We start from the raw sequence: 115,343 nt of genomic DNA on the forward strand, positions 1-115,343 counted from the left end.
GGACTAGCGGGACAGGTGAGATCCACCGGCGCTGGCGCCGGTAAGGCTCACCGCCCGCCCCGCGGAAAGCGAGCATCCTGAAACGGAAATCAACCACTCTCAAAAGCAACAAAGGTTACGAAAACAGCTTTCCTAAAGAACTTTCTGTCAAAAGAAGGATTTACATGTAAATTTATGGAATAAATTGTAGTAATGAGGTACCAGATGTGCCTCCTTATTTATTCTTCTTTTGATCGGAGGCCATTGAAAACGGATGAAACGTATTTTCATAACTTTATTCACATCCCTTCTCGGCATTTTGCTGATGGGCGCCATCCCGTTTGCTTTTAACGGGACATCGTTTAAGATCTCGTCATACAGCGAGGGGTTGAAGATGCTGCTCAGCAGCCTGACCCATCCCTTTAATATCATGTATCCAGCCGAAGCCACATCACGAACCCTCTTCCCAGATATTTTAGAACCCTACATTTACTCGATGATTGTCCTTTTTTCAGCGCTTTTTCTCGCCATTATTGTGGCGCTCGCCCTCAGCATCCTGATCTCACTGCTTCCAAAGCCACTGTATAAAGCGTCTAAAGCTGTTTTGTTTGTCTTTGAATCTTTGCCCGATGTTCTGATCGCAGTTCTTGTACAGTTCTTGATTATCTGGTTTTATAAAAAAACGAATATCTTGCTGTTTAATATTGCTTCCTTGGGCAATGAACAGCCTTATGCCCTGCCCATTCTCTGTCTGAGCGTATTGCCGATCATCCTCTCTTTGCGGATCCTGCTGTTTCATATGGAGGAGGAATGGGAGGAGCCTTATATTGAAAACGCAAGGTCAAAAGGTCTGACAAGGCTATACATACTGCTGCATCATGTCCTTCCCAACACATTGGTTCACTTTTTTCATCAGTCCAGGATGATTCTTTGGTTCATGCTCTCCAACCTGCTCGTGATTGAGATTTTATTTAACATTTACGGCATCACAAACTTTGTCTATCGTCATGGAGATCCTCCGGTGTTTACGGTTGCTGCCATGCTGGTATTCATCCCGATGTATGCCTTTTTTGTCCTTGGCTCCATGTGGACGAATAAATGGGCCGTTCAAAACGAAATGGCCGCCACCGCCGCAGCACAATCTTCTTTTAGCTTCCAGCCCTACTGGCTGATCATCAAGCGCTTTTTGCTGCGAATAGTGAGCCCGCTTCGGTATGTGGGTGCCCAGCCCTTGTTTGTTGCCGGTTTTTGCATCATTGGGTGCTTGCTCGCCCTGAGTCTGATCCACAATTATGCGTTTGACAATGAGATTCCAAAAACACCGATACTGTATGCGAAGGACGGATTTACGGCTCTTGGAAGATCACCGTTTGAGCCTTCTTCGCGGTTTTGGTTCGGTACCGATCAATTCGGCAGCGACCTTCTGTATAAAATCGTGTCAGGCGCGAAGTACACGCTCGGGCTCGCCTTTTTCATCAGTCTGACCCGGCTCTTGTTCTCGTTTGCGGGCGGCTATCTGTTTTATGCGATGAATCCCAGGTTTAAAGAGTGGCTGAAAGGTATAGTCGATTCCACCCACTATGTACCTGTTGCCCTGCTCTGCTACTTCATTTTGTTTCCGGTCGTACTTTCTGAAGGACTGACATTTTGGCAAAAAGGCATGTTCCATATCATGATTCTTACTCTGGTGGCAGTGCCTGCTATTTCAGTCATGATCGGCGCTGAGATGGAGCTGATCTCCAATAAAGAATTTGTTTCAAGTGCGCGTGTTTTGGGCGGTGGCCGTTTTCATGTTTTTTACAAGCATCTCCTCCCGCATATGCTGCCAAAGCTCTCTTTCATCTACATCCAGCAGATCATGTACGTCTTGATCTTGTTCGCACATCTTGGGCTTCTGCAAATGTTCTTCGGGGGAACGGTTCTGGAAGAATATACGATGCAGGGCGGCGACTATATCCCGATTTCCATGTCCAACGAATGGTCGGGACTGATCGGCTCCTATTACCGACAGATGCTGCTGCGTCCGTATCTTATCATCATCCCTGTCGTGTTTTTTGCCGTTGCCATTATTGGGGTCAACCTCATGCTGGAAGGGCTGAAAAAGGCAATCGAAGATCTTCAGTGGGGACGAAAGAAATTTTTCCATCCCGCTTCTATCGTGATTGCAGCTGTTGCTGTCGTCTTTTGTTACTTTGCCGTCCACAAGTTTTCTGATGATTTTACGAAAAAAAAAGCAATCGCTGCCGCACAGAAAAAGCCGGTCGTGAAGATTCCAATTGTGGAATTGGACAAAGAAACTCTGGACAGGTTTGAAGACGGGGAAATGAATGGTGTAAAGGATTTATATTATGTTGGTTCATTTTTGGATCGCGACACGCTAAAGTGGGGATATGGCAAACCTATAAAAACAAAAGAATATGAGAAGCGAACAGACTACTATTATAAAGAAGACGGTTACCAGATTATCCTTTCTTCCGGCTTCAATCGCCGGGTTTCAAGGATTCAGGTCCAGTACGACAGCACGCGTGAGGATATTCTAAAGGCTATGAAAAAAAAGCCCGATAAGGAAACAAAAAAAACACTGGATTATCTTAGAGGGGACTACCTCGCACGTTTTACCGAGTCCTCCCCCGATCACTGGTGGATCAGCATCCAGGATCAGTACTATTTTAGATAATGACGAAAGCCGCTCCGGAAAGATCTCCGTGGCGGCTTTTTTCAGTTAAACCGTTGCTTTTCGAAGGAGTAAATAGGACAGGACTGTCAGACTGGAGAGCTTTACTGGCTCCACAGTTCTTTTGAATTAAATGGGGCGAAGACTTCGCATGTAAAAAGAGCCGATTCAGTGCTCGCTTTCGCTGCAAGAGTGACCACTGCGGTAAAATTTACTCAAAATCATTCAAAAAAGACCCTATTGCTTCCCGGTTGCGTTGATTTCCACAAAAAACTTAGGCAGAATGCTCTGCCAGATCTTTTTATTATCGAAAACAGGAATTTATTATTGAAATTCTGATTTCATTATTGAAAACGCCGATATATTATCGAAAAGTCCACTTTTATTATCGAACGGTATATACACGGCACCCCCATCCTCATCCATCACACATAAAAAAAGCCTGCAGCCCTTTTGATTCGGGACTGCAAGCTTCATTTATTCAGGAAACTCACTTTTCTTTTCCGCCAGCTTTCTATGCAGCTCGTCCTCTTCCTCTGAAACATAGCCTTTATGAAGGAGGGAGTTGATTTTATGGTGCTGAAAATAGATGGTGTTGTTGCCGTCGATATGTCCGCCAGGGTAAAAACAACCGATGTAATCAAAAAGCACTTCACCTTCTCCGGCGGATTGAAGCCTTCCGTAGATCATCACCGGCCGGTCGGTGTTTTCCAGGGTGATCACTGATCCGATGGGCAATGGGAAATTCTCTGTCATGGGTCGGCCTCCTTCTTTATGGGCTACTTTCCTCTTCTATCCTTTGTTTAATCCTAAAAACGAAAATGTTTACGATTTTTACAAAGTCGCTGTGAAAAAGGGTGAAAGGAAACGGAATAAGATAAAAGAAACCATACAACGCTGGGTTGTACGGAATCAGCCATTAAATCTTCCCATCATAATGGTGTTATAGTATTTACCATCAGAAAGGATCTTGTCATTTTTTAATACTCCTTCTATTTCAAAGCCAAGTTTTTCATAAAGATGAACGGCGTTCTCATTTGTTTCTAATACATTCAATGTGATTTTTTTAATTTCATTGGAGTCCGCCCAGGCTATCGATTCTTTTAAAAGATTTTTTCCAATACCATATCCCCAAAATTCTTTTAAAATGCATATTCCAAATTCGACTTTATGGGAGAAACGAGTTAACGGATTTCCCTCGCACCTTGAAAACCCGACGATTCGATCATCAACTGCCGCAACTAAAAATAAGCTCGTTTTATTTTCATGATCTGTTTGAATGATTTGTCTAAAACCTGAGGCATCGATGAACGCCTCTCCTTTTTCTCTGTCTAAATTTTCGGTCTCTCCATCAATCTGCACTCTTAAATCAGAGAGTTCTTTTGCATCCTTATCCATTGCAGACCTGATCGTGTAATCTAACCCCTTAACATGAAATTCTTTTTTGCTAACGATCATGATACGTATTACCCCCCTGTACTTAATTAACTTGTTTACCAATTAATTACACTCCAACAAGAATAACTAATAATGAAAAAAGCCGCAAGCACTGATGCTCGCGGTTTCTTTTACCACTTATAATTGTAAATTTTCCAAGCGGCTTTGGAACTGGATTTTGAGAGATAGAGAGTTTGGTGGTAAGTGTACATATCATCTTTGTGATATTGATAGACTTTCAAATACCACTTGCCGTTCTTCGAATAATACGTAACGGAAGGCTTTTTAGGCGCCTCTTTCCCGCTCCAGTCAAATCCCCAGATTCTGTACGCTGGAAAGTCTGTCGCGAGCCACTCATAGAGTTTGTTGCCTTTTTTATCTTTTTTGTAGGACGCCATGTCATATTTTATGAGTTTGTCGATGTAGGCTGACGTGTGGGTGGGTGACAGTATCTGATGAATCTGCTTTTTCGTATACGCTTTGTTGCTTGCTATCTTGTTCTGCAGGCTGATGGCTTTGTCTGTGATGTTTTTTGCTTCTGTACGGGACATCGTGTGGTAGAACCTCAAGTATTTTGTGGCAACATAGCCGTTTTTCTTGTTGTATTTGATCTTGGACCATCCGCTTTTCGTTTGGGAATAGATGGTCAGCCTGGTGTTGTCTTTATGGGACCCGATCACTTTATACTGTGTTCCTGGTCCGCTTCTGACGTTTAGCTTGCCTGATGTAACATCCACATAGGCGATTTTTGCAGGTGAGGCTTGAGCAATTTGGGACGGAAAAAGAGAAGTGACGAGCCCAATGGCCAGCAATAGAATCACTACGATTTTTAGAAAGCCCTTTTTCATGCCGGATTTTTCCTCCCTTAAGGTTTGGTATGGACATGCCTTATCGTTCCAGCGTATGCTGGATGACCTTTTATTATGTAAAAATATAGAAACAATAACTAGCTTTCTCATTCCCTATTTTTTGATATTGTAGTCCACAAAAAAAAACGACGAAATTTAATCAATTCGCCGCTCTACTTGTTTAGGATTTGGCTGACTCTGTTTTGCATGGATGCGATGACCGTTTTTTTGTATCGGACCGCGAGCAGCAGGACTTTGATCTGCTGGGGCCGTGACAGCTTTTTAAAGCGAGGTTCCTTCGTTAAAAATGAACGGACGATGGACCAGCTTTTCGGATGCATTGGAAAATCATCGATCGGCTGCCGGCCGCTGAGACGTGTGAGCCACGTTTTGAGGCTGGATGGTTCATCGACAATGCACGGAGCGTATTTGTTTTTCGTGTGTTTTTTCAGATAATCTAGCCGGTCCTGTCCACTAACCACTACATAATGGCCATCTTTTTTACTCTTTTGGACCACGAGCACATGCATGCAGTCCCACATGATCGTACGGAGCTTCTTTAAATGCTCCGTTATTTTTATGGAGATGCCGGGTTTGATGCTGCTCAGAGGGATGTATTGCACGGTAAACTTCATGTTCTGCCTCCTCCAATGGATGAGTGAGCGTAATGTTTCTTAGGCAGTATATGAAAAGACTGGGCGGATGGTACTTTGACTTTGGATGACAGAATCGAATGGTTCGCCGCCCTTTTTTTTGGCCATAATGGTAAGGATTCTGGAGATGGGGTGAGGTTGTGAGGCGAAAAACAATCTGGGTGTTAAGCATACTCTTTATGATCTTCATGCTTGTCCTGTTTATTATGTACCTTATCAAGGGGGATTCGTCCCGCTGGCAGGTCGCTCTGGGTGGTGTTGCGGTCAGTGCCCTGCCGCTCCTGCTGTTGCGGTTAAAAACGGTTCCTTTTAATACCGCCCTTATTATTGGCTATTATGTGTTTCTTTTTTGTACTACGTATTTGGGCTCTATTGCGAGTTTTTATCTACACTTTAAATGGTGGGATTCGACGCTTCACCTTTATAAAGGAGTTTATGTCGGTTTCGCCGCCATAACGTTATATCACGTTTTATTGCCGGGACGGGTACGGCAGGAAGCCTCTCCTTGGCTGCTTTTTCTCTTCGTCTTTTCCCTTCCCGTGATTGCGACCGTGTTTTGGGAGACCTATGAGTTCGTGGGCGATCAGTTCTTCACCCACACGATGCAGATGGGCGGAAACAAAGACACGATGCTCGATATCATCTTCGGCATGGCGGGCGGTCTGGTCGTGGCGGTTTATGCAAGGGTGCGGCGGGGAAGAGTTTCATAGCCGGTGCCACATAGTCGGTGCCAGGCACCGGCGTTACATACTTGTGTAATTGCGGTGTCAGGCACCGTTTAAGGCACCGTTTAAGGGAGGTTGTTGTATGTGGAGTGCAGCCATGTGGGGAGGCATTTCCGGCTCTGCTGTTTTACTGGGTGCTATAGCAGCTATGGCATTCCCCATCAAAAAGAAAATCATCGGCTTCATCATGGCGTTTGGGACGGGTGTGTTGATCGGCGCAGCCACATATGAACTGCTGGGAGAATCCGTTCATTCTGGAGGTTTGTTTCCAACATCGATGGGATTTGTAACCGGTGCGGTTGTGTTTACGGTGCTGGATCTCATTGTTTCCCGGAAAGGGGCACACAAAAGGAAACGGTCTGCCGGCCAGGATGGAGCACCCAGCGGCTCCGGCCTTGCGATCTTTATCGGAACCGTGATGGACGCCATACCCGAATCCATTATTATCGGGGCCAGTCTCATTGAAAATAACAGTGTCAGCTGGCTGCTCGTCATCGCTATCTTTATCAGTAATATACCTGAGGGGCTGTCGAGTACGTCCGGGATGCTGAATAGCAATGTGAGCAAACAGAAGATCCTCGTCCTCTGGATTACGGTGCTGGTGATCTCAGCCTTCTGTTCATGGGCGGGATATCTATTTCTGGAAGGTGCTTCTGAAGAACTCATGGCTATCATCGCTTCCTTTGCAGCAGGCGGCATCATCACCATGGTCGGCTCGACAATGCTGCCTGAAGCTTTTGAAGAAGGAGGCTCACTCGTTGGCCTGCTCGCCTCCATCGGTTTGCTCGCTTCTCTCATTTTGACAAAAATTTAATCACGTCATGTGGTGTAAGTCCTTGGTAGTATGGCAGTGCCAGGCACCGCTCTTTGATATAGTTCAAAAGCGGAAGCCAATATAAAATAAAGGGCCCTTTCTCAATGAGAAAGAGCCCTTTATTTTACTCGGCACTATTTGTGTTATTTTTAGCTATTCGCGCGCCTGCCACTGAACTTGCCAACCGCTACAACAAGAATAGCGAGTGCAATCGGCAAGACGAGATGAAGGTTAAAATGAACTCCCTCTAAGTAATGACCGACAGCCTTGTCCTTTAACATCATTTCGCCAGCTGTGTAGCCTAAAAGTGCAGCACCAATGATGATGATGATTGGGAATTTCGCCATGATCTTCATAAGCAGCTGGCTTCCCCAAATGATTAACGGAATACTGATGATCAAACCAAGAATGATGAGTACAATGTTTCCGTTCGCTGCTCCCGCCACGGCTACAATGTTATCCAGACTCATGACCAAGTCAGCGATAATAATCGTTTTGATGGCCCCGGACAAGCTGGAATTTGCCTCAATGTCTTCATCTTCTTCTCCCTTTAAAAGACTGATGGCGATCCATAAAAGCAGCAGTCCGCCAGCAAAGTTCAAGAAAGGGATCTTCAGTAAGTATACTGCAACAAATGTTAAAACGACCCTTAGAAATACCGCCCCAAACGTACCAAAGAAAATCGCCTTGTTTCTGTGCCGCTCCTCCAGGTTACGGCAGGCGAGTGCGATAACAACCGCGTTATCTCCGCTCAACACAATATTTATAAGGAGGATTTCCAAGAGATTTACCAATAAATTATCCATGAAACCACCTTATCTATAACAATTAATTTTTCTATTACCACATTATAATAGTTTACCATTTTTTATTCTATATCATAACTGTTTTGTTCATAAAAACTATTTTTGAGGATTTGGACTGCGGTGCCTGGCACCGCACAGATGAAATTTCATCATACCTCAACATTATTAAACACCACTTAATAACATCTTGTAATACTAATGGCTAATTGATTTAACTAGTTCACCCTTCCCCTTTACACTTTGTTTATTAAAATAGCTCTACGAACTAGAGTTAAAAATGAACACACTGCAAGGCTGCAGCAAAAACGGCGGTTTATGGAGTTGCAATCTCTTCATAGGTTTTTCATTAGACTTTTCAAACCCTGCACGCTTGTAGTGTCATGAGGCGTCTCTGCAGGATGCTTATGTCTATAATTTCGACATATTTCCCGGGAAAAGCACAAGGATCTTGGTTGCAGGAAATGATTTCCACTCTATTCATAATCAAACTGCAAACTAGCTTTATTTCTAGCCTTTCAATCGTGCATTAGAGTTTTTCTTTTCACTGGGGATTGTCCACAGCGGTTATTTTGAACGAATCCGCACCCAATAGTTTTTCGCAAAGGAAAAAGAGCCTTTCTGCGATCAGCAGAAAAGCTCTTTTTTTATTCAGGCAAACGGAATCGGGATGAGTCTGCGTCAGTACCTTCAGGAGAATGCTGCACCTCTGCAGTTCCCACTTTCACTGGACGCTCCCTTTCCAGGCGTTTTACGGCATTTTTTAATTGAATGATCTTAATGAATCCAAGAAGTCCAACAGCCAGTCCCCCAATGGCAGCAGAGCCTAAAATAATGAGAACAAGCGGCCATTTAATCTACATCAGCCGTTGACGACCGCAAAAACGGCGATCAACACAACAAACAGCAAACCAAAAAGCAAATACCCTTGTGCTTTCATACTCTTTAGTCCTTTCTGTGTCCATTGATCGGATAAACGATGGTGTTCAATAAGGCGCCAATGATGATGATCATGGCGGACAAGTAAAACCAAAGCATCAGAACGACAATTCCGCCGAGTTGGCCATAGAGCGCCGAATAGTTGTTTCCCCTGACATAAGCGGCAAATCCCATGGAAACGAGCTGCCAGCCGATCATGGAAAAAAAGGCGCCCGGAATCACTTTCGTCACGTTCAGCTTCACGTTCGGTGCAAAATAATAGAGTCCGATGAAGAATAGAAATAAGAAGAGACTGCCTAATCCCCATTGCATGAAAATCCATAATTTATGATAGCCATCTAATGAAAAAACATCGTTTAAGTAATGCCTCATCAGCTGTTCAATGATCGGAACAAAAACCGAGAGCAAGATCGCGAGCATAAAGCCGATCGTAAGTACGATTCCTTCTAGTATTTGTTTTAAAAAGCTTTCTTTTATCTCAATAACGTAGGCATCATTCAATACTCGTTTAATGCATCGAAAGCCCATGGAAGAAAGCCATAAGGTAATAATACTGAATGAAAGCAGATTGCCCTGCTGGTGTGTCACAGTATACGTCAGGGTCTTTTCGATCAAGTGGTACGTATTTTCCGGCGCATAAGGCTTAGCAAGTTCCAAAATGTTTTCTTCTTGTATGGGCATGTAGGCCAACAAAGAATATATCACCAATAAAAACGGAAACACAGACATTAAAAAGTAATAGGCCATCTGGGCAGACAAATCATATACTCTCAGCGTAATAAAGCGGTTGGCGAGCTTCTTTAGAATATCAGCAGCTGTCATATTAGCCCCCTTTCTTTTCGGCCTTCAAGTCATTCAGCAATTATACATATCATAGAAAAAAATGCAAATGGAAGGCAGCCCCACTTCTGCCTTCCTCTGGTGGACATGGTACAAAGGATATGTGGCTTCTCACAGTTTTAGAAGCCTTTTTCATTAAAATGGTGCCAGGCACCGTGATTACACAAGTGTGTAAACGCGGTGCCTGACACCATTATGTAAACCATCTTTATGTTAACTCCTGATGCACTTCATGAGCTGCATTCACAGCGGATTCAATGGAGCCCTGCATCCAGCCGTGAGTTTTGGTCGCATGTTCTCCCGCAAAATGAAGCCTGCCTTCTGGAGTGGAAATGGCATCTCCGAATTCCTGCTCCTGAAACGGCTTAAACATTGTGAAAGCCCCGCCTGCATATGGATTGTTCGTCCAGCAATAGGAAACACCCGTCGTAAACTCCCTGTACACTTGAGATCCGTGTAAAAAGGAGAGACACTTCAGCGTTTCATAGATCCTCGTCTGGTTCGGCAGGCAGCTCCAAAGATTGGAATCATCTTCCCATGTATAGCTTCCGAGAACCACTCCTGACTGGATTCCATCTGGATAGTGGCTCGGATAATATGTAAACCGGGATGCCTGGTCAGATATCGCCTTTCCTCCCCGCAAACCTTCTTCTTCCCAGAATCGCCGTTTAAATTGCAGACCGACTTTTGTTGAAGGCACATAATGGAGCTCCCGAATCGCTCGTCTTTTATAGTAGGAAAGTGACTGCTCAGGCTCAATCTGTACAAAATTCAGAACGGAAAAAGGCAAGGTGATAATTGCCCGGTCAGCTTCAAAGACTTCTGTTTCTCTGCTTGTCGGATGTTCGGTGTACAGTGTTACTGTTTTTGGACCCTGTACAATTCTTGTCAATCGTTTTTCCATCAGCAGCCGGTCACCGAGGCGCGGCACAAAAGCTTTCGGAAGCTGGTCATTTCCTCCAGTAATCTCAAACCACTTCATCTCCCGGTTAATAAATATAAGCAGGATGTCTCGCAACGTTTCCAGAAAAGAAAGCTCAGGAAATCCTTCCAGTGACAGAAGGACCTTGATTTTATCCACCGCACCTGAAGATAAAGACCTGCCGAAGGGGTTATGTTTCAGGAAACCATCTACCGAATAGTTTCCGAAGCGTTTGATGATTATGGGCCAATGCCGTTCAGGATCCTCGTTCACATAATCCACGAGCGGCTGAATGGCATATCTTAAAAGGTTTTCTGCCGTTTTTCCTTTCTCATGCGCAGCAACCGGGAAGCCAAGCAGATCGGGATTCTTATCATAAATACCAGAACGGACTTTTCTTCCATTAATATAAAATAAATCATCCGGCAGGGCGTTAACAAATCGGTTATACGGCAGTTTGAACTTATGAAGGTACTCAAACACCAGCTTGTGATTTTCAGGTATCCTCATAGCCCCTGCCTCAAAATGGTGCCCTTCTGAAAATGGTGATCGGACGGAGTAAATTCGTCCTCCGACCCGGTGGGAGGCTTCTAAAATCCGTACATCATGCCCTGCATCCAGCAGCAAAGTACCTGCTACCAGCCCTGCTATTCCAGCCCCGGCCACTATTATTTTCTTTGGGGCTGCAGCAGGTTTCAGCCCGTTCCTGATCACGTTCAGCATTTCATCTTCTGATAGGATCCTTCTTACCATACGAAGCCCCCCAACTCTTGAACTTTTTCCCAATATATTCCTCATGCGAAAAGAAAATTAATTTTAATATAACAATAAACTTAAAGCCCTCTACTAGAATCCCAGGCGTAGGGACTGTTCTTATTCTAGAGTAAAGCCCGATTACGGTTCATAGACCAATAGGCTGTTTCCTATATAAAAATAAAAATCCCGCATCTGCGATTGACTCGCAGTTGCGGGATTTAGTTATTCGGTGTTTTGATTATGGTGCCAGGCACCCCTTTTACACACATGTCAAAACGCGGTGCCTGGCACCATCAAGTAGAGTGGCACCATTATGTAAACTCCTATACAGGCAGTTCCAGCGACACCGTTGTTCCCTTTCCCACCTCTGAATGAACTTCCAGCGTCCCGCCTACAGCCCGTGCTCTTTCTTCCATGCTGAACAAACCGACACCGGGTTCATCATGTTCAGCATCGAACCCTCGGCCATTATCGCTCACATTCACATGGACACTCCCATCCGTATCCGTTCCTTGAATCGATACCGCCGCTTCAGTTACACCTGCGTATTTCCTCACATTCGTTAGCGCCTCCTGAATAACCCGGTAAATGGTCGTTTCTTTTTCAATGCTCAGCCTTCCGAAAAGCGAGCAATCAAACTTCACGTCAATCCCATAGTTTTCACCGAAACGAGACAAAAATGAACGAATGGCAGGAACAAGTCCAAGATCGTCCAGAACGGACGGGCGCAATTCCCAGGAAATATCGCGCACTTCTTCAATCAGTTCTGATGCCTCCTGCTGCATCTGCTCCAGCAGTGGATGCTCCTTTTCCGAACGCATCCGGTTGATCGTAATCAAGTGACTGTACAAATTTTGCCCGATGCCGTCATGCAAATTCCGCGACAGACGCTTCCGTTCTTCCTCCTGTACGTCCAGCAAGCGGGTCATCATATGCTGAAGCTCCTTCTCCACCCGCTTTTTATCAGTAATCTCAGAACGGATGGCCAAGTACTGATAGGGTCTTCCGCTTTCATCAAGAAAGGGGACGATGGTCGTGTCCACCCAGTAATAGGATCCATCCTTTGCCCGGTTTTTCACTTCACCACGCCATACCTTGCCGCTTGAAATGGTTGACCAAAGGTTCTGCATGAACGCCTTAGGATGATAGCCCGAGTTGATCAGACGGTGATCCCGGCCCACCAGCTCCTCCCTCGGATACTGGGACACGCTGCAAAACTTATCATTCACGTAGGTGATGATTCCCCTGCGGTTGGTAATCGCCACGATCGCTGACTCGTCCAGTGCAAATTTAAAGTCGGCCAATTCCTTTTCGCGGGCATAAGCGCCAGCAGCATCCTCTGCCTCGATCTCAATATCTTGAAGGAGCAGCAAAGAATACGTCGCACCATCCAGCTCAAATGAACTCTTTCTTATAAAAAGAGGAAATTCAAGACCGCTCTTTTCTTTCCCAAAGCAGGGGACCAATTTCTCCTCTTCCAGCTTCTCGATGTTCAAGACAGGAACCAGTTCTTCAATCTTAACCTCATCTAAACTCGGCCATCCAAATCTATCTCGAGCCGCTTCATTCATTGACTTAACCGCACCGGAGGAATCAATGATTATCTGTCCTTTCCTCCCTATATCCTTTTGGTCCACTTTCATCCCCTCTTTTCAAAAGAGCTATTTATACCCCAGGAGTCCTTTTTTTAGAGCATATTCAACCAGTTCTGGCCTGGTTTTCAATTTAAGTTTCTCCATTAGATGGCCTTTATGGGTCTCCACCGTCTTCACACTGATAACCAGCTGTTCACCGATTTCTTTATTAGAATAGCCTTTGGCGATCAAGGTCAATACTTCCTTTTCACGGTCTGACAGCAACCTGTAGGTATCCGTTGTTCCCTGTTTCACATGATTTAAATATTCTTCCATAAGGCGTTTGGTAGCCGCCGGATTCAAATAAGCATTTCCATGATAGACACTCTGGATGGCTGCCATGAGTTCTTCGTGCGGTGCACTTTTCAAAATACATCCTGAAGCACCTGCCTGAATCGCCTGAAATAAATATTCCTCATCGTTGTGCATCGTTAAAATCAAGATGGCACAGTCAGGAAGCTGCTTCTTTAACTCAGAGGTCGCCGACAGCCCATCCTTGCCATGCGGCATGCTCAAATCCATGATGACAACATCCGGCTTGAGTTCCAGTGCTTTTTGAATCCCTTCGTTACCTTCCGATGCCTCCCCGGCTACATCGAAATCCGGATGAGCGTTCAGCAGCATCATGAGCCCCTGCCGCACCACCGCATGATCATCCACAAGCAGAATCTTAATCAAGGTAGGTCCCTCCTTCCTCTTTTCATCACATTTCTTCTAGTTTACCATTTTCGGTTTTGGTTTGGTGCCAGGCACCGGCTTTTGACATATGTCAAAATGCGGTGCCTGGCACCCAACAATTCTGCACCAAACCCCTCCACCAAACAATCCAATTGTTAGCCGCATTAATATTTGGGTTGGGTAAAGAGGATTTTATTTCTTAAGCAAAGAATTTAGTAGGATAGAAAAATAATTTCAGTATAAGAATCCAAATGAACACCACTACTTCCCTGATTTCAACTTAATCGATACAGTAGATGCTTACCCGTTTCATCACAGCCATTGTTGCGCTTACGATCGGAAACATGCCATTCTGCACGGAAAATTTTAAAAAAAAGGGGAGGTTCAATAAGTGGTGATCGAAAAACAGCTCTATACGTTTATGGTAGACCATTCACATCACATGGCGGAAGATTGGCTTCAAAGCAGAGCCACAGAAGAATATTATATTTATTCGCTTAACGCTTCAAGAGAGATTGAAAGTACGCTTCGAAAACAGCATATTAAATTCACCAATATGCTCGCTGACTGCATGATGAGTGGGCACGATCCTTATCCGTGGGCCAAAGAACTCGCCCAACAAAGGAAGAGTGCTGGCGTTCCGCTTATTAAAATTCTTCAGAATTTCAACCGCTGCCGAGAGATTTCCTGGCGGTATATCCAGCAGTTTGCCGATTCCTATGCCGAAGACGTCCGCACCTCTCACATCGGTGCGTGGAGTTTACAGTTTAACCGTGCTTTTGACCGTGTGATTGAAGTTTTCACCAGCCATTATCACCAATTCGACGATGCCGTAACATTCGAGCATCGAACGATCCAGATGGGAGTCCCCGTTATCCCCATTACTGAGAACATTGGAATTTTGCCGCTAGTCGGTGAATTGGATACATTTCGGGCCACTTTCATTCAGGAGCAGACACTAAACAAGGCAAGCAGCCTGAAGCTTCAGTATTTGATCATTGATCTGTCCGGTGTCTATACTCTCGACACCACGGTAGCCGATGAGCTCTTTACGGTCATCAAGCAGCTGTCCTTGCTTGGCATCAAAGCAATCATATCTGGAATTCGTCCGGAGATTGCACAAACCAGTATCAAGCTTGGTTTGAATTTCTCGGATATCTTAACGTTTGGAAGTCTTAAAGTCGCCTTGGCCCATTTACTTGAACCTAAGAAAAAAGTGAAGATTTAGGTTAATTGAATTTGAATTGCCGCAGATTCTTCTATTCATTTAATCTTAGTTTCATTCAAAGTTCACAGCCTGTCTTTTAAAATGCTTCTTCATGGACTATGGAAGATTACAATAAAGCAAAGTTCAGGGTAGTTAATAGACTTTTTTTACCTCTGAATAGTACGTTGCCTCAATCCCCTATCGCCGAGCTTTCCTGCAAACACGATACCTATACTTTTAATTCCCAATGTTTCGAGATCACTAGGTTTTTTCTGCCAACACACAAAAAAACCGAATCATGGCCTTTTTAAAAGCATCTTAGATTAGGGGTTACAAACACTTTTCTTATTTTAATATAATTCTTCCCTGAATATCTGTCTTTTTCTTAACTTATGCTTTGGCCACAAATAAAAGGGCCGTAATTGATGAAAATAACTTTTTTTCAAATTAAACCAAACAATCTTCGCTATTTTATTTATGGTAAAATAACAAATATTATTTTATATAAATAGCAATGAAGAATAAAAGTAATTTAGAGGTCCCTGTTCTATACCCCTTATACCTTCCACCCCAATTCGTTAATGTAATAGTTTAATAGTTTTTTATAATTTTCACCGTACTTCTCGTCCAATTCCTTGCTGAAGTCCTGTTCGATCTGCTGCATGATCAGGTCATGGTAGAAGCCATTTTTCAGCATCTCAATTACAGCTGGATGATCTGTCTCTGCCGAAGACGGTTTGAGTGTCCCGCCAAAGCTCCCTATAAAAGCTGTTTTTGAATCGCAAAGAAGAGAGAATTTACGTTCATCTGTATGCCATTGATCATCTCTTTGGCGGACGATCACATTTTCCAGGGGTATGCTTGTTTCTCCAATCGATATGAGCACAACCGTTACTCCCCGTTTTTCTGCGTCGAGCAGTACGTCTTCCATCCATGAAAGGTCCTCTGCCCAGATTTCAGCTACAATCGATGTTTCCGCATTGGTGATCACTCTGCGGAGTGCAAGATCAAGTCCCCTGTTTCCCTGCCAATTATAAAAGGCGGGTGCAGGCTGCGGAGGAGTCTTCAATTCTTGGATAAGCACTTTGGACGTTTGCTCAAATTCTGTTTGAAAAAGACGCACCAAATCCTCGATCGGCACGGCATTGTATCGAACCGAATCTCCTTCCTTGCTTCGGCATGCCCCTTTTTCCGCGAGAGACCTTAGCGCGGAATACACATTTGCCCGTGACACCGCTACCCTTTTCGCTACTTCATAGCCTGTCAGTTCAGGTTCTTCGTGCAATGTGATATAGCATTTAGCCTCGAGTTCCGTCATTCCTAGTTTTTTCAATAGATCAATCATTATTTTCCCTCCGATTATTCCGGTGCCAGGCACCGCAGTAGTGTTTCTTAAAACTACTAAAGAGGAGTATTTTATAATACCACTTAATTTTATTCTACTTTATGATAGCCGAATATTCCATTATTTTTCATCTTCCTGTTGAATGATGGCCACAAATTTTAACGTTCGGTATGTGCCTGGAGGAATTGCAATCGGATCTTAGTGATGGCGAGCCTTATGAAGGCAAAGAGCAGATGCACTTGCGCGTGATCAAGATGAGCAGCCTTGCAGAAAAGGCACCAACACAGGTTACTTCCTATAAACTTAGTCACCGTACGCTCATTGTTGTCCTAGAAGGAGTTTTAGTTGCCATCGAAAAGCAATTGATCTCTTTTGGAATTGATGAAACGCTGAAGGTATCTAAGCTACAGCTGGAAAAAGGCCTCTTGCAGCAATTTGATGACTATGTTTCTATATTGAATGCAGATATCCTGGATATTTTTGTGGACTGGCACTTCAAACTGGATAAAAGTGTGATTACGTTCATTTTAAAACCAAAAGAATAACGTGCGGCAGTAATGAATTGGACAATGTGTGTCAAACATGATCCGAAGAGTGAAGGGCAGTCCTTTTCTTTTCGGCTCTTTTTGCGTCCGGTAAGAAGTGAAACGTGAACTCAAGAAATATTAACATTGTGTTTTAAGAGAGCTAAACGGACTTAGCAAGTTATAACAAAGGGGTTTTGTCGATATGGCTGACAAACACGAGATTTTGTTGTTTATGAAAGAGCTCCGTCGAGTGCTTCAAGATTACAGCAGATGCAAGAAAGGGTTTTTCAGAAAAAAATCGGTGAGGACATCCTGTTTTCAGCACCCTTGTTTATGAAGAGCAGCTTAGCCGATCAGATGAAACTAACGAGCCGGACCTGTTAGAACGGGATGGTTAACAGCAGTAAATCGGGAGGAAGCAACGAATACTATATTAGGAATAAAAGAGGCGTCCTGTTTAAAAAAATGATCTGAAATGTCATCATAAAACTAAAAAATTCAGGTGGAACTCGATGGATAAATTGAAAGTAGAAAAGGATTTAAGCAGTTATATCGGAAGAATTCTTAGAGATCATTTTGGAAGAGGACCTGGCTCTGTTTTTGTAACACTGTCCAAACCCTATGTGACAATGTACTTTACAAAATTTCTTTCACCCACCGAACGTTCACTGCTTAACACCAACCAGACAGCTTTTATCCAAAAGATACGGGATATGCTGATGGAGCAGGTCATTGGGGAAATTACGGATTACCTTAAACTGCAGCTCGGAATCGATATTCAGGAGTTTTATTACGATTGGAACCTGGACACTCAGACAGGGATTTTTGTTGCTGTCAGTAAGGACTCACCGGACAACCTATTAGCCGGTGCTTATAAAAACCAGGAGCAGGTTCATACGGAGATCGACCGGGTGAGCTTTGAGGCGGAAAAGAGCCCCGAAGGAATTTCGTCCTACCTGCTGAATACCAGAACACTGATTATTTTCCGCGACAAAATTTTGGTTAATATTGAAAAAGAAATGATCGCTCTGGGGGCCGATGAAACGCTCCGAATCGCAAAGCGGAGGCTGGAAAGAAGGCTGCTCGGTGAACATACGCCACAGCTGGAGAAGCTTCTTGGCACCACGATTTCTGACTATTTTATTGACTGGGATTTTGAGCTTGACCGGAGCGCTGCGATATTAATATTAGAACCAATTTCATAAGGGCAGCAACAAGCTAGGCATGGAACTAGATGTAAGCCAAAAGGAAGGGCGTCACAGCCCTCTTTTTGGCGTTTTTTTATGATGTGCAGCAAAGGGGATGGTACGCATGCTACATGATCACCGCATAGGAAATTTAACAGGAAAACAAAGGGTAGTGCGCTATGCTGGATAATGCCATCATTGTCAATATTCACTCTGAACAGGATATCGTGGCTGCAAGGCAGCATGGGAAACGACTCTCCAAAAAGCTGAAATTTTCAACGATCAACCAGATTCGGATTACTACAGCTGTCTCAGAACTTGCCAGAAATATTTATTTATACGCAGGAAAGGGCAAAATAACGTTTGAATCCCTTTTTAAGCAGCAGAAATCCGGCATTAAAATCATTGCTTCTGATCAAGGGCCCGGGATCAAAGAGGTTCGAAGAGTGCTGGAAGACGGCTACTCTACCTCAGGGGGCCTTGGAATGGGGCTGCCCGGGGTAAAACGGCTGATGGATGAATTTATCATCGATTCACACGACGGGGCTGGCACGACCATCACTGCCGTAAAATGGGTGCAATGACGGTGAAAATCCAAGGTGTGTGATGGATCTGCGCCTTATTTTGACAAATGTTTGTCATTTGCTTCAACTCAGTTGACTACTGGCTCTGTATACCCCATGATGTCAAGTGTGAGTATATATTACTAAAGGAGCTTTTCTATGGATAAAGCCTTTAAAGGAATGGCCGTCTTTACAAGTGTCATCATGTTCTTATTAATGATCGCCGGAACTCTTGTGACTGACACAGACTCCGGCATGGGATGCGGAAGTGACTGGCCGCTGTGTAATGGTAAATTTATTCCCGAATATACCGTCGCAACAATGATTGAATATACGCATCGTCTGATCACCGGTTTTGCAGGGATTGTTGTTATTATTTTCTCGATTTGGGCATGGCGCCGTTACCGCGGCATCCGTGAAGTGAAGGGTCTTGCCATTCTCGGAATCAGTTTTATTATCGTAGAATCCATTATTGGTGCAGCAGCTGTTTTATGGCCGCAATCGGCTGAGGTACTTGCGATGCATTTCGGATTTTCGCTGTTAGCCTTTACAGGTGTAGTGCTCTTGAGTGTGTTTGTCGTCCAAAAGGACAGGTCCCATTTGTTCGTTAAAAGTGCCGTATCGAAGCGTTTTAAGTGGTTCGCCTGGATTACGGTCGCTTATGCGTATCTTGATATCTATTCCGGTACGTACTTGCGCCACGTAAAAGCAAGTCTGGCGTGTACAGATTTTCCTGGCTGCTATCCCGGCAATTTCTTGCCGCTGGCCGGCCTGCCTGGTATTCACTACCTTCACCGTATGGCAGCTGTCGTGCTGTTCTGTCTTGTACTTGGATTGTTGATCTACTCATACAGGCATTTGCGCGGCAACCGGCCGGATCTTTATTACGCATCACTTATCGCGTTTATTTTAACACTCTTACAGGGTGTCAGCGGCGTGCTCGTCGTTCTGACCCGCTTAAATATCTTTACCACTCTATCTCATTCAGCGTTAATCACTCTGCTGTTTGCGGTGCTGTTCTATATTGCATTGCAGACGAGGAAAAAACCTGAATAATGAAGAAAAACGGTCCAGGACGAGAAGCCTGGGCCGTTTTTTTATGTTGCTTGTACTTAGCCAGATGAAAATGATTGCGTCGAAACGAGTCAATTCATGTCGAAAGGAATCCAATCGATAATAAAAATGCCCTTTTCGATAATAAATCCGGGTTTTCGATAAGAACAATAGAATATCGATAATATATCCGTTTTATCGATAATAAAAGCCTTGGTCAGTGGATGGACAAGATAAATAAGCTGAAAATCCTCCTAAACATGCAGTAAAAAGGCTTCCCACACCTCACAAAAGCCGAAATGCCACGGTTTTAAGCGTATGTAGAACTATTTACTTATTTATTCATCAAAAACACTTCAAATCTTTCAAAAAAAGCTAAAAAACGCAGCATATGAGGAGCAAAATAAAAGCCACAGAAGAACACACCTTCTGTGGCACTTAACTTTATTTCACATGCAAAAACTTCACGCAAACCGGATAAGGAACGAACGCATCCGATTGTAAAAGCGTCAGTTTGCCTGTATTTTCGTCTCTTGAGAAAAGAACAAGGTTGCCGGATTCCTGATTGGAAGCCACGATAAATTTTCCGGAAGGATCGAGCATGAAATCACGCGGCCAGTCGCCTTCTGTCGGCGTACGGTCGACAAATGATAATTCGCCTGACTCCTCTTTCACGCTGAAGATTGCGATGCTGTTGTGTCCGCGGTTACCTGCGTAAACAAAACGGCCGTCGGAAGAAACATGAATCGCACTTCCTTGGTTGTTTTCCGTAAAATCTTCAGGAATGGTGGAGATGGACTGAAGGATCGAAAAGCTTCCATTTTCTTCGTTGTATGCCAATACAATGACTTCTGAACTAAACTCGGTCATAAGGTAAGCTATTTTGCCGTTCGGATGGAACTCGAGATGCCTCGGACCGCTCCCAGGCTTCACAGACAGGCTGCTCACCTCTTTTAGCTCTCCGTTATAGAGCTGATATGTGATGAGCTTGTCGATTCCAAGATCAACGACCGCTGCATATTTTTCATCCGGAGTAAAACCTGCATAGTGGGTGTGCGGCTTTTCCTGTCTTTCATCGGGGCCAGAACCTTCATGCTGGATAACGGAAGTTGCAGGGTGCACGCCTTTTCCTTGTTCGACCGCTAAACGCTCAACCGTTCCTCTGTGATAGTTCGCCGTCAGCACGTTGCGGTTTTCACGGTCCACACTGACATGGCAAGGAGAAGCTCCCTCTGTCAGCTGGCTGTTCAGCAGTGTCAGCCCTCTTGATTCATTGGTGATCGAGTAAGCAGCAACGCCTCCCATATCTCCGTCCTTTTTTACGGCATAAAGGTATTGATTGTCTTCACTGATCGTTAAGTATGTAGGATTCCCTAGTTGGGCTGCTGCTTTAATATCTGTAATTCTGCCTTCTTCTGTATCGAGCGTAAAAGAGTAGATACCTTTGCTTTCACCTTTAGTATAGGTTCCGATATAGCCTGAGTACTTTGTCATCGTGATGATCTCCTCTCTAAAATTCTGATTTCTTAAATTTTAACACAAGCAGTCACAAAGAAACCTGTTCGAACCCTTATTGTTCGCGCAAAAAAAGCATGATATTCATTCCGAATACCATGCTTGAAGGTTTTATTCGACCGCATCCTCTGCTGTCCAGGCTGCTTTTGTGAGCGATTTTTCGAGTTGTTTTACCGCTTTTTTGAAGGCTTCAGTGTCCTTTGCCTGCTGTGCTTCAACTAATGCCGGCAATGGCTGAGCAGCGTAACCGGTAGTGAGTCCCGGTGCAAAAATCTGATGCTTGAACCAGCTTCGGCTCGCAAGCCCCTGTTTACTGATCAGGTCACGCTCCTGCTGGATCAATGCGGAGTTCAGCTGTTTCCATTGCTTCGGCTTCCCTTTTCCGCTGTCCAGAAGGCCTTGGCTGTAAGTTTCCAGTCGATTCGAGGCTTCTTCCCACTCTTTCGCCTTTGCTTTTAAGCCGCCGATATCCACACCAAGTGTTCCGTCTTTCTCCACGTCAGCAAGCAGTTTTTGCACAGATTCCGCATACTCGGAGTATTGGAACGGAAGAACTTGTGCGTTGGCCAGCCTCAGGGCCATTAGACCGGTAAAACGTCCCGCTGCAGCCTGGTGTTTGTAGCCAGGGTCAAAAAACCGTTCCACGGAATCGGAATTATCGTAGGCACTGTGATAAAGGCCGCCCGCTGCACCAAAGCCGACATCAGCAGAAGGCACACCGAGATGCTGAAGAAAGGCCGTATAGTCTGAGCCGCTGCCCAACAAGTCGATCTCTTGTTCCTTGCCGTCGTTGCGGGCGAGCATGTCATCATAAACGGACAGACCTGATCGGGGTTCTGTGACCTTTTTGGCCACATCATAGATCAAAGGATTTAGAGAAGGCACAGCACCGGCACCGAAAAACTGTCCGGCGATGCCGTCCATGTTAATGTAAGCGACCGCATCCTTCGTCAGTTCCTTCTGGTGCTGTTCTGCGTATTCAGTGGAACCGAGCAGACCGTATTCTTCCCCATCCCAGCCTGCAAGAACAATCGTACGATCCGGGCGCCAGCCGTTTTCATACAGCTTGCCGAGGGAACGGGCCATCTCCATGATCGTGGACCAGCTGGAAATGTTATCACTTGCACCATACGTCCACGTGTCTCTATGGCCGCCGATGATGATTTTTTCATTCGGATACTTGGCTCCTTTAAACGTCACGGTAATATCATGAATCGGTTTTGTTTCATACTCAATATCAAGGTTAAGACGAACCTTGGACGCTTCATTCCCGAGGTGATATTTAAAAGGAAGGCCTCCCTGCCATGCTTTTGGCGCCTCTTTGCCGCCCATGGCCTGCAGCAGTCCTTGTGCCTCGCCGTAGGAGATCGGCGTTGTCGGGATTCTTGGCAGTGAATTGGCTTTATTGGCTTGGATTCGTTTCACACCGTCGACCGATGCTTTCCCAGGAGTCAGCGGATCGCCCGGGTAACGGTAGATATAGAGGATACTTCCGCGCTGGATGGCATCTTTCGGGCGCCACGGTCCATCAGGGTAAACCGGACCTTTGACATAGCCGTCATCTTTCGGATCGGAATAGATTAAAACGCCTTTCGCTCCGTATTGGGAGGCAAGATCCGGCTTTACGCCGCGGAAGTTTTTCCCGTAGCGGACGATGACGATCTTATCTTTGACCGATACGCCCTGCAGGGCCAGTTCTTTGAAGTCTTCAGGGGTTCCATAGTTGGCATATACAAGTTCTCCTTCCACATCGCCTGAAGGGGAATACGCGTTATAGCCTTCTACGACTTCGTTTTTAAAAGGCGTGCCTTTCTTTAAATCTTCGGTGACTTTGAGTTCTCGCTGAAACGGAGCGGTCTGGGTGATGGAGATGCTGTTGGGGTGGGATAGGTAGACATCGTACGTGTGGACCTTCGGCTTTAAGCCTGCTTTCTTCAGTTCGTTGAGCGCATATTGGACGCCGGCATCATTGCCCTTCGTGCCGACCAAAGCCGGACGTTTGCTTAGCGCTCTGCCGTACTTCTTGATCGAGTTTTCCTTTACACCGTTCTGGAATTTCGTTTCAAACTCTGTCTGCCATTGAGACTTGTCTTTCGCAAAACCTGTCAGATCCTCTTGCTTCGTCTGTGCGGATGCATGTGTGAAAGGCAGAGCTGCGGATGCCAAAAGTGCAAGCGCCATACTGCTTGCCAGGTACTTCTTCCTAAGTGAGCCGGAATTTTTACGTTTTCCCAATCCTAAAACCTCCCTCGCTTTTTGACTATATTAGTAGATGTCTGTAAATTCAGTCAATTTATTACGTACGAATTGGAAAAAAATGAATCATTGGTCTTGCGAGGGGGTAAATGTTTGGTGCCAGGCACCGCTTTTTGACATATGTCAAAAGACGGTGCCGAGTATAAAAAACGAATCTCTTTTTCAAGAGATTCGTTTTTTATTACATGGCACCATTTTGAAACATCTCTAGTTTTTCAGGAAGAAGCACAGCGCCCTTGGCAGATCGTCATTCCAGAAGATCCAGCGGTGCTCTTCGTCTTCCACATGATAATCAAGGGAAAGCTCTTTCTCCCCAAACACCTTCATCATGCTTTTGTTGCCGTCATAAATATGGGCGATTTCCCCGGTAACCGGCGACTTAAAGTTATTCTCCCGCTCACCGACGACCTGATAGATCTTCCAGTTCGGCTGCTGGATCTGCCGCCGTGCATCCTCCGCCATCTCGTCATCAAATGCGGCTGACTGCAGCATGAGGTGAGACCATATCTCCGGTTTTTTCATGGCGAGGTAAAGTGAGATGACACCAGCAAGCGAATCCCCGAGTGATCCCATTTTGACCACGTTCATATTGATGGCCTTCAGCTTCTGCTGTACATCCGGCAGCACTTCGTTATAAAAGAAATCAGTAAATGCCTCAAAATGCTTGCCGTTCGGATGGTAAACCTCTCTTCGCTGTGATGGAGATCCCGGGCTTACCGCTACCATGACGAGGTTCTTGGCGAGTTCAGGCTTTTCCTCCAGCAGCTTTTCAAACGTTTCCTGGAGTCCTCCGAGTTTCATGTAATAATAACCGTCCTGCACGAAGAGAAGCTGCACATCCCCTTCCTGAAGCTGATCAGAAAACAGCCACTTCACGTCAATCTCGCGGTTTAACTGGCTGCTGTGCATTCGATTTTCGTTGATTAATAGACTAATGGGTAACCCTCCTGACTGACTGCTCTGTTTTATCCAAGAATTATCATAGCATGAAAGGGCCTCGCAGTTAAATTGCCCTATGAAAAACAATTCAGGACAGGCAACAATGAGTTTTTTGAAAAAAGTGGTGAAAAATTCGCTTTTTCATGTTTTACAGACAGAATGAAGCGGCAAAAAGGGGAAAAACACCCTAATTCATCATAAAATTCGCGGCTGAGAGCGGTGGAAATGGGTTCCGAGCCTATATATTATTGATTTCTACATTATCGAAAACGGCAATTTTATTATCGATTCACTCCATTCGTTCTTTGAACATAAAAAAACAGCCGCGGTTAACTGTAAACACGGCTGTCTTTCATTCTATTCTCCTGCTCCCTCAACGGCTTTTTCTTTTTTAATAAAAAAGGTAAGTACAATTCCAATGAGAGAAAGAACAGAAATGACCATAAAGGCAATGTTCGCGCCATACATATCCGGATGAGCAATGTCAGGGAGATGCTTGGCCGTTTCTTCGGTCGTCGTCATCACCGTAACAAGGATCGCTGTACCAACAGATGCAGCAATCATCCTCATCGTATTATCCATGGCCGCTCCATGAGGAATGAGCCGTTTGGGCAGCTGATTTAACCCGGCGGTGGCTGCTGGCATCATGACCATGGACAAGCCGAACATGCGGACTCCATACAATACGGTGATATACGTGAACGATGTCGCCGGCCCTAAAAAGGAAAAGGCGAATGATGACACCGTAATGATGGTTAAGCCGGTTAGCGCCAGCCATTTCGCTCCGATCCGATCAAAGATCCTGCCCGTGATCGGTGACATCAGACCGGTGATCAAGGCACCTGGCAGCAGGGCCAGACCTGCTTCAAACGCTGTGAAGCCTCTCATGTTCTGCATAAACAACGGAATGATTGTTTCCGCTCCGATCAATCCCATAAAGGTGATCATTCCAATGGAAACAGTGATTGGGAAGATTCCTTTCGTGAAGACACGGAACTCAAGCATCGGGTGTTTCAAGCGCAGCTGCCTTGTAATAAACAGCACGAGTGCTGCTGCACCCACCAAGAGGGAGATCACCGTACTCTTCGCCGTCCATCCGTAATTGCCTGCGCACGTAAATCCATACAGCAGACCTCCGAAACCAACCGAAGACAAAACGATGGAGAGAACATCCACTTTCGGTTTCGTCACTTCTGTCACGTTTTTCAAAGCAAAATAGGCGATCAAAATATCAATAAGTGCGATCGGTAAGATGATAAAAAACAGAACTCTCCATGAATAATGAGAGGTTACCCAGCCTGATAAAGCGGGACCGATCGCTGGTGCAAAGGATATGACGAGACCGATTAATCCCATGGCTGCGCCGCGCTTATGCACAGGGAAAATCATTAAAAATACAGTTTGCATCAGCGGAAGCATGACCCCTGCACCGCTCGACTGGATGACCCTCCCAAGCAGCAATGTCTCAAAATTAGGGGCGAATCCAGCCACTAATGTACCAAAAGCAAATACGCTCATGGCGGTGATAAAAAGCTGCCTCGTTGAAAAGCGTTCCAATAAAAAAGCACTGACAGGAATCATGATCCCGTTCACGAGCATGAAGACGGTAGTCAGCCACTGGGCGCTGTTTGCTGTAATATGCATCTCTTTCATAACTGGCGGTATCGCTGTGATCATAAGAGTTTGGTTCAATATGGCGATAAAAGATCCGGCGAGCAGGAGCGCTACGATGGTTGACTGTTTATAACTTGATGTTTCCATTCCTTTTTTGAGCCTCATTCCCTATTATAGTTATAATTGTCTTCATCTTACCTTAAACGTTTACGTATAGCTATTGAGCCGACTTTCTTTTTTGCGGTGCCAGGCACCGGCTTTTGACATATGTCAAAAAGCGGTGCCTGGCACCCTCAAACGTCCGAACAAAAAACCACCCTGCTTTGCCGCCGGGCAGAACAGGGTGGTTTTCACTTCGTTACTTCGTCTGTCTTACTTCACTGTCACTTTCACAGCTTTGCTTTCGCGTTTAGCGATGTCGGTTACGGTTACGTAAAGGACAGTGCCTTTCTTTTGTTTCTTGATGCTGGCTTTAAAGGTTCCTTTTGCGCTTACTTTTGTTGAAGAGATGACCTTTTTGGCTTTGTCTTTCACTTTGATCGTTCCGTTGGCTACTGCTCTGCCCGTTACTGCGGTGGATTTCGTCGTTACTTTGTCCACTTTTGGCATATCAGGAGCCGGAGCTTTTCCTACCACTGCTTTCAGGGCTGTTTTTTCAGATCCTGAAGCGTTGGCAATCTCAACGTGGAGCACTTGGCCTGCTTTTTGAACCGGAATTTTAACGGCAAATGTTCCTAACGCGGGTACCGTTGTTTTTCCAAGCACTTTCTTGCCGTTCTTCACGGTAACTTTAGAGCCTTTCGCTGCGATACCGGAAAGGGTGTTCAGATTATCAAGAACCGGGTTCACTTTTGCGTTGAGTTTAACCGCACTAAGTGCACTGAACGCGTCCAGTCTTCCCCATCCTGATGCTTCATCATAGCCTGGAACCGGTTTTGGTCCTTCTTCATATTGGTCATCCGGCTTATCGACTTCGCCAAAGGCAATGTCATCCGCACTCTGTGTTAGAACTCTTTCAATATCTTTTGCTTTTAAGCGCGGGTTCTCAGACAGCAAGAGCCCTGCAACCGCTGCAACGTGCGGTGTGGCCATGGACGTTCCTGACATATACGTGACGTTTCCGTTAGGCACAAGACTTGGAATGTTGGAGCCGGGTGCTACGAGATCAAGTCCTTTGCCATAGTTGGAATAGTCGCCCACAACATCCATATCATTTGTTGCGCCAACACCGATCGCGTATTTTGAAGAACCTGGATAGCCGACCATGGAATCGCCGTCGTTTCCAGTCGCTGCAACAATGGTCGCACCTTTGTCAGAAGCATATTTCATCGCATATTCAAGCACACGGCTGTATTCGCCGCCAAGGCTAAGGTTGATGACCTTTGCCCCTTTATCTGCTGCGTATTTAATTCCCTTTGCGATCTGTTCGGTATCCCCGGAGCCAGAAGCGTCTAGAACTTTAACCGGAAGAATTTGTGCGTTCGGGTTGATTCCTGTCATGGAGTAGCCATTGTCTGCTGCTGCAGCGATGATGCCGGACACGTGAGTACCGTGGCCCATATCATCCAATGGAGCCTCACCAGATGTGACAAAATTTTTCCCGAGGTCAGCACGTACTTTGTCTTTCAAATCAGCGAGGGTATAATCTACCCCGGTATCAACAACCGCGATCAGTGAGCTGTTCAGGTTTGATTGATCTGCGAGCTTTTTCATCGGTTCAAAATTGATGTCTGCTCCTGCAGCACCTTCATTTTTTCCTGTATTCTTCAGTGACCATTGATCGTTGTACTGAACATCATTGGACATGGAGTGATAATGCTGAACAGGTTCAACAAATTCTACGCCCGGCAGCTTTGCAAGCTTTGCCGCTGCTGCTTTTACTGACGCTGCTCCACTTTTTGATGTGGCGCTGTATTTGCCTGAATCATCTGCTCCATCCATGTTCACCACATATATGCTGCCAAGAATTTTATCTTCGGATTTGAATGCCGATTTTGCAGCTGATTCGATGCCATAGGTTTGAAGCTTGTTGTTTAGTGACTTGCTGGTATAGCCGTCTTTCATTTTAACAATAAGCTTGCTGGACATTTCTTTTGTGCTTTGCGGAACGAGTTCTGCTTTTCCTAATAGATCAGACAGTCTCTCCCCTGCAAGCGAAGAAACGCCTACCTGCTTGCCGATTTTTTCGATATCGTCCTTATAAGCATCAGGAGAGGCTTTCAGCACAATATCATAAAGTTCCTTAATCGAGTTCTGGTCTTTGCTGGAGAGGACATACGTGCTTTGTGCACCGTTCTCTGCCAGTTCATTAAATAAAGGTTTTAGAGCTACAAGATTGTTGTACACATCTTGGCGAAGATCCTTGCTGAACACCATCTTTACTACGAGGAATGGTGCGGTATTGTAATAGAGGGAGGAAAGAGATCTGCCTTCCTCTGTCTTTGACAGCAAGCCGTCACGCAGCTGGCGAAGCTGTGTTAAAAGCGCTTTTCCAGATTTCTGCTGGCCGGCACTCATTTCTACCGGGCATTCTTCTTCCCCGGCTGACTCAACAGATGGCGGAAGTTTAACTCCTTTATATCCGAGTGAGTAATTTGCTTTTTTCGGCTCAGCAGAAGCCGGCGGATCCTCAGGTGTTTCGGTATCTTCACCGAGGTATTCCACCTTTATGTAATAAGGTCCCTGCCATGCATACGGCACGTCCAGTTTTACCGGTTTGTCAGGTGTTTCGGTCGTTGTAAAGCCGCGATACATGCTAAATGTTTCATCATTTCCTGCTTTTTCAATGCTTGGATATACGGAAATGTTTAAATTTGCATCACTAGTTAATGAGATTCGCATATGAGAATCTTTTTGAATATCCTCTTGATTCGGTGTAATCTTGTACCATTGTGTTTGTTCAGGCTGGTCGAACGTTCCATCCACCGTTTGATCTTTCTCGAGCGGTGCCGCTTTTTCAAGGGACGAGCCGCCTTCTGCCTTCGCTACACGTGCTGCCGCTGGTGAAAACATGCCTGCGATCAGCGCGAATACAAGTAATAAGGCCGTCATACTCGATGTCTTTCTCATTCTCATTTTGATGCCTCCTTGGGTTATGGTCAAAAAAAGAAAAGGGCCTGTTTCGTCCATAACGCTATTTAAACACATTCAGCAGATTAATAGGTAAAATCTTCTAAAATTAACAGAAAAGCATTCTATCGGCCTACTTAAAAAGCTTCAGTTGCCGTAAAACGGTAATTATTTCCTACTCTGTTACCAAAACTAGCAAACCATATTTTTTATAAAAATTTACATTCTCGTCATTGAGGATCCGCTCAGTCCCCTTTCATTGATTTTTATGGGAAAATTTGCTTTAGTTAAATAAAGAATCATAACAAGAATGACGGAAGATCCGCCAAAGAAAGGAAACGATCATCTTGTTTATTACGTTAACCATGCTCGTCATCGGACTGATCTGCGGTTTTGTCGGCGTCGGCGGAGCAGGTTTTATCATCGCTATATTGGTGCTTTTTCATATTCCGATCCACACCGCGCTCGGCACATCGCTTGCCGCCATGGCCTTTACAACACTGTCAGGAGCCTACAGCCATTTGAGGGAAGGAAACATATCGCTCAAGGCCGGCGTTTGGACAGGCGGATTTGGAGCCATCGCTGCTTTCTTCGGTTCCAGGCTGTCCTCCCTCATCCCCAGTGAACATCTGCATTATTTGACAGCTGGCATGCTGTTCCTGTCAGCAATCTTGTTTATTTTGCGTTTCTTTATGATGAAGCGCAAAGTAGAGGAAGTCATCGATGAAACGCTGGGCTACCCTACCTTGCTGGTAAAAGCGCTCCTGCTCGGTATGACAACCGGGCTTTTATCCGGAGCGTTCGGCATCGGTTCTGCCCCGTTCATTCAGATCGGGCTCATGCTGCTGTTCGGGCTGTCCATCCGCCAATCGATCGGAACAACGATGCTCGTTATTCTGCCGATCGCGGCTGGCGGCGGGTTTGGGTACATTATGGAAGGCTATCTTGATTTAATGCTGCTGTTTCAGGTGCTGGCCGGTACGATGGCTGGTGCTTACCTTGGCGCCAAACTGACGAAGTTTGCTCCGAAACCCGTGCTGAAGACTGCGATGGTTGCCACGCCGGTGGTCGCTGCGCTGCTGATTTTGTTTGAGTAGATTGGTTTTTGGGGAAACGAAGTGCCGAAGAGGGCTTTTTTGAAGCGTTTTGCTTCAATTAAGCGCTCTTTTTTTGTTTTGGAGCGCAGAAATCTGATTAGCATTCGTAAAAAGCATGCGAAACAGGGAGATAACGTAGTGGATCTAGAAAGCCTTCGGAGTTTTTTTCAGGAATACACGCCGATTGGGTTAAAATACGCGCGAATCTTCTCGTTTTACGATCCAATCTTCCCAAAATACACGCCAATCTAAAAAAATAGAGTGCTGCTCGCACTCTATTTTTTATTTTAAAGGATTGCAGTGCTTCATCGCTCCAACGCGAAGGGATATTTCTGAAATGCTGTTAACGCGATTGTGATTCCTAGAGGTTAGCGCCAGTTTTCACCCCTGAAATAAAGCTCCATGACGATTTATTATCGAAATTAGCTTTTTATTATCGAAAAAGCAATTTTATTATCGAAAACCTCCATTTTATTATCGATCCGTTTATACGCGACACCATTCGACAAGTTTTGGCACAATCATTTCCGCAGCAACCTACCATCTCCACCAAAAAAAAGGCGGCCCTCAAGGAACCCCCTCTTTCTTCTTCTATATTAACTTGCTGACATCGAGATAGCCTTTTCCTTGCGTATTCCTCGGCAATCCCCAGTCTTCAGCACTATTAAGCAGCTTTTCTTTTACTTCGTCAGGCGTCAGTTCCGGATTTTGCTGGAGAACGAGCGCTGCCACACCCGCACAGATCGGTGTTGCCATGGAAGTGCCGGAAAGTGAGAAGTAATTCTCGGCTACACGGCTGCTCTTAGAAACCTTGTCCAAGTAAGAACCCGGCGAACGCAGTGAAACAATATTGACGCCCGGTGTCAGAAGGTCTGGCTTTGTTATTCCGTCAATCGTAGGACCTCTGCTGGAAAAATCGGCAGGAATATCATCCGTGCGTTCAATCGTATTTTGATCGTCCATCGCGCCGACCGTAATGACTTTCGGGCTGATTCCTGGACTGGAAATCGTTTTTTCATCTGGTCCTTCGTTGCCGGCAGCGATACAGACAACGATCCCTTGTTTCCAGGCTTCTTCTACTATTTTTACAACAGGATCTTCAGCAGCTGGCTGAGTCGCCTGGCTTCCAAGCGACATGGAGATAATTTTAATCCCATACTTCTCTTTATTATCCATGCACCATTGCACACCCGCAATAACGGTGGACAATGAACCAGAGCCCGTCTTATTCAGCACTTTTACGCCTACAATGTTCGCTTCAGGCGCAGGTCCCTTGTATTTTCCATCTGACAAGTAGCCGTTTCCTGCTGCATCCCCCGCACAGTGTGTACCATGCCCGTTATCATCATAGGTTTCTGTTTTCTGGTTGACTAAATCTTTGAACGCTACAATACGTTCTTTTAGGTCGGCATGAGGATAGACTCCCGTATCAACAACCGCAATCGCCACGCCTTTTCCGGTAACTCCGGATGAGTTCAGCACATCCGCCCGAATAGAAGGTGAAGCCTTGTCCAGCAACGCTTTTACTTCTCGGTCATGATGTATTTTTTTAATATGAGTGCAGTTATTTAAAAGATCTTCTATTGCATTGGCCGTTAATGTCGCAGCACAAAAAGGAATGCTTGTGAACTGATGATGGACCGCACACTTGCGATGTCCTGAAACGGTCTGATGGACTTGTTCCAGCCCTAAAGAGCATGCGTCACCATCTTCATAAAACTCAATGAGCACCGGCAGTTTACTTCTCTTTTTCAATCGATTTTCAAGCAAGCTGTGAAGAAAACAAGGAACTTTTTGAAACGGCCGATATAAATTTACGAGCTGTAAACGCATTGACCGGTCCAGCTTATTGGCATGCTGGCGAACCATTTTTATCATAGAAAAACCAAACACCGTTTTTCCCCCTTTGTTTAGAAGTTGTACTATTCTATGAAAAGTACTGGAAAGGGAAACGGTGTTTGTCCTGGCTTTTACTAGATTTGTCGAAAATGATAGAAGCACCCTTATGTAAGTAGAGCGCCGGACGGGACTTTGTCCCATCCATCCGCTCAGCGGTGATGACGAGCCCTCGAGGGTTCATCTCAGCAACAGTATGAATTTCAATAAAAAGGACAGCTCCTTGGAAGAGCTGCCTCAATTATGCTTGTTATCTACTTTTTAGAGGGGGCCTTATCCTTCGGCCCGTGCCCGATACCGCGCAGGATTTGCAGGAGAATGTAGATCCCGCGGTTGATCTCAGGGTCGCGCAGTGCTTTCAGCAATCCGAAGAACCCTACATTTTTCACTGCGGGCACTTCTGTTCCTTCTTCCTTTTCCTTCCTCGTATACCGGGCTGTGAGGTGGTCGATGCCTTCAAGATTCAGCATGCCGAGCAATTCTATTAATCGGGTGGCATTATGCAGGATGGTAGAATTCGGTTTTTGATTGGCTTCATACGCAATGTTCCCCATGATGTGCTGCTGTTGGGAGATCATCGCATTCAGTATGGACATGTTGCCGGTCTCATGCAGCAAAGAGGAGAATCGGATCGTCTCCAGCATCGCCTCCTTGTTATCCGACAAGGCATCCAGCAGTTCGTTCAGATTGTCTTCTCGTATTTTTTCCTTTGGTATCTCCATGCGTTTGATGTCCTTGATCCGCTCAGCCATCTTGTCTAACCTCCTTGCTTCCAGGGTAAATATAGTCTTTTCGATCCCACTTCTTCTGGACGTTCACGCCCGGCTGGGGATTGCGGTGCCCGCGTCTGTAATTGAACAGAGGCAGCGGCGAATTGCCCTTCTTCTCCAGCACCTCCACTTTTGCCGGAATCTCTTTGTAAGCCGGGGTGTTCGTATCTTTATCCGTATCGTTGTTCGTTAAATAGTTGATGGCGCTCTTGCCGTTGTCATTAAGCGGCAGGTACATCTCGTTTCCGAACACTTCAGGGGAAACATGCACACGGGCTACCGTTTCACCTGAAGGGTTTTCCATCCGAATGGTCGAGCCTTCTTCCATTCCATATTTTTCAGCGGCTTCTTCGGATACAGCGATCCATGAGTTCGGCACTTTCTTGCGGATGCCTTCTGTATGGTACGTCATGTTGCCTTCATGAAAATGCTCGAGGATCCGGCCGTTATTAATATGAAAGTTATGTTCTTCCGTCGTACGATAATGGTGGACGAATTCCAAAGGATGCAGTCTCGCCTTTCCGTCATCAAAATGAAAACCTTCCGTATAAAGAAGCGGTGTATCCTTTCCATCCTCACTGACCGGCCATTGCAGACTCTTGAATCCTTCGAGGCGTTCGTAGCTTACACCTGCAAACATAGGCACGAGGCTTGCTGCTTCCGCCATGATGTCGGCAGGAGAAGAATAGTTCCAGTCAAAGCCCATTTCTTTTGCTATCTCACAATAGATTTCCCAGTCCGGCTTGGATTCGCCAAGCGGGCTTAACGCCGGGTACAAGCGCTGAATCCTTCGTTCTGTATTCGTAAACGTCCCTTCTTTTTCAAGGCTTGGAGAGGCTGGCAAAACAACATCCGCGTACTGTGCGGTATTCGTTAAAAACATTTCTTGTACGACGAAAAAGTCCAGCTTCTCAAAAGCATTGGTCACATAGTTGATATTGGAATCCACGACACCCATATCCTCGCCGGTCACGTACAGGGCTTTGAGCTTGCCGTCATGTATGCCCTGCACCATCTCATGGTTGTCCATTCCTTTTTCTCTCGGCAGGTCGACACCCCACGCTTTTTCAAACTTTGCAGCGACTTCATCATCCGTTACCTTCTGATACCCCGGGAGCGTGTCCGGCATGCTTCCAAAATCACTCGCACCCTGCACATTGTTGTGGCCGCGCAGCGGATAGGCTCCGGTTCCCGGACGGCCATAGTTGCCCGTCACGAGCAAAAGATTGGAGATGGCGGTCGATGTATCAGAACCGATTTGGTGCTGGGTCACGCCCATCGCCCAGCAGATGCATGTTTTATCTGAATTGGCGATTGCTTCTGCCGTTTGGATCAGAACCTCCTTAGAGATCCCGGTGATTTCTTCCGCCATTCCAAGGGTAAAAGGCTGCAGGCTTTCTAAATATTCTGCATAACCGTTCACCTTTCCAGATAAAAATTCTTTATCATGCCATCCCTGGTCAATGATGTATTTCGTGACCGCGGAAAGCCAGACGAGGTCTGTCCCAGGATTCGGATGAATGTAAAGATCGGCCCGCTCCGCCATCTCATGTTTGCGAAGATCGGCTACGATCAATTTTTGGCCAAACAGCTTATGGGCACGTTTGATTTTTGAAGCGAGAACAGGATGGGCTTCTGCTGTATTGGAACCAACAATGATGACAAGCTCCGCGTTTTCAAGGTCCTTCATGGAACCGGCGTCACCGCCATAGCCGACGGTCCGCTGTAGACCCATCGTAGCTGGAGACTGGCAGTAGCGTGAGCAATTGTCAATGTTATTCGTGCCGATGACCTGTCGGGCCAGCTTTTGGATCAGGTAGGATTCCTCGTTCGTCGCTTTGGAAGAAGCAATGAAAGCCAGCGCATCCGGTCCGTGTTTTTCTTTGCTCTCTTTAAACTTTTCCGTGATCAGACTGATCGCTTCGTCCCATTCGACTTCTTTAAAATATTCTCCGTCACGGACGAGCGGCCGGGTCAGGCGGGCCTCACTGTTGATATGGCCCCAGCCGAATTTCCCTTTGATGCAAGAGGAGATGCCGTTGGCCGGAGCTTCCTCTACCGGTTCGATTTTCAGGATCTCCCGGTCTTTTGTCCACACCTCAAAGCTGCAGCCTACTCCGCAGTAAGTACAAACGGTCTTCGTCTTTTCGATCCGGTCTTCCCTCATCTTCGCTTCAGAGTCTGAAACGGCGAACAGCGGGCCAAAACCTGTCTCCGCCTCCTTTGTCACTTCGATCATGGAACGCAGATAATCAGGACGGATATCCGTCAGAAAACCCGCTTGCCCCTGCATGCTGTTCTCCATTAAGGCGTTGCACGGACAGACCGTGACACATTGTCCGCAGCTGACACAGGAGGATTCCTCAATCGGTACATTGTCATCCCAAATAACCCTCGGCTGCATGAGATCCCAGTCGATCGAAAGGGTTTCATTGACCTCAACCGTCTGGCACACCTCCACACATCTACCGCACAGGATACACTGATCCGGGTCATACCGGTAAAACTGTCCGTGGTCTATGTCATATTCCTTCGGCTTAAACTCCTTAATCTGATGCTCGAGGCCCATATCTTTGACCGTGTTATGAAGGGTGCAATCTCCATTATTATTGTCACAGACCGTACAATACAGTTCATGGTTCTCCAGGATATTATCCATTGCATTGAACTGTGCTTCTTTTACCTCAGGAGTGCTCGTCCTGATGTCCATCCCTTCCTCCAAAAACGTCCCGCAGCCTCTTTTTACCTCGCCGTTTACAAGTACGGCACACGTATCGCACGTTTCGATGCTTCCCAGGCTTTCATGGTAGCAGACGTGAGGAATTTCAATGTTCTTATCAAGCAGGAGCTGAAGAACCGTCTGTCCTTGATCTGCCTGGTACTGCTCTCCGTTTACAATGGCTGAAACCTCTTTTTTCATGAAACTCCTCCTTTTTTGTATAGCTTATGTGGCTTTTGAGAGCAGTGGATTTCCGTTTTGGGTGGCTCGCTTTCCGCGGGGCGTGCGGTAAGCCCCACGGCGCAAGCGCCTTTGGGTCTTACCTGTCACGCTCGTCCCGCTGGAGTCTCGCACCCTTCACTACAATCCACTTGGCATTGAAGACTATCAAAAAATTGTTTTCGTAAGTACATTTTTGTTCCTGAAAACAGTGAATCACTGTTTCGGGATGCTCGCTTTTTACAGGGTTACAAAACTTTTATCATGAAATTATAAAATGTAAATAACTAACCTAGTGAATTAAATTGCAGTAAATGCAAAGGAAAATGATAAGCCAGATGGTTCACCTCACTCTTCCCGGATTGGTTAGTCTGCACCTATCCTTGTTTCATTTCCCTCATTAACGAACGCGATAAACTATTTAAACGTAAAAATTATGATGATTAACGTCAATGTAAGAGTTCAACGTTTTATTCTGGGCAAAGAGGGGATTAAACACATAAAAGACCGTTTACATACAGGCAGCTGCCTGCCACTCTTTGCTGCTTCTAAGATCCCGCCTCCATTCAGCTGAAAGGAGTTCCTATGAAAAAAATCTTGTATTTGTTCAGCAGTTTCTGCCTTCTTTTTATATCCGGCTGTTCCTCGATCGATGTGCTGAATCCGAAAGGAAGCCAGGGTAACGAACAACTCTCCTTAATTAAGCTGAGCATTTATATTATGATGCTCGTCATTATCGTCGTTGTTGCTCTCTTCATCTGGTTTGTCTATAAGTACAGAGCAAGGCCAGGCCATCAACCCTTCCCCCGCCAGGAAAACCGCAATAAAAAACTGGAGATCACGTGGACCGTGCTTCCATTCATCCTCCTCTTCATACTTGCCGTTCCAATGGTGAAGAGTGTATTTGGTGAAGCACAAAAAGACAATTCCGACGCCATGAAAATAAAGGTTACAGCGAGTGAATTCTGGTGGAAATTCGAATACCCGGGAGTGGGTATCGTCACCTCTCAGGAGCTTCACCTTCTAAAGGATCAACGCGTGGTCCTCGAACTTCATTCCAAGGATGTCATCCATTCGTTCTGGGTGCCGCAGCTTGGCGGCAAGCAGGACCTCATTCCCGGACGGACAAACAAACTCGCCATCACACCAGAGAAAATCGGCACCTATCAAGGGAAGTGTGCAGAATTTTGCGGGACCGGCCATTCTTACATGCGGTTTACCGTTAAAGTGGACAGCAAACAAGATTATGAAAAATGGCTGGATCACATGAAGAAAGACCAAAGCAGCGGCCAAAAGCTCAGTGCTGACGAGACTGAAGGCAGAAAGCTCTTTGGTAAGAACTGTTTAAGCTGCCATGCAACAAGCGGATTAACTGGAGCTGACAAAAAAGGTCCGAATCTGGCTGACTTTGGTGACCGGGACCATGTGGCAGGAGTGTTAAAAAATACTCCGCCAAATCTCAAACAGTGGCTGAAGGATCCTGAAAAAGTAAAACCAGGCTCACATATGCCAAAACCTGAAGGGCTCAGCGAACACGACTACAGAGCGCTTTCCCACTACCTGCAGACACTCAAAAAATGAGTCATCCAGTAACGAAGGGGGTCCAACATGTCGATACCGTTTTTCAACACACACATCAAACTTGCTTCTGATATTATAGCGGCAGACCTTTCAATCATCGTCATGATGATCACAGCACTTGTTTTTCTTACCGTCGCGAAAAAATGGAAAGCCCTCTGGATGTTGATTCGGACGACCGATCATCGTAAAATCGGGATTCTGTATATCGCTTTTGGGTTTCTATTTTTCCTGCGCGCCGGCCTTGATGCCATGCTCATGCGAACCCAGCTCGCTTTTCCGGACTTCCATTTTTGGGTCTTTCATGGCGAAAAGTACAATCAAGTCATGACGACTCATGGTACGCTCATGATCTTTTTTGTCGCCATGCCTTTCCTGATCGGACTGATGAACATCGCTGTTCCACTGCAGATCGGGACACGGGATATGGCGTTTCCTTTCTTTAATTCCCTAAGCATGTGGCTGTTCGTAATAGGCGGTGTGCTCATTAATTTGAGCTTTGTTTTGGGCGGTGCCCCTTCCGCTGGCTGGACCTCGTACGTCCCCCTTGCCGCGGATAAGGATATTGCCGGAAACGGAACAGCCTTTTATGCAATGGGCTTGCAGGTATCTGGAATTGGAACGATCATGACTGCCATCAATTTCATCGTCACGATCTTGAAGAACAGGGCACCCGGCATGGGATTCATGAAAATTCCTCTGTTCACGTGGTCCGCTCTGATTACCTCGATTCTCATTCTGTTGGCTTTTCCGGCATTAAGCGCCGCCCTGATCATCCTTATTTTTGATAATCAGTTCGGAACTCAAGCTTATGACGGAGGAAGCGGAAGCCCGGTACTTTGGCAGCACTTATTCTGGGCGTTCGGCCACCCGGAGGTCTACATTGTCATTCTGCCGGCATTCGGTATTTTTTCCGAGGTGATCGGCACCTTTTCATCCAAACGAATCTTTGGCTATTCCTCCATGGTCTTGTCCATGCTCGTCATCGGCTTTTTAAGCTTCATGGTCTGGATTCACCACATGTTTACAGTAGGGCTCGGACCGCTCGCAAACGTTGTGTTTGGAATCACCTCCATGCTGATCGCCGTTCCGACGGGAATTAAAATCTTTAACTGGCTGTTCACATTGCGGGGCGGCTCGATCCGCTTTTCGACGGCCATGCTGTTTTCTCTCGCCTTCATACCGTCCTTTGTAATCGGTGGTGTAACCGGGGTGATGCAGGCTGTCGTTCCTGCAGACTATCAATATCATGATTCCTATTTTGTTGTAGCCCATCTTCATTACGTCATGATCGCAGGTACGATATTCGGGGCCTTTTCAGGCTTTTATTATTGGTGGCCCAAAATGTTCGGCTATATTTTGGATGAAAAGATCGGCAAATGGCAGGCATGGACCTTTATCATCGGCTTTCATGTCACCTTCTTTCCGATGCACATTTCGGGCTTGAAGGGCATGCCGCGGAGAACCTTCACCTACCTGCCCGAAGACGGCTTGTTTGAGCTCAATTTCATCAGTACGATGGGCGCCTACTTAATGGGCATCAGCGTTCTGCTGTTTGCTTGGAATCTTTTCTTCAGTTATCGAAAAAAAGAGAAAAAAAGCGTTGCCGATCCATGGAACGGCCGGACGTTAGAGTGGGCGGTCTCCTCGCCTTCCTCCCACATGCGCTGGCCGCGTGCCCCGCTCGTCCGGGATCTTGAAGCCTTCTGGCATGAAAAAGAACGGGGAGACGGCACGCTGATTCCTTCTGCGAAAGAAGAGAGTCAAATCTTTGTAGAGAAACCGACCATCTTGCCTGTCCTTCTCAGCGGCGGTTTTTTCACCCTTTCATTCGGGCTTATTTTTGAAGTTCTGTGGATTGCAGTCATTGGAGCGGTGGGAATTCTCTTGCTGATGGGCTGGCGGTCGATTTCTTTTGAGCGGAACATCAAGCTGTACACAAGCAAACAGCTGGAGAAAGCTATCAGAAAGGAGGAAGGATAAATGGGTATGGAGACGACGGTGCAGGAGACGGCCGAAAGTGTTGTTGAACATCATTCCCAAAGAAAGACAGCGATGTTTCTTTTCATTTGTGCGGAAGCCGTTATCTTCGGCTGTTTGTTTGCAACCTATTTTGTCATGCTGCATCACCAGGGTAACGGGCCAGGTCCTAACGAGTTCTTTCATTTTAAAAAAATCATCCTTCCCACTGTCCTGCTCGTGTCCAGCAGCCTGACCTGGTACTTTGCCGATGAAACACTGCGGATGAGAGAAAGCGGCAAAGCGCTGATGTTTACAGCCATTACTGCCGCGCTCGCTCTCGGGTTCCTTAGTTTAGAAGTGTTGGAGTTTCTGCAGAATGTGAGTGACGGAAACACGCTGTCTCGAAGTCCATTCGTGTCCTCCTATTATCTGCTGGTCGGACTGCACGGCTGCCACGTCCTGTTTGGAGTCTTGTGGATGGGTCTCCTGCTGATGCATGTGAAGACAAAAGGTGATACCGAAGCGAACCGAGGCCGCTTTGCTTCGTTTGGGATCTACTGGCATTTCGTCGATTATGTTTGGGTGTTTATTTTCATTCTGCTATATGGATTAGGGGAGTTTTTGTAAGAAAAAGCCCGTCCCACTGCGAAAAAGCGGGTCGGGCTTTTGTTATTTAGTAGATTACGGATGTTTGCTTTAGCGTATGACTCGTTTTACTGGCGGGAATGAGAAATTTACTGGCCAAATTGTCATATTTACTAGCCAAAATCAGAAAATACTGGCCAAAACAGAGGATTTACTGGCCAAATTGGAATTATGGTAAACTAGCGGTCGGCCTTTGTCACTCTATCCCTCGCAATCCCTCAAAACAGCACTTTACCTGGTTATCGCAGAATAATTTTTTTCAATCTCAGTAAGCTCGACTCTCCTGCCCTCTTTATGAGAGAGTGCGGCCGCTTCGTTCACTAGCGTCAAATTACGAATGTCCTCTTTGGTTATGGCAGGAGCCGTATTGTTCGTAATCGCGGCCACCCATTGCTCCATCGCTGAAGGCAAAGTTTTAGGCAGCTGATCGGACATGATGACGCCTTCTTTTTCCACACGGTCGCTGATCAGCTCTCTCGGTTCGCGGTTCTCGATCAGCAGTGTGCCTTCGGTTCCGTAAAGCTCGAGCTGATCCGGGCATCCGTAGGAAAGGAATCCGGTCTCAATGGTTCCGAGCGCGCCTGATTCAAACTCAACGATGACAACTGCATTGTCATCTACGTCATGGCGGTTGGTCTGCTGCAGGCGTGCCGTCACCGCTTTTACTTTTCCGCCCAAGCGGTTGGAAAGATAGATGGGATGCGCTCCAAGGTCGATGAGTGCCCCTCCGCCTGCCTCTTCTTTGTTAAAAAATTGCCCAGGCAGCCAGCCATGCTGGCTTTCTTCTGTCGGGACAGCACCATGATGGGCTACTCGGCAGCGTACCGACGTCAGATTCCCGAGACAGCCCTCGTCCAATATTTTTTGCGCGTAAAGGTAGAATCGTTCTGTAAGCCTCGGCAAGGAAACCATCAGCTGAACGCCTGCCTCCTCCACCGCTGAAAAGATTTCATCGCACTCTTTCACTGTTGGAGCCAGCACTTTTTCCGTAAAAATGTGCTTGCCATGCCTTGCAGCAGCGGTGATGATCTCGGTATGAGCGGTGGTTGGCGTCGTCACAATGACCCCCTGCACGGAAGGATTGGAGAGCACTTTTTCCAGATCGGCTTCAAAAGGCACACCAAGCTCTTGAGCCCACTGTTCGCCCCGTTCGCTGTTTTCATCCCAAACGACGCTGATCGTAATGTCCTTGTTCTCGCTTGCTTCCTTCGCGTAATCCTTCGCATGAACATGCCATTTGCTTAATAGTGCCACATTGATCATCTATTCCAGCTCCCTTTTATGTATGGATTAGTATAAGACCCTTATTTCCCGATAAAGCAGTCTTGAAAACTTGGCGGCCATTTTTACCGGTCGATTTCCTTCAGCCACTTCTCCACTTTTACGAAAAGGAGGATGATGAACAGGAGCATCACTCCCATTGTGGCAAACACCCCTGCCTGCTCGTTTTTGATCAGCAGGCTGAGTACTCCGCCGATGACAGCCATCGCTGCACCGTATTTCATCATAAGACCCGCACTGTATGTATTGGCCTCGTTCCAGAGCTTCTCATTTTTCATGGAACGGAACGTGCGATAGCCGTACAGTGGATTGATTTTGGTCGGCGGCTTCACTTTCATGATAATTCCAGCTAAAACAAAGATTACACCAATCAGAAGACTGAAAAGCAGGTTGGCCATCATCATCTTCTCCCCTTTTCTTTTTCCCTAAAAATACCATATGTTCATCGATAATGCTTCTTTTTTTTTGTTGTTTGAGCGTGGGGGTGATGGGTCGCCAGTTTACGTAATCCAGTTTTGGTGGGTTAATGTGCGATTCTGGCGGGTAAAATTCTCATTTCGGCGGGTAAATCGGTTATGTCCGCGGGTAAACACTGCAAAACGGCGGGTAAACCCATATTTCCCACCCGATAAAAAAGGATGACGCCCGCCAAGGCGCCATCGTTTTCTCTTTTATCTAACTTTCGCTACAATCTTGCCCTTCACGTGGCGTTCGGACAGACGCACAAGCGCTTCTGGAACTTCCTCTAGTGAAACGGTCTCTTTCAGCATGGAATCAAGCTTTCCTTCTGCCATCAGCTTGAGCATTTCGTCACCCATGACGGCGAGGTCTTTTTCTGAGCGCTCGTCGTTGGACTGATGGGCCGCACCTAAAGCGATCTCGTGGTAAGAAACCACTTTGGTGAACGGCGTAATTTTTGTAAAATCAGGTGCTCCGGCAATGTAGACGATGTGCCCCATGAAGGCGAGCAAGTCCAGAGAATCTGTCGCGCTTTGGCGGCTTACCGCATCCACTACGGCATCAACTCCGCGCCCGTTCGTGATCTCCATTACTTTCGCTTTAATGTCTTCGTTTCGGTAGTCGATGACATGATCAGCACCAAGCGATTTTACATAGTCATGATTGTGGCTTGATGCGGTCGAGATGACTGTTTTGCCTGCGAGTTTGGCCATTTGAACACCAAATCCGCCGACACCGCCTGCTCCGCCGTGAATGAAGATCGTTTCCACTTGATCCAACGGCAGCTTGCGGAAGAGGGATTGGTAAGCGGTATATCCTGCCGTTGGAATGGCCGCTGCATCCTCAAATGAAACGTTTTCTGGAATGCGGGAAACGGTATGTGCGGTGACAACCGTATATTCTGCGTACCCGCCTTTTTTCGTAAGATCACCATGATAGACGACGCGGTCACCTTTTTTCCATTGAGTCACGCCTTCACCTGTTTCCACGACCACACCCGCTGTATCCAGCCCAAGTATATGAGGATACGTCCAGTTTGGGTTTCCGTTGGTAGCTGTTTTATAATCGACCGGGTTCAAACCGACGGCGTGAACCTCGATGAGCAGTTCCCCTTTTTTCGGTTTCGGGGTTTCGATTTCCTCTACCTTCATGTTCTTCCATTGATTTTTATCGTGTAAAAGCAATGCTTTCATAGCTATTCGCTCCTTTATAGATTAAGACTTCTATAGCTTTCCTTGCACGGTATATAATATATACTGGTTTCACTGAAAACAAGGCACCATTTTGTAACCTGGACTAGATGTAAGGAGGACTTCAAATGAAACAGCTTCACCCTGAATATACGTGTGCCATCGATCTTGTCATCGACATCATCGGGGGCAAGTGGAAGGTTTTAATTTTATGGAACTTAAACGAAGGACCGAAACGGTTTAACGAGCTGAAACGTTCGATGCCGGAGATCACCCAGAAAATGCTCACCCAGCAGCTGAAAGAACTTCAGGAACATGGCTTAGTCAGCCGAACAGCATTAGGATGTGGAATACGCCACCACTGACATGGGAAAAAAGCTGCAGCCTGTCCTTTTTGAAATGTGCAAGTGGGGCGATGAGTTTGCGGAACAAAATCAGATTACGATGAGCCGCTGCTGGACAACCTATGATTTCATGAGTAAATAATTGTTGACGTCAGATTTGTTTTCATGTTAATTTGTATATGCAAATGAAAGGGATGGATGACCGTGAGCGAAGAAGAACAAGTACTGATGCATTGTTTATATTTTACTGCCAGCCGTTTTGCACGCAACATTACAAAGCTGGCCGAAAAAACGCTGGACGGCGGAGATCTCGCTCCCTCTTATTTGTACATGATCATGATTGTGAAATTTAACCCGGAGATCACCCAGAAAGAGCTGTGCAGCAAGCTGTCGATCGCTCCATCAACAAGCACGAGGTTTATCGATAAGCTCGAAAAACAAATGCTCGTAAACAGAAAGGTTGACGGCAAAGAAACGCATATTTCGCTGACGGAAGAAGGGGAAAAGGTCTACGATCGTTTCCGCGCTTCGTTAAAAGAGATGTTTGCCAGCTATTCCGGCGTGCTGGGCAAAGACTTCAGCCTGGATTTAAGCAAAAGGCTTCACGATGCGAGCAACAAGCTTGAAAAAGAGCATTAAAAATTTTTACATGTTCATTTGTATATACAAACATTTTTCAAGGAGGTTGGATGGATGACTGAAAAAGTGATCGTTATCGTCGGTGCAGGCCCTGGGATCAGTATGGGAGCGGCGAAAAGGTTTGGACGTGAAGGGTTTAAAGTCGCACTTATCGCAAGAAGGCTTGAAGTACTTCAGGAGTATGAAAAAGAACTACGAACTGCCGGGATTGAAGCAAAAGGATTTCCTGGTGATGTTTCCTCGGAAGTAAGCTTAAAAACGGCGATTTCTGCTGTCGTTGATACGTTTGGCCGAATTGACGTACTGCTTTACAATGCTGCTTCCGGCAAGCCTGGAAAGCCTACAGAACTAACAGCTGAATACCTTGTCCGTGATTTTAAAATCAGTGTGGCCGGGGCATTACTAAGCGTGAAAGAAGTCCTGCCGCATATGGAAAACGGATCCATTCTGCTGACTGGCGGCGGACTGGCGCTTGATCCATACGCGGATTATGCCTCTCTGGCCATCGGAAAAGCAGGGATCCGAAACCTGGCATACAGCCTAAGCCAGGAATTAAGTGCTAAAGGCATCTATGTTGGAACCTTGACGGTTAAAGGGTTTGTTAAAAAAGGAACACCGTTTTCACCAGAACATATCGCAGACACTTTTTACACGATGAACCAAGAGCGCTCTGAGACAGAAGTCGCTTTTGAAGGAAAATAAAAAGACCCCAGGAGGAAATCAAATGAAAACTTTAGTTATTGCCGCTCACCCAAATATGGAAGGATCACTTGTAAACAAAACATGGATGAATCGTCTTCGTGACGAAGAGGATGTAACGGTTCATGAATTATATGCTGCCTATCCTGATGGAAATATTGACATGGAGCGTGAACAAGAGCTTTTGCTGGCGCATGACCGCATCGTCTTCCAATTCCCGCTCTACTGGTACAGCAGCCCTGCTTTATTAAAAGAATGGCAGGATGTTGTTTTGACTTACGGATGGGCTTACGGCGCTGAAGGCACTAAATTGCACGGCAAGGAATTCATGCTTGCGATCTCAACCGGCGGACCGGAAGAAGCGTATCAAGCAGGAGGCTACAATAACTACAGCCTTAGTGAACTGCTGAAGCCGTTCCAGGCGACTGCCAACCTGACTGGCATGCGTTACCTCCCTGTCTTCAAAATACAGGGCGTTCGCATGTTAAATGAAGCGCAAGTGAAAGAAAGCGCTGAAGCGTTGGCAGCTCAAATTAAAGCTCAGTTTTAATTGATATGGTGCCAGGCACCCCTTTTTGACATATGTCAAAGAGCGGTGCCTGGCACCATTTTTTCGTTTTTTTAGTTTGCCTTTTGATGTTTACTTTTCTTCTTATTTTTAAAATACGCCACTATGAAGACAATGATAGGGAAAATGTATTGAAAAGGAAGATGCAATAAGAGCGGAACGATCCCGATTCCTTCTTTAATATGCTCAGAATAGTTGCTTGCCATTGTCATGGACATGAACAGTACGACAAGCCCGAGCGGATAACTCAGCCTGGAAGCCGGTTTTACGTTGAAGAGGTTCGCCGTCCCTATTACAGCCACGTACAAAAAGAGACTTATCTTAAAAAAACCTCCCACGACTAAAGCAATCATGAAATAGACGTCCAGGCGCTCCAAAAAATCGGCGACCTGGATGGTTTGGATGGTGCTCAGCAAAGGGAATTGAGACAGTGCTGTAAGATTCACACCAAGGATGCTGATATTGAACATCATGACCAGAGCCAGCGACAGCCCACTGACCACAGTGGCAAGCACACTGGCGTTCCTCAGCTTTTTGGCATCCTCCACATAAGGAAAAATCATCGTAAACACAAGGAGTTCTCCAAAGGGAAAATACATGGACTCTTTTAGGGTGGTTTTAATAATCGGCTTCCAGCCGTTTTCTAGCACAGGCTGCAGGTTGTGGATATCAATTACTCCAGAGAATAATACGAGGATCACACCAGATCCTGCCAACAAATAAATGAAGACCAAAAAGAGTTCTCCTGTTCTCGCCAATACTTCAATTCCTTTTGAGACGGTATAGATAATGACCAGGATCATTAAGGTGTTGGCGATTAAAAGGGGTGTTTCAATGTAAGCAAATGTCAGCAGCATGGTGCCAAAATCCCGCAGGACCCTTCCCGCGATATAAAGGTTATACAGCATGTACAAATAGGCAATCGGACGCCCGATTCCTTTGCCTACAACCTTTTGAAGGTATTCTGTCGGCAGCATGTCCGGGTAAAAACAATACAGCCGGTAACAGATGAAAAAAAGTCCTAATCCCCCAAGCATCCCAAGCAGGATAACGATCCACGCATCCTGCTTGGCTTCGATCCCCACCGCTACAAGCAGGGCACTGCCCAGCTCAAATAATAGAACAAGGGCAAACAGCTGATATGGTGTTATTCTTGCTTTTTCCATTGCTTTGCCCCCTTCTTTTTATTTCTCATCTGTGAGATAAGAATTGTTCCTCAGAGCGGTTTGGCGAACGAAGGCATGGACCTTCACCTTAATGTTTGCTTTCGAAAAATAATCCTCCTCCCATTTTCCCGAAATCCTTTTCCATGTGTCAGGCTGCGAACGATGGACCGTATCCCCGAAGCCGAATATATCGGTTTTTTTATGTTGTGCCTCTTTTATGGCGCTTCTAATCTCTGCTGCGATCTCCTTTTCAAAACCTTTCTCCAATTGTGCGATCACATGCGGGTCTTTAAGATTGACAGGAACATCCGTTCCCCCAATATTTCCTTCGGTTTGTACACTGACAGTAAGCTGGGTACTTCCTTTCTTAACGGAAGAAGAAATCTTCGTGTTCTGCCGGAGTACTTCAAAAGCAATCGCTTCCTTCCTCCCCTTTTTGTTTATATTGACTTCTGTTTTTTGAGTCTTGTTCATCACCCAGACGGCTCCTTTGGCTTTCCTCCCATAGAGCCAGCCCTCAAGCTTTCCGCCTTTAAATAAAGCCAGGCCATCAATTTGGGGAGCTGCCTGGGGTGTTGACTGCGTGATGTTCTCAACGCGTTCTCCGATCGCACTAGAACCCTTTAAATAAAACCCGCTGATGATGGGCTGTTTTCCGTCATCCAATAAATCTTTTACCACATCCAATAAGGTTACATTGATCGCCTGCCCCCATACTCTTTCGGAGAACCTCAACAGTTTGATCACTTTGTTCGCTGGAACTTTATCGATGGCTGTCAGTGTTTTTACAATATCACTTGCCTTTGTTTTATGAGCGATCACGATGGTTGCTGTTTTCCGGAACGTTGCATCCCGGTCAAAGGCATCCAGGATGGGATTCAACCCTTTTTTCTTCGCCAATTTGTCACTGACGACAAGCAGATTCGCATGGGCATAATAGAGGTTTCGCGAAACTTTGGTAGACATGCGGCGGCTTAACTCATCCATATTCTCCCCTGTTGTCGAATAGACGGAGACCGCATTTCCGCTGCCCCCACCTCCCCCTTGGAACCCTCCTGTCACATTGCCTGGATTAACAAATTGAAAGGTGCCTAAATATCTTCCTTTTTTATCAAGATCAATGCCCACCGCAGAGACGAGGGCCAGATCGTTCAGCTCTTTTTTGCTCCAGCAGCCTGAAAGCAATGAAAGCAGCAGTCCCACTGTGATAAAAACGATCACGCTACGTCTCATTTTGATCACCTTCATTTTCTGTAACCAGAATCCGTCTCTGTTCCGGCTCCGGTTTGCTCATATTGTCTCCATCACGCTGCTGGTTGGGTCCGCTGATGTAGGCCGGCCGTTTCGTTCCGGTCCACATGGGAGCCCGAATAAACGTGTCTCCCACTTCAGCAGGGATAAGCGGGGCAAGAGGTGACATGTAAGGAACGCCGAAAGATCTCAGGCTGCATAAATGAACGACCAGAATGATAAAGACTAAGATCATGCCATAAAAACCAAAGGTAGCAGCACTGATCATAAAAATAAAACGAAGCAGACGGGCCGATATCGCGATCGCAATGGACGGAGTGGCAAAACTGGCGATCGCGGTAATAGCTACGATAATAACCATGGCAGGCGATACGACTCCCGCCTGAACCGCTGCCTGTCCGATAACAAGGGCACCGACGATGGAGATGGCAGACCCGATCGCTTTAGGCATTCGGATTCCCGCTTCCCTCAGAATCTCAAACGTAACTTCCATGATGAGTGCTTCCACAAAACTCGGGAAAGGAACGGCTTCCCGCTGTGCGGCGATGGCAAACAAAAGTTGAGTCGGAATCATCTCCTGATGGAAGGTCGTTGCGGCAATATAGGTCGCTGGTCCGATGAGCGAGATAAAAAAAACCAGAACCCGCAATAATCTTATAGCGGTGGAGATATAAAAACGTTCGGTGTAATCTTCAATCGACTGAAAAAACTGCACAAATACGGCAGGTCCGAGAAGAACGAACGGTGTTCCGTTAACGAAGACTGCAAAGCGCCCTTCCAATAGATTGCCCGCAACCGTATCCGGACGCTCGGAATAGTACAAGGTAGGAAATGCTGTAATGGATTGGTCTTCAATGAGCTGTTCGATATACCCGGACTCCAGAACTCCATCGATATCGATTTTATTAAGCCGTTTACGAAGCTCAACAATTACCTCATCCTTCGCTATTCCTTTGATATACATGATGGTGACGCTGGTTTTGGTCACTTTTCCAATTTTCATGGATTCGGTCCAGAGCAGGGGATTCTGAATCAGTCTTCGGACCATGGATATGTTCGTTTCGATATATTCTGTGAATCCTTCTCTCGAACCTCGGATCGCCCGCTGTGTACTCGGTTCTTCAATGGAACGTTTTTCTCCGCCTTCTGTAGATGCCCGTACAGCCGAAGAAAAGCCATCGACAAAAATAATCGTGTCCCCCGCCATGAGAGATTCGAACAAAACAGTCCAATCATCAACCTGCTCTATGTTACCAAGAGGCACGATTTCCTCCACCATGGCCGCCAGATTTTTTTGATCTGGATCTTGAACACCAGGTTTCAGTATCGATTCGACCAAAAGGTCCTGAATGGTCTGCTGGTCCGTTATCCCTTTCACATAAACGATTGCTGTGCGGGCGTTAAACCGGGGGGAATGATTAAAAATTCGAATGATAACTTCACTGCTGTTTCCTGTCTGTGTTTTAATGATTTCAATATTCTCTTCAAGAACTGGCGAAATGGGAGAAGATGTTTGCTTTTTTTGCTTCTCTTTCTCTTGAGAAGGTTTATTTTTTTTAAGTGGTTTCTTTTTGAAAAAAGAAGGCATAAGAAGCAAAACCTTTCTACGTGATTTTCTTTTAGGCTTTCCCTGGCTCCTCTTCCTTATTCTGTTCCTTTCTTAATGGATCGTGTTCATTCGGGAGATACTATGTGTGCGGAGTGTGATAGAACGATGAAAATCCTGGGTATTACCCTATCGATGTTTATACTGTTGACGTGTTTTTCTCTGACTTTGGATATCTACGAAGGATTTGATATGAAAACAGCGATCCTTAATGCCTTGTCTCCTTTCAAAGTAATGGAACTCATAGAAATCTGTGTTGTGGTGTTATTGATTGCTTTATTTTTTGTCCAATCGGTCTTCCAGCTGTTCACAAAGTTCAAAAGCCAAAGGAAATCATAGAGCAATAAAAAAAAAACGGTGCCAGGCACTCGCTTTTGACACATGTCAAAAAGCGGTGCCTGGCACCGTTTCACCGTTCTAGGTTAACTGTATATTCTTCAGAGCTTCTTTTCTGCTTAGTGGCTGGAGTTGCGTAGAGTTCACGAAATCGATGACGAAATCGGGGTTGGTCTTGGCATATTCCCTCAATGCCCAGCCGATCGCTTTGCGGATAAAGAACTCTTTGTTCTCCTTCTGCTGCTCAATGACGTATTTTAAGATGTCTTCATTCGTATCTTTTTTATAGCCTAGCTGATAAAGAATCGCAGTCCGGTTCAGCCACATGTTCGGTGAATGAATCCATTTCTCCACCAATTCCTGTTCCCGATGCTTGAACGTTTGTATGTAATGTCCCATATGGTGCTTGGCGATATGATCCACTGTATCCCACCACGACTTTTCAGTGATCGTGTTCTCTAATGCCTTAAGATCGTCTTCCTGCATGCCCTTCTTCAGCTTGTCCACAAAAAACATGCCCATGTACTGCATTTCTCGTTCTCTGTAGTTCCAGCATTTTTTCGTCACTTCCGGGATGCTCATCTCAGGCAGCCCGTACATTTTCACATGATTCTTCATAACCTCCTTCATGATCGGTGACTTCAAGCCGTAAAAGGTAAATTTATTCTTCATGTAAGACTGCATCTTTACCGCATCGGCCGGATTCTGCCTGCTTCGTATTTCTTCATGCAAGGTTTCAAGGTACGTCATCGTCATCTCCGTTAACCCCCTCAACAGTAGTTCCCTAAATTATAACAGAAAAGGTGCCAGGCACCAGCTTTTGACATATGTCAAAACGTGGTGCCTGACACCCTCCATTAACTCAACCTCTTCCTTCATCCCAAAAAAAACTTGCCAATATAGTAAGCCAGCACGGCGAAGACCGCCATGATCCCGGTATACGTAGAAATAACAAACAGGGCGCTCACATCGCCCCCGAAGCCATGCTCCCGGCCTCCAAAGTCTTCCCGTTCCGTCCGCCTCCCATATCACCGTCACCATCGAATCCAGAAGGCCGTTCTCCCTTGCTGAACGATCCCGGTGCCGGACTTCCCGATTGACCGCCATCACTCGTTCCGCTTGCCTGCTCTCCAGGACGCGGTCCGCCGAATCCCTGTCCGCCGCCGTCTCCATCCATGTCAGGCCTCTGCCCGAATGCCCCCTTGCCACCTTCAGCCATCGCCGGCTGCCCGCCGCTTGAAAAGATGCCGAACACACTCACCGACCGTGAAATAAACCCTGTTTCATAGATCTGAAAGACACCAAACAGCAGAACAACTGCCATCGCTCCATTAGCCGCCCAGCCCATCCATTGTTTCGGTTCCTTAATGGAAAAGATGCGGTTCCAGACGTTGATGACCCATTTCCAATGCATGCCGACATGAATTCCCACAATGATCAAGGTCAAGAACGATAACGATATGTGCAGCAGCCTAAACCAGCCTTTATTTCCTATATTGATATTGGGAAAGAGCACCCTTGAAACAAAAATTCCGCTTACAATAATGATGGTCATACATACTAACAGTACAAGATTTAATCCATAGCTAAACCGTGTTTTTCCTGGCAATTTCTTATCGAGTAGTTTCAAAGAAACATTCTTGATCCATCGCCAGTTCAAGGCCATGTGAGTCAGAAACGCAACCCCGATCGCCGTTCCTGCCACTTCGTGAAAGGTCATCCCGCCAAACACTCTCTTGTTAAACAGCAAAACAAACGTAATACTCATCGCCAAGTCCAAACCAAACTTTACATAATTGAGCTTTTTCATCTTTCATCACTCCTGTCCATTTCTTTATAGGAGCAACTTTAAACGGGTTTCCTTAAGATAACCTTAATTTTGAAAAATCTGGTTGCTTTCTTTCTCCTTCTTCTTTATAATCACTAAAAAACAACACATTTTCGATGAGGAAGAGAGTAATCCTGCATGCAGAGAAAAGCGAGTCAGGGACGGTGAAAGCCTGGCGGATGCTGTACGATGAACCGCACTTCTGAGGAGCCAGCCTGAACCAGTAATCCGTAGGGCGGCCGGGGAGAACCCCGTTATCAACGCCAAAGCAGGTTCTTTTTTGAACAATAAGAGTGGTACCGCGGGTCATACATCCCGTCTCTAAAATTTTTTAGAGACGGGATTTTTTTATTTTTCCATAAAAATGATTACAAGAGGTGGTCGAACACTATGTCGGAGCTCAAAAAGGAATTTGCCCAACTTATCTCACATCAGCTTAAGGATGTGCCAGGTACAGAAGATATTGAAAAGCTGATCGAAATACCGAAGCACTCGGTGCAAGGAGATATCGCCTTCCCTTGTTTCACTCTTGCAAAAACGCTAAAAAAAGCGCCCCAGCTCATCGCGTCCGAACTCGCATCCAAAATCAGCTCCCCGCTTTTTGAAAAAGTGGAAGCACAAGGTCCCTACATGAACGGCTTTTATAAAAGAGAAATGGTCAGCAAGGAGATCGTCACAGAGATTCTTGAACAAGGCAGCCATTACGGATCAGCCAAACAGGGCAGCGGAGAACACATTACGATCGACCTCTCCTCTCCGAACATCGCCAAGCCTTTTTCCATGGGGCACCTCCGCTCGGCCGTCATCGGAAACGCAATCGCCAACATTACCGAAAAATGCGGCTACAAGCCTGTCCGCATCAACCATATCGGTGACTGGGGAACACAATTCGGGAAGCTGATCGTGGCTTACAAGCGATGGGGCAGCGAGGATACGGTGAAGGAGAATCCGATCAAAGAGCTTCTCAGCCTTTATGTGAAATTTCATAAGGAAGCTGAAACACAGCCTGCCCTTGAGGATGAAGCGCGATACTGGTTTAAAAAGCTCGAGGAAAAAGATGAGGAAGCGACAGCCCTTTGGAAATGGTTCCGTGAGGAATCCCTCAAGGAATTTTCAAAAATCTACTCGCTGCTGGATATTGAGTTTGATTCATACAATGGCGAAGCATTTTATAACGATAAGATGGAAAATACGGTGACTCTATTAAAAGAAAAAGGGCTGCTTACGGAATCTGACGGTGCGGAGGTTGTCCGCCTTGATGAGTTCAACCTCCCGCCCTGCCTCATTAAGAAGTCGGACGGCGCTACCATCTATGCGACCCGGGACCTGACGGCAGCCCTCTATCGCCAGGAAACCTATCATTTTGCAAAAAACTTGTATGTCGTCGGACACGAGCAAAGCCTGCACTTCCAGCAAATCATCCTTGTTCTTAAAAAGATGGGCTATCAGTGGGCCGAGGAGATGATCCATATCCCGTTCGGCTTCATTTTAAAAGACGGTAAAAAAATGTCGACCCGAAAAGGCAAAGTCGTACTTTTAGAAGAAGTCATCCAAGAAGCGATTACGCTAGCCAGACAAAATATCGAGCTGAAGAACCCTGGCCTTTCCAACAAAGAGAAAGTGGCTGAACAGATCGGTGTTGGTTCTATTATCTTTCACGATCTGAAGAACGAAAGACTGAACAATATCGAGTTTTCACTTAAAGATATGCTGAAATTCGAAGGGGAAACAGGTCTGTATGTTCAGTATGCACACGCACGGGCCTGTTCGATCTTACAAAAGGCCGGAAATGTGAGCGAAATGAACACCGGACTGCAAGACGACTACAGCTGGGAGCTGGTAAAAACGCTCATGGCGTTTCCCAGGGTCATTCAAAAAAGTCTCAGACTCTATGAACCTTCCCAGATTGCCAAGTACTTGATCGACGTGGCTCAGGAGTTTAATGCATTTTACAGCCACATTAGAGTGCTTGAGGAGGATGAAACCCTCGCAAGCCGTGTCTCACTCGTCAATGCCGTAACCATCGTACTAAAAGAAGGTTTGTGCCTCCTCGGCATTAAAGCCCCTGATGAAATGTAACGCTTAAAGCGGCTGTCCAGAAAGTCGAAAATTGACCTTCAGGCAGCCCCTTTTTGGCTTGAAAAATCTTCAATGAAAAGTTAATTGAAGTGGAAGGTGCGAGACTCCAGCGGGACGAGCGGGACAGCTGAAACCCGCAGGCGCCAGCGCCGAGGGGTTCAGCGCACGCCCCGCGGAAAGCGAGCGTCCTGGAACGGAAATCAACCACTTCCAAGGACAACATAGGCTAAGAAAACAGCCTTTTTATAAATATTCCGAAAAAACTCTTGCATAAATGAACATAAAGTAACATAATTGAACAAAAGATTATGACAAGGATGAACAACATGCTCCCGTTAGAACGAAAACTAGAAATCTTAAAACGAACCGATAAAGAAGGAAAAGTTCAAATTGAACAGCTGGTTGAAGAACTGAACGTTTCTGGTATGACGATCCGAAGGGATCTGGCCCAGTTAGAAAAGGAAGGGAAAGTCATCCGGACCCACGGAGGGGCTGTTGCGGTGAACCCGCTCATTCCGGAGACCCCCTATCAAAACAAATCGATGACGAGGGTGAACCAAAAACACCTGATCGCCAAGTATGCGGCAAGCCTGATTCCGGAGGGGGCACAGATTCTATTAGACTCCGGGACAACCACTCTGGAGATTGCCAAAGTGATCAAATCCAGAGACGACTTAACGATTGTGACCAACGATCTGAAGATTGCCGCTGAACTGATTGAAAGTCCATCGGAGATCATCTGTACGGGCGGCACCCTGCAAAGAGGAATTGGCTCGTTCGTGGGCCCTCATGCACAGGACCTGCTTAATCAGATCCGAGTCGACCTTTTATTCATGGGCACGCACGCTATCAATCTTGAAAAAGGGCTGACCGCTCCAACAATGGAAAAAGCCTTGATTAAGAGATTGATGGCTGACGCAGCCACTACAACTTGGGTCGTAGCAGACTCTCAAAAGTTCAACAAAAGCTCTTTTTCACAAGTATGTTCTCTTGAAAAGATAGAAGGCATCATCACCGATGCAGAGTTAACCCCTGAAGATACGGTGCGATATGGAGAAATAACCTCCATATATACCGTAAAAGAAAACGAGGTGAGTCATGGATGAGAATTGCAGTGATCGCCGATGATCTGACAGGCGCCAACGCGACGGGAGTACTTCTGACCAAACAAGGTATATCAACAGCAACCATCCTGCATGGCTTCTCCCCGCAAACGGCCTATAACTATGACGCGATCTGCATTGACACTGACAGCCGCTACACCCCGAAGCACGTAGCGTACAAACGAGTTTCAGATATTATCAGCAGCCTGTCGGGACAGGGCGTAGAGCTCTTTTGCAAACGCATCGACAGTACAGGCCGAGGAAATATTGGCGGTGAAATCGATGCCTGCCTGGATGCTTTGGGAGAAGATTCCGTTGCCGTCGTTATGCCGTCCTACCCTGTGTCTGGACGAACAACCGTTGGAGGCTATCTGCTTGTGAACGGCACGCCAGTCCAGGAAACCGACGTGGCTAAGGATCCGCAAGCACCGCTGAACGAGTCGCACGTTCCTTCCATTATTAGCAGACAATGCGCCAAGCCTGTGGCCACCCTGGAGATGAATGAAGTCCTGCAAGGATCGTTCCAGCTCACTTCCTGCCTTCAGGAAAAAATCAGTGATGGCAGCCGGGTCATCGTAGCAGACGCCGTGAATGAAGAACAGATAGAAGCTGTCGCCAAAGCGATGGCGGCTCTGGATGTGACGTTCGTTCCTGTCGATCCGGGACCGCTGACTGCCGCTTATGTAAAGGAAAAATACAGCGGTTCTCCCTTCACACCGAAGATTTTGCTCACGATCGGCAGCTGTACGTCGGTAACCGGAAAGCAGATTCATCATCTGGCTGAAAACCTGCCGCTGCATACCGTTTATATCGATCCTTTAAAACTGGCAAGGGATGAGAATGGAGAAAGAGACGCAGAAATTTTAAGAGGAATGAACGAAGGGCTGCGGCTGCTGGAGGAACAAGCAGTTGTGCTGGTTACGACGTTCCAGGAGGATGCCCCGCTTCTTGATCTTCAGGCAATTGCCAAAGAGCAGCTCACAACCGAAGCATCACTTGCCAGAAGGATTACAGACGGCCTTGCCATCATCAGCCAGAGAATCATCCAAAAAAGCAGAACGAGCATCAGCGGATGTTTTTCAAGCGGAGGAGATGTGACCGCTTCAATATGCGCCGCCGGCAAAACCCATGGCATTCAGCTGCTTGACGAGGTGTTTCCTCTAGCCGCCTACGGAAGGTTTATCGGCGGCTACCTCGACGGCCTGCCTGTCGTAACAAAAGGCGGCCTGGTAGGCAGTGAATCTGCGATTACAGAATCCGTTTTATTTTTACAGCGGCAGCTCACAAAAATGACAAATGAAAAGGAGATATTATCATGACACAATATACTGCTAAACCAATCATTGCCATTCCTATGGGGGATCCTGCTGGAATCGGGCCTGAAATCAGTGTTAAGGCACTCGCAAAAAAGGAAATCTATGACCTTTGCCGCCCTGTTCTGATCGGGACAGCCTCCGTTGTTGAACAGGCGATGACCTTTGCTGGTGTTTCTCTTGGGCTGAATCCCATCAATGACCCCGCAGAAGGAAAATATGAATTCGGAACAATCGATATTGTTAATCTTGAGAATATAGATATCAGCCAGCTGAAGATCGGAAAGGTTCAGGCGATGTGCGGCCAAGCCGCTTTTGACTATATTGAAAAAAGCATTGCCTTTGCCAACAATGGGCAGGTTGACGCCATTGCCACCACACCGATTAATAAAGAATCCTTGAAAACCGCAGAAGTGCCGTATATCGGACATACCGAAATGCTTGCCGGCCTAACGGGTGTAGACGATCCGCTAACCATGTTTGAAGTGCGTTCATTGCGGATTTTCTTCCTGACACGACACTTATCACTGAAGGATGCGATCGGCCAGATTACTGCTGACCGTGTGCATGATTATTTAGTCCGCTGTGACGAAGCACTAAAGCGTCTTGGAATTGAAAGTAGAAAAATGGCGGTAGCCGGCCTGAATCCTCACAGCGGTGAGCATGGACTGTTCGGCTCGGAAGAACTGGATGAGATCGGCCCGGGGATTGAGCGTGCGAAGCAGCAAGGCATCAATGCATTTGGCCCTGTCCCTGCAGATTCTGTTTTCCATCAGGCACTTCACGGAAAATATGATGCAGTGCTCTCCCTTTATCATGATCAGGGGCATATCGCCGCTAAGATGACCGATTTTGAACGTACGATCTCCATCACCAATGGCTTGCCGTTCCTTCGTACATCAGTCGACCACGGCACAGCGTTTGACATTGCAGGCCAAGGGATCGCGGGCTCTGTCAGCATGGAGGAAGCAATCAAGCTGGCTGCTCAATATTCTGTTCATTTCCGTACACTGAAGGTCTGATTTTAGAAAAACGAGAGAGGAATCACCGCCTCTCTCTTCTTCCAAAAACTAATGTAAACGGTTTCTTTTTCAACAATTTAAAAACAGGAGGGGTTACGATGGCTTCAGCAAAATGGGGTAAGATCATCCCGGTCGCATTTATCATGTACATGCTCGCATATATGGACAGAATCAATATTGGTGTCCTGATGCCTTATATTCAAAAAGATTTGGACATTTCCTCGTCAGCCGCCGGGGATATTGCCGGAATTTTCTTTGTCGGTTATTTGATCCTGCAGATTCCCGGAGGCATTTTGGCCACGAAATGGTCAGCGAAAAAGTTTATCTTCATTCTCATGATCCTGTGGGGCCTTGCCGCGATGGCAACAGGCTTTGTTCAGACAGAAGGCCAGCTGAAATTCGTCCGTTTTCTTTTAGGAGTTGCGGAAGGCGGGGTCTGGCCGGCTGTGCTTGTCCTGCTCGCCAACTGGTTTACCCTTAAAGAACGAGCAAGAGCCAATGCGTTCTGGATGGCTTGCCTGCCTGTATCCGCCATGCTGATGGCTCCCCTGTCAGGCCTTTTGCTTAAACATTTCGACTGGAAGACGGTTCTGATCTTGGAAGGTGTACCACCGCTGATCTGGGCGTTCGTCTGGTATGCCATGGTCAAAGATAAGCCTTCTGAGGCCAAATGGATGAGTGACAAGGAACGGAACGAGCTGACGGCTGAACTTCAAAATGAACAAAAGGGCGCCGTAAAATCATCCGGATACGGTGCAGCATTTAAGAACATGACCGTATGGGGACTCGTCGTTATGTATTTCTTCTGGATGACCGGCTTCTACGGATACACCCTGTGGGTACCGAGCGTGGTCAGCACATTTACGAAAGACTCTGCAGTCATGGGCTGGCTGACGGCGATTCCGTTTACCTTCGCACTGGTAGGAATGGTCCTTAACTCTTATTGGTCCGACCGGCGCATGAACCGGGTGCAGCACGTGGTCATTCCTTTGCTGATTGGTGCTGCTGCGATGGTAGCCGGACAATTTGTGGAATCACCCGCCCTTCAGATGATCTTGTTATCCATTACAGCGATTGGTGTCTATGCGCCGTACGGACCACTTTGGGCGATTCCTACAGCGATCATTCCTGCAGGCATTGTCGGTGCGGCTCTCGGCCTGCAAAACGCCATTGGCAACCTCGGCGGCTATAACGGCCCAAAATTTGTCGGGCTGTTTAAAGACTTAACAGGCAGCTTCCATGCCGGATTCTATTTCCTGGCTGCTTCACTCGTACTTGCTGCCATCATCACACTTATTCTGGGACGGTCCATCCAGGCCAGCCAGAAGGCTTCATCAGACAAGCCAAAAATCAATAAAATCTCGTAGCATTTCAAGGCTGGTTTCTTACATGCGGTTCTCCGCGTTAAGAAACCAGCCTCTTTTTTGTCGGGTATTTTCTAGAAGATTGTTGCTTTAGGAACGTTTCTGTAAATAACCTTCATTGATTAGTTGATTGGAGTGCAAGGTGCGAGACTCCAGCGGGACGAGCGTGACAGGTGAAACCCGCAGGCGCTTGCGCCGAGGGGTTCAGCGCACGCCCCGCGGAAAGCGAGCAGCCTGAAGCGGAAATCAACCACTCCCAAGAACAACAATGAATGGTTAGCCATTATGTAAAAAGGCTTTCAAAAAAAGAAAAATTGAAATTTACTAAAATCTTTTGCATTTACCCTTGAAAAAAATTATTTAAGCATGTTATTATCGAATAATGAATTCGACACAAGATTCGACATAAATCGACATGAAGTAAATATTCACAATATTCTTATTCGGAGGTTTTTTTCGTGTCTACTAAAGCTCAGTCTTCACATACATTGGTTATCGGCCTCATGTTATTTGCTCTTTTTTTTGGAGCAGGCAACTTAATCTTTCCAGCAATGCTCGGACAAACTGCAGGAACCAACGTCTGGATTGCGACAGCCGGTTTCTTGATTACTGGAGTCGGTGTACCGCTGCTCGGTGTTTTTGCTTTCGGAATTTCCGGCAGCGACGACCTCCGGGCGATGGGAAATCGTGTACACCCTTGGTTCAGTGCTCTTTATAGTTTTGTTCTTTATTTAGCAATCGGTCCTCTTTTTGCTTTGCCAAGAGCAGGAAGTGTTTCTTTTGAGATTGGTGTTAAGCCCTTTTTGCCAGAGAACAGCGGTCATTTGCCGCTTCTCATCTTCACGGTCGTCTTTTTCAGTATCACATGTGCCCTTTCACTTAATCCTTCAAAGATCGTTGATATCGTAGGTAAGATTTTAACGCCGCTTAAGCTTTCGTTCATCGGAGTGTTAGTAGCCGCTGCCTTCATTCATCCGATCGGCCCGATTCAGGCGCCTGCGAAAGAGTTTGTTCAAAACTCCTTCTTTAAAGGATTTCAGGAAGGTTACCTGACGATGGATACATTGGCTGCCTTCGTTTTTGGTATTATCATCATCAATGCCATCAAAGAAAAAAGAGGCAGCGATAAAAAAGTCATCGCAAGAACTTGTGCAAAGGCAGCTACCATTGCAGCTGCTGTATTGGCGATCGTGTACACTTCCCTATCGTACATGGGAGCTTCCAGTGTTTCTGAACTTGGCCATTTAAGCAATGGCGGAGAAGTTTTATCAGCTGTAGCCAATTACTATTTCGGCTCTCTCGGGAATGTATTTCTCGGACTCATGATCACAGTAGCATGTCTGACAACCAGTGTTGGATTAGTTACAGCATGTTCCGCTTATTTTCACAGTGTTTTTCCGAAAATCTCATACAAAGCATTGGCTGTTATTCTTTCCTCTTTCAGTGCATTAACAGCAAATCTCGGATTGAACGAGCTGATCGCCATCTCAGTTCCTGTGCTGACAGCGATCTATCCGCTGGCCATCATGCTTATTTTCTTAAGCTTCGCCCACAACCTCTTTAAAGGGCGCTCAGAAGTGTATCAAGGAAGCTTGCTGTTTACCTTTATCGTTAGTCTATTTGATGGATTAAATGCAGCTAACCTATCGATAGATGGTGTGAATTCCTTTTTCTCAAACATCCTCCCTCTTTATGACACAGGGCTTGGATGGATTCTGCCGGCAATCGTTGGAGCTCTCCTGGGCTATGCTGTTAGTCTTGTAAGATCGAATGATACGGTTCTTCATTCTCATAAAGAAACCAGAAAAGTTTCATAATCAAATTAGATATAAAAAAGCTGAATGAGCAATCTCATTCAGCTTTTTTGTGTTCCTTTCACCGGTCGGGTGCATCTTCAACATAATCAGAGGTCGTAAAAGCCCCGGCTGGAGGTGCCTGATTCTGCTGGGATGATTGCCCGCTCCCGCCGTTTAAATAGGCATTCGTTGAAGCTACCCATGTTCCATATTCACCCGCCAGCATAGATGTCGGCTTCATGTAAAGACGTCCGTTGATCAGATAATGGCGTGTGGTAATCGAGGGGTCGTCATAAATGAACAGATTGCCTGAAAAGGTGGCATAAGGTGAATCAAAAGAGATCTGTCTTGTATTTTCGGTCCAATATCCCTGAATTGGAACCGGAACTCCCCGAAAATTGAGGGTGCCCATTATTTTATTGTTTTCTATGGAGTTGAGGACGACCGTTCCCCAGATGAGCGGCCTGCCGCCGACATCCGCACTGATTCCCCATCTCGATGGAACTGGTAAGGTTATCATTGCTGCTTGCTCCCCTTTATGTTTAAGAAATTCAGCTTTCTTGCCAGTATATGTGCGGCCTGGGGGAATGCTCACCAACTGAATCGTGTATTACTTCTGACTGGGTCAGCAGCTCTCCTGAACCCATGATGACGCTGCAGCCGCCAATTTTAACTTCCTCATACTCCTTTTCTTTGCGAATCGTAATATCAATGATGCTTGGTCTTCCCATTTCAAATCCCTGTTCACTTCGAATACGATAAACTCCTTGTTGATTCTGGGCAATGTCCGTATGCTCAACAATATAGGCACCTAATGGGCCGCTCGCTGCCCCTGTCGCAGGATCTTCAGGTATCCCCATCGCCGGTGCAAACATCCGGCTGTGTACAGTGGAATCCTTCATTTCTGTTTCCGCTGTAAACGCGAAAATGTGTTTCGTCGAAGGGTTTTGGCTAAAATACTTTTCCCAAATGTCTGTCCGGAAGTTGATTCTTTTCATCGCATCAAGGGAACGAACAGGGATAAATAAGAATGGTACTGCGGTTGATACCGTTCGGATTGGCAGCTCACCCGTTACATCTTCCGGAGAAAGAGAAAGCAATTTTGCCGCCAATGCTCTGTCTTCAAAATATTCCCCGAATAGTGGCATCGGCTGATTCATTTCAACGTTTAATACACGTCCATTCTCCATATATACCGTAACAGGAATATCTCCAACACCTTCTTCAAAAATCCACTCATTCTTACCTTCAGAAGCCTCAAGCAAGCCCATATGAGCCATCACATAGCCTGCGCCAAGGGTCGGATGTCCAGCCATCGGGAGCTCCACATCCGGTGTGAAAATGCGCAGCTTTTTATCGTTTGCAGGATTGCTTGGAGACTGAACAAATACCGTTTCCGATAGATTCAGTTCTCTCGCTATCATTTGCATCATTTCTGTCGTTAAGCCGGTGTCATCCAGAAAAACAGCCAGTTGATTCCCGCTGAAAGGCTTGTCGGTAAATACGTCTACAAGCGTATACGTTAAAGGTTTCATCTTTATCCTCCTCAAGTGTTCTTGCTCTCATCATATGATGGCAGTTAACATTAATCAAATGAATGTTTATAATATAAATCATGAAAAATATTAATGCATTGAGGTGTGAACTGTATGACATTGCTTCAGTATGAGGTTTTAAAAACGGTTGTAGAGACAGAAAGTTTTACAAGAGCAGGAGAAAAGCTGGGGCTTACCCAATCGGCGATCAGCCATGCTATCCGGGGATTAGAAACAGAACTGGAATTAACGCTGATGAACAGAGGGCGCAGCGGCATAACGTTAACGAACGAAGGAATAAGGATGATGGAATACATCCAGGAGATTCTGGATTTGTCAGAACGAATGAAACAAGAAGCAGGTCTGCTGAACGGTTTAAAAATCGGAACAATCCGCATCGGTACATTTCCAAGTGTATCGGCTAGTCTTTTGCCTTCTATCTTAAAGCAGTTTCATCAAGCCTTTCCGGGGATTCAAACAGAAATATACGAAGGAGGATACGAGGAAATCAAACAAATGATCACTTCAGGAAAGATTGATATCGGTTTTCTGACGTCTTCAACCTCAGAGAGCCTTGATTTTATCCCGCTTATGGAGGATCACCTTTATATCCTCCTCCCTGACAGCCACAAACTGAAAAGGAGGAAAAAGATCAGTATCCATGAAATCAGCGATGAACCTTTTATCATGCCCAAAGCAGGCTGTGATGAGTTGATCAAGGGGCTTTTTAAAGAGAACAAAATCCTGCCCCAGATATTTTGCGAAATTGCAGATAACCAAACGATTATGGCTATGGTGGCAAAGGAGTTGGGAGTAAGCATCGTCCCTGAACTGGTTTTGCAGGGCGATACAAGAAAAAATGTTGCTGCAGTCACTATGAAAGAAAACTGTTACCGGACGATCGGCTTAGCCGTCAACTCTCTCGAACGGTGTTCTCCGGCTGCAGAAGCTTTTATTGAACTGGCAAAAAAATCATTCATAAAAAACTGAGTTTTTACTGTGATTCATGAAGCAATTTTTTAATGACCGGGACAGGATCATGCATCATTTATTGCAGCCGTAAGCTCTCCGGCGAAGGAGAGCTTATTTTGCTGCGATCAAGTTTTGCACGGCAATATCCAGAGATTGATCCGCCTGGAGCAAGCATTCTTTTTCGTTTTGAAGGGTCTTTTCCATATTGAAAAGGTCTTCCTCACGCTCCGCAATCATCCGCTTTACTTCGTCCGGATTAGGTCCGCCCTGAATCTTGCGGCGTTTGACGAATTCACGTGGACAGACGATTCCCTTCCACTCTTCTTCCGACAAAACTGCAGGATAGATGCTGCTGATCCATTCGTTCGCTGCTTCCACCTCAATATCGTTCAATTCTTTTCCTGCTGATGTACACTGTTTCGCAACGGCGCTCGCGATCTGGTGCGCTTTTCGGAACGGGACACCTTTATCTCGAGCCAGCACATCTGAAAGTTCTGTAATCGTAATGCATGATTGGTTCGCACGCTTGCCGATCTTTTCTGCATCAACCTCCATCGTCCGGATGACGGCATGCATGAGCTGCAATACCCGTGATGCCTTCTCATAGCTTCGATACAGATGAGGCTGCAGGTCGTCTTCCGTGTCCACGATGTCTCCAAACGGTGTATTATGAATCATCTGGATGGCTGACATCGCTTCACCGGCCGCTGAACTGGCAAGGGATCTGGAATGCTCGATCGACACTGGATTCCGCTTTTGCGGCATGATGCTGCTAATCTGTACGTATGGATCGGCAACACGGATGACCCCGAATTCCCGGGTCGCCTGAAGAAGCAGGTCCTGGATCCAGCGGCCTGTGTTGATCATGAGTGTCATGACTGCAGTTGCCGTCTCCAGCAGATAGTCTCCGCCAGCAATGGCATCATAGGAGTTCTCTACAATACTACTGAACCCTAAAAGTTCTCGGACCCGGTCGCGGCTGATTGGAAAGCTTGTCGTGGAAAGGGCAGCGGCGCCCAGGGGTGAACGGTTAACTCCTTCATACGCGGACCATAGGCGATGAATGTCTCTTATGACGACATCATAGATGGCCAGCAGATAGTGGCCGAGCGTAGTCGGCTGAGCCGGCTGTGTATGGGTATAGGCGGTCATGACCGTTCCGGCGTGTTCCTTCGCCTGCTCCAGGAGGGCCTCGCCGAGCAAGAGTGTGTTTTGAATGAGTGTAAGTATATGATTCCTCAGAACAAGACGGTACATCGCTACTCCCATATCATTACGGCTCCTCGCAATATGAACCTTTCCTGCAAGGTCGGCACCTATTTCCTCTGCAAGCCGGCTTTCCATCATAAAAAATAAATCTTCATAAAGAGGATCATAATCCAGCTTGCGGAAATCGATCTGCCGTACCTTTTCCACACCTGAAAGAATCGCTCCTGCCTCATCTTTCGCCAGGATCTGCTGTTCAGCCAGCATGACCACATGCGCCCTGTGAATCGCGAACATTTCCGCAAACAAATAATCCCGCTGATCATTAAAAACGTGCCTCAGGAGATGTTCCTCATAGGTCTTGCCGGGGAACGAGCTGCCATCTTCGTGGATGAATTCATCCCTAGTTTTCACTTTTTTTCCTCCTTGTTTTTAGAGAGAGCGTTCAATCAAGTAGATACACCATCTTATGAAGCAGCGGATTGATGGGTTATGAAGACAAAAATGCACCTCCTGCTTGTGAACAAGCAGGAGATGCTGAATTACTATCTATACTATGGCCTCTTCGGAGCCAATTCCACTGCTTGACGAAGCGCTTCGGTCATGCTTTTTTCATCTGCTATACCTTTACCTGCAATGTCGAACGCGGTTCCGTGGTCCACGCTCGTCCGAATAATAGGCAATCCGACTGTGATATTTACGCCTGCATCCAGTCCCAATACTTTGACCGGTCCATGGCCCTGATCGTGATACATGGCGACGACAATATCAAAATCACCGCGGACCGTGCGGAAAAATAGTGTATCAGCAGGAAGGGGGCCAACGACATTAACGCCTTCTCTTTGTGCCTTTTGCACTCCCGGTATTACTTTCTCATCTTCCTCACCGTATCCGAACAGACCGTTTTCCCCAGCATGCGGATTAATTCCGCAGACTGCGATCTTTGGCGACTCAATTCCTGATTTCTTCAACGTCTCGTCCGCAAGCTTAATAACACGATAGACCCGCTCAGGATTAATCATTTTTACGGCATCGATGATACCGACATGAGTGGTAACATGAATGACTTTTAAGTTAGGAGCCGAAAGCATCATGGAAAATTCATCTGTTCCCGTCAGCTCGGCCAATATTTCAGTATGGCCCGGATACTTATGGCCACCTTTATGCAATGCTTCTTTGTTTAAAGGCGCAGTACAAATCGCATCAATCTTTCCTTTATTCGCAAGGTCAATCGCCTTGCTTAAATATTCAAAACCGGCATGACCAGCAATAGGCGAAACCTGCCCAACCGGAAGATCTTCAGGCACCAGGTTCAAATCCAGACAATACACCGTACCATGTGTAAAATTCAAGTTTTCAAGTTCGTCTTCCGTAATCGTTTGAACTGTAAGGTGGCTATTCACATAGCTCTTTGCCCGCTCAAGAATTCGGGTGTCGCCAATGACAAACGGACGAGATAATTCATAGATTTCTGTGCTTGCAAGGCTTTTCAGAATGATCTCCGGACCCACACCTGCAGCATCTCCCATTGTAATTCCGACCATACTTTTATTTTGATTCATGCTCTAACACCTCTCCTGTCATATGTTTCAACGCATGGGCTAAAGAATTTTCATTGCCGAATCCGCCGGCCTTTGTAACCGTCCAGTACCGGCGTTTTTCATCACTTGCTATTCCTAACGGAAGCCCTGGCTCCACCTCAGACCGCAGTTCCATTTGGGACAACCCAACTTCCGAACAGACCGCCTTGGCCGTATCTCCGCCTGTAAGCACCAATCCTTCAATTGAAGACACCCCATTAAGCAAAGAACGCGCGATGATGCCAAGCTCCCTTGAAATAATTTCCCCGATCTGATTTTTATGCAAACCCAAGTCCCTGCCAAGCTCCTGAGCTGCTGAACGGTTTTCATCTGAGCCATCTACATAAAGGACAAGATGGCGTTTTTCTGGAACCTGTTTTATTTTTTCGATCAGGCTCTGCAGATCATACGTCTTCCTGATAAGTTCTGACGGATCCATTTCCAACATCAGGGAGTCAGGCATTATACCAACCTTTCCTAGCTGTCCTTTTGTCGTTTGTGATAAGCTCGCCGAGACAGTAAGGGTCTGGCTCACATTGAGCTTTTCTCCTAAACCCTGTGGTTGAGCTGCTAGACCAAGAACAGCTGGAAGGTACTCGATCAGGCCAGCTGATCCTGCCCACACGGTTTTTTTATTTAATGCAGAAAAAACATAAGCCGCTTTCTCCAAATGCTTATCCGTTTCAGCATCACAGACAAACCAGGATATCCCCTCATCCAAAGACTCTAAAATTTTGGCCAAAACCTCTTCTTTCGAACGTGATAACAGAACACTGTTCACGACGAAGATTTTTTGATGAGCATACTTCTCGAGCAAAGCTGGGATATGGCTCTCCGTGACCGGTGTTTTCGGATCTTTGCCAAACTCGGTCGTTTCCACAGGCCGGCCGTCAACATATTGGGTGCCATTGATCGTCTGTCTGTTTAACTTTGGATACGCGGGAGAAATAACAAGCATTTCCGGCTTGAACACCTCATATACCGCTGCCAGTTCTGAACCGATATTGCCGCGAAGAGTAGAATCTATTTTTTTATAAACATGTACTTCATCCCGTTCCTTCAGGTGGGAAGCCGCTTGTAAGATACGTTTGCAGGCTTCTTTTTCACTAAGAGCTCTGCTGTCAGTATCATATATTGCCACATCTGCTGCAGTATCCGGTGATTGGGAAAGATCCAGCCAAACGATTGAACGGAAGCCCTGTTTGGATAATTGGACACCCGAATCGTTGGCGCCTGTCAGGTCATCGGCAAGAATAAATAATTGCATTGATGAAAACTCCTTTATGAATGAATGACGTCCAGTACATTTTTTAAAATTCTAAAAATTACTACCCCTAGTATAGCGTATTTTTCAAGCTAACTTAGCCGAGGCAAAATGAAAAGATCAGACAAAGGAAAAACTGGATTTTCCCATTCATCTCATTGTTAAAGAAATAGACGAAAGAGGAGTAGGGGGTTTGAAGGGGCAGGTAGTTTACATAATTAGAGTTTGGACAGTATTTGTGCGACTTTGGACAGTAAATGGCTTGGTTTGGACAGTATTTACCCTTTTTTGGACAGTAAAAGTGGATATCTGGACAGTAAATGAATTTGACAGGCATGTTCCCCCGTCAAATTCCCGCTCCGCAGGCAAAAACCACAACAAAAAAGCGTTCAGAACATGGAAAGTAACGTTCTGAACGCAAAAACAAAGCATTTTTACTCCAATTCATCATCAAAAGGACCAGAAAAGAATGGTGCCAGGCACCGGGATTACACAAGTGTGTAATTCGGGTGCCTGGCACCATTATAGTTAACTAGCCCTCAACTAACACAAGGGATTTGTCGTCGTAGTTGCGTTCGATGTGCTTCTCGCCCCATGCACACAGAGAATCGAGGATCTCCTGAAGGGACCAGCCGTAATCGGTAAGATAGTACTCCACTTTCGGCGGGATCTGCTGGTAGATCTTGCGTTCGATCACACCGTCTGCTTCCAGCTCGCGAAGCTGCTGAGTCAGCATCTTTTGTGTGATTCCAGGCATGGAACGCTTCAGTTCACTCGTTCTTTTTGTTCCTTTTGTAAGGTGGCAAAGAATAACGACCTTCCACTTGCCCCCGATCACTTCCAATGCTGCTTCAACCGGAATGTTATATTTCTTCATTTGCCTTCCTCCTCTTACAGTTACTTTTTTATACTATAGTTCAAAATGAACCCTATAATCGATATTAAACCGTATAAGACTTCTCGTATCATACCATAGGATTGCTTCTGTTTCAATGCCTCCTGTATAGGCACCTTCAAGTACCTATAGCACCACCGGGTTCCTAGCGTACCCAGAAGTGGCTGTGGTACCTGAAAGTGCGTACTTCTCAATACTTCCGCTATGCTCCATAATAACCCTAGTCAGCCGTACAGAACATTGGGCGCCTGTGCGATGGATATGCTGGCCACACTCATTTCTATCATGTTGAAGGGGGATTTATTATGGTTTCATATACTGTTTCACATAAAACCCAGCCATCAGAGAAAAAAGGAACGTTTGCGCTGCTCGCTCTTGCGATTAGTGCATTCGGAATTGGTACAACAGAATTTGTGCCAGTTGGCCTGCTTTCTTCTTTGGCTGATGACTTAAATGTTTCAATTACACTTGCTGGATTGCTCATTTCCGGTTATGCACTCGGTGTTGCATTCGGTGCTCCCATTCTGACTGCAGTTACTAGCCGTTTAAACCGGAAAACACTTTTGCTTCTTCTCATGCTCGTATTTATTGTCGGAAACACGGCGGCCTCGTTAAGCCACAGCTTTGCTTTATTGCTAGCAGCCCGTGTCATTACTGCTTTTTCACATGGCGTATTCTTTTCAATCGGATCGACCATTGCAGCTGATCTTGTCCCGGAAAATAAACGGGCAAGTGCCATTGCTATCATGTTTACAGGTCTTACCGTAGCGACCGTAACCGGCGTGCCGCTCGGAACCTTTATCGGCCAGACGTTCGGCTGGAGAGCAACTTTTGCTGCCGTTGCCTTGCTTGGTGTCATCGCCTTTATCGCTAGTCTATTTTTGATTCCTAACAATTTAAAAAGTGCTTCAAAAGCTTCTTTCAGTGATCAATTCAAGCTGATCACCAACGGAAGACTGCTTCTTGCGTTTTCTATTACATCGCTTGGCTACGGCGGAACATTTGTAGCCTTTACATTCTTGGCACCTATTTTAGAAAAAATTACAGGCTATCATCCTAAATCAGTAAGTATCATTCTGCTTGTATACGGGGTAGCAATCGCCATCGGAAATACGATTGGTGGAAAAGCAGCAAACAAGAATCCAATCCGTGCCTTGCTTTGGATGTTTGTTATCCAGGCCATCGTAATGTTTGTTCTTTTCTTTACCGCTCCTCTAAAAGTGGCCGGAACAGTAACGATCGTCATCATGGGACTGTTTGCATTCATGAATGTGCCTGGCTTGCAGGTATATGTTGTGCAATTGGCTGAAAAATATGTTCCATCTGCTGTCGATGTAGCTTCTGCCATCAACATTGCAGCGTTTAATGTCGGGATCGCAATTGGTGCCTACGTCGGCGGACTTGTCGTCGATTCCATCGGCTTGATTCATACGCCATGGGTTGGCGGACTGATGGTCGTTGGTGCTGTCCTGCTCTCTGCATGGAGCGGAGCGTTGGAACGAAGAACAGTGAAGAAATAAGGAAAGGGGTTGTCCAGAAAGTCGAAAATTGACCTTCAGGCGGCCCCTTTTTGGCTTGAAAAATCNNAGTGGAAGATGCGAGACTCCTGCGGGACTAGCGTGACAGGTGAGACTCCCGCTGGTGCTTGCACCAAGAGGCTCACCGCACGCCCCGCGGAAAGCGAGTAGCCTGGAACGGAAATCAACAGCTTACAGACTTCTTGGACAGCCCCTTTTTTGTATATTTTGGTCAGTGCTGAGATGTCGATAGTTTACATAACATTCTTTTCGCGGGTATTTTGCTTATTTTGGCGGGTTAACCGTTCATTTCCGCTGGTAAATCTCATGCCGTTCTGCCCGGCTTCTAAGCTTCAATAGAGCTTGCTTCCTCCATGATTTTACGGCGTGTATGCTCACTCCCTCTTCCTCTGCAATTTCGGCTTCTTTCATCTGGAGGAAGATCTTTTTAACCACCCATTTCCGCTGGTTCAGGGTCAGATCTGACAGATACATCTCCAATACTTCATTTTCAAGGGGAAGAACGCCCCCTTCAAAGGGTATGGTTTCTGTAAGCTCTATGCTGAACCCGACATGTACGGCTTTATATTTGGCTTCCTTTTTTAATTGCTCGAGCATTTTTCCTCTAACCGTGCGATAGGCAAATGGACCAAAGTCTCCTTTATTTTGGTCAAACCGCTTGAATGCTTCCCAAAGACCAATAAGTCCTACTTGGTAATACTCATCATAACGCCCGGTAACACCAAGGGACTGGATTTGCGATTTAATCAATGGATCGAACTGAAGAGAGAGATTTTCGAAACTGGTTTTCATCTTATTTCATCCTTTAAAAAAGACACGTGCCTTACGTTTTATTCCGCCGGTAATCTAAACATAAAGCTCCATTTTCAGGCTGTCATATGATCAAAAGGGCAAAACCGTACGGGTAAAAGGGATGAAAATGATGTTTTCGAGAGGGGTAATGGAGGTTTTCAAAAGGTCATGATTAGGGGTTTGGTTATTTTCATTTATTTTTTATAGAGATGCCTCTTTTTTCACGGAACTTGCTATTTATAGGTGAAAGGAGGTGATGGACATGGCAACCACAGCAATCCAGGATACACAGCTTCGCATGGTGTTTGATGCAGGGATGGATGGCGATAAGCAGCTGTACAAAAACAAAAATTTTTCCAACGTAAAAACCTCTGCTTCGGCTGATCAGCTTTATGCGGTAGCAAACGCTCTTTCCCCTCTTCAGCAGCTGCCTTTAATCTCTGTTGAACGCAATGACTCACACAGCATTTATGCGTAAAAGACTATGAAAAACCAGGCATGATTCTATGGAAAGGAGGATACCAATATGGCTAAAACGTTGGAATTGCAGTTCCTTAACGAACAGGACAAAACGGTGACGATTTCCCTTGATGCTCCGAAAGAACCAGTGGATCCGGCTGCTGTCAAAGCCGCCATGGATACCATCATCGCCCAGAACATCTTCGTTTCGAACGGCGGAGATTATGTGAAGAAGAAGGGCGCCCGGGTCACGGACCGCACTTCAAGCGATATCGTTCTTCCATAACAGCGCAGTATGAACAAACCCCAATCGGCCGTCTTGCTGGTTGGGGTATCCTGCTTATAGGAGGTTAATAAAATGGAATCGTGGCTCTCTTTCGTAAGCGATGTTGGCTTTCCAGTGGTGGTGACGCTGTATCTTCTGCACCGGATCGAAGGCAAATTGAATACACTGAACCACTCCATCCTGTCCCTGGCCGAACGGGTGCAAAGATAGCACAAAAAAAGCCTTGTCCTCCTGATATGGAGAGCAAGGCTTTTAATTATTGCTGAAGAGTTTTGGCAAGGGCAATTGCACCGCACAATCCGGCATTGTCGCCCAGCCCCGGCGGTACGATGAAATCTTGAATGTTTTCCTCGGTAAGCTGCGGATGCTGTACATAGCCGTTGAGCGTATCCAGCACTTTTTTGCGGATGAGAGGGAAAAGCTGTTCCTGCTTCATCACGCCTCCGCCAAGAACCATCTTCTTCGGAGAAAGAATAAGAATGTAGTTTACAAGAGCCTGGGAGAGATAGTGGGCCTGATATTCCCAGACTTTTTCTTTGCCTGCAAGCTCGATGCCCTTCTGGCCCCATCTCTTTTCAAGAGCCGGCCCTGCCGCCATTCCTTCCAAACAGTCTTTGTGGTACGGACAGCTACCTTCAAAATGATCTTCGGGATGTCGTCTGACTAAGATGTGTCCCATCTCGGGGTGAGTCAAACCGTGAAGCAGCTTGCTCTCTGTGATGGCGCCGACTCCAATGCCCGTTCCGACGGTCATGTAAATGCAGGAGTCCAAGCCTTTCGCTGCTCCCCATTCCAGTTCACCGAGCGCGGCTGCGTTCACATCCGTATCAAAAGCCACCGGAACGAGAATGTGCTTCTGAATTTCTCCAACCAGGTCGTACTGGGCCCATTGCGGTTTTGGAGTACTTGTGATGTAGCCATATGTTTCGCTGTTCTTGTCTAGGTCAACAGGTCCGAACGATCCGATGCCCATCGCACTGATCTCTTTATCGCGGAAAAAATCAACCACCTGGCCGATCGTTTCTTCCGGAGTGGTTGTCGGTATGCTGATCCGCTCAAAAACCTCTCCGTTTTCATCACCGATACCGCAAATAAACTTCGTGCCTCCCGCCTCTATCGCTCCGAGTCTCATTCCATTACCTCCTATTATTGGTGCCATCTTATTGGTGCCAGGCACCGCTTTTTGACATTTATGTAAGAGAGGGTGCCAGGCACCGGCCGTTACACACTTGTGTAATGGCGGTGCCTGACACCCTGTTAATTCTTAGCTGCTGTGTGATGTTATGAAAGATGCGTTTCCTTTAAGAGAGAATTTCTTTACGGTAGATGGAACGATGAAATGGTCTCCCTTCTTGAACGAAGATGTCCCATTTTGCGTCTCGATCTCCCCTTCTCCGTCAAGAACGCTGACTAGAAGATACATAGGGTTCTCCAGGTCCAGCGCTGTGCCGTTTAATGCCCAGTGGTAAACGGTAAAATAGGATTCTTTGATCAGTTTTTTCACTGTCAGATCTCCCTGTTTGTTTTCAACAGGCTGGAAGTGGGCGTCCTCATGGGGAATCATCGCCACTTCAATTGATTGCTTAATATGAAGATCTCTTGTGTTGCCTTGAGCGTCTTTACGGTCATAATCGTAAACTCTGTATGTTACGTCAGAGCTCTGCTGGGTTTCAAGGATCATCGTCCCTGCCCCGATGGCATGAATGGTGCCGTTCGGAACATACACGAAGTCACCCGGCTGTATTTTTATTTTACGGAGAAGCTTGTCCCACTGCCCGTTGTCTACCATCGCCTGAAACTCATCCTTGGATTTTGCATGATGGCCGTAAACGAGCTCGGATTCTTCCTCGCAATCTATGATATACCAGCATTCGGTTTTTCCAAACGCCTCATGCTCTACTCGCTGTGCATATTCATCATCTGGATGCACCTGAACAGAAAGATCTGTTTTTGCATCCAAAATTTTAACGAGCAGCGGAAAGTCGTCACCTTCCTGACCGGCAAAAAGCCCCCTGTGCTTTTGCCACGCCTCGTCCAGTGTCAAACCTTTAAGCGGACCATTCAATATAGTGCTTGGACCGTTCGTATGAGCAGAAATCCCCCAGCATTCACCCGTCGTCTCTGACGGAATCTCATAGCCGAAAGTCTCTCTTAGCTTTGTTCCTCCCCATATTCGGTCTTTAAATACCGGCTGCAAAAAAATCGGTTCCGCGTACATACCAACATCCCCTCATAGTTTCATCCAATACAATAGATACAGCTTCTATTTTACATTATTCCTGGGGGATAGTGAAACGTAGAGAGGAGGATTATCTATGGAAAATAAACACATTGCTGCTTAGTTTTGATAGAGGGTCACCCGCGGCCATACAGCAGTCCAATCTTTCTTTCGCAAGCGTTGTTCGTAAATGGCGTAAAACTCCCTTGATTCTTTAAAAAGTTGGGTAGGCCTCACTTCCATGGCAAGCACATCTTCCATTCCGCAGGGAGCTGTTATAAGGAGCCGATCCTGTTCGTCCAGTTTCGCTCCCAGAGCCGTTGGCGTTTCAGGGAATTTAGAAATAGCGTCCTCTGAAGAAACGTACGGCTGCAGATTATTGATCACATGCATCCTCGCCTGGTTTTTCACGGACCAGGGAACTTCCGGCATAAGCATTCTTAGCCTATCCTCGAGTACTTTTTCTTCACTTTCTTTCGGATGTTTCGGGTCAAAATAAATGACATCCACATCTTGAAGGGGTGTCTTTTTTTCAAATCCATGAAGTGCATCCCAAATCGCTGAACGGATCGCTCCCGCACATACCCACCAATCGGGCAGCTGCAGCGTCTTGACCGCTTTTAATATCTCCATCAACCATGGATCATTTTCAAGGAAACGCTCGACATCTTTCTGATTTCTAAGGCTCATCATTTCTCTCCTTTTTAGACATAAAAAAAGCAGCTGCAGTTTTGGCTTCGATGCTTTATTTCACTTGAGTTATCGTCAGTTTATAGCTTTGCGTACTCCAATGATTGTTTTCTTCGTAAATTTGCAGATAGGATGTTCCAGGCAACACGGTATACGTAAAGGACTCAGTGCCGTTCAATCCTCTGTCGTTTGTCCTTCTGGCATCGGCAGGCTCTCCCTTAATGGTATGATCCATCCAGACTGTGCCGTCCATTCCGGAAACTCCGCTCAGTTCCGCCTTTACCGTCATTTTTTTGGTTGAGGAAAATTTAAACCAGTCACTGTCCATCGGCATATGATAGCTGTCGCTGTATGTCTTGCCCAGCTTGATAGATTTTGCCTTCCCCCTGCTGTTGCCTGCGTCTGCTATGATTTTTGGAAGCTTATCAGAGAGCCCTCTGTCAGCTCTTGCCCTTCCATAGCCAGCAACGATGTTCCAATAATCTTTATAAGCAGGCAGCCTGGTTGCGTTCTTTTCTAGCAAATATTCGATTTGACAGGGCGAATAATCCGGATGTTTGCTTAATAGAAGTGAAGCCACTCCACTAACTGCAGGGGCAGAGAATGACGTCCCGTTGACCGATTCAAATGATCCGGTTCGATTGGTGGTCCAGATATTCTCTCCCGGCGCGGTAAGATCAAGCCGTGGTCCATAGTTCGAAAAATCGGAGACACGATCTTTTTCATTGGTAGATCCAAACGCTAGTACTTCTGGGTAGGCAGCGGGATAACTGACCTTCATATGCTCGTTTCCTGACGCCGCAATCACTAGGATCCCTTTGGAGTATGCGGTTAAAATCATTTCATATACAAACTGGCTGTAATTTGTGCTCCCCATGCTGATGTTGATGATATCCGGTTTTTGGCTGATGGCGTACTTCAGCCCATCTAAAAAGTCAAACAGTGTTGCTCCTGTTGTGTTGCCGATTCTAATTGGCAGTATCTTTGCGTAAGGGTTGATGCCCGCCACTCCGGTAAGATTGTTGCTTTTGGCAGCAATGACACCGGACACCTTGGTGCCGTGGCCGAGCCTATCCATCGGATCAGCATCTTTTTCGTATGTATCGTAGCCTTTTAATGTCTGTCCTTTCAGATCAGGATGCCGGTAGTTTACGCCTGAATCCAAAACAGCGACGGTCACCTTTGAATGTTTTTTTGCTGCCTTAAGGTCGTCCCAGGCCCGCGGCACCCCCATTCTTGGCAGTGACCATTGTCTGGCATAGAGCTTGTCATTCGGCTTAGAAAATGCTGTGAAAGTAAAATTCGGTTCAGCGGCTTCTACCAATGGAGAATTGCGAATCCTGTCCAGTGCAGCCTGATAGTTAGCTGTATGCGGCAGCTCGATCGTATATATATTTTCCTTCTGCAAGTTGGCAGATGTGTTCTTGATTCTGTAGCTTTTCGCAAGCACAGCAGCAAACTGTCTATTTTTTAATTTAACGATAATCTGGCGGTCGTGAATGCCGGTTGTTTCATTGTCTGCAGCTGACAGAAAGGCGGAAGTCCTGTTTTCCTTTGAAAATGAACTGAGTTTGCGGTCCAGCATTTCCTGGTCATACGCTTCAGCAGAGATTGAAAAAAGCAGCAATAACAATACTGCCAGCAGGACCGTTGCCAGCGTCTTCTTTAACTTATTTTTCATTGTCCCTCCGTGCAAAAATATGTAAATTCATCTATAATTTTACCTTATTTTAGCAATGTAGCAAGAGGTAATGTCGGTGCCGGTAATGTCGGTGCCTAATGTCGGTGCCTGGCACCGGTGTTACACACATATGTAAAGGAGGTGCCTGGCACCTCTCCCTCTTAGCTCTTATATGTTTTGCTTCCCCAATAAAAGATGCTGTGCCCGTTCCATCTGATTCTCTCAGCCTTCCCGTTGTATCGTTGTTCGTAATGAAGATGCGCTCCTGTAGAACCTCCCGTGCTTCCAACCGCTCCAATCTTTTGGCCTTGCGTAACCTTCTTTCCGACAAAAACATTTATGGCACTCAAATGTCCGTATAAAGTCTGCCAGCCTCCGCCATGATCAATAACAATGTATCTTCCATAACTTCGGTTTCCTAGATTTTTAACTTTAACTACTTTTCCCGCAGCTGAAGCGATCACCGTATCTCCCTCATCATACAAACGGTTTAGATCAACCGCATTTTGAGGGTTATGGTTCATTCTCGTTTGCCCGATCCAAACTTGTCCTTCTGGAAACGGTATCCGGAAAACCGGTGAAGCGTCTACCTTCTTAAATGGGGTTTCGAGCAAAACAGCAGCCGTACACAGCGGAATGATAAAGAAAAACATTAGTTTTACTTTTGGCATCTGTTTGGATTCTCCTTTTCAAGTTAATGGGGTGTGAATTCACTATGTAATTGGAATATCTTCTTTTAGGGTGCAGTAAAATCCAAAAATTACTGATGGGAAAAATGTGTAAAAAAAATGGTGCCAGGCACCGCGCATTACACACTTGTGTAATGGAGGTGCCTGACACCAAAATATTAGATGATTCCTTGTTTTGCCAAGGATGATTGAGGGCTGTTTTTTGAAACTAAACTCAAAAGAATGTACGCCGCAAGCGAAAGAACGACCGGCAGGACTACAGTATGCATTCCCCACAAATTAGGGGCAAAGGTATCCAGAAGGATGTAGGAAAGCACACCTGTAACGATGGACCCCACTGCACCTGCTGCATTTCCTCTCCTCCAATAAAGACCGAGGACGACAGGCCATATGAAAGCTGCTTCCAATCCTCCGAAAGAAAACAGGTTCAGCCAAATCAGCAAATCTGGAGGATTCAGAGCCATGATGAATACCAGAATTCCGATGATGGCAGTCACTGAAAAACTAAGCCGTTTAACCGATTGCTGGCTGGCTTCCGGTTTGATGTAATTAATATAGATATCCTTAACAATCGATGAGCTTACGATCAGCAGGATGGCGTTCACTGTCGACATGACAGCAGCAAGCGGTGCTGCGAGCACGATACCCGCAAGCCACCCTGGCAATACTTTCAGTGCGAGCATCGGCATCACCTTATCACCGATTTCCACTCCTGGTATGACAACTCTCGCAAACACTCCGGTCAAATGCATCCCAAGCATGATAAATCCGACGACAAACGTCCCGATGATCATGGCCTGATGCATCGCTTTTGAATTCCTATAGGACATGGCCCTGACAGAGATCTGCGGCAGGCCGACCACTCCAACCCCTACAAGCAGCCAGAATGAGGAAACATAAAGCGGCGTCAAAGACTTGTCTGCTCCATACGGTGAGATCAAGTTCGGGTTTTCAGCAGCAAGCGTTGAAATGATATGAGGAACACCTCCGCCAGCTATAATGGTTCCCGCGAGTATAACGAGCGTGCCGATAAACATGACGATTCCCATTAGGGTATCCGTGATTACGACTGCACGAAAGCCGCCCGCTATGACATAAACAAGAACGGAAAACGAAAAAATCAGCAGTGCCACAGGGTAGGAAACACCAGTGAATGATTCGATGAGCCGGCCGCCGCCTACCCACTGCGCAGCCGTTGCAGAAAACAAGAAGATGCTGATGCTTGCCGCGGAAAAAATAACGACCCATTTGTTTTCATAGCGTGCTTTTAGAAAATCAATAAGCGTGACTGCGTCGATCTTCCTGGCGACAATCGCAAACTTTTTCCCCAGAACAGCAAGGGTAAAATATCCGGTCACAAGCTGCGCCATCGCCAGCAGCACCCAGCCAAGCCCGAGCTTATACGCGATGCCGGGCCCGCCAATAAAGCTGCTCGCACTTCCGTAAGTCGCTACCATCGTAAGGGCTAGAACGAAGCCCCCGAGGTGCCTGCCTCCCAGGAAATAGTCCTGTAAAAACCCCGAACCACTCTGTACCTGGCGGGAGGTATAGATTCCGACGACAAACATTCCGATCAAAAAGGCAAGTAAAGGGATGACCACTTCCCAGTTCATCGCTGCTCCTCCTTTAGGTTCTGCCGTTCAGGTTCACCTTCAAAAGGGACGTCTTTGAAGAAAAATTTGACCATGATGTATACCAAAATAGAAAACACAATAAAACCGGCGACACAGCTGTAGAAGAACCATGCCGGCAAACCCCATATGTAGTGATACTCCTTAACCGGTTTCCCGCCAAGCCCGTAGGCAAATGCGTACCACCAGATAAAGTTCAGAACGGCTAGCCCGATGCCCATCAGCGCTTCCCGATTGGATATTTTAAATCGCGGATCCATCTCAACAGCTCCTTTCAGAATCCGTCAGTTTTTGTAGATCAATGTGTCTATTATGCCATAAAATACTGTCATTATCTCGGTGGTGCCCTCTTTGTGGTGCCAGGCACCACGTTTTGACACTTGTGTAAGAGCGGTGCCTGGCACCAAAAATAAAACAGCCTAGCTATTCGAAGCTACGCCGTTCGTATTCCTTATTTGATCGGCTCGATTGGGCCGCGCAGTTCCCCGCCCGGACTAAACTCCGAATAAACATTCACATAAGCATTTCCTTCGATGATCTCTTCCACAAGCCTAGACAAGGGCATTCCTTGAAGTGGTCCAATTAAATCATTACTGGTTATGCTCCCTGTTACAATCCCTGTATTTAAGCTGATGCCAGGTTTTATAGAGCCAAGAAGATAAGCGGTAACGGGACCGTTTTTCCCTGGTTGTCCTAAATGAATGCGCGCTTGAGTTAACTTCCTTAAATTATTAACCTGAAGCCGATAGTGCAGCTTGGTTCCATTGGAGCTTAGGACAAATTCTGTGGTGCCTGATGCCCGGGTGCCAACAGGGGGAACCACATGGTCGCCTTTTAACCTGCATAAAAAATTTTTCAACAACAATCCAACCACTCCTTTCCGATAGCTATTGACAGTATATTCAGGAAAGGAAAATAAGCTTGTTTATTCATCTAGAATTTTCAAAAAATAATTTTTATCGAGGTCAAATCGGTTGGTGGATTCTAGCGCATTTCCCGGGACATTTTTTTACAAAAACAAACAAAGAAATGTGATTCTTCACTTTTCTCGTAAAAACTCTGTAAAAACTATCAAAATTGTCAAAAAATATACTATATATTGAGAAAATTCAATAGACACTGTCCTATATCTAGTATAAAATGGGAATATATAGTGATAGTTACCTGGACGTGAAGTTATAAAACATTTTTCTGTATAGGGGGAATGGATATGACTCATCAAAATATAATAAAATTAAAACTTGAGATCGATGCCATCCGCTTAACTATGTACGTAATGAGCACCCGCGTAAACAACCTTGCAGACCCGCTTCTTGTACAGTTAAGCCAGCTGCTAGACCAAAAACTAAACGAATTGAATCAATGTGCATAAGCTGTCACCCTATTTTGGGACAGCTTTTTTAGTTGGGTGCCTTTAGTGGGTGCCAGGCACCGCGTTTTGACACTTGTGTAACTGCGGTGCCTGGCACCCACTACGAATGCTAGTCTATGAACCGTTTACGTATGTCCGGTGTGGGGATCATGCAGTGGTCCTTTTTGCCGAACCATCTGTAACGGTTCTTGGCAATCCAGGAATATAGCCCATCGCGTAGCGGCTTAGGGATAACAACAAGAATATAGGCCACACTCCACAAGCCCCCGAGATCTCTCGCAATCTCAAGAGCTGCCGTTGATCTTTGATAGATAAGGCCCTTTTTTATATAAACGAGACTTTCAAAATCTTGTACAGGAAGGAATTCACTGATCAGCCCCTGGCCGGCATCCGATTGCAGGGAGCCAAATGAAATTCGCCCCTTCTTATCCTGTCTGATCAAAAAATTAACGATTCCGTTGCAAAAATTGCAGACGCCATCAAACAGCAAAATTGAGCCGTCCCTTTGCTTATCCCTCATGCTTGCCCCTCCCCTTCCTTACTTAAGATTCAAACCGTTACTTAAAACCAGCTCGTATGGACGTTCGCCTTTTGTATTTAGTAATTCACGCGCATGCCCTTCACCACAAGGGGAACAAAAATGAAGCTCGCAGCCCTCCAGTTCTAGTACAGCACATTCCGCCTGAAGGCCTTCATTGGTATATCCGGTACCTGCGGACAATCCTAGCCAGTCCTGCCAGAGCGAGGATGTTTTCTTCGCATCCTCTACAATGATGGACAAATGATTCATTTTCAAATCCCCTGCCGGATGGCTGCCGATGATACCTTTCTGCCGAAGGTCCGTTTCCCGATCTTTGTCCGGCTGCAGCCAGTCTATGAAAAATGGAGGCAGCAGCTTATCTTCGCTATCATGATTGGTTATGAAAAGCAGCTTCCAGCCTAGAATGCTTCCATCCTGTCGTTTGCGGCTTCCTGGAAGCAGCCTTGTCTCTAACCCTTTCTTCTCCAGCTGCACCTTTACCTCTTCTATTCGATTGGTGCGGATCGCAAACTGGCCTGGTCCCTGTTTGTCAGGCAAATCGCGCAGAAGCTGGCCGATCAAAGGGTTTTCCTTCGCCTGCTGGGCAATCTGCCCATTTTCAACAGCTAAAAACTCTACATAACTCAAGCCAAAATAGCAGAGTGCATTGAAGGTTCCCCAATTTTTATGGCTCCCGCCCTGAGAAGCGTAGAGACCTTGTTTTTTTAAAGCATCAATATGATTATTCAGTTCTTTATCGGTAAAGTACACAAGATGGTCAAACGCGAATGCCATGTTAACTCCTCCCGAAACTTTTATCTACTCTAAAATTACCAAAGTTGAAGGCAAAAGGAAAAAAATTGGTGCCAGGCACCGCGATTACACACATGTGTAAAGACGGTGCCTGGCACCAATCGAACCAATTAAAGGAATTTACGCGGTCTGCTCATTACCTGCTTTTTTGCTGACAGCAAGCGGACGTGTAAGGGCACTGACGATGAGAAGGACGATGATGTTGACCAGCAAGGCGACGATGCCGATGTTCAAATCTTTGACTGCTTGGGGGAGCATAGGCAGCAAGATTGCGAGCGTTGTTCCTTTGATAGAAACATAGGCCACCACGGCTACACCGCAGGCAATGCCGGCAAACGCTCCCTGCTTGGTCACGAAGGGCTTTTTCGCCAGACTGAACAGCAGCGCCGGGAACAGCTGGGTAACGAGGCTGTATCCCATCAGCAGCAGCGTAACGATAGTATCTCCGCCTTTAAAGGTGAAGAAAACGGCGATGAGCGCCATGACCGGCACAAGGTATTTTGCCAGCTTGGCCACTTGCTTGTCCGTTGCAGAAGGTGACACGACTTTATAAACATTTTTCGCAAAAAGGGTAGAAGCCGCCATGAGTAGCAGCGAACCTGGAACCAAAGCGGTAAGCAGTCCGGCCGCTCCGATCAATCCAATAATCCACGGATCGAACGTCTGGACAGCAAGCTTGAACAGTGAAAGATCGCCATCTGGCCCTTTCAATCCAGGAACTTTTAGGATCGCGGCAAATCCAACAAACATGACGAAAAGCAAGATGAGAGAATACAGCGGCATGAAGACTGCATTTTTGCGGAACACTTTTGCATTTTGAGCGGTAAAAGAGGAGGCAAACGTATGCGGCCACATATAAAACCCGAGGGCCGTCAATAGAACGGTAGAGATAAACCAGCTGACGCTCATACCTTCGCTCGGCAAAGCAAGAAAGCCCGGCCTTGCGGCTTCGATGGATTCAAACATGGGCTGAAAACCGCCGTAATGGTGGATGGGAAGATATATTCCAAGAAACAGTACGATCGCTAAAATCATGAAATCTTTTAAAACGGCCGTCCAGGCTGAACCGTGGATGCCAGAGATCATAACGTACACCGTCACGGTAATTACACCGATCCACACCGCGGCAACCGGCGAGATTTTTCCATATGAGGCTTCTGATACGATGATTCCCAACCCTTTCAGCTGCAGCACCAGATACGGAATCATAGCGACGATGCCGACAAGGGACACAAATACACCGAGGTAGGGACTTTTGTATTTGCTGACGAAAAAATCAGACTGTGACACGAGTTTGTTTTCATTGGCGTATTTCCAGATTGCGGGAAGCAAAAAGTAGGAAATGACATAGGCAAGTGCGCCGTATGCCAGTATGTATAATGACGGGCCGCCTTTTCCATACGCCCAGCCGCTTCCGCCAAGAAACGTAAACGTCGTGTAGATTTCTCCTGCCATTAAAAGGAACACGAACATCGTACCAAAACCCCGTCCCCCGACGCTCCATTGCTCGAGGTCCATATCTTTTCCCCGTTTGGCACGGACTCCAAGGTACAAGGACAGAATTAAAAACAATGCGAGTATGATCAGTGATGTGTTCATTTAGTGCTCCTCCTTGTTCACCGGATCTATTTTGTAAATAAGAGCCATCAAGGCGGCTGTTATCAAGACCCAAAGCAGGATCCAAAACATGAGGAAAGGCATACCCAGTACATAAGGTTCAACCTTGTTGGCAAAAACAAGCCCTCCAAACATCCCGATAAACGGCAATACTGCAATCCAATGAATCAGTTTCATGCGCCCGCCTCCTCTTCGTTTCTGTACAGTATTTTTTCGGCAGCCCGAACAAACATGGTGACCCCTTGCTCTAACGCATCTTCATCAATGGTAAAACGGGCGTGGTGATGCGGGTAGGTAATTCCTTTCGCCTTGTTGCCCGCGCCGGTAAAAAAGAAGCAGCCGTCCGCTTTTTGAAGGTAAGCAGAAAAATCTTCGGCAACCATATTCGGTTTCATCAATTCAACTTGCTCAGATCCGTATAGTTCTTCAGCTGTCTCGTGAAGGAAGCGCGTTACCTCATCCTGGTTGATCACTGCCCGGTACCCATTCTCGTAGCGGAACTCATAAGCTGCTCCATGAGCGTCGGTTATTCCTTTGATGACCTGCTCCATCAGCTTGGGTGCCTGTTCCCTGACCGCGGGGTTAAAGCTTCTGACCGTCCCGCAAATCTCCACAGAGCCAGGGATGACATTATGTGTCGTCCCGCCGGTAAACTTTGTAACAGAAAGAACAAGCTGCTCCAGCGGATCGGTGTTTCGTGAAACAATGTGCTGAAGGTTGGTCACGACCTGTGAGGCGATTGCAATGCTGTCGATCGTTTGATGCGGAAGCGCTGCATGGCCCCCTTTTCCGTGAACGGTCAGAAAAAACGTATCTGGTGCTGCCATCATAGGCCCATAAACAATCCCGATTTTCCCTACTTCAAGCGGTGACCAAAGATGGGTCCCAATTACAGCGTCTACACCGTCCATCACGCCTGCCTGTACCATCTCCTCGGCGCCACCAGGGTAAAGTTCCTCTGCATGCTGAAAAATAAAACGGATTTCGCCTTGAAGCTCGTCCTTTTTCTGAGATAAAATTTTAGCCGCTCCAAGCAGCATGGCTGTATGCCCGTCGTGGCCGCACGCATGCATGACACCAGGCCTTCGGGATACAAAATCAAAATCGTTTTCTTCCATAATCGGAAGTGCGTCAATATCCGCACGAATGGCAAGCACACGGCCGGGTTCATTGCCTGTCAGTGTTGCCATTACACTGTTCTTCGTTGGACGGGAAAGCTCAAGATTTCCAAACGATTGAAGCATCTGGTAAATAAATTGGGACGTCTGTTCTTCGCTGAATGACAGTTCCGGATACATGTGAAGATGCCTGCGCCACTTCACAACCTGATCTTTTACCCGCTGACTCTCCTTTACTGCTGTTAACGTTCTCATGATTCTCCCCCACCTTCCCATCGATATGAAGGCCATTATATAAGAAGATTAATAGTTTGAAAAGAATAAATATACCGATTTTTCTGATATTTTGACCCGTTCTCATGGTAGGGATGTACTAAGGCGGTGCCAGGCACCTCGATTACACAAGCATGTAACGGCCAGTGCCTGGTACCCACCGCCCCGTTTAATAATTATGATGTTTAGGGAAGATGATAAGAAAAAGGAGGCTGAGGATAATGGATGCGAAACGAGAAAACAACGGCGAACAAAATGACCTGCAACAGCAGGATCTCAGCAGTAATGAGGATTTTTCCCAAGACAAAGTATATGAGGAATTAGAATTTTCCGATCAGGCAGTCATCAGCGGTATCGTACATCATCTAGTACATCCGGGAGAAGCAGAAGAAGACTGCGAAGAAGAAACCACATAAAAAATGGTGCCAGGCACGCAAATTACACACTTGTGTAACAGCGGTGCCTGGCACCATGCATTTTGGCACGATGCATTTATTTTCTATGACCTCACATCACGCTTCTGGAAGACGGCAAACGTGATCACAAGGAAGACCGCCGTATAAGCTGCGAGCATGCCCAGGGAGAAGGAAAGTGACATACCTTTAACGAGCTGCATCCCTTCATCAAGATATTGGGTCAAATCCATGTTGGGAAACAGCGTGTATTTTGCCCATGATTTTCCGCTGAATATGGTTGTAAGAATGTTACCGGCAAACATAACGAACATGGAAACACCAATCGCCACAGAGCTGCTGTAAAACAGTGTGGAAATCATGAAGGCTAATGCAACAAGGACGGCGAACTCGATGAATTCCAGCCCCATGTTCGCCAATACATAATGGGAGATCGATTTTTCTTGGACTACCCCATCGACATTCGTCAAATACGGCTGGTCCATTCCGCCAAACCCATAGAATACACTGCCGATCAGCCATGTGGATACGATAAGAACGATCCACAATAAGAAGGCGAATCCAAGGGTAGCCAGAAGTTTGGAAAGCAGGATCTTCCAACGGCTGTATGGCCGGATCAGCAGCATTTTTACGGTACCCCTCGCAAATTCGGTTGCCACAATGTCACTCGCTACTACAATAACAAACAATCCCAATAACGAGGACAGCGGCGAAAAATCTTTCATAAACTTCCAGCTTGTTGTTTCATAAGGAGAGATATCATGCTTGATGGCGTATTGATTCTGTCTATACTCCGTTTCCAATGACTCCCTGAACATTTTGGGCGTTTTATCCTTTTTAGCCTGAGCAATTTCCTTTTTCAGTTCTTTATTCTGTTCCGTCAGCTCTTGCTTCCATTTTGCTTTTACCGACTCGTCTTCTGTAACCTTGCCGTAGATCGCCACGCCCAAAACGATAAGTATGGGAAGTGCAATAAACACCCAAGTTCTTACCCTGCTGAAAATTTTGACCCATTCATTAGTGACCAGTGACAGAAACTTCATTTAGATCTCCTCCTTTCCCCGTCATTTCAAGGAACCTTTCTTCCAGCGTTTTCTTCTTCAGTTGAATGCCGTATACCATAAATCCTGCCATGACGAGCCTTTTATTGATATCACCGATCGCATCCGGCTGCTGGATCTGTAAAACGAGTTCATTCCCTTCCACCACAACCGGGATATCCGGAAGCTGTTCACCGAGAACCTCTTTCGCTTTTAAAAGATCGCCATCCACTTTGAAATGTACGGTGGCGTCTGCCTGATCGGTAACGTTGGTTACGTTATCTATCCGAACGAGTTTTCCGTGCTGAATCACAGCGACACGGTCACACATCAGTTCCATCTCCGCTAAAATATGGCTGGAAACGATGACTGAAGTCCCTTGATCAGCAAGCGCCCGCAAATAATTTCGCAAATCATGCATCCCTTGAGGATCAAGCCCGTTCGTCGGTTCGTCCAGTATTAGAAGTGAGGGATTGTGCAAAAGAGCCTGGGCTACACCGAGCCGCTGCCTCATGCCGAGCGAGTAGGTTTTTACCTTTTTATGAATGGCATACTCCATTTCCACCAGCTTCACGACCTCATCGATTCGCTCTTTCGTCACTCCTGGCATGATGCGTGCATATTGCATCAGGTTTTTGTAGCCTGTCAAATAGTCATACATTTGCGGATTTTCTACGATGGCCCCGATCTGTTCCATCGCTTTTTCATAGTTCTTGCGGATATCCAGGCCGTTCACCAGGATTTCTCCTTCTGTCATCGAAATCAAACCGACGATCATACGGATCGTTGTCGTTTTTCCCGCTCCGTTCGGTCCGAGCAGTCCAAAGATTTCCCCCTTTTGAACACTGAACGAAAGATTGTCTACTATATTTTTGCCTTTGATCCGTTTCGTTACCTGTTTTAATTCCAGCGTATGTACCGTTTCCATAATTCCTCCCTGTCCCCTGTTTCATCATTTCAGAATTTTTATCTAGTTTCCAAATAATAACATATCGCACTCTGTTTTACGGGTCAATCTCGTTAATAAAGGTGCCAGGCACGCAAATTACACAAATGTGTAATTGCGGTGCCTGGCACCTTTTTACTGGATCAAAAGAAAAGAACCTAAAGATTGCAGCCTGACGTCTCCTTTGAACGTTTCACCTGTTATGGCGTCCTTCCAGGTGCCCTTTGGCAAGGAGACCCGGTGACTTGCTGTCGTTGAATGATTCATCAAACATAAGAACTTGCTGCCGGCCTCTCCATCCCGTATTACCATTTCAACATCGTCCGGCAGTTCGATCGTCTGTACGCCGGCCTGAGCAAAAATGTCTCTGTACAGCCGCACAAGAAAATAATCTTCTACCGCTGTACCGATATAATACACGTTGCCTTTTCCGTACTTGTTCTTCGTAATCGCAGGTGTACCTTCATAGAAAGCGTCCCTGTAGACGGCGAGGACCTCGGCCGATTTCGGCTCGATCAAGTCACACCACACTGTGGCCGGCGACATGATGTCCATGATGTTCCCCGCTATTCCCGTTACACGTGTCTGCTGGCCGGTCTGAAGCGACTCGTACTCGTGGACTTCGATGCCAGCAAGCTCTCCAAGTTCTCCGGGAAGCGTCATTTCTGTAACCGCATTGTTCGGCTCTTTCACGCCTGCCCGATAGGAAAGCACCACCGTTCCGCCATCTGCCGCATACTTCTTCAGTTTTTCCGTAAATACCGGATTGGTTAAAAAGTAAACGGGAACGATGACCGTTTTCAGCCCGTCAAGGCTGCTCTCCGGAGAGACCATATCAGTAGCCGCGTTCAAACGGTAAGCACCGGAATAGAAACGAAGCATCTCCTGCTTATGGGTAAACGCATCACTCTGCGGCTGGATTCGCCAAGCCCAGGCATTTTCCACATCGTAATACACACCGACTTCTGCTTTATATTTAGTGGCGATCCACTCATCTCCGAATACTTTCAGAGCATTGAATACTTCTTTCACTTCTTCAAACTTTCGCCTCGGCTTACCGTCGTGATCCAAGATTCCATGGCAGAATTCTTCGGTTCCGAAACGGGCGGCGCGCCACCTGAAATAGACGATCGCCTCCGCTCCCCGTGCAATAGCCTGGTACGTCCAAAGCTTGATGTGCCCTGAACGAGGCAGGTAGCCGATATGGCTCCATCCTTGTGCCCCGGATAGCTCCTCAAGCACCCAATAGCCTTTTCCGTCTTTTGTTGAACGGCAAAGATCATGCTGCTGGGCAATCGCGGCAGGCGGAATCGGTTCAGGTAGACCGCCCCAGACCGGGTAGTTGTCAAAGGATATGAAGTCGAGGTCCTTCGCGATATCCCGCTGTTTTAGGGCAAGTTCGGTAAAGACAAAATTATGGGTGATAAACTGCTGGACTGAAATATGCTCTCTTAAAATATCAGCCTGCAGCTTGTTGTACGCTGTATAGCTGTCTGCGCAAAACCGGTCAAAATCAAGCAGCAGACCCGGATTATGTTCCTGAAATACTTTCCGTGGAACAGGGATCTGCTCCCACGCCGTATAGGTTTGGCTCCAGAAGACCGTACCCCATGCTTCATTTAATGCCTCCAGGCTGCCGTATTTTTTGCTGAGCCATTCCTGAAACGCCATGCGGTCTTCATCACCATAGCTGCGGTCCGATTTTTCATGGCCATACTCGTTATCCGTCTGCCAGCCGATGACATCAGGATGCTGGCCATATTTCTCGGCCAGTTTGCGGACAATTTTTCGGGTGAATTTCTGATAGGTCTTGCTGTTCACCGTATAATGCCGGCGAGCACCGAAAGAAATCGTTACACCGTTCTCATCAACCGGCAATATTTCAGGATACTGATGCGCCATCCATGCAGGAGGAGTAGCTGTCGGCGTACCGAGGATGATTTTTATCCCGTTTTCTGTAAGCAGATCAATCGCTTCATCAAAAAGGGAAAAATCGTACACTCCTTCTTCCGGCTCCATCAGCTGCCAGCCGAATTCGGCGATTCGCACCACATTAACTCCAAGCTCCTTCATCAGTCTTACATCTTCAGGCCATCTGGATTTTGGCCACTGTTCCGGATAATAATCTACTCCTATAAACATGCCGCTCACTCCTTTGTCTCTCTATTCTTTCACCGAACCGTGCAAAATACCAGAGATAAGCGGTTTTTAAAGCAGAAGTAAGAAAATCAAGATCGGTGAAGTAAGTACGGGACATTCGAACGCTTCTTCAGTTTCTTTCTTATCTAATGAGGATATCCGGCCGTCGCAGTGTTTGTCCTTCGAATGTTACTTCAAGGTAGGGCCATCCCCCGGTTTCGGTCAAAATTTCAGCTTTATTTTGTTGAATGAGGACAGTGTCTTCTGATTTCACACCGGGCAGCGAAGGATTCCATGTGAATACCATGTTTTCCTTTACCTCAGTTTCTGATTCCATTGTTGCGATAAACTCTCTGGAGTCATATCCAGTTGGTCCTCCTTGATGGAGGAGTTTCCAGTCTTCCGGATGGCCCTCTTCCACGTACTGCTGTATCCCTTTTTTGAACGCTTCACCAACCGTTGTACCAGGTTTAGTAGCGGTTATAAAAGCCGCATCAATACGAGCGAGTTTTTCTTTATGATCAGACAGTTCCTGAGACAGCGGCCCGAAATGTACAACCCTTGTCAGGTTGGCGACAAGCCCCTCACGCTCACCGCAAATCACCAGCAGCCCATGCTTTTTCAGTTTCTTAGAAGTAGGAACCGGGTGGCGGTAAGAATAGATGCGTTCATCTGTAGCAACAAGCAAAACTTGAAGCCTGATCCCCTTAGATATCGCCTGTTCTGCCACCATCCCGGCAATTTCATGTTCCGTCTGCCCAGGCTCCATCTTCCGGCAAACCGATTCAAGTGACCACGCCGTATCCTGGCACAGCTTGCGGTAACGCTCAACTTCTTGTTCATCCAATATGGATCGAACACGTTTCAGTTCCTCCGTCATGTCGGCATAGTCTTTAAACGGCGTATCCGTCCCCATCCTTTTCCCTTTTCCAAGTTCAGAAATCAAATGATCAGAGCCTTTAAACCACTCATCCGTCACCACTTTAACTTCATGAGAAAAATGGGAGAGTTCTTCTTCCTTTATGCGCCGTTCTTCCATCTTGGTCGTCACCACATAGATCTCATCTTCAAAAATCACAAGATCTGCAACACCTTCCGTGATTCCAAGCACGATCTGGTTCTGGCGGCCGCTTGTTACCCATGAAAAATGGTTCCGTTTTCTCAGCAGTATTCCGTCCAGATGGTTTTCTTTCATGATGTTTCTGATCTTACCTAGAGCCATTGTCCGGACCTCCATCGGCATAACCGTTTGGATGATGGAGATGCCAGTTCCAGGCGTGTTCTACCATTTCATGGACATCAGGATATTTTGGAACCCAGCCCAGTTCATCCTTTGCTTTTTGAGAAGAAGCGATAAGAATCGCAGGATCGCCTGCTCTTCGCGGAGAAGAAACAGCTTCGATCGTTCGGCCTGTAACCGTTCTGCATGTATCGATCACCTGCTTCACCGAGAACCCCTTACCGTTCCCGAGGTTGTATACGCCGCTCTCTCCAGTTCTCTTTAATTTTTCGAGAGCCAGGCAGTGAGCGTCAGCCAGATCCATCACATGGATGTAATCCCGGACACAAGTACCGTCTTCTGTCGCATAGTCCTCCCCGAATACAGAGATATGCGGCCGTTTTCCAAGGGCGGCTTCAAGAATGATCGGAATCAGGTGAGATTCTGGTGTATGATCTTCTCCAATTCCTCCTTTTGGATCGGCGCCTGCCGCATTAAAATACCGGAGAGCGACTGCTTTCAGCCCATAAGCCTGATCTGCCCAATGAAGAAGTCTTTCTATGGCCAGCTTCGTTTCTCCATAAGGATTGGTCGGAAGCGTCCGGTCGCTTTCCTGAATAGGGACGGTCTCAGGTTCCCCATAGACAGCGGCAGTAGAGGAGAAGACAATGTTTTTCACGCCATTTTTCACCATGCGGTCGACCAGATTCAATGAACCCGCCACGTTGTTCTGGTAATAAGAAATAGGATCTGCAACACTCTCACCTACAAGAGAGCTGGCCGCAAAATGTATAACTGCTTCAATGTCATTTTCTGAAAAAACGGTATCCAGCAAGGCGCTGTCATGCAGATCTCCTTCATAGAACGGAACATCCTTCAGCACAGCCTCCCGATGCCCTTTTTGCAGGTTATCCAACACGATGACTTCTTCGCCTTTTTCACGCAGACACAATACGGTATGGCTGCCGATATAGCCTGCTCCTCCGGTTACCAATATGGCCATTATCTCTTCACCTCTTTGATTTCTTTTACACCGTCTCCAATTTCACAAACATAAAAGTCAGGCGATAAACCCGTTTGTTGTTTGTAGTTTGCTGCCACGTTCTGTTTGAATGCTTCTACCTGTCCGTCTTCCACGATGGAAATGGTGCAACCGCCAAAACCAGCGCCGGTCATTCTCGTACCTATGCAGCCGGGCTGCTGCCCCTGAATGTCAAACAGTGCGTCAAGCTCCAGTCCGGTCACCTCATAATCGTCACGCAATGAAAGATGGGACTCCTTCATATACAGGCCAAACGCAAGTAAATCTCTATTTTCGAGTGCTGCTACGGCTTTTTGAACACGATCATCTTCAGTAACTACATGTCGGACACGCTTTTTAATCGTTTCATCAGCCAGATGGGCTTCCATTTTCTTAAACTGAAGAGGGCGAAGGTCACCGAGTGCATTAACATCCTCTATATGCCTTTGGATGATTTCCAGCCCTTGTTCACACTGTGCTCTTCGTTCATTGTACTTGGAGTCTGCAAGCCCTCTTCTTTTATTTGTGTTTGTGATGACAAGCTTGTATCCTTCGATTTCAAGAGGAATCAATTCAAACTCATAACTCTGGCAATCTAGAAAAACAGCATGGTCTTTCTTTCCGAATCCGACCGCAAACTGATCCATAATTCCGCTGTTTACACCGATAAACTGATTTTCCATCCGCTGGCACAGCTTGGCGAGCTCCAGCATGGGCAGTTCCTCTTTTTCCAATACTGAAAAACCAAGCGCACTGGCCATGCCAATCGATGCAGAAGAAGAAAGGCCAGCACCATTCGGAATATTGCCCGCGTATAAAACATCAGCCCCTGAGAGCTGGATACCCAGCTTCTGCAATTGCTGCAGGATACCTTTCGGATAATTTGCCCAATCGTCAGCCTTATCATAGACAATGGGCTGTTTTGTATCGATTGAAACCTCCAATGGGAAGTTCTCACTCTTCAAACGGTAGACACCATCGTTTCGCTGGCGAATGGCCATATAGGTTCCAATCGTTAATGCAGCTGGAAATACAAAACCGCCGTTGTAGTCGGTATGTTCCCCAATTAAATTTACGCGTCCGGGTGCAAAGAAAAGTCGTACTCTGTCGTTATTTCCCGGAAAATATTCTTGAAATCGTTTCACCCATTGGTTCTCCACGGCTTATTCCCCCTTACTTTCACTGTAACGCTTGATACATTGGCGCATGATTTCTGCATTTTCTTCCACTTTGGTTGGATTAGCTGCTGCCCATCCTCCTGTTTCAGAGGAGGAATTAAATTTTAATTTGTCGTGAGCACGAAGCGGAGGATAGAACTCGATGTGAAACCGATAAAAATCCTTATATGGATCATTAGAGTTCGATGGACGCTGATGCATGACCATCATGTAAGGAAACAGCTTGTCATAGATTTTATCCATACCTCCGACAAGTTCTTGAAGCATATCCCCCAGTTCCGTTCTTTCTTCCTCCGTGAATTCGGTCAGTGCAGTCTTCGCTTCTTTGCTGACAATGTAAGCTCCGTACGGATAGTCCGTAAAGAACGGAATGAACGCAATAAAATGCTCACTTTCCAACAGGACACGCTCACCGAACCGCTTTTCCTCGGCTACCATATCATCAAACATGTTCCGTTGGTTTTCTTCAAAATACTCTTTGCATACTTCCAGCTCCGTTTTTACTTTTAACGGAATAAAAGGGTAAGCATACACTTGTCCATGCGGGTGAGGCATTGTAACCCCAACTTCCTCTCCGCGGTTTTCAAAAATCATGACATACTCATGATTCGGATCCTGATCCAGTTTGACGAATGTATCCGTCCAAAGGTTCATCAGCTTTTTCATATGATCTTTGGACAAATCAGGAATCGTGTCATAGTGGCCCGGTGAATACAGCACCACTTCGCACTTTCCATACGCTTCTTTCGTCTGATACAACCCGCCTCCTACTCCATCTGGTTTTGGAGGGTTTGGTGAAAGCACAGGGAAATCGTTGTGATACAGATGCACCTCATAGTTATCGGGAACTTTCCCGGATCCCGGGCAGAACGGACAAAAGTCTTTCGGCATATGCGGTCTGTTTTGCCGGCTGGCAGCCACCATCGTCCAGTCTTTTAATAAAGGATTATATCTTAGCTCAGCCATACAAGCGCCTCCTGTCTTCTCTTTTTATTAATTTAATTAAATAAGTAGAGGGGTAAAAAAGGGAGAAGTGCCCCCCCTTTACTTGTTGATCTTACGGTTTTCATTCTTAATGTTCTGAGAAGCTTCTTTTAAAGACATTTTTCCTTCATTCGTACACCGGCTTGTTGTTAAAGTATTCGTTGTTCTCCTTAAAATAAGGGACCTCTACGATCTGGCCAGCTTTCTGCACGGGTGTTCATCACTTATACAGATTTTCCTGATTGAAGATCGCTGAATCAGAGCCCGCAATCCTGAACAGCCGGCAAGCATTCGGGTCAGCAATGCTGATATTGCTGCGAGCTTTCTTTTCAACAGGTTTTGTAAACGCCTTCCATGATCGTTAAAAGATACTTTGTTAAATTAAATTATTAAGTTTTAATTAGATTAACACACACTCTATTATTTGCATACTCCCATCTTAATGCTAGTCTTCTCTATCCGTATAATTGGAGATTTCAATTAGGTTTTCGTCCGGATCTCGAATATAGACAGAGTTAATCCTGCCCGCCGCCCCTGTTCGCGGTACAGGTCCCTCAATAACCGGCACTCCTTTTTGATCAAAGTGAGCGAGTACAGAAGTTAAAGGAAATTCAGTGATAAAGCAGAGGTCTGCTGAACCTGGAGTTGGGGCGTTTGCTTTTGGTTCAAATTCTTTGCCTGCTTGGTGAAGGTTAATTTTCTGGCTGCCGAATTTGAGTGCTTTTCGGTTTTTTTGAAAAGTAATGATCTCCATTCCTAATACATCATTGTAAAAATCACACGTTCTATCAATATCTTTTACGGTTAGAACAAAGTGATCCAAGCTGTTAATCTTCAATTCACTTCCTCCTTTTTGTCCCGGAATCAGGCAGTTTAAAGATATATAAATTTTATCCTATTCTATCGGTTATCGACAGCTTGATGGCTTCTGTTCAGAGCACAAAAATAACGGTATAATATATATTAATTAATTAATTAAATTAACTTGAGGTGTTTTCATGCAACGCGGCACGTTTCAATTGATGAAGTCGTTAAACCGGAACATAATACTGAATAAAATCCGTCTGGATGGACCCATTTCACGTGCACAGATCGCCAAAGATACGAAGTTGACGCCGCCTACAGTCAGTTCTATCGTAAAAGAGCTGATCGACTCGGGAATGATTAAAGAAAGTGAGCAAGGCGAGTCCAAGGGAGGGCGGAAGCCGACCATGCTGATCATTAATGCCGATAGCTTCTATGTTATCGGACTGGATGTTGGCCCTAAGGACATTAAGACCATCCTGACTGATTTGAACGGCAAGGTGCTTGAGTTTCATGAAAAGGTTCTTTTCAGTCCGCTTTCTAATCATGAGCTGCTCGATATCATGAAAGCAGAGATTCAGCAGATTATGGAGCAGTATGGTGAGGAAGAAGAGAAAGTGATCGGCATCGGCGTAGGGATGCATGGTGTAGTGGATGTGGAGCAGGGCATTTCCCTTTATGCACCAAACCTGAATCTGAGAAATATCCCGATAAAAGAGGAACTAGAGGCCAGATTCAGCCGTACGGTTAAGGTGGAAAATGATGCAAAGGCACTTGCTCTTGGCGAAGTTTGGTTTGGAAATGGAAACGGTGCGGACAGTGTGGTTGCGGTCAACGTAGGGACCGGCATAGGAGCCGGGATTGTGATAGATGGAAAACTGTTTCATGGCGAAAACTTTATTGCCGGAGAAATTGGACACATGACGATTGACATCGGCGGAAAGCAATGCAGCTGCGGCAACTACGGATGTCTTCAAACACTTGCAGCCGGCCCTGCAATAGCTGAAAAAGCGCAAAAAGAGGTAGCGATTGGAAGAGAAAGCATCTTACGGGAGATGGCCGATCACGATTTAGAGAAAATCGATGGGAAAATGGTTTACGAAGCAGCACTCCAGGGAGATGAGCTGAGTGTTCAAGTCTTGAAATCAACCGGGATCTATCTTGGGATCGGGCTGACAAACTTGATCCACCTCATGAATCCTAAACGGATTATTATTGGCGGAGGAGTATCCAATGCAGGAGATTTACTGATGGACAGCTTGAAGGAAACGGTTCAAAAGAAGGCCCTGACCGAAGCCGCAAAACATACCGACATCAGACTGTCTAAGCTTGGAAACAAAGCGACGGCGATCGGTGCCGTTTCCTTACTGCTCGTTGAGTTGTTCCAGTAAGATTATAAAAAGGTGCCAGGCACCCTGAAGGAATCAGGGACCTGGCGCCTTTTTTTGTTATTTCTTTGTGATGATTACATTCTTCTCAACCGTGTTTCCGCCAAGGTCTGTCAGTTCAAGATGAACGGTATTTTTACCTTTTTTCAGGGAAACCTTTTGGCTGATTTTCTTCGTTAATGCCCTCTTTGCAAACGGCTCTTTAAAGTAATGGCGGTATGCCGCATTGTCGTTTACGAAGAAGCGCATCTCATCATAGTTGTCCGCAAGCGTAATTTTAAGTGTTGCTGTTTTCGTTTTGCTTGACACTGTTTTCGGTGCATCTACTTTAATCGTTGGAAGAGTTGAATCCACAATCACCTGGCGGCTGAAGGCCACTCGGTTTCCGCTTTTATCAATCGCTTCAACCTTGAACGATTGGATGTTATCAGAAGTATAGGTAATCTTCTTGCTGAAATCGTACTGCTGTTTTGGTGCATTCCATACAAGCTTTGCAGGTTTGCCGTCGATCATGAATGATTTCAGTCCAGAATCATCCGTCACATGTCCGGTTACAGTCACTGTTTTGGAAGAAGTGATGCTTAACGCTTCAGGTGAATCTACTGTGACACTTGGTACGCTTGTATCTTTCCCGCTCATATTAACATTTTTCATTACTGAGTTACCTGCATAGTCGTAAGCAGCAAGAACTACTTTCGCGTGGCTAGGAAGGTCATTCAGCTTATATTCGCTTGCAGAAGAATCAAGCGGCTTGGAAAGAACGCTTTTTCCGTTAACTAAAACATCGTAGTAAGCTACGCCTGTTCCTTGATCGCCCGCTGTCCAGGAAAGCGTATGGCTATCTGCATTCCATTTTGCAGTAACAGCAGGATCTTTCGTATCGACATACACAGGGAACAATGCTTTTTGCCACTTAGCTTTCGGATAATCAACCACTGAACTTACTTGGTAGTAGTACAATCCGTCTTTTACTTTAGAACCATTCACCGTTCCATCCCAGGCAGCTTCTGTGACAGGAGTGTACCCAGGTTCAGAACCGCCGTCATAATAGTTCTTCACCACATCTTCTTGTGTATCCAACTTGCGAAGTGAAGTTTTATTTCTGTCAAGGATGGAGTATTCCACTTTTTTCGCGTTTCTTAGGAAAGAAAGCACCGGGAACGCTTCATCATAAAGCCCGTCTCCATCAGGTGAGAAAGAAACTTTATCTTTTAACACATTTTTCAATGCATCGCTTCCAAGGAACTCAAAGTCATCGTTCACTTCAGCAGCCAGGCCTGTCACTCCGTAGAACGTGTTGTCGTCATATACAGGAGCGTCAATGATCGGTGCTTTGTCCCATTTTCCGTGGAAACCAACGTATGGAACGCTTAGCTCAGGATATTTGTTGCCTGCATCTATTAATCTTACAAAACCTTCTACAAAGTAGCCGTTTTTGAAGATTTTGTCGAGCGGCATGTCATTAGCCCAGTCTACGGTATCTTTTAGATCGACCGTAACATTTACAGTTGCTGTGCTTTTCGCTTTGATCGCAATACTGCTCGCTTTCTTAGAACCAGAAGTGAAAGAAATCGGGAACGTTCCTCTATTCGGATCCTCTGAATCTCTTGTTCCATTTTTAAAGATTCCATCTGCTTCAAGCAGGTTCATGCCTTGAAGTGCAAGGTCTGTTTGAACATTGCCCGCAAGCTTGTACGTTACGTCTTTGGAGCTGTAGTTTTTAAGATTTAAAGTAAAGGTGAATTTATCGCCTACTTCTTTTACGGCTGCTTTTCCTTCACCTGATTTTGCTTCTGTTACAACCACTGGAGTTTTCATTGCCGCATGAAGGTCCATTAATCCTGCACCTTCAAGGCGTGGAGAATAGTAGTTTCCAGTTTGGCTCTCTGTATTGAACAAGCCATGATCGGCTTGCGGTCTTGATGTGTTCATTAAGATGTTTTTGGCGAGTTTAACGCGGGTTGCCCCTTTAACTTTGAAATCTTTGTCCACTCTTTCCATCACGAGAGCAGCACCGCCGGCAACATGCGGAGCAGCCATGGACGTTCCACTCATCACCCCATATTGGTTGTCGTTAAGCGTTGAATAAATCTTCCCGCCTGGTGCAGTGATTTCCGGTTTAAAGTCAAGGTTCGGTGTCACGCCCCATGAACTGAAATCAGACATCTCTCCTGCGTTTGGATTGGATGCGGAAATGGCTTTACCATCAAAAATCACTTCAAGCTTCTTGCCTTCTTTCGCTTTTGCTTCGAGCTGGTTGCCGTCAGCAATGCTTAAAGACACAAGAGGAATCGCCGGTTTGTCGAGGGCCATGTTGACATAATCGCCGTGATCCACTCTGCCTCGGATAATGACACCAGCTGCGCCTTGCTTTTCAGCTTCGTGCTGAATCGCCGCATAGTTGAAATTTCCGTTTCGGACAACGAAAACGACTTTGTCCTTCACATCTTTACCTGCATAGTTGGCAGGGCTGCCGTCACCGACATAAACGACTTCCATCTTATCTTTATCAAACGTGCCGATTGGATTTGGAGAGTCCTGCTTTTGGTAAGCAATGTATCCCATATCCTCTCCGTCCACTTTTAAGTTCATGCCTTCAAGTGTAAGCTTTGTGTTTTCAAGCGAAGCGACTTGAAGAGCTTGTCCGATCAATCCAGGAGACCCAACTACTCCTGTATCTGGATTAGACGGATAAGGGTTTCCTGCTCCATGTCCTGCGTAAGCAGAGTTGCCTGCAGAAATGGCACAAAGAATACCGTTGTTCGTTGCGTTCTGAATCGCTTTTTCCTCAGGGTCATCATGCTGTACGAATGCAGCTGTTGATCCAAGGCTCATGTTGATCACATCAGCGCCGAGTGCAATTGCGTCGTCGATCGCTTTAATATAAATATCACTGAACGTGGATGGCATTCCAGGATCGTTTCCGAATACTTTAAGCGCTAAAAGCTGTGCTTCAGGAGCTACACCTTTAATTCCGCCATTGTCTTCGTCTCCGTTAGCTCCTACGATCCCTGAAACGTGCATGCCGTGCATGGAAGCACCAGGGCCAAGATCGCGGATTTCTTTGTCGTGGTCCGCATAGTTGTATCCGTAAGGTACTTTTTCAGTAAAGTAGCTGCCTTTGAGTCCTTTGGAGTCTTTAAGGCCGTTCACTTTCCCGGATGTCAGCTTCACTTTTGTATCAGGGCTGAGCACCATATCTTTATGTGAAGGATCGATGCCTGTGTCGATAACAGCCACGACCGTTCCTTCTCCTTTATATCCATAGTCCTGCCATGTTTCTTTTGCATGGACGATATCCTTGCTGTACAGCATGTTCGGCTTGTCCCCGTTAATTGACTCAGGACGTTTATATTCATGCGCAATATGTACATCTTTCACACCGTCAAGCTTTTCGATATCTTTAATATCACCATATTTGACTTCACCGCTGAAGCCGTTTAGAACGGTTGTAAAGCTTTCCTTATACGATACCGGGATGTCTTCCTTCTCGATGTCCTCTTTCACTTCTTTTTGTTCATTGGCCAATTTTTTGGTCAGCGATGTTTTTTCGCTTGAGCTCAACGAACTGTAGCGCTTGTTTTGTGCCTGTGCGTACTGAATCGCTGGTTTTTGATCAAGTTCGACTACTACGCGAACCTTATCGTTTTTGCCATATTTCTCTTCTTGAGGCAGTTTTTTAAGATCCAGGCCTTGAGGCTTTGTTCCCGCTGCCTTGCTGTGAGACGGCAGATTCCCCTGAGCATATGCCAGGTTGGAAAACGTCATGATAAATGCTGTCATCAACGCAATCCGTTTCTTCATCCAGTTTCCCCTTTTCCTTGTTTAAGTTTTCTCTGGGTGAATGATCTTGCTGCTTTAAAAAACTAAAATTTCCATAATTTTAGTTTAATTCCACTATTCAGAAATCGCAATTTATATTTATTTTTTTTGATTTCTTTTTTTGGGTGCCAGGCACCGTGCGTTACATACTTGTGTAATAGCGGTGCCTGGCACCTCATATGCTTGTATGAATGGAAACGGGGAGGGATGGACAGCATGGATTCGTTGACGATGGCCGTTGTGGGAGTGATTTGCTTTCTTGTTTTTACTGGTTTGGTGGGATACGCCCAGACAGGATACCGCCTGAAGATGTGGATCAGAGAACTTCAGGAGCTTGAAGCACAGGGAACTGCACAGCCGCGGTCCCGCTGGATTCAGCGTGTTTGTTCGGATTACAGGCAGTATCATCTATCAGGAGTCTCCTCATTGAATTCACAGGCGCTGATTGAAAAGCACCTTTTCCAGGAACGCATTCCTCTTCTTGGACTGATGCGCGTTCCTGTTGGAAATATCCAAAAGGTTCTGCAGCAGCTGCCGGCTTTTACGATTATTCTCGGTGTGCTCGGCACCTTTATCGGCCTCACTCTATCTCTCCTGTCCATGCAGGATACGCTGTTCAGGCTCGGAAGTTCTGCCTCTGGCCCGAATATGACCATGAACTCCATCATCTCATCCTTAACTGCTCCTTTTGAGGGAATGAGCGTTGCTTTTATAACAAGTATCGCGGGTATAGGAGGGGCTCTTATCCTCAATATTCTCCAGACAGGCTTTCTGTCCAGGGGATCTTCCCTTACGTACCTGCAGGGCAAGGTGATGTCGGACTGTGAAGTTTACCTGGACCATGCCTTCAACTGTCTTCTTTTACAGGAAAAGCCGCAGGATTCCGCCGAACGGCTGCTTGATCGCCTTGCAGCCAAAGTTGAGGAGAGCTTCCAAAAAAGCGTGGGCCATTTCGGAGCCTCTATGACAGAATTTACAGCTGGATTAAAAACCGCCATGGAGGACGTAAAAGGAATCTATGAAGCACAGCGTCTTCACAGTGAATCGTTTGCGGCTTCTGCATCAACTCTTGAACAGTTCGGCCTGCAGTTCCATAAAACCATTGAAAAACAAGATTCCATGCATAAAGCGGTCGACCAAAGCATTTCGGTGCTGGCCGCCCAGATCAAATCATTTGAACAGCAGCTGCAAAAAAGCACGGAACGCCAGAATGCAGGGCAGCAAACATTTGAGCTCCTGATCCAGCGTTCCGATAAAGTGCTGGCTGAATCACAGCGCCGCTCAGAAGAATTCGCCGGAAACATGGCACGCGCCCTTCAGGAACAGCTTCAGCACTACGCTAATCAGCATGATGCACTGGAGAGCAGGCTGGGACAGAAACAGGAGGAATGGTACTACCGCTATTCCGAAAAACAAGGAGAATACGGTAGAGCTGCCGCTGACTTCGCGTCCTCTGTCCAGCAGCTTGAAAAGGGCTTCTATAATGCCGTTGAACATATGAAGCGTGACTTTGTCGAGCAGATCCGGAATGTGCTGGAGCGAGAACGGCAGCTCAGCCAGCAATCCGGTCCGCAGCGAGGCGATGATATGAGAGAACTTGCCCGTACCCTTGAGAACCTTTTCCACGGGCTTTCCCGGGATTTTACGAGCAGCAACCGCACCCTTGGCGACATGTATCATCTTCTTCAGCGCATGTATCAGACGGCTATGGATAATCAGACCGTCTATGACTCCCGTGACCGGAACAATGAGTCAAGGCTTATCAGTTCGCATGAAATTAAAAGGCGGTGATGAACCGTGCGCGCCCGGAAAAACGTTTTTGCAGAACAGCACCAGGAAGAAATCTACTGGCCCAGCTTTACGGACATGATGGCAATGATGGTGCTCATCATGATTTTCATTGCCATACTCGCATACGTCCAAAGTATTTATAACGCCTATGATCAGTCACAGATCAAACAAGAACTGCATCAGGTAGCGGATGTTAAAAAACACATCTCGGACCTGATTGAAAAACAGCTTGAACAGAATGTAGGAAAAGATAAAGTTGTACGCGGCCCGAACAATACGATCTCTGTAGAAGGAAACATATTATTTGATACGGGGAGCGCCGAGGTCAGCGCACAGGGCAAGAAGGTACTGAACCCATTGGCCAACGCACTCGCCGCCATCATCGACGAGAAGGATATGAGTAAATATCTTTATATTATCCTGGTGGAGGGCCATACCGATTCGGTACCGTATGACAACTGGTCCCTTTCCACAGAGCGGGCAGTTGCGGTTGTAAAATATCTCGCCAAAGCCAATCCGAAACTTGCACGCCTGCCATATGCCCAGTACCTGGCCGCCACAGGATACAGCGAATACAAGCCGATCGCCAAAGGAAGCTCAGCAGCAGCCCTGCAAAAAAATCGCCGGATCTCCTTTCAAATCATTTTAGATGATGATAAATGGCAGAATAAGCTGAAGGATATTGTTAATCAGCAGTAACAGAGTCATTCTGAAGTCTTTAAGGGAATTGCTATCGACTCGTGCTTGCCTGAACCCGTTTACTTGCGGTTCGACACGTATTACTTGCGGAAACAGCTCTATTACTTGCGATTCGACAAGCTTTATTTGCAGAAATCGTCGTGTTACTTGCGGTTCGACAAGACTTACTTGCAAAACACATCATTTTCATAAAAAACGCACTCGCCCATCAAAAAACGAAGGGAACGCTTATCCCTTCGTTTTTTCTGTGTTCAGCATGAGCTGGTAAAAGTGAACATCCTGCCACTCATCAAATTTGTAGCCTACTTCTTTAAAGTTGCCGGCAAATTCGAAGCCAAACTTTTTATGCAGTTTTACACTCGCTTCGTTTCCGCCCGTAATGCTGCTGATTACGGTATGGTAGCCAAGATCAGCCGCCCTTTTCAGAATATCCTCCATTAAGGCATTGCCGATCCCTTGGCCGCGGAATTCAGAAGATATGTATAATGATAATTCAGTTGTGCGGGAATAGGCCGCTTTATCTCTGAACGGGCTAAGACAGCAGTATCCCGCCACTTTGCCGTCCAGTTTCGCAACAATCAGCGGAAAGTCGCCGCCGTATTTTTCAAACCAAACCTTTCGTTCTTCAAGTGTCTGCTCTTCTAAATCAAATGTAGCCGTCAGCGTTTTTATAGCATCATTATATATGTCCAAGATAGCTGGCAAATCGCGAAGAAGTGCCTCTCTTATATTCACCATGATATTCCTCCTCATGACTGTTATCTTGATGGTCTATGTTTACTGTACCAGAGTTTTTCCGAGAACGACAAAACAAAAACGAAGGGAAATTATTCCTCCCTTCGCCATATCTCTCTATTTCTTTGAACGTTCTGATGAGATCAGAAAAGCTTCCAATATATATCGCTTTGGAGCGGCACCAATATAATTGAACGGATAGCACGTACTGACCGTTAACACCGCGCGCGGTTTTGGAACGATCACGGTGCGGTCATCTTTGTCCACGATTCGAACCTTCCTTACTTTATACGTAAAGGTTCCGGCTGATGTCGTCACTTCAAGTTTGTCGCCTTTTCCTACTTTTCCGAGGCTGCGAAACACAGTGTCACGGTGGCCGGAAAGAACAGAGTTGTCCTTTTCACCAGGAAGAACGCTGTCTTTAAAATGGCCGACTCCTTTTTCCAGTTCATCTTCATTCGTTCCATGATAGATTGGCAGTTTCGCTTCCAATTTAGGAATGTAAAGGGTGCCCATCTTTTCCCCAATCGCTGGACGATTGGCATACAGTGGCGCTTCACGTTTTTCCTCGTTTGTTTTTGCCGGCTTTTTCACAGGTTCGTGCAATGCTTTTGATTCCACTTTTTCACCGGCAAAATAACCTCGTGAGTAACTAATAATATTCTCCGAAAACATTCCCAGGCCGAGAAGAATGATCACAATCGAAAAAGAAAGAAGAACAGCCTTTTTGGGCCGTCTTCCTCCTTCTTGGCGTCTGGTTGCCATTACGACATCCTTGCTCTTCTATATAGGAATAGCCCTGCTCCGGCAATTGCTAAGCCAGCAAGTGCGCCGTCAAGATTGTTGGAATCCGTCTTAGGCAATTTGCCGCCATTCACGGTTCTTGGCTTTTTAGCGACTGGCGCTGACAATTTTACTTCTTGTTTAACGGTTTGCGTAACCTTGCCTACTGTTGTTGCGCTGGTTCTAGCATCGTCTGACGTGATCTTCAAGTCCGCAAGCATTTTTCCGTTCAGATCAAACAGCTGGATAAAAAGATAATCTCCGTCCAAAACTTTCATCTGCATAAGCTCTCCGGCAGATACCGGTGTTTTCTTGCTGCCGTCTACAATAAAGAAGTTCGCTTTCATTTGGAAAATGGACATGAGCTCTTCAAAAGCGTTCCCGACTTCCTGGATCTGTGCTTTCGTCGGCTTTTCCGGATCGATGCTCATCATGCGCTCAGCAATGGATTCCAGTCTTTTTTCTGTATCTGGGGAGTTTAGATCTTTCTCGATGGACATGAGGTGGTCCTGCAGGTTTTGAATCTCAGCCGGAGTCAAATCTACTTCTGCCAGAGCCCCTTGAATCTCTTTTTCAATCTCCTTCATATCAGGCATTTCTTCATCAGGTGCCTGCAGGTCTGAAACCGCAAAGTACAGGTCATCTACATAAATATAGTCCTCGATGGCTTCTCCGTTCTTTGCTAAAAGATCCTTAAGCTGCTGCTCGTTCAAATCTAAATCAGTATAGATCTCATCAAGATTGCTGTTGTCGCTCTTGATGACGGCCCCGAGCGTTTCTTTCAGTTCATTGATGTCCTCAAAATCTGACAGCTCCATCCCCGCATAATCGGACAGATAGTTTTGGTAATCCTCTTTGCTAATTTCATAGCCGCGTTCATTGCTGATTTGTGCGAGATAGGCTGTAAGATCAGCATCCTTTATCCCTGCTGCAAACGCGTTTGCAGGCACAAAATAAAAGGCTAAGAGAACAGCCAGCAAGCTTAATAGAATCTTTTTCATTCTTTCCTCCTGAAATATGTTAGTTTTCCTTATATTAGTATAAATTATTACAATATAATTACATGTGACTTTTTTACTATTTATGAGAATAAAAAATGGAAGATTTACTCACTGCTCGCGAAAAAAGGCAAAAAAAAGGCCGCCTCTTTAGGAAGCGGGGGACAAAAAGATATATAAAAAAGGGGGGTACTTCTATCATTCCCGAAATCTCTTTTTTTATCCCTCATTTTTATAAAAGTTTTATAGTTTTTTTTATGTCTCTAAAAACAAAAAATCGGGTATGACTAGTAAGAATGCATAAATGAAAGGAGAATGCACATTGCGTTACTTTATTAACATGAAGAGAGAGTTTAAGGATGAATTCGGCAAGGTGTATACCTTCGATCCCGCCCAGTGCAGGGAGAATGAAGATGAGATCGAGCTCATGAATCAGCTTGATACGATGGATATTGGAAAGCCTTATATTTTTCCGAAAAACGCTGTAGCTGAAATTACGAAACAAGAGTATGACCGGCTGACATCAGCAATCCATGAAGGGGTAGAAGGAGCTGACGCCCGGGAAGAGATTCTCTCAAAATACTCCAGAGACTGACCGCTTACGTGAAGCGGTTTTTTTATTGTTCTTTTTTAAAGGCCTTTCTAAAAGGCTTTGGGAAAAGAACCTTCATTACAAGTTGATTGGAGTGCAAGGTGCGAGACTCCTCGAAAATGAATTTCACATTTTCTTCGTGCGATATAACGCTGACGAAGCCTTCCTTGTCCTGCGGGAGCAGCGTTACAGTTGAGACCCACAGGCGCCATGCGCCGAGGAGGTAGGCGCTTGCGCCGGTAAGGCTCACCGCCCGCCCCACGGAAAGCGAGCATCCTGAAACGGAAATCAACCACTCTCAGTAAGCAACAAGGATGACGAAAGCAGCAGAATCTGCGGATGAGGTATTCAGCAGATATCCTTGGTTCCATCAGGATGAGTTCCTGAATGGCAGCACGTTCCCATGGCGCCAGAGCCGCGGTAACTTTGGCAATATCCTGTCAGGGGAAGCCAGCGTCTCTATACGGCCTGATGAGTACGCGGATCGCCGCTATCAGGAAGCATTGGCAGAAGTTCCTGAATTGGCCGGCGAGAGCGAGCTTGGAGCCAAACAGTTCAAATGTCGTATCAGTTCATCACGCGCTTCCTGCCGTTCATGCTCGACCGTAAAGACCGCATGAGTATGGCCGTCGGCTTCGAAGTCCGTGTTCCATTCTGTGACTATCGCTTGGTCGAATATCTCTTGAATGTTCCGTGGGAAATGAAAAGCGTCGACAACATCGAAAAAGGAATTCTTCGCCGCGCATTAAAAGGCTACCTTCCTGACGATGTCAGAAACCGCCGCAAAAGTGCCTACCCGACCGCACAGGATCCGGTCTATTTTGGAGCCATCAAAAAATGGCTCATGGACATTGTGGAAGACAGCAATGCACCGCTTCGTCCATTGATCGATACGAATAAAATCAGAACGGTCGCTGAAGGTAAAACCGGAATGAGTGAGGGACAAGCCACAAAGCTGATGGAATATCTCATTCACGTCAACACTTGGCTGAAAGATTACCACATCAAACTTGTATAAAATGGTGCCTGGCACCTTTCATGAAAAAAGCACACCCGCGCTCGCGCGCGGATGTGCTTTTTTTATCATTTATTGATCAGACGATTCAGTATCAGTGCTCGTTTCTTGATCCTGCTTGCTTTCATCTGTACTGGTTTGATCTGCTTGTTTTTCATCATCTACTTTTTGTTCTGTGCCTGTGCCGCTTTCCTTTTTCTCGGTGTCGCTGTTGTTGCAAGCTGTCATTAACATAATCGCCATAAGAGAAGCCCCAATTTTCATTAAGAAACTTTTATTCATCCCATCGTTCTCCCTTCGATTAGTTCAGATTAGAACCGCTCCGCTTCACCATGTACCAGCGGCTCTATCCACACTATAGCAGGAAAACATCCCATTTAGTCGCGATTTACCAATACCTTACATAGCCTTTACAGTGCCTTAAAAAAAGAAAATGGTGCCAGGCACCGGCTTTTGACATATGTCAAAAAGCGGTGCCTGGCACCATCAATTACAGAAACTACCTTCCAACAGCAAATGTGATTTCAGCGTCCATTGCGAGCTCGCCGTCCACTGTTGCTGTTACTTTCCCTTTTCCGATTCCTCGGCGAATTTGAAGCAGCTCCACTTCCATCAACAATGTGTCTCCCGGTCTTACCTGGCGCTTCCATCTTACTTTGTCTGCACCGGCAAACATGGCGATCTTTCCTTTGTATTCATCCAAAGACAAGAGCGCCACCGCTCCGGTTTGGGCACAAGCTTCTAAGGTTAATACGCCTGGGAAAATATTATAATCAGGAAAATGCCCATTAAATACTTCCTCGTTGGCCGTAATATTTTTCTTTCCGACCGCACGTTTTCCCGGCTCGAGCTCTTCAATTGTATCAAGAAGCAAAAATGGATAACGGTGGGGGATGATTTCTTTGATCTGTTCAATGTTTAGTTTCATACCGAGATACTCCTTTTCTTTCTGGTTTACGGTTCTACTGTTTCTATGTATCTCTGCCCATTATACATGATAGAAAAAGGTTAATCCAATAGGCCGAGAGGAAGAGAACGGTTACCGCTCCCCCAGTCAAAATAAAAAGAGAGCCGCAGCTCCCTTGTCTCTTCACATCATTCTATTCGCTATACTACTTATCTTTGTTCACCAAATCAGAGATATGCGTCCATGTCTCTTTCTTGAACACATCCCCTGCTTTGCCATCGCCTACAACTGAATAGCCAATCACAGATCCAACTACAAGGCAGATCACCATTAAAACAAAAATCACAATCAGACGGAGCCAGATCGGAAAACGGCGTCTTTTTGACTTCCCGGTCTTTTGCTCTTTCTTTTTGTTTTCCCGCGATTTTGGATTCTCTTCCTTAACCGCTCCCTCTTGCTTCATCACTGCCATTTTATTTTTACGGTATTCTTCCCTGCTGAGCTCGTTCGCCATTTTTCATCACCTGTTAACGAATTCCGTTGACAAGCCCCATCATTTGGTCAGCCATCGTAATGGTGCGTGCGTTGAACTGGTAGGATCGCTGCATATTGATGATATCCGTCATTTCATTTCCTGTATTTACGTTGGACATCTCAAGGGCACCCTGCTGCATATTAACGCTAGCCGGGTTTGCCGCCCGAACCACTTGATTTTCATTTACACCAGCCGGAATTCTAAAATTGTGCCCCACCGCTTTAAGCAGCTGGGGATGGACGACATCAACGAGCGCCATTCTGCCGCTGTTGACGATCCTTCCATTACTTAACGTTACCGAAATATTCCCGTTTTGTCCAATAGAAATTTCTTTGTATCCGGCAGGAATACGAATCGGCCCCTTATCCCCCATCACCGCACTGCCGTCAGAGGTAACGAGTTCAAGGTCACCCTTCCCTCCTCCTGGCTTTAAATAAAACGCACCATCACGTGTGTATTCCATTACGGTTTTTCCATCGGTGTCCTTTTTCTGGACCTGGAAAAAGAGCTCAGGGCTCAATAGGGCGATGTCCAGCGGGCGTTCTGTCGTCTTGATCGCCCCCATCTCCAGGCTGACTGCCGTAGAGCTGACTCTCGCACCGCTTCCTGCACGAATTCCCACAGGGGTAAGGCGGCCGACTTCATTTTTGCTATCAAATTTATTATTGATCTGCTGAAAAAGAAGGTCAGAAAATTGAACATTTCTTCGCTTAAAGCCATTAGTATTGCTATTCGCCATATTGTTGGCCGTTGTATCGAGCTTCTGCTGCAGCTGTCCCATGGTCACTGAAGCGTTAATCATAGATGTATTCAATGTCTGTCCCTCCTTATCCGATCTTTCCTACTTCATTCGCTGCTTTCTCCATGCTTCGGTCATAAGCCTGAAGCACTTTTTGATTGGCTTCAAATGAACGGTAAGCTTCCATCATATCTGTCATGGATTGTTCAGCATCTACATTGGAACGTTCAACAAACCCTTGTTTTACTTGATAGGCGACCTGCGGATTTGCTGTGGCAGAGCCCGGTTTCTGAGTGCCTTGAAGCTTCAATAAGCCGTTGCCCTCTTTCACCAGATCCATCGGGTTCGTAATCAGTGCCACTCCCAATCTGCCTGCATTACGGCCGTGATCGAGAATGACGCCCTCTCCGTTTACTGTGAAATTTTCATCAGAGACAATGATATGTTTTCCGTTTGTATCCAAAACATAGTTCCCGTCCGCAGTCACCAGATTGTTTTTGGCATCTACGGCGAAATGGCCGTTCCGGGTATAGCGTGTTTCTCCTGCGGCGGTTTCCACCATATAGAATAACGACCCTGGCTTGCCCGTTTTTTTATCGATTGGAACGGAACCCTGCACGAGAGCAAGATCGGTGTTCACACCGCTTTCCTGCATATCTCCCTGAATAAAGTTCGGAATGGCTTCCTGCATGTAGACACCTGTCGCCAGCTGGCCGCTCTGTTTTTGGCCTGGAATGGTTAATGGCGTTTTCCCGTTTGAGTCCATTCGTTCTAACAGCATGGAAGGAAACGTCCTAAGCGATGACTGATCTGCCTTATAGCCCGGTGTGTTGATATTGGCAATGTTGTTGCTCAGCATTTCCTGGCGCCGCTGCTGAGCAATCATTCCGGCAGCTGCAGTATAAAATCCTCTTAGCACAGTGGTTCCCCCTCTTTTTCGCACACTTCTTCTTGTCTTTATTATCGGCAAATACTTTTGGATGTTTAAGCTCGAACAAAAAAAAGACCCGCTTTTTTATGAAAAGCAGGTCTTGGAATTACGCTTTATCTTATTTTCCGTTTTGGAAGCTTATCGATGTGTTCAAGCATTAGACCGGTACCGTTTGCTACAGCCTTCATCGGTTCCTCCGCTATAAAAATAGGAACCTTAAGCTCCTCGGCGAACAGCTGGTCAATACCATGGAGCAATGCCCCTCCGCCCGTTAAGATGATTCCTCGGTCAATGATATCCGCAGACAGCTCAGGAGGCGTTTTTTCCAGAACGCTTCTTGCTGCATGGACCATCATCATGACCGGCTCAAGCAAAGCTTGTGTGATTTCTTCTGAATGGATGGTAACCGATCGCGGAAGGCCTGTTACCATGTCACGCCCGCGAATATCCATCTCCTCATTTCGAGCACCAGGGAAGACGGTGGCCACGTTCAATTTAATGTTTTCTGATGTTCGTTCTCCGATCAACAGCTTATATTCTTTCTTGATGTAGTTTAGGATTTCACTGTCAAGCTTGTCCCCACCCATCTTAATGGAAGAAGCCGTAACGATATCGCCCATGGATAATACCGCAACGTCTGTTGTTCCGCCGCCGATATCAACAACCATGTTGCCGCTCGGCTGGAAGATATCCATACCTGCTCCAACAGCTGCCACTTTCGGTTCTTCTTCCAGATAAATCGCTTTTCCTCCGCATTTTTCAGCGGCTTCCCGAATCGCTTTTTGTTCAACAGAGGTAATGTTTGCAGGGGTGCAGATCAGAATTCTCGGTTTGGTAAACATACCCTTTACATTTATTTTATTAATAAAATGTCTTAACATCTGCTCTGTTACTTCAAAATCAGCGATTACTCCATCTTTTAACGGACGGATCGCCACGATATTGCCTGGAGTACGTCCCACCATCCTGCGGGCTTCTTCACCTACAGCAAGCGCTTTCCCCGTGTTTGTGTCAATCGCCACAACAGATGGCTCATCCAATACAATTCCTTTTCCTTTAACGTAAATCAGTACATTGGCCGTACCGAGGTCAATACCAACATCCCTTGAAAACATTCATATATCCTCCCTGTATGTTCCGCAACGCTTTACAAAAATCGTCAATTTTCGAATTTCTATCCAATAAAACATTCTATCATAAGTTTTGTTGAACCGGGAAAAAATATGTTAATTTTTTTGTATATTTCCTGAACGCACAACAGCGGCATGCATTTTATGCACGCCGTGTGAAGTGGTGTATCTTATTGTACGACTTCCTCTGCACCCTTTTTGTACTTTACCCGTGTCGCTTCACCACCCCGTAGATGTCTGATAGACTTATGGTACTCTAAAATTTCTTTCACGTTGTTCGCCAAATCCGGGTTGATTTCAGGTAATCGTTCCGTTAGATCTTTATGAACGGTGCTTTTCGAGACACCAAATTCTTTTGCGATCATACGCACTGTTTTTCTTGTCTCCACGATATACCTTCCTATCTTGATGGTTCGTTCTTTGATGTAATCGTGCACACCACTCGCCTCCCCAAATTGGATGTGAGAGATGCGATAGAGACTTCTATGTTCAAGCTACGCGACCTGTCCTTGTGTGTCGTCTCCATGAAGTCAGAGTGTCCCGTCCCCTTTTCACCGCAGCCATACTACGTCTTCTCACCGCTCACCCTCAAAAGAATTGTAGGTTTTGTAACATCTTATTAAGACGAACGTACTTATATGCCAAAATCTCAAGAAGGACAAGGGAAAAAAGAAAAGCTGAAGGACCTGATTAGGCCCGACTAGCGCTGGAACTCTCACACAGCAACACGCTCTTTGTGTTGAGGTGGGGAAGTGAAGGGACTCGAGGGCCTGGGTCCTGAAGCTGGATCGAGAAAAGCTGAAGGACCTGATTAGGCCCGACAAGCGCTGGAACTCTCCTAAAGGAGCACGTGTTTTGTGATCATGCTGTGCATTACTTGCGGTTTGGCAAGGTTTACTTGCGAAAATGCTCTGTTTACTTGCGATTATGCCTCGTTTACTTGCGAAAATGTCCTGTTTACTTGCGAAATTGAGGACTTTACTTGCAAAGCACATCATTTTCATAAGTAGCCCACAGGAAACACTACTTTCCCCCAAAAAAGCAGCCCGCACATCGCGGGCTGCTTTCTCAATTTGTTCAGTTATCGTTTGCAGATGACTGTTTAGAGTTTTCGCTGGTTGAAGAAGATTCTTTTTCTTTGTTTTTCTTAGGAGCAGTACTGCTGTCCTGAACACTGTCAGATTTTCTTTTTTCAACTGAAGCTTTCTCTTCCTTATTGCTCGCTTGTTCTTCCTTATCCGCTAGCTTCTCAATTTGGGAAGCCGATTGGTTCCATGCAGATACAGGATCTACAGCGATTCCATCTTTGCGGATTTCAAAGTGAGCATGAATTTTGGCGTCCTTGTCATACAGGTTTTGGCCGGCTGTACCGACAACTTCACCTTGGTTTACTCTGTCGCCTTCTTTCACTTTTACAGAGGCTAAAGAAGAGTAGTGTGTAACAAGGCCATTCGTATGCTCAACTTCAACAACGTAGCCAAGCTCTGGATCTTTCACTGATTTTGTAACATTACCACTCATGGCAGCAGCGACATCAAATGTTTTTCCGCTCTCAGCAGCAAGGTCAATTCCTTTATTTTGGTAGTAGATATTATTATAAAATACGAGAGCAGCTTCTTGTTCTTTAGCAGATGCATCAGGATCAAAGAATTCTTTTTTAATCGCTACGCTGTTTGGATCCTTTGCCGGCATCTTGAATACTTCTTTAGAAACACTTACCGGAACGGCTTTATTATGATTGTCAAAAGCACTGTTCGGCGTATCCTTAGAATTAGAAGCTTCATTTTGATACCACAAGACGGAAGCTAGTACTACTGCGGCAAAAGCGAGATAGACTGCCGGATATACCCAGCGTTTTTTCATAAACCTGCCCACTTTCCTGCTTTTTAGCGGAACTGTTTTTTGGGATTGTTTTTCTTCATCTTTCATTTTTATCATCACCTCAGCAATCATTCTGAACAGGATTCAGAAAATATATACTTTGGTATGAAAAAAATTGGGATATTATTTTTCGACAAAGATTTGAATACTATGCATGATTCCCAAAACTTTATTTTTCTCCGCAGGATTAGGAAGGGGTTAAACACAAAAGACCCGGCTTTTTCGCCGGGTCTGGAAAGGCTACTGCTTTGCGGTGGAACGGCCAGGATCAGGCTTGTATTCTGAAATGGCCACTCCTTTGTAATAGTATTTTACAATTTGCTTGTAGTTCTTGCCGGCCTTCGCCATGCCGTTTGCTCCATACTGGCTCATCCCCACTCCATGGCCGAAGCCTTTCGTCACTGCAATCACTTCTTGTTTCTTTTTCGTCAGCGTAAAATCGGCTGAGCGAAGACCCAGTTTCTCACGGATCTCTTTGCCCTTAAAGCTTTTTCCGTCAATGGTCATACGGGCGATCCGGTTTCCTGCGGTTTTCTTTGTTACCGTGCCCACTTCTCCGTCCTTTTGAATTACGACCCCCAGCCTTCTCTCAACATCCAGCAAAGAGATCTCCTGTTTCTGGACGAATTTAGGAGTGTTTTGATCCCACGGGCTTTTTACGCTTTTTAGATAAGGATATTTCGTTCCCCAATAGTCCTCGCTGTTTTCGGTATAACCATTGCTTGTTGAAAAGAAACTCGCAAAGATCGGTTTCCCGTCGTACGTTAAAATCTTTCCTTTCGTCTCTGCTACCGCTTTGGTGATCTTCTTCATCTTTTCTGGATATTCGTCTCCCCACAGCTTCTTCAATTCATCATCATTTTTGTAGACCTGATGAAGAATGGAATCCGTCACAGCCGCCCCGCCTGGAAGATTTCCCCCTTGAGCGCTGTCCAAAAGTCTGGCGATGTACGTTCTGGCTGTTAACGCTTGAGCCTTTAACGCCTCAAGTTTAAAGTCAGCGGGCATTTCAGAAGCGACCACTCCTTTGACGTACTCCTCGAGCGCGACCTTTTCCACCTTTTTCTCAGCTGTGCGGTAGACGGGTACAGCAAGTGTCGATGCTAGACTCGGTATGGCAGCTCGTTTGATTTCCTTCGGCTTTGTCTCTAGCAAAAAGGATGATTTGGAAGAGTAGGGTAGCACGAGCAAAGCCGGAAGAAGGACGGTGACCACAACAAAGACAGAGACGAAGAAGGTAATCGGCTTCATTTTCATGAACATTCGGCCTGGCCTCCACTGAATTGATTAGTCTTTACAATTTATGGAGGGAGACAAACTATTAGAACTTGTTTTTCCTTTCAATCTCAGTTCTACTTTTCAATCTCATAGAAAAAGGGGCTGTCCTGAAAGTCGAAAATTGACCTTCAGGCAGCTCCTTTGACGTGAAAAATCTTCAATGAAAAGTTGATTGGAGTGCAAGGTGCGAGACTCCTGCGGGACTAGCGTGACAGGTGAGACTCCCGCAGGCGCTTGCGCCAANNACTTCTTGGACAGCCCCTTTGCTTTTTTAATAGACGCCAACTGCATCAAACGACTTGTTGACCGAGTTGACTTCCGCAGAGCCTGATCCATACAGATCAGCTGCCGCTTGAACGAGCGCAGCTCTCGCTTGGCTGAACGTGGCGTTCGACGTGAGATAAACCGTGTTGGCGCGGTAATAAATCGCTCCAAGCTTGCTGTTGCCGATGCCAGTAACCGTTACGCCGTAATGGGTTCCTCCAACTGCAAGCAGATAAGCCTGCTTATTGATGATGCCGCTGTTCGTATGGACACCCCCATTGTCACTAGTTCCAGTATAACGTTTGGAATAGTGGTCTGGATCGCCATATTTCGCAGGATCGCTCATCGAACGAAGAGCATCATTCGGTGTATTCGGTGTGTAGATGTCTTCTCCGATTTCATAATCCGGATTACGGTTGTCATAATACTCGACAAGCGTTCCAAAGATATCAGAAATAGCTTCGTTTAATGCACCTGATTCATTTTGGTACACCAGATTGGAGCTGCGTTCCGTAACCGCGTGGGTTAATTCATGCCCTATTACATCCAGGCCGCCGGATAACGGAATAAAAGTAGTTCCGTCACCATCTCCGTAAACCATTTGCGTCCCGTTCCAGAAGGCGTTGTTATAGTTGCGGCTGTAATGGACAGTCGATTTTAGTGCTCCGCCTTTATTATCAAAGGAGTTGCGTCCAAATACGTTTTTGTAGTAATCATACGTCACTCCGGCATAGTAATGAGCGTCTACCGCTGCACCGTCGTATGCGGCATTATATGTGTTATCAGCATCCGCCCATAATGAACCTGGAAGGAATTGGCGGTTCTTTCCGTCATATGTAAAGATCCCGCTTCCTCTCGTATTATCCTGTAAGTAGTAGGTTGAACCGGATAACAAGGTTCTCAACGTTTTTGAGTCACCAAGCACACCTTTTCCTGTCCCGGTTGCATTGGTTCCGGTTAAGGTTCCTCCTGGTTTGGAAGCAGCCTGCCCACCATTTGCTTCGTCAAGGTTATTATACTTGTTCACAATCTTTCCTGTAGCTGCTTCAACAAAATAGTTATAATTCCCCGGCTTTGGAGACAGGAAATTTAAATTTACAAGATAGGCATAAACAGCTTTTTCACCTGATGTGTAGACAACAAGATCGGCTGTCGGTGCCTTTTCATAATCGGGGGTATATCCAAGATCTTTAACTGCCTTGGCGATTGCCTTCTTAGCAGAGATTTTCTTAGTATTTTTCAAGCTGCTCTTTTGATCAAGGTTCGGTACAGTTGAACCTGAAACCACTGTCAAAACTCCGTCTCTGTCAACATGAGCTACCTGAGTGGAACCCCAGACAGGAACTCCCTTATATACTTGCTGCAGGCGCAAAACAGTGGAACCTAGCTTGTCCTTTTGCTGAGATTGAACAGCAAAAGAATCTTCCGCTTTTTGTGACCCAAAATTATATGCACTCTTATGCTGGTTTAAGTAACCAAGAACAACAGCTTCGGCATTATGTCCAGAGGCTTTCGTCAACTTTCCAGAAACAAATTCAGGCGTACCTTTTTGTTCGCTTATCTTGTAATTGGACAGCACATTTTTTGGTGCTGCTAAAGAAATTGCCGGTGTAAGAGCCGATGCTGCCAAACCAAATGATAATCCCAATGCCAGAGCCTTTTTCTTCATCGATCATATCCCCTTTGTCATGTATAGAATAGCCTTGCTTGATTTAATAGTACACGAATTATATTTAATTTCAAACTATTCTAAAAATTTTGAATATATACTCCCAGTCTTTCTTCACTTTCTATATCAACTAGGTCATTTTCCTTACTTTTTAATAGCGGAATTCTTATGCTCTTCTTACTATCCTTTCAAACCCGCAATAAAAAAAGCTCCCTGCAATCTGCAGGAAGCTTTCTTTAAACTATAAATTAAGCAAGATTAGATTTTAATGATACCGATGATTTCTCTTCTGCTGGAGCGGCTGTTGATTCTTCGTTAACACGCTCGATGTCAGCTCCAAGATCATGAAGTTTTTCAGTAAATTTCACATAGCCGCGGTCGATATGTTTAAGCTCAGTTACACGCGTATAACCGTCAGCTACAAGGCCGGCAAGGACCAGTGCTGCTCCCGCTCGCAAATCAGTTGCTGCAACCTCGGCTCCCTGCAATGATACAGGTCCGTTGATTACGGCAGAGCGGCCTTCGATTTTAATATCTCCGTTCATGCGGCGGAATTCCTCAACATGCATAAAACGGTTTTCAAACACAGTTTCTGTAATGACACTTGTACCGTTTGCCCGAAGAAGCAATGCCATCATCTGAGACTGCAAATCTGTCGGGAAGCCCGGATGCGGCATAGTTTTAATATCAACTGGTTTTAATTCTTTCGGACCAATGACACGAAGACCAGTTTCCTCATCTTTAATGGTAACACCCATTTCTTCCATTTTTGCGATTAATGGGCGAAGGTGCTCGGCAATCGCGCCTTCAACAAAAACGTCTCCGCCAGTAATAGCTGCAGCAACCATGTACGTACCTGCTTCAATTCGGTCAGGAACCACAGCGTGCTCCGAACCTGAAAGCTCTTCAACACCTTCGATACGGATTGTACCAGTACCTGCGCCTACTACTTTTCCTCCCATGGAGTTGATGTAGTTTGCAAGGCAAACAATCTCAGGCTCTTTAGCTGCATTTTCAATAATGGTTGTTCCTTCAGCAAGGGCAGCAGCCGTAATAATGTTTTCTGTTGCTCCTACACTTGGGAAGTCCAAATAAATTTTTGCACCTTTAAGGCGGCCATCTATGCTGGCTTCAATAAATCCATTCCCGATTTTAACAGTGGCACCCATGGCTTCAAAGCCTTTTAAGTGCTGATCGATCGGACGTGATCCAATTGCACAACCGCCAGGAAGTGCGATTCTCGCTAATCCTACGCGTGCAAGCAAAGGTCCCATTACCAAGAAGGATGCACGCATTTTACGAACATATTCAAATGGCGCTTCTGTTTTTAAAGCTCCTGAAGCATCCACTTGGATCTCGCCATTCTCAAATTTAATTTCAATATTT

106 protein-coding genes (1 of these 106 running past the window's edge) are annotated in these 115,343 nt (G+C 46.1%); 35 read left to right on the forward strand and 71 right to left on the reverse strand.

The features are described 5' to 3' along the window. Positions 1-253 precede the first annotated feature (253 nt). A complete protein-coding gene (locus P4361_RS00460) occupies positions 254-2,656 on the forward strand; it encodes an ABC transporter permease subunit (protein WP_328087757.1) in 2,403 nt (800 codons plus the stop codon). Positions 2,657-3,130: 474 nt separating this feature from the next. Here the strand turns inward: P4361_RS00460 and P4361_RS00465 are convergent, their stop codons facing one another. The 4 genes from P4361_RS00465 to P4361_RS00480 all read right to left on the reverse strand — a co-directional run bounded on the left by P4361_RS00465 (position 3,131) and on the right by P4361_RS00480 (position 5,573). After that, positions 3,131-3,409 carry a DUF4176 domain-containing protein gene (locus P4361_RS00465; protein ID WP_091010186.1) on the reverse strand — a complete coding sequence of 93 codons (279 nt, stop codon included), beginning with the start codon at positions 3,407-3,409 and terminating at the stop codon, positions 3,131-3,133. Between the two features lie 156 nt (positions 3,410-3,565). Continuing rightward, a complete protein-coding gene (locus P4361_RS00470; protein WP_328087951.1) occupies positions 3,566-4,111 on the reverse strand; it encodes a GNAT family N-acetyltransferase in 546 nt (181 codons plus the stop codon). A gap of 110 nt (positions 4,112-4,221) precedes the next feature. Further along, entirely contained in the window at positions 4,222-4,938 is a 717-nt protein-coding gene (locus tag P4361_RS00475) for an SH3 domain-containing protein (protein ID WP_328087758.1), read from the reverse strand. A gap of 173 nt (positions 4,939-5,111) precedes the next feature. Beyond that, positions 5,112-5,573, reverse strand: a complete 462-nt coding sequence (locus P4361_RS00480) for a hypothetical protein (RefSeq protein WP_328087759.1) — start codon at positions 5,571-5,573, stop codon at positions 5,112-5,114. Positions 5,574-5,731: 158 nt separating this feature from the next. Here P4361_RS00480 and P4361_RS00485 point away from each other — a divergent pair, with 158 nt between their 5' ends. Both P4361_RS00485 and P4361_RS00490 read left to right on the forward strand, forming a co-directional pair. Further along, positions 5,732-6,301, forward strand: a complete 570-nt coding sequence (locus P4361_RS00485) for a membrane-spanning protein (RefSeq protein WP_328087760.1) — start codon at positions 5,732-5,734, stop codon at positions 6,299-6,301. Positions 6,302-6,398: 97 nt separating this feature from the next. Continuing rightward, positions 6,399-7,130 (forward strand): ZIP family metal transporter, encoded by a 732-nt coding sequence (locus P4361_RS00490; RefSeq protein ID WP_256224963.1) that lies wholly within the window; start codon positions 6,399-6,401, stop codon positions 7,128-7,130. A gap of 149 nt (positions 7,131-7,279) precedes the next feature. Here P4361_RS00490 and P4361_RS00495 read toward each other — a convergent pair whose 3' ends face one another. From P4361_RS00495 to P4361_RS00515, 6 genes are all read right to left on the reverse strand, one after another. Continuing rightward, positions 7,280-7,936, reverse strand: a complete 657-nt coding sequence (locus P4361_RS00495) for a TerC family protein (RefSeq protein ID WP_256224964.1) — start codon at positions 7,934-7,936, stop codon at positions 7,280-7,282. Positions 7,937-8,580: 644 nt separating this feature from the next. Continuing rightward, positions 8,581-8,790, reverse strand: a complete 210-nt coding sequence (locus P4361_RS23175; RefSeq protein WP_425590213.1) for a lipopolysaccharide assembly protein LapA domain-containing protein — start codon at positions 8,788-8,790, stop codon at positions 8,581-8,583. An 88-nt stretch (positions 8,791-8,878) separates the two neighbouring features. Further along, the gene (locus P4361_RS00500) at positions 8,879-9,694 is read right to left on the reverse strand and encodes a YihY/virulence factor BrkB family protein (protein ID WP_328087763.1); all 816 of its coding nucleotides are present in this window, start codon (positions 9,692-9,694) and stop codon (positions 8,879-8,881) included. Between the two features lie 226 nt (positions 9,695-9,920). Further along, the gene (locus tag P4361_RS00505; protein ID WP_328087764.1) at positions 9,921-11,387 is read right to left on the reverse strand and encodes a flavin monoamine oxidase family protein; all 1,467 of its coding nucleotides are present in this window, start codon (positions 11,385-11,387) and stop codon (positions 9,921-9,923) included. Between the two features lie 326 nt (positions 11,388-11,713). Continuing rightward, positions 11,714-13,033 carry a PAS domain-containing sensor histidine kinase gene (locus P4361_RS00510; protein ID WP_425590211.1) on the reverse strand — a complete coding sequence of 440 codons (1,320 nt, stop codon included), beginning with the start codon at positions 13,031-13,033 and terminating at the stop codon, positions 11,714-11,716. An 18-nt stretch (positions 13,034-13,051) separates the two neighbouring features. Continuing rightward, complete coding sequence (locus P4361_RS00515) at positions 13,052-13,702, reverse strand: response regulator (RefSeq protein WP_053356593.1); 651 nt, start codon at positions 13,700-13,702, stop codon at positions 13,052-13,054. Between the two features lie 391 nt (positions 13,703-14,093). Here P4361_RS00515 and P4361_RS00520 point away from each other — a divergent pair, with 391 nt between their 5' ends. Then, entirely contained in the window at positions 14,094-14,930 is an 837-nt protein-coding gene (locus tag P4361_RS00520; RefSeq protein ID WP_328087770.1) for an STAS domain-containing protein, read from the forward strand. A gap of 535 nt (positions 14,931-15,465) precedes the next feature. Here P4361_RS00520 and P4361_RS00525 read toward each other — a convergent pair. Beyond that, entirely contained in the window at positions 15,466-16,254 is a 789-nt protein-coding gene (locus P4361_RS00525) for a TrmB family transcriptional regulator (protein WP_328087772.1), read from the reverse strand. Between the two features lie 185 nt (positions 16,255-16,439). Between P4361_RS00525 and P4361_RS00530 the strand changes: the two genes are divergently transcribed. The 4 genes from P4361_RS00530 (at position 16,440) to P4361_RS00545 (ending at position 19,587) form a co-directional block, all read left to right on the forward strand. Then, on the forward strand, positions 16,440-16,799 hold the full coding sequence (locus P4361_RS00530) for a Na-translocating system protein MpsC family protein (protein ID WP_328087774.1): 360 nt from the start codon (positions 16,440-16,442) through the stop codon (positions 16,797-16,799). A 494-nt stretch (positions 16,800-17,293) separates the two neighbouring features. Beyond that, positions 17,294-17,986, forward strand: a complete 693-nt coding sequence (locus P4361_RS00535; protein WP_328087775.1) for a DUF2294 domain-containing protein — start codon at positions 17,294-17,296, stop codon at positions 17,984-17,986. A gap of 161 nt (positions 17,987-18,147) precedes the next feature. Then, positions 18,148-18,552, forward strand: coding sequence for an anti-sigma regulatory factor (locus tag P4361_RS00540; protein ID WP_272885651.1), 405 nt, complete (start codon positions 18,148-18,150; stop codon positions 18,550-18,552). A 138-nt stretch (positions 18,553-18,690) separates the two neighbouring features. Next, entirely contained in the window at positions 18,691-19,587 is an 897-nt protein-coding gene (locus P4361_RS00545) for a heme A synthase (RefSeq protein WP_328087779.1), read from the forward strand. A gap of 441 nt (positions 19,588-20,028) precedes the next feature. Here the strand turns inward: P4361_RS00545 and P4361_RS00550 are convergent, their stop codons facing one another. From P4361_RS00550 to P4361_RS00570, 5 genes are all read right to left on the reverse strand, one after another. Continuing rightward, on the reverse strand, positions 20,029-21,078 hold the full coding sequence (locus tag P4361_RS00550; protein ID WP_328087780.1) for a lactonase family protein: 1,050 nt from the start codon (positions 21,076-21,078) through the stop codon (positions 20,029-20,031). A gap of 132 nt (positions 21,079-21,210) precedes the next feature. Then, the gene (locus P4361_RS00555; RefSeq protein WP_328087782.1) at positions 21,211-23,334 is read right to left on the reverse strand and encodes a M28 family metallopeptidase; all 2,124 of its coding nucleotides are present in this window, start codon (positions 23,332-23,334) and stop codon (positions 21,211-21,213) included. A gap of 228 nt (positions 23,335-23,562) precedes the next feature. Continuing rightward, entirely contained in the window at positions 23,563-24,264 is a 702-nt protein-coding gene (locus tag P4361_RS00560; RefSeq protein WP_328087784.1) for an alpha/beta hydrolase, read from the reverse strand. Positions 24,265-24,651: 387 nt separating this feature from the next. After that, on the reverse strand, positions 24,652-26,055 hold the full coding sequence (locus P4361_RS00565) for a DHA2 family efflux MFS transporter permease subunit (RefSeq protein ID WP_091010228.1): 1,404 nt from the start codon (positions 26,053-26,055) through the stop codon (positions 24,652-24,654). A 225-nt stretch (positions 26,056-26,280) separates the two neighbouring features. Then, positions 26,281-28,983 (reverse strand): S8 family peptidase, encoded by a 2,703-nt coding sequence (locus P4361_RS00570; RefSeq protein WP_328087788.1) that lies wholly within the window; start codon positions 28,981-28,983, stop codon positions 26,281-26,283. 341 nt (positions 28,984-29,324) lie between these two features. On the opposite strand from P4361_RS00570, the gene P4361_RS00575 reads away from it, so the two are divergent. Continuing rightward, entirely contained in the window at positions 29,325-30,074 is a 750-nt protein-coding gene (locus P4361_RS00575) for a sulfite exporter TauE/SafE family protein (RefSeq protein WP_062237137.1), read from the forward strand. 591 nt (positions 30,075-30,665) lie between these two features. Here the strand turns inward: P4361_RS00575 and P4361_RS00580 are convergent. The 3 genes from P4361_RS00580 to fdhF form a co-directional block, all read right to left on the reverse strand. Beyond that, on the reverse strand, positions 30,666-31,967 hold the full coding sequence (locus P4361_RS00580) for a S8 family peptidase (RefSeq protein WP_328087790.1): 1,302 nt from the start codon (positions 31,965-31,967) through the stop codon (positions 30,666-30,668). 257 nt (positions 31,968-32,224) lie between these two features. Continuing rightward, entirely contained in the window at positions 32,225-32,722 is a 498-nt protein-coding gene (locus P4361_RS00585) for a DUF1641 domain-containing protein (RefSeq protein WP_328087793.1), read from the reverse strand. Beyond that, positions 32,715-35,660: a formate dehydrogenase subunit alpha gene (gene fdhF, locus P4361_RS00590; protein WP_328087795.1), complete on the reverse strand. Its 2,946-nt coding sequence runs from the start codon at positions 35,658-35,660 to the stop codon at positions 32,715-32,717. The genes P4361_RS00585 and fdhF overlap by 8 nt, the downstream gene beginning before the upstream one ends. Positions 35,661-36,263: 603 nt before the next feature. Here fdhF and coxB point away from each other — a divergent pair. From coxB to P4361_RS00605, 3 genes are read left to right on the forward strand one after another with little or no spacing between them, the layout of a single operon-like run. Further along, positions 36,264-37,259 carry a cytochrome c oxidase subunit II gene (gene coxB / locus P4361_RS00595; RefSeq protein ID WP_328087797.1) on the forward strand — a complete coding sequence of 332 codons (996 nt, stop codon included), beginning with the start codon at positions 36,264-36,266 and terminating at the stop codon, positions 37,257-37,259. Between the two features lie 27 nt (positions 37,260-37,286). Continuing rightward, complete coding sequence (locus P4361_RS00600; protein WP_328087798.1) at positions 37,287-39,239, forward strand: cytochrome c oxidase subunit I; 1,953 nt, start codon at positions 37,287-37,289, stop codon at positions 39,237-39,239. Then, positions 39,240-39,845, forward strand: a complete 606-nt coding sequence (locus P4361_RS00605) for a cytochrome c oxidase subunit 3 (RefSeq protein WP_328087799.1) — start codon at positions 39,240-39,242, stop codon at positions 39,843-39,845. A 249-nt stretch (positions 39,846-40,094) separates the two neighbouring features. Here P4361_RS00605 and P4361_RS00610 read toward each other — a convergent pair whose 3' ends face one another. The 3 genes from P4361_RS00610 to P4361_RS00620 all read right to left on the reverse strand — a co-directional run bounded on the left by P4361_RS00610 (position 40,095) and on the right by P4361_RS00620 (position 42,796). Further along, a complete protein-coding gene (locus P4361_RS00610) occupies positions 40,095-41,126 on the reverse strand; it encodes a Gfo/Idh/MocA family oxidoreductase (protein ID WP_328087801.1) in 1,032 nt (343 codons plus the stop codon). An 83-nt stretch (positions 41,127-41,209) separates the two neighbouring features. After that, entirely contained in the window at positions 41,210-41,548 is a 339-nt protein-coding gene (locus tag P4361_RS00615; RefSeq protein ID WP_328087803.1) for an SdpI family protein, read from the reverse strand. Between the two features lie 267 nt (positions 41,549-41,815). Continuing rightward, complete coding sequence (locus P4361_RS00620) at positions 41,816-42,796, reverse strand: zinc-binding dehydrogenase (protein WP_328087805.1); 981 nt, start codon at positions 42,794-42,796, stop codon at positions 41,816-41,818. A gap of 125 nt (positions 42,797-42,921) precedes the next feature. On the opposite strand from P4361_RS00620, the gene P4361_RS00625 reads away from it, so the two are divergent. The 5 genes from P4361_RS00625 (at position 42,922) to P4361_RS00645 (ending at position 45,025) form a co-directional block, all read left to right on the forward strand. Next, positions 42,922-43,158: a helix-turn-helix domain-containing protein gene (locus P4361_RS00625; protein ID WP_328087807.1), complete on the forward strand. Its 237-nt coding sequence runs from the start codon at positions 42,922-42,924 to the stop codon at positions 43,156-43,158. 1 nt (position 43,159) lies between these two features. Then, the gene (locus P4361_RS00630) at positions 43,160-43,279 is read left to right on the forward strand and encodes a hypothetical protein (RefSeq protein WP_328087808.1); all 120 of its coding nucleotides are present in this window, start codon (positions 43,160-43,162) and stop codon (positions 43,277-43,279) included. 62 nt (positions 43,280-43,341) lie between these two features. Then, positions 43,342-43,776 (forward strand): MarR family winged helix-turn-helix transcriptional regulator, encoded by a 435-nt coding sequence (locus P4361_RS00635; protein ID WP_328087809.1) that lies wholly within the window; start codon positions 43,342-43,344, stop codon positions 43,774-43,776. A gap of 54 nt (positions 43,777-43,830) precedes the next feature. Beyond that, positions 43,831-44,478 (forward strand): SDR family NAD(P)-dependent oxidoreductase, encoded by a 648-nt coding sequence (locus P4361_RS00640; protein WP_328087812.1) that lies wholly within the window; start codon positions 43,831-43,833, stop codon positions 44,476-44,478. A gap of 22 nt (positions 44,479-44,500) precedes the next feature. Then, positions 44,501-45,025 carry an NAD(P)H-dependent oxidoreductase gene (locus tag P4361_RS00645; RefSeq protein WP_328087814.1) on the forward strand — a complete coding sequence of 175 codons (525 nt, stop codon included), beginning with the start codon at positions 44,501-44,503 and terminating at the stop codon, positions 45,023-45,025. Between the two features lie 71 nt (positions 45,026-45,096). On the opposite strand, the gene P4361_RS00650 is transcribed toward P4361_RS00645, so the two are convergent. From P4361_RS00650 to P4361_RS00670, 5 genes are all read right to left on the reverse strand, one after another. Next, positions 45,097-46,209, reverse strand: coding sequence for a GerAB/ArcD/ProY family transporter (locus P4361_RS00650; RefSeq protein ID WP_328087816.1), 1,113 nt, complete (start codon positions 46,207-46,209; stop codon positions 45,097-45,099). An 18-nt stretch (positions 46,210-46,227) separates the two neighbouring features. After that, positions 46,228-47,442 carry a Ger(x)C family spore germination protein gene (locus P4361_RS00655; RefSeq protein ID WP_328087818.1) on the reverse strand — a complete coding sequence of 405 codons (1,215 nt, stop codon included), beginning with the start codon at positions 47,440-47,442 and terminating at the stop codon, positions 46,228-46,230. Next, a complete protein-coding gene (locus P4361_RS00660; protein ID WP_328087820.1) occupies positions 47,432-49,048 on the reverse strand; it encodes a spore germination protein in 1,617 nt (538 codons plus the stop codon). The genes P4361_RS00655 and P4361_RS00660 overlap by 11 nt, the downstream gene beginning before the upstream one ends. A gap of 435 nt (positions 49,049-49,483) precedes the next feature. After that, positions 49,484-50,158, reverse strand: coding sequence for a DNA alkylation repair protein (locus P4361_RS00665; RefSeq protein ID WP_091009514.1), 675 nt, complete (start codon positions 50,156-50,158; stop codon positions 49,484-49,486). A gap of 208 nt (positions 50,159-50,366) precedes the next feature. Continuing rightward, positions 50,367-51,212, reverse strand: coding sequence for a DUF4405 domain-containing protein (locus P4361_RS00670; protein ID WP_328087827.1), 846 nt, complete (start codon positions 51,210-51,212; stop codon positions 50,367-50,369). Positions 51,213-51,620: 408 nt separating this feature from the next. Between P4361_RS00670 and argS the strand changes: the two genes are divergently transcribed. From argS to brnQ, 6 genes are all read left to right on the forward strand, one after another. Beyond that, complete coding sequence (argS, locus tag P4361_RS00675; RefSeq protein ID WP_328087829.1) at positions 51,621-53,309, forward strand: arginine--tRNA ligase; 1,689 nt, start codon at positions 51,621-51,623, stop codon at positions 53,307-53,309. 326 nt (positions 53,310-53,635) lie between these two features. Then, positions 53,636-54,415 carry a DeoR/GlpR family DNA-binding transcription regulator gene (locus tag P4361_RS00680; protein WP_091009562.1) on the forward strand — a complete coding sequence of 260 codons (780 nt, stop codon included), beginning with the start codon at positions 53,636-53,638 and terminating at the stop codon, positions 54,413-54,415. Further along, positions 54,412-55,731, forward strand: coding sequence for a four-carbon acid sugar kinase family protein (locus P4361_RS00685; protein WP_328087831.1), 1,320 nt, complete (start codon positions 54,412-54,414; stop codon positions 55,729-55,731). Before P4361_RS00680 ends, P4361_RS00685 begins: the two co-directional genes overlap by 4 nt. After that, positions 55,728-56,747 carry a 4-hydroxythreonine-4-phosphate dehydrogenase PdxA gene (pdxA, locus tag P4361_RS00690; protein ID WP_328087832.1) on the forward strand — a complete coding sequence of 340 codons (1,020 nt, stop codon included), beginning with the start codon at positions 55,728-55,730 and terminating at the stop codon, positions 56,745-56,747. The genes P4361_RS00685 and pdxA (P4361_RS00690) overlap by 4 nt, the downstream gene beginning before the upstream one ends. 98 nt (positions 56,748-56,845) lie before the next feature. After that, entirely contained in the window at positions 56,846-58,114 is a 1,269-nt protein-coding gene (locus P4361_RS00695) for an MFS transporter (protein ID WP_328087833.1), read from the forward strand. 455 nt (positions 58,115-58,569) lie between these two features. Further along, complete coding sequence (gene brnQ, locus P4361_RS00700) at positions 58,570-59,928, forward strand: branched-chain amino acid transport system II carrier protein (RefSeq protein WP_328087834.1); 1,359 nt, start codon at positions 58,570-58,572, stop codon at positions 59,926-59,928. 58 nt (positions 59,929-59,986) lie between these two features. On the opposite strand, the gene P4361_RS00705 is transcribed toward brnQ, so the two are convergent. Together P4361_RS00705 and P4361_RS00710 are read right to left on the reverse strand one after the other, a co-directional pair. Continuing rightward, positions 59,987-60,427, reverse strand: a complete 441-nt coding sequence (locus tag P4361_RS00705; RefSeq protein WP_328087835.1) for a hypothetical protein — start codon at positions 60,425-60,427, stop codon at positions 59,987-59,989. A gap of 31 nt (positions 60,428-60,458) precedes the next feature. Beyond that, the gene (locus P4361_RS00710) at positions 60,459-61,442 is read right to left on the reverse strand and encodes a PhzF family phenazine biosynthesis protein (RefSeq protein ID WP_328087837.1); all 984 of its coding nucleotides are present in this window, start codon (positions 61,440-61,442) and stop codon (positions 60,459-60,461) included. 114 nt (positions 61,443-61,556) lie between these two features. Between P4361_RS00710 and P4361_RS00715 the strand changes: the two genes are divergently transcribed. After that, positions 61,557-62,432, forward strand: a complete 876-nt coding sequence (locus tag P4361_RS00715; RefSeq protein WP_328087838.1) for a LysR family transcriptional regulator — start codon at positions 61,557-61,559, stop codon at positions 62,430-62,432. Positions 62,433-62,525: 93 nt separating this feature from the next. On the opposite strand, the gene argH is transcribed toward P4361_RS00715, so the two are convergent. The 4 genes from argH to P4361_RS00735 form a co-directional block, all read right to left on the reverse strand. Beyond that, positions 62,526-64,034, reverse strand: a complete 1,509-nt coding sequence (gene argH / locus P4361_RS00720) for an argininosuccinate lyase (protein ID WP_328087839.1) — start codon at positions 64,032-64,034, stop codon at positions 62,526-62,528. A gap of 140 nt (positions 64,035-64,174) precedes the next feature. After that, positions 64,175-65,182 (reverse strand): 4-hydroxythreonine-4-phosphate dehydrogenase PdxA, encoded by a 1,008-nt coding sequence (pdxA, locus tag P4361_RS00725; RefSeq protein ID WP_328087840.1) that lies wholly within the window; start codon positions 65,180-65,182, stop codon positions 64,175-64,177. Continuing rightward, positions 65,169-66,467, reverse strand: coding sequence for a four-carbon acid sugar kinase family protein (locus P4361_RS00730; RefSeq protein WP_328087841.1), 1,299 nt, complete (start codon positions 66,465-66,467; stop codon positions 65,169-65,171). The genes pdxA (P4361_RS00725) and P4361_RS00730 overlap by 14 nt, the downstream gene beginning before the upstream one ends. Positions 66,468-66,996: 529 nt before the next feature. Then, positions 66,997-67,341 carry a winged helix-turn-helix transcriptional regulator gene (locus tag P4361_RS00735; RefSeq protein WP_053356546.1) on the reverse strand — a complete coding sequence of 115 codons (345 nt, stop codon included), beginning with the start codon at positions 67,339-67,341 and terminating at the stop codon, positions 66,997-66,999. A gap of 323 nt (positions 67,342-67,664) precedes the next feature. On the opposite strand from P4361_RS00735, the gene P4361_RS00740 reads away from it, so the two are divergent. Next, the gene (locus P4361_RS00740; protein WP_328087843.1) at positions 67,665-68,879 is read left to right on the forward strand and encodes an MFS transporter; all 1,215 of its coding nucleotides are present in this window, start codon (positions 67,665-67,667) and stop codon (positions 68,877-68,879) included. A 303-nt stretch (positions 68,880-69,182) separates the two neighbouring features. Here P4361_RS00740 and P4361_RS00745 read toward each other — a convergent pair whose 3' ends face one another. After that, complete coding sequence (locus tag P4361_RS00745; RefSeq protein ID WP_328087844.1) at positions 69,183-69,689, reverse strand: sigma-70 family RNA polymerase sigma factor; 507 nt, start codon at positions 69,687-69,689, stop codon at positions 69,183-69,185. Positions 69,690-69,951: 262 nt separating this feature from the next. Between P4361_RS00745 and P4361_RS00750 the strand changes: the two genes are divergently transcribed. The 3 genes from P4361_RS00750 to P4361_RS00760 all read left to right on the forward strand — a co-directional run bounded on the left by P4361_RS00750 (position 69,952) and on the right by P4361_RS00760 (position 70,644). Continuing rightward, the gene (locus tag P4361_RS00750) at positions 69,952-70,167 is read left to right on the forward strand and encodes a DUF1659 domain-containing protein (protein WP_053356541.1); all 216 of its coding nucleotides are present in this window, start codon (positions 69,952-69,954) and stop codon (positions 70,165-70,167) included. A gap of 48 nt (positions 70,168-70,215) precedes the next feature. Further along, entirely contained in the window at positions 70,216-70,434 is a 219-nt protein-coding gene (locus tag P4361_RS00755) for a DUF2922 domain-containing protein (RefSeq protein WP_053356540.1), read from the forward strand. Between the two features lie 72 nt (positions 70,435-70,506). Further along, on the forward strand, positions 70,507-70,644 hold the full coding sequence (locus tag P4361_RS00760) for a YvrJ family protein (protein ID WP_328087847.1): 138 nt from the start codon (positions 70,507-70,509) through the stop codon (positions 70,642-70,644). A 46-nt stretch (positions 70,645-70,690) separates the two neighbouring features. Here P4361_RS00760 and P4361_RS00765 read toward each other — a convergent pair whose 3' ends face one another. The 8 genes from P4361_RS00765 to P4361_RS00800 form a co-directional block, all read right to left on the reverse strand. After that, positions 70,691-71,566 carry an ROK family protein gene (locus tag P4361_RS00765; protein ID WP_328087849.1) on the reverse strand — a complete coding sequence of 292 codons (876 nt, stop codon included), beginning with the start codon at positions 71,564-71,566 and terminating at the stop codon, positions 70,691-70,693. A 132-nt stretch (positions 71,567-71,698) separates the two neighbouring features. Further along, on the reverse strand, positions 71,699-72,652 hold the full coding sequence (gene manA, locus P4361_RS00770; RefSeq protein ID WP_328087851.1) for a mannose-6-phosphate isomerase, class I: 954 nt from the start codon (positions 72,650-72,652) through the stop codon (positions 71,699-71,701). A gap of 120 nt (positions 72,653-72,772) precedes the next feature. After that, positions 72,773-73,342, reverse strand: a complete 570-nt coding sequence (locus P4361_RS00775; protein ID WP_328087853.1) for a nucleotidyltransferase family protein — start codon at positions 73,340-73,342, stop codon at positions 72,773-72,775. 55 nt (positions 73,343-73,397) lie between these two features. Then, a complete protein-coding gene (locus P4361_RS00780) occupies positions 73,398-75,023 on the reverse strand; it encodes a S8 family peptidase (RefSeq protein WP_328087855.1) in 1,626 nt (541 codons plus the stop codon). A 161-nt stretch (positions 75,024-75,184) separates the two neighbouring features. Then, positions 75,185-75,694, reverse strand: coding sequence for a M23 family metallopeptidase (locus tag P4361_RS00785; protein WP_091009453.1), 510 nt, complete (start codon positions 75,692-75,694; stop codon positions 75,185-75,187). 176 nt (positions 75,695-75,870) lie between these two features. Beyond that, on the reverse strand, positions 75,871-77,325 hold the full coding sequence (panF, locus tag P4361_RS00790; RefSeq protein WP_091009449.1) for a sodium/pantothenate symporter: 1,455 nt from the start codon (positions 77,323-77,325) through the stop codon (positions 75,871-75,873). Continuing rightward, positions 77,322-77,603: a YhdT family protein gene (locus tag P4361_RS00795; RefSeq protein ID WP_062238416.1), complete on the reverse strand. Its 282-nt coding sequence runs from the start codon at positions 77,601-77,603 to the stop codon at positions 77,322-77,324. Before P4361_RS00795 ends, panF begins: the two co-directional genes overlap by 4 nt. Positions 77,604-77,794: 191 nt before the next feature. After that, a complete protein-coding gene (locus tag P4361_RS00800; protein ID WP_053356531.1) occupies positions 77,795-78,208 on the reverse strand; it encodes a CHRD domain-containing protein in 414 nt (137 codons plus the stop codon). A 345-nt stretch (positions 78,209-78,553) separates the two neighbouring features. Here P4361_RS00800 and P4361_RS00805 point away from each other — a divergent pair, with 345 nt between their 5' ends. Continuing rightward, on the forward strand, positions 78,554-78,715 hold the full coding sequence (locus tag P4361_RS00805; protein ID WP_175501972.1) for a Spo0E family sporulation regulatory protein-aspartic acid phosphatase: 162 nt from the start codon (positions 78,554-78,556) through the stop codon (positions 78,713-78,715). Between the two features lie 109 nt (positions 78,716-78,824). Here P4361_RS00805 and P4361_RS00810 read toward each other — a convergent pair whose 3' ends face one another. The 5 genes from P4361_RS00810 to P4361_RS00830 form a co-directional block, all read right to left on the reverse strand. Continuing rightward, positions 78,825-79,235, reverse strand: a complete 411-nt coding sequence (locus P4361_RS00810) for a thiol-disulfide oxidoreductase DCC family protein (protein WP_328087857.1) — start codon at positions 79,233-79,235, stop codon at positions 78,825-78,827. 18 nt (positions 79,236-79,253) lie between these two features. Further along, positions 79,254-80,030 (reverse strand): VOC family protein, encoded by a 777-nt coding sequence (locus tag P4361_RS00815; RefSeq protein WP_256225040.1) that lies wholly within the window; start codon positions 80,028-80,030, stop codon positions 79,254-79,256. Positions 80,031-80,168: 138 nt separating this feature from the next. Next, positions 80,169-81,647 carry a sodium:solute symporter family protein gene (locus tag P4361_RS00820; RefSeq protein WP_256225041.1) on the reverse strand — a complete coding sequence of 493 codons (1,479 nt, stop codon included), beginning with the start codon at positions 81,645-81,647 and terminating at the stop codon, positions 80,169-80,171. After that, positions 81,648-81,842 carry a DUF3311 domain-containing protein gene (locus P4361_RS00825; protein ID WP_053356525.1) on the reverse strand — a complete coding sequence of 65 codons (195 nt, stop codon included), beginning with the start codon at positions 81,840-81,842 and terminating at the stop codon, positions 81,648-81,650. It lies immediately after the preceding gene. Further along, positions 81,839-83,038 (reverse strand): M20 family metallopeptidase, encoded by a 1,200-nt coding sequence (locus P4361_RS00830; RefSeq protein ID WP_328087859.1) that lies wholly within the window; start codon positions 83,036-83,038, stop codon positions 81,839-81,841. The genes P4361_RS00825 and P4361_RS00830 overlap by 4 nt, the downstream gene beginning before the upstream one ends. A gap of 239 nt (positions 83,039-83,277) precedes the next feature. On the opposite strand from P4361_RS00830, the gene P4361_RS00835 reads away from it, so the two are divergent. Next, positions 83,278-83,472 (forward strand): hypothetical protein, encoded by a 195-nt coding sequence (locus tag P4361_RS00835; protein ID WP_256225043.1) that lies wholly within the window; start codon positions 83,278-83,280, stop codon positions 83,470-83,472. A gap of 83 nt (positions 83,473-83,555) precedes the next feature. Here P4361_RS00835 and P4361_RS00840 read toward each other — a convergent pair whose 3' ends face one another. From P4361_RS00840 to P4361_RS00875, 8 genes are all read right to left on the reverse strand, one after another. Next, positions 83,556-84,512, reverse strand: a complete 957-nt coding sequence (locus tag P4361_RS00840) for an ABC transporter permease (protein ID WP_328087862.1) — start codon at positions 84,510-84,512, stop codon at positions 83,556-83,558. Next, positions 84,487-85,437 (reverse strand): ABC transporter ATP-binding protein, encoded by a 951-nt coding sequence (locus tag P4361_RS00845; RefSeq protein WP_328087864.1) that lies wholly within the window; start codon positions 85,435-85,437, stop codon positions 84,487-84,489. The genes P4361_RS00840 and P4361_RS00845 overlap by 26 nt, the downstream gene beginning before the upstream one ends. 153 nt (positions 85,438-85,590) lie before the next feature. Beyond that, on the reverse strand, positions 85,591-87,597 hold the full coding sequence (locus tag P4361_RS00850; RefSeq protein ID WP_328087866.1) for a beta-galactosidase: 2,007 nt from the start codon (positions 87,595-87,597) through the stop codon (positions 85,591-85,593). Positions 87,598-87,736: 139 nt separating this feature from the next. Further along, on the reverse strand, positions 87,737-88,816 hold the full coding sequence (locus tag P4361_RS00855; RefSeq protein ID WP_328087869.1) for a M24 family metallopeptidase: 1,080 nt from the start codon (positions 88,814-88,816) through the stop codon (positions 87,737-87,739). Beyond that, positions 88,803-89,816, reverse strand: a complete 1,014-nt coding sequence (gene galE, locus P4361_RS00860) for a UDP-glucose 4-epimerase GalE (protein WP_328087871.1) — start codon at positions 89,814-89,816, stop codon at positions 88,803-88,805. The genes P4361_RS00855 and galE overlap by 14 nt, the downstream gene beginning before the upstream one ends. Beyond that, positions 89,816-90,994, reverse strand: a complete 1,179-nt coding sequence (locus P4361_RS00865; protein ID WP_091009421.1) for a galactokinase — start codon at positions 90,992-90,994, stop codon at positions 89,816-89,818. The genes galE and P4361_RS00865 overlap by 1 nt, the downstream gene beginning before the upstream one ends. A 3-nt stretch (positions 90,995-90,997) precedes the next feature. Beyond that, positions 90,998-91,978 (reverse strand): galactose-1-phosphate uridylyltransferase, encoded by a 981-nt coding sequence (gene galT, locus P4361_RS00870; RefSeq protein ID WP_328087874.1) that lies wholly within the window; start codon positions 91,976-91,978, stop codon positions 90,998-91,000. A 463-nt stretch (positions 91,979-92,441) separates the two neighbouring features. Next, positions 92,442-92,834, reverse strand: a complete 393-nt coding sequence (locus P4361_RS00875; RefSeq protein WP_328087875.1) for a VOC family protein — start codon at positions 92,832-92,834, stop codon at positions 92,442-92,444. 160 nt (positions 92,835-92,994) lie between these two features. Here P4361_RS00875 and P4361_RS00880 point away from each other — a divergent pair, with 160 nt between their 5' ends. Then, positions 92,995-94,191, forward strand: a complete 1,197-nt coding sequence (locus P4361_RS00880) for an ROK family transcriptional regulator (RefSeq protein ID WP_328087876.1) — start codon at positions 92,995-92,997, stop codon at positions 94,189-94,191. Positions 94,192-94,248: 57 nt separating this feature from the next. Here P4361_RS00880 and P4361_RS00885 read toward each other — a convergent pair whose 3' ends face one another. Then, positions 94,249-97,992 carry a S8 family serine peptidase gene (locus tag P4361_RS00885; RefSeq protein ID WP_328087877.1) on the reverse strand — a complete coding sequence of 1,248 codons (3,744 nt, stop codon included), beginning with the start codon at positions 97,990-97,992 and terminating at the stop codon, positions 94,249-94,251. Between the two features lie 234 nt (positions 97,993-98,226). Here P4361_RS00885 and P4361_RS00890 point away from each other — a divergent pair, with 234 nt between their 5' ends. Both P4361_RS00890 and P4361_RS00895 read left to right on the forward strand, forming a co-directional pair. Further along, a complete protein-coding gene (locus P4361_RS00890; protein ID WP_328087879.1) occupies positions 98,227-99,801 on the forward strand; it encodes a hypothetical protein in 1,575 nt (524 codons plus the stop codon). Positions 99,802-99,807: 6 nt separating this feature from the next. Further along, the gene (locus tag P4361_RS00895) at positions 99,808-100,500 is read left to right on the forward strand and encodes an OmpA/MotB family protein (protein ID WP_053356511.1); all 693 of its coding nucleotides are present in this window, start codon (positions 99,808-99,810) and stop codon (positions 100,498-100,500) included. Between the two features lie 228 nt (positions 100,501-100,728). On the opposite strand, the gene P4361_RS00900 is transcribed toward P4361_RS00895, so the two are convergent. From P4361_RS00900 to P4361_RS00910, 3 genes are all read right to left on the reverse strand, one after another. Beyond that, on the reverse strand, positions 100,729-101,238 hold the full coding sequence (locus P4361_RS00900) for a GNAT family N-acetyltransferase (RefSeq protein ID WP_062238373.1): 510 nt from the start codon (positions 101,236-101,238) through the stop codon (positions 100,729-100,731). A gap of 114 nt (positions 101,239-101,352) precedes the next feature. After that, entirely contained in the window at positions 101,353-102,000 is a 648-nt protein-coding gene (locus P4361_RS00905) for a class D sortase (RefSeq protein WP_328087881.1), read from the reverse strand. Then, positions 102,000-103,019, reverse strand: coding sequence for a processed acidic surface protein (locus tag P4361_RS00910; RefSeq protein ID WP_328087883.1), 1,020 nt, complete (start codon positions 103,017-103,019; stop codon positions 102,000-102,002). The genes P4361_RS00905 and P4361_RS00910 overlap by 1 nt, the downstream gene beginning before the upstream one ends. A 319-nt stretch (positions 103,020-103,338) precedes the next feature. Between P4361_RS00910 and P4361_RS00915 the strand changes: the two genes are divergently transcribed. Continuing rightward, positions 103,339-103,611, forward strand: coding sequence for a hypothetical protein (locus tag P4361_RS00915; RefSeq protein ID WP_053356507.1), 273 nt, complete (start codon positions 103,339-103,341; stop codon positions 103,609-103,611). Between the two features lie 22 nt (positions 103,612-103,633). On the opposite strand, the gene P4361_RS00920 is transcribed toward P4361_RS00915, so the two are convergent. Further along, on the reverse strand, positions 103,634-103,870 hold the full coding sequence (locus tag P4361_RS00920; protein ID WP_328087886.1) for a hypothetical protein: 237 nt from the start codon (positions 103,868-103,870) through the stop codon (positions 103,634-103,636). Between the two features lie 297 nt (positions 103,871-104,167). Here P4361_RS00920 and P4361_RS00925 point away from each other — a divergent pair, with 297 nt between their 5' ends. Beyond that, on the forward strand, positions 104,168-104,626 hold the full coding sequence (locus P4361_RS00925; RefSeq protein WP_328087888.1) for an asparagine synthase C-terminal domain-containing protein: 459 nt from the start codon (positions 104,168-104,170) through the stop codon (positions 104,624-104,626). A gap of 69 nt (positions 104,627-104,695) precedes the next feature. On the opposite strand, the gene P4361_RS00930 is transcribed toward P4361_RS00925, so the two are convergent. From P4361_RS00930 to murA, 11 genes are all read right to left on the reverse strand, one after another. Continuing rightward, positions 104,696-104,905, reverse strand: coding sequence for a hypothetical protein (locus tag P4361_RS00930; RefSeq protein WP_053356505.1), 210 nt, complete (start codon positions 104,903-104,905; stop codon positions 104,696-104,698). A 217-nt stretch (positions 104,906-105,122) separates the two neighbouring features. Then, complete coding sequence (gene fabZ, locus P4361_RS00935) at positions 105,123-105,551, reverse strand: 3-hydroxyacyl-ACP dehydratase FabZ (protein WP_053356504.1); 429 nt, start codon at positions 105,549-105,551, stop codon at positions 105,123-105,125. A gap of 184 nt (positions 105,552-105,735) precedes the next feature. Then, positions 105,736-106,044 carry a DNA-directed RNA polymerase subunit beta gene (locus tag P4361_RS00940; RefSeq protein ID WP_082316088.1) on the reverse strand — a complete coding sequence of 103 codons (309 nt, stop codon included), beginning with the start codon at positions 106,042-106,044 and terminating at the stop codon, positions 105,736-105,738. Positions 106,045-106,057: 13 nt separating this feature from the next. Further along, positions 106,058-106,879 (reverse strand): flagellar hook-basal body protein, encoded by an 822-nt coding sequence (locus P4361_RS00945; RefSeq protein WP_328087890.1) that lies wholly within the window; start codon positions 106,877-106,879, stop codon positions 106,058-106,060. Between the two features lie 13 nt (positions 106,880-106,892). After that, on the reverse strand, positions 106,893-107,723 hold the full coding sequence (locus P4361_RS00950; protein WP_328087893.1) for a flagellar hook-basal body protein: 831 nt from the start codon (positions 107,721-107,723) through the stop codon (positions 106,893-106,895). Positions 107,724-107,848: 125 nt separating this feature from the next. Continuing rightward, positions 107,849-108,850 carry a rod shape-determining protein gene (locus tag P4361_RS00955; RefSeq protein WP_062238359.1) on the reverse strand — a complete coding sequence of 334 codons (1,002 nt, stop codon included), beginning with the start codon at positions 108,848-108,850 and terminating at the stop codon, positions 107,849-107,851. Between the two features lie 185 nt (positions 108,851-109,035). Further along, entirely contained in the window at positions 109,036-109,302 is a 267-nt protein-coding gene (spoIIID, locus tag P4361_RS00960; RefSeq protein WP_026677325.1) for a sporulation transcriptional regulator SpoIIID, read from the reverse strand. Positions 109,303-109,942: 640 nt separating this feature from the next. After that, a complete protein-coding gene (locus P4361_RS00965; RefSeq protein WP_328087897.1) occupies positions 109,943-110,794 on the reverse strand; it encodes a M23 family metallopeptidase in 852 nt (283 codons plus the stop codon). A 192-nt stretch (positions 110,795-110,986) separates the two neighbouring features. Beyond that, positions 110,987-112,009 carry a stage II sporulation protein D gene (gene spoIID, locus P4361_RS00970; RefSeq protein ID WP_256225073.1) on the reverse strand — a complete coding sequence of 341 codons (1,023 nt, stop codon included), beginning with the start codon at positions 112,007-112,009 and terminating at the stop codon, positions 110,987-110,989. 286 nt (positions 112,010-112,295) lie between these two features. Next, on the reverse strand, positions 112,296-113,957 hold the full coding sequence (locus P4361_RS00975; protein ID WP_328087898.1) for a M4 family metallopeptidase: 1,662 nt from the start codon (positions 113,955-113,957) through the stop codon (positions 112,296-112,298). Between the two features lie 248 nt (positions 113,958-114,205). Then, a protein-coding gene (gene murA / locus P4361_RS00980) for a UDP-N-acetylglucosamine 1-carboxyvinyltransferase (RefSeq protein ID WP_328087899.1) crosses the window boundary here: on the reverse strand, positions 114,206-115,343 show its 3' portion. The gene runs 182 nt beyond the window's last position; the window shows 1,138 of its 1,320 coding nt (coding positions 183-1,320); the start codon falls outside the window, past its right edge; it ends in the stop codon at positions 114,206-114,208.

The sequence above is a fragment of the Fictibacillus sp. B-59209 genome (genome assembly GCF_036216745.1).
GTDB lineage: Bacteria > Bacillota > Bacilli > Bacillales > Fictibacillaceae > Fictibacillus_C > Fictibacillus_C marinisediminis.

Coding starts and splice junctions, on each gene's coding strand:
- P4361_RS00460 (WP_328087757.1), top strand. CDS start 254: ATGAAACGTATTTTCATAACTTTATTCACATCCCTTCTCGGCATTTTG.
- P4361_RS00465 (WP_091010186.1), bottom strand. CDS start 3,409: ATGACAGAGAATTTCCCATTGCCCATCGGATCAGTGATCACCCTGGAA.
- P4361_RS00470 (WP_328087951.1), bottom strand. CDS start 4,111: ATGATCGTTAGCAAAAAAGAATTTCATGTTAAGGGGTTAGATTACACG.
- P4361_RS00475 (WP_328087758.1), bottom strand. CDS start 4,938: ATGAAAAAGGGCTTTCTAAAAATCGTAGTGATTCTATTGCTGGCCATT.
- P4361_RS00480 (WP_328087759.1), bottom strand. CDS start 5,573: ATGAAGTTTACCGTGCAATACATCCCTCTGAGCAGCATCAAACCCGGC.
- P4361_RS00490 (WP_256224963.1), top strand. CDS start 6,399: ATGTGGAGTGCAGCCATGTGGGGAGGCATTTCCGGCTCTGCTGTTTTA.
- P4361_RS00495 (WP_256224964.1), bottom strand. CDS start 7,936: ATGGATAATTTATTGGTAAATCTCTTGGAAATCCTCCTTATAAATATT.
- P4361_RS00500 (WP_328087763.1), bottom strand. CDS start 9,694: ATGACAGCTGCTGATATTCTAAAGAAGCTCGCCAACCGCTTTATTACG.
- P4361_RS00505 (WP_328087764.1), bottom strand. CDS start 11,387: ATGGTAAGAAGGATCCTATCAGAAGATGAAATGCTGAACGTGATCAGG.
- P4361_RS00510 (WP_425590211.1), bottom strand. CDS start 13,033: ATGAAAGTGGACCAAAAGGATATAGGGAGGAAAGGACAGATAATCATT.
- P4361_RS00525 (WP_328087772.1), bottom strand. CDS start 16,254: ATGATTGATCTATTGAAAAAACTAGGAATGACGGAACTCGAGGCTAAA.
- P4361_RS00535 (WP_328087775.1), top strand. CDS start 17,294: ATGGATAAATTGAAAGTAGAAAAGGATTTAAGCAGTTATATCGGAAGA.
- P4361_RS00540 (WP_272885651.1), top strand. CDS start 18,148: ATGCTGGATAATGCCATCATTGTCAATATTCACTCTGAACAGGATATC.
- P4361_RS00545 (WP_328087779.1), top strand. CDS start 18,691: ATGGATAAAGCCTTTAAAGGAATGGCCGTCTTTACAAGTGTCATCATG.
- P4361_RS00550 (WP_328087780.1), bottom strand. CDS start 21,078: ATGACAAAGTACTCAGGCTATATCGGAACCTATACTAAAGGTGAAAGC.
- P4361_RS00560 (WP_328087784.1), bottom strand. CDS start 24,264: ATGCACAGCAGCCAGTTAAACCGCGAGATTGACGTGAAGTGGCTGTTT.
- P4361_RS00565 (WP_091010228.1), bottom strand. CDS start 26,055: ATGGAAACATCAAGTTATAAACAGTCAACCATCGTAGCGCTCCTGCTC.
- P4361_RS00570 (WP_328087788.1), bottom strand. CDS start 28,983: ATGAGAATGAGAAAGACATCGAGTATGACGGCCTTATTACTTGTATTC.
- P4361_RS00585 (WP_328087793.1), bottom strand. CDS start 32,722: ATGGCTGAGCGGATCAAGGACATCAAACGCATGGAGATACCAAAGGAA.
- fdhF (WP_328087795.1), bottom strand. CDS start 35,660: ATGAAAAAAGAGGTTTCAGCCATTGTAAACGGAGAGCAGTACCAGGCA.
- coxB (WP_328087797.1), top strand. CDS start 36,264: ATGAAAAAAATCTTGTATTTGTTCAGCAGTTTCTGCCTTCTTTTTATA.
- P4361_RS00600 (WP_328087798.1), top strand. CDS start 37,287: ATGTCGATACCGTTTTTCAACACACACATCAAACTTGCTTCTGATATT.
- P4361_RS00605 (WP_328087799.1), top strand. CDS start 39,240: ATGGGTATGGAGACGACGGTGCAGGAGACGGCCGAAAGTGTTGTTGAA.
- P4361_RS00610 (WP_328087801.1), bottom strand. CDS start 41,126: ATGATCAATGTGGCACTATTAAGCAAATGGCATGTTCATGCGAAGGAT.
- P4361_RS00615 (WP_328087803.1), bottom strand. CDS start 41,548: ATGATGATGGCCAACCTGCTTTTCAGTCTTCTGATTGGTGTAATCTTT.
- P4361_RS00620 (WP_328087805.1), bottom strand. CDS start 42,796: ATGAAAGCATTGCTTTTACACGATAAAAATCAATGGAAGAACATGAAG.
- P4361_RS00625 (WP_328087807.1), top strand. CDS start 42,922: ATGAAACAGCTTCACCCTGAATATACGTGTGCCATCGATCTTGTCATC.
- P4361_RS00630 (WP_328087808.1), top strand. CDS start 43,160: ATGGGAAAAAAGCTGCAGCCTGTCCTTTTTGAAATGTGCAAGTGGGGC.
- P4361_RS00640 (WP_328087812.1), top strand. CDS start 43,831: ATGACTGAAAAAGTGATCGTTATCGTCGGTGCAGGCCCTGGGATCAGT.
- P4361_RS00645 (WP_328087814.1), top strand. CDS start 44,501: ATGAAAACTTTAGTTATTGCCGCTCACCCAAATATGGAAGGATCACTT.
- P4361_RS00650 (WP_328087816.1), bottom strand. CDS start 46,209: ATGGAAAAAGCAAGAATAACACCATATCAGCTGTTTGCCCTTGTTCTA.
- P4361_RS00655 (WP_328087818.1), bottom strand. CDS start 47,442: ATGAGACGTAGCGTGATCGTTTTTATCACAGTGGGACTGCTGCTTTCA.
- P4361_RS00660 (WP_328087820.1), bottom strand. CDS start 49,048: ATGCCTTCTTTTTTCAAAAAGAAACCACTTAAAAAAAATAAACCTTCT.
- P4361_RS00665 (WP_091009514.1), bottom strand. CDS start 50,158: ATGACGATGACGTACCTTGAAACCTTGCATGAAGAAATACGAAGCAGG.
- P4361_RS00670 (WP_328087827.1), bottom strand. CDS start 51,212: ATGAAAAAGCTCAATTATGTAAAGTTTGGTTTGGACTTGGCGATGAGT.
- argS (WP_328087829.1), top strand. CDS start 51,621: ATGTCGGAGCTCAAAAAGGAATTTGCCCAACTTATCTCACATCAGCTT.
- P4361_RS00680 (WP_091009562.1), top strand. CDS start 53,636: ATGCTCCCGTTAGAACGAAAACTAGAAATCTTAAAACGAACCGATAAA.
- P4361_RS00685 (WP_328087831.1), top strand. CDS start 54,412: ATGAGAATTGCAGTGATCGCCGATGATCTGACAGGCGCCAACGCGACG.
- pdxA (WP_328087832.1), top strand. CDS start 55,728: ATGACACAATATACTGCTAAACCAATCATTGCCATTCCTATGGGGGAT.
- P4361_RS00695 (WP_328087833.1), top strand. CDS start 56,846: ATGGCTTCAGCAAAATGGGGTAAGATCATCCCGGTCGCATTTATCATG.
- P4361_RS00705 (WP_328087835.1), bottom strand. CDS start 60,427: ATGATAACCTTACCAGTTCCATCGAGATGGGGAATCAGTGCGGATGTC.
- P4361_RS00710 (WP_328087837.1), bottom strand. CDS start 61,442: ATGAAACCTTTAACGTATACGCTTGTAGACGTATTTACCGACAAGCCT.
- P4361_RS00715 (WP_328087838.1), top strand. CDS start 61,557: ATGACATTGCTTCAGTATGAGGTTTTAAAAACGGTTGTAGAGACAGAA.
- pdxA (WP_328087840.1), bottom strand. CDS start 65,182: ATGAATCAAAATAAAAGTATGGTCGGAATTACAATGGGAGATGCTGCA.
- P4361_RS00730 (WP_328087841.1), bottom strand. CDS start 66,467: ATGCAATTATTTATTCTTGCCGATGACCTGACAGGCGCCAACGATTCG.
- P4361_RS00735 (WP_053356546.1), bottom strand. CDS start 67,341: ATGAAGAAATATAACATTCCGGTTGAAGCAGCATTGGAAGTGATCGGG.
- P4361_RS00740 (WP_328087843.1), top strand. CDS start 67,665: ATGGTTTCATATACTGTTTCACATAAAACCCAGCCATCAGAGAAAAAA.
- P4361_RS00745 (WP_328087844.1), bottom strand. CDS start 69,689: ATGAAAACCAGTTTCGAAAATCTCTCTCTTCAGTTCGATCCATTGATT.
- P4361_RS00750 (WP_053356541.1), top strand. CDS start 69,952: ATGGCAACCACAGCAATCCAGGATACACAGCTTCGCATGGTGTTTGAT.
- P4361_RS00755 (WP_053356540.1), top strand. CDS start 70,216: ATGGCTAAAACGTTGGAATTGCAGTTCCTTAACGAACAGGACAAAACG.
- P4361_RS00760 (WP_328087847.1), top strand. CDS start 70,507: ATGGAATCGTGGCTCTCTTTCGTAAGCGATGTTGGCTTTCCAGTGGTG.
- P4361_RS00765 (WP_328087849.1), bottom strand. CDS start 71,566: ATGAGACTCGGAGCGATAGAGGCGGGAGGCACGAAGTTTATTTGCGGT.
- manA (WP_328087851.1), bottom strand. CDS start 72,652: ATGTACGCGGAACCGATTTTTTTGCAGCCGGTATTTAAAGACCGAATA.
- P4361_RS00775 (WP_328087853.1), bottom strand. CDS start 73,342: ATGAGCCTTAGAAATCAGAAAGATGTCGAGCGTTTCCTTGAAAATGAT.
- P4361_RS00780 (WP_328087855.1), bottom strand. CDS start 75,023: ATGAAAAATAAGTTAAAGAAGACGCTGGCAACGGTCCTGCTGGCAGTA.
- P4361_RS00785 (WP_091009453.1), bottom strand. CDS start 75,694: ATGCCAAAAGTAAAACTAATGTTTTTCTTTATCATTCCGCTGTGTACG.
- panF (WP_091009449.1), bottom strand. CDS start 77,325: ATGAACTGGGAAGTGGTCATCCCTTTACTTGCCTTTTTGATCGGAATG.
- P4361_RS00795 (WP_062238416.1), bottom strand. CDS start 77,603: ATGGATCCGCGATTTAAAATATCCAATCGGGAAGCGCTGATGGGCATC.
- P4361_RS00805 (WP_175501972.1), top strand. CDS start 78,554: ATGACTCATCAAAATATAATAAAATTAAAACTTGAGATCGATGCCATC.
- P4361_RS00810 (WP_328087857.1), bottom strand. CDS start 79,235: ATGAGGGATAAGCAAAGGGACGGCTCAATTTTGCTGTTTGATGGCGTC.
- P4361_RS00815 (WP_256225040.1), bottom strand. CDS start 80,030: ATGGCATTCGCGTTTGACCATCTTGTGTACTTTACCGATAAAGAACTG.
- P4361_RS00820 (WP_256225041.1), bottom strand. CDS start 81,647: ATGAACACATCACTGATCATACTCGCATTGTTTTTAATTCTGTCCTTG.
- P4361_RS00825 (WP_053356525.1), bottom strand. CDS start 81,842: ATGAAACTGATTCATTGGATTGCAGTATTGCCGTTTATCGGGATGTTT.
- P4361_RS00830 (WP_328087859.1), bottom strand. CDS start 83,038: ATGAGAACGTTAACAGCAGTAAAGGAGAGTCAGCGGGTAAAAGATCAG.
- P4361_RS00835 (WP_256225043.1), top strand. CDS start 83,278: ATGGATGCGAAACGAGAAAACAACGGCGAACAAAATGACCTGCAACAG.
- P4361_RS00840 (WP_328087862.1), bottom strand. CDS start 84,512: ATGAAGTTTCTGTCACTGGTCACTAATGAATGGGTCAAAATTTTCAGC.
- P4361_RS00845 (WP_328087864.1), bottom strand. CDS start 85,437: ATGGAAACGGTACATACGCTGGAATTAAAACAGGTAACGAAACGGATC.
- P4361_RS00850 (WP_328087866.1), bottom strand. CDS start 87,597: ATGTTTATAGGAGTAGATTATTATCCGGAACAGTGGCCAAAATCCAGA.
- P4361_RS00855 (WP_328087869.1), bottom strand. CDS start 88,816: ATGGCTCTAGGTAAGATCAGAAACATCATGAAAGAAAACCATCTGGAC.
- galE (WP_328087871.1), bottom strand. CDS start 89,816: ATGGCCATATTGGTAACCGGAGGAGCAGGCTATATCGGCAGCCATACC.
- galT (WP_328087874.1), bottom strand. CDS start 91,978: ATGGCTGAGCTAAGATATAATCCTTTATTAAAAGACTGGACGATGGTG.
- P4361_RS00880 (WP_328087876.1), top strand. CDS start 92,995: ATGCAACGCGGCACGTTTCAATTGATGAAGTCGTTAAACCGGAACATA.
- P4361_RS00885 (WP_328087877.1), bottom strand. CDS start 97,992: ATGAAGAAACGGATTGCGTTGATGACAGCATTTATCATGACGTTTTCC.
- P4361_RS00890 (WP_328087879.1), top strand. CDS start 98,227: ATGGATTCGTTGACGATGGCCGTTGTGGGAGTGATTTGCTTTCTTGTT.
- P4361_RS00900 (WP_062238373.1), bottom strand. CDS start 101,238: ATGGTGAATATAAGAGAGGCACTTCTTCGCGATTTGCCAGCTATCTTG.
- P4361_RS00905 (WP_328087881.1), bottom strand. CDS start 102,000: ATGGCAACCAGACGCCAAGAAGGAGGAAGACGGCCCAAAAAGGCTGTT.
- P4361_RS00910 (WP_328087883.1), bottom strand. CDS start 103,019: ATGAAAAAGATTCTATTAAGCTTGCTGGCTGTTCTCTTAGCCTTTTAT.
- P4361_RS00925 (WP_328087888.1), top strand. CDS start 104,168: ATGTCGTATCAGTTCATCACGCGCTTCCTGCCGTTCATGCTCGACCGT.
- P4361_RS00930 (WP_053356505.1), bottom strand. CDS start 104,905: ATGAATAAAAGTTTCTTAATGAAAATTGGGGCTTCTCTTATGGCGATT.
- fabZ (WP_053356504.1), bottom strand. CDS start 105,551: ATGAAACTAAACATTGAACAGATCAAAGAAATCATCCCCCACCGTTAT.
- P4361_RS00940 (WP_082316088.1), bottom strand. CDS start 106,044: ATGGCGAACGAGCTCAGCAGGGAAGAATACCGTAAAAATAAAATGGCA.
- P4361_RS00955 (WP_062238359.1), bottom strand. CDS start 108,850: ATGTTTTCAAGGGATGTTGGTATTGACCTCGGTACGGCCAATGTACTG.
- P4361_RS00965 (WP_328087897.1), bottom strand. CDS start 110,794: ATGAAAGATGAAGAAAAACAATCCCAAAAAACAGTTCCGCTAAAAAGC.
- spoIID (WP_256225073.1), bottom strand. CDS start 112,009: ATGTTCATGAAAATGAAGCCGATTACCTTCTTCGTCTCTGTCTTTGTT.
- P4361_RS00975 (WP_328087898.1), bottom strand. CDS start 113,957: ATGAAGAAAAAGGCTCTGGCATTGGGATTATCATTTGGTTTGGCAGCA.